Origin of the sequence: Xanthomonas sp. NCPPB 1067 (genome assembly GCF_020783795.1) — a bacterium.
GTDB lineage: Bacteria > Pseudomonadota > Gammaproteobacteria > Xanthomonadales > Xanthomonadaceae > Xanthomonas > Xanthomonas melonis.
In genome coordinates this window covers 1-112,539 of sequence record NZ_JAJGQG010000007.1, presented here as the reverse complement: position 1 = coordinate 112,539, position 112,539 = coordinate 1, and the positions used below count along the sequence as shown (strand labels likewise).

The window sequence follows — 112,539 nt, the reverse complement described above, 5'->3', positions numbered from 1 at the left end:
GTCATGTGGAACGCGTCGGAGCTGGCGCCGAAGCCGACCAGCTCGGCATAGATGCGCGCACCGCGCGCCTTGGCGTGTTCGTACTCCTCCAGCACCAGTACGCCGGCGCCGTCACCCAGCACGAAACCGTCGCGCTGCTTGTCCCATGGGCGCGAGGCCGCGGTGGGATCGTCGTTGCGGGTGGACATGGCCTTCATTGCGCAGAATCCGCCCACCGAACTCGGCGAGGAGCCACGCTCGGCGCCGCCTGCCAGCATCACGTCGGCGTCGCCGTACTGGATCATGCGCATCGCCGTGCCGATCGAGTGGTTGGAGGTGGCGCAGGCCGACACCGCCGAGAAGGTCGGACCCTTCAAGCCCTTGATCAGGCTCACCTGGCCCGGCAGCATGTTGATGATGGTGCTGGGCACATAGAACGGCGAAATCTTGCGCGCGCCGCCCTCGTTGAATTTGATGGTCTGCTCTTCGATGCCGAGCAGCCCGCCGATGCCGGAGCCGAGAATGGCGCCAACCCGTTCGGCATTGCTGTCGTCGATTTCCAGCCCCGAATCGTCCAGCGCCATGAACGAGGCGCCGACGCCGTAGTGGATGAACGAATCCATCTTCTTGACGTCCTTGGCGGACACAAAAAGCGTGGGATCGAAATTCTTGATCTCACCGGCGATCTTGGTGGTGAACTGCGAGGCATCGATCTGCGTGATCGGGCCGATGCCGGAGCGCCCGTGGATGATTCCATCCCAGCTGGTGGCCAGATCATTGCCCAGCGGGGACACCATGCCCATGCCGGTAACGACAACACGACGACTCATTGCAGATCTCCTCACCACGGAACGGACGGTGCTTGCGGTTTGCGGGTGACGCTTGAAAAACACAGGGCCGCATCAGCGGCCCCATGGAATGTCTGACGCAGCAGCGGCGTGATGCGCACTTCCGCGGTCAGGAACAACGCATCAGCTCTTGACGTGAGCCTTGACGTAGTCGATCGCCTGCTGGACCGAGGTGATCTTCTCGGCCTCTTCGTCCGGGATCTCGCACTCGAACTCTTCTTCCAGCGCCATCACCAGCTCGACGGTGTCCAGCGAGTCGGCACCCAGGTCATCGACGAACGATGCGCTGGTGGTGACTTCCTCTTCCTTGACGCCGAGTTGTTCGACGACGATTTTCTTGACGCGTTCTTCGATGGTGCTCATTGGGGATATCGCTCCAGATGGAGTAGTGGTGGTTCGAGTTTCAGGATCCCCGCACACGGATGTGCGGTGCTCCTGTGAGGGACTCACAAAACGCCATCGCCGCTGCGATGGCCGCGCTGAATAGTGTAGTGGAAGCGCCCGGGCCTTGCATTGCAACACAAGTCCCGTCCGATCAGCCACTTAGCGCCTGCCGGCACCGCACGCTCACGGCATGTACATGCCACCGTTGACGTGCAGGGTCTCGCCAGTGATGTAGCGACCGGTCGGGCCGGCCAGGAAGGCCACCGCATTGGCGATGTCTTCCGGTGCGCCCAGATGCCCGAGCGCGATCTGCTGTAGCAGCGCCGTCCGGGATTCCTCCGGCAGCGCCTTGGTCATGTCGGTATCGATGAAACCGGGCGCCACCACGTTCACGGTCACCCCGCGCGAGCCGATTTCCTTGGCCAGCGACTTGGAGAACGCGATGATGCCGGCCTTGGCTGCAGCGTAGTTGGTCTGGCCTGGATTGCCGGTGACGCCGACCACCGAGGCGATATTGACGATGCGGCCCTTGCGCGCCTTCATCATGCCGCGCATCACCGCCTTGGAGGTGCGGAACACGCTGGTCAGGTTGGTGTCGATGATGGCCTGCCAGTCGTCGTCCTTCATCCGCATCAACAGATTGTCGCGGGTGATGCCGGCGTTGTTGACCAGGATCGAGATGGCGCCGAATTCCTTGCCGATCGCATCGATCAGGGCATCGACCGCCGCGGCGTCGGTGACGTCGAGCTCGCGGCCGTGACCGCCGCCGGGAGCCAGGCGCGCGCCGATGGCCGCCGCACCGGACGCCGAGGTGGCGGTACCGATGACGGTGGCGCCCTGGGCGGCCAGGATGTCGGCGATGGCCGCACCGATACCGCGGCTTGCGCCGGTAACGAGGGCGATTTCGCCCTGCAGTGGCTTGCTCATGACAACTGTTCCTCGAAGGGGGACGTCGCGCTCATCGCCGCGAACGTCGAGGGGATCTGCATACCGGATGCGTGCGCCGAATCAGTGCGTCCAGGCCTCGAGCGCACCGGCGTAATCGGCCGGTGTTCCCAGCGCGCGCGCGTCCAGGCTTTTGTCGATGCGCTTGATCAGCCCGCTCAGCACCTTGCCGGGGCCGCATTCGGCGACGCGGGTGATGCCGCGGGCGGCCAGCGCCTGCACGCAGCCGGTCCACTGCACCGGCAGGTACAACTGTTCCACCAGCGCCTGGCGGATCGCCTCGCTGCCATCGTGCACGCGCGCGTCCACGTTCTGCACCACCGGGATCTGCGGCGCCTGCCAGCTCAGCCCGGCCATCGCTTCGCCGAGCTGATTGGCCGCATCGCGCATCAGCGGGGTATGCGAAGGCACGCTCACTGCCAGCTTGACCGCCTTGCGCACGCCGCGCTCGGCCAGCAGCGCCAGCGCGCGGTCCACCGCTGCGGCATCGCCACCGATCACGATCTGGCCCGGCGAATTGAAGTTGGCCGGCACCACCACCTGGCTGCCGGACGCCTCCACGCAGACCTCCTGTACCAGCGCATCCTCGGCACCCAGTACTGCGGCCATCGCGCCGACGCCGGCCGGCGCGGCTGCCTGCATGAACTGGCCGCGCAGGCGCACCAGGTGGGCGCCGTCGTGCAGCGACAGGGCGCCGGACGCGACCAGGGCGGTGTATTCGCCCAGGCTATGCCCGGCCAGCAGCGCCGGACGTTCGCCGCGCTGCGCGTTCCACAGCCGCCACACCGCCACGCCCGCAGCCAGCAGCGCCGGCTGGGTGTACTCGGTGCGGTTGAGCATCTCTTCCGGGCCGCCCTGCGACAGCGCCCACAAGTCGACGCCAGCGCCATCGGAGGCCTCGACGAAGGTCTCGCGGATCTGCGGATGCAGTTCGGCCAGTTCGGCCAGCATCCCCAGGGACTGCGAGCCCTGGCCGGGAAAGACGAAGGCGAGAGTGGATTCGGTCACGCGCGGCTACCAGCAAAAAGCGAGCCGGGATGATACGTGCGAAATCGCTCTGGCGTCTGTACTGTCGCGTATGCAGTCGCGCCAGCCATACCGCCTGGAGTTCCCCGGCGGCCCGCTGATGGCAAGCGCCCGCCGAGCATCCGAGCAGTCGCTACACGCGCTGCCCTACGACGTCTTCGATGCCATGCATGCGGCGAAAGGCGACGGAGAATCGCCACTGCAACGCACGCTGCGGCGTTTCCTGGATATGCAGCCCATCCAAAGCCTGGAGAGAGCCCAGCCTGGTCAGGCCAAGCACCGCAGCACGCGCCGCGCGCAAGAACCAGGCAGCCGCGGCAGCGGGCACCTGCACACAACGGTCAATGGCATAGGCTACGCCCGCGCAGCGCCGGCCACGCAAGCATGGCCGCCTGCCGGCACAGTGGAGACGTCGGGTTCGACCGAACGTTCCAGGGACGTATTCGGCATCGGGGCATACGATCTGCCGCAATCGCCCGCGCGGAGCACGGTGGCATGCGTCGCAGGGCCCTGCCGGCACGGCCGCAGGACAGCAGCCTCAGTAGCGCAGCAGCGCCGAGCCCCAGGTGAATCCACCGCCGAAGGCCTCGAGCAGCAGCAACTGGCCACGCTGCACGCGGCCGGAACGCACCGCTTCGTCCAGCGCCAGCGGCACCGATGCCGAGGAGGTATTGCCGTGGCGATCCACGGTGACGACCACCTGGTCCATCGGCAGTTCCAGCCGCTTGGCGGTGGCTTCGATGATCCGCAGGTTGGCCTGATGCGGAATCAGCCAGTCCAGATCGTGCTTGTCCAGACCATTGGCGGCCAGGGTCTCGTCGACCACCGAGTCCAGCGCCTTGACCGCGTACTTGAACACGTCGTTGCCTTTCATCAACAACGCGCCGCCGCCATTCTTGCCTTCGCCAAAGCCGACCGAAACGCCGACCGGATCCCACAGCAATTCCTTCTTGCTGCCGTCGGCATGCAGATGGGTGCTGAGGATGCCGGTGTCTTCGTCGGCCTTGAGGATCACCGCACCGGCACCATCGCCGAACAGCACGCAGGTGGTGCGATCGGTCCAGTCGACGATACGTGTCAGGGTTTCGGCGCCGACCACCAGCACCGTCCTGGCGTCGCCGCTGCGTACGAACTTGTCGGCCACGCTGAGCGCGTAGACGAAACCGGAACAGGCGGCATTGACGTCCATCGCGCCGCAACCGACATTGCCCAGCCGGGCCTGCAGCAGACAGGCCGTGGACGGGAAGATCAGGTCCGGAGTGGTGGTGCCGACCACGATCAGATCGATCTCGTCGGCGCTGACACCGGCGGCTTCCATCGCCTTGAGCGAGGCGAAGTACGCCAGATCGCTGGTGGTCTGGTCGTCGGCGACGATGTGACGTTCACGGATGCCAGTGCGCGAGAAGATCCATTCATCGCTGGTGTCGACGATCTTGGACATGTCGTCGTTGGTCAACACCTTTTCGGGCAAATAGCTACCCGTGCCCGCGATTCTGGAATAGATCCGCTTGCTCATACCGTTTCCTGTTGCAAGAGCCGCAGTAACCGGCGGCTCCGGAAGAAGCGAGGGTCACCCGGCCACGTTCAACGCGGCGGGCGCCACGGATCAGTCTTCTTGGACAGCCGACTTGGTGGTGATCACCTTCTTGCCACGGTAGTAACCGTCGGCGGTGATGTGGTGGCGCAGGTGGGTCTCACCGCTGGTCGGGTCGGTCGACAGCTGCTTGGCGGTCAGGGCATCGTGCGAACGACGCTGGCCGCGGCGGGACGGGGTGACACGGGATTTCTGCACAGCCATGGGATTGCTCCAACTTTAGTTCGATAACTTGTCTGTTGAGTCGAACAGCACGCTCTACGCCCGCGTCGACCTGTCTTACCGCCCTTCACAGCGGCGGTTACTGTTTCTTCAACGCTGCCAGCGCCGCGAACGGGCTGGCCTTGTCCTGCTCTTCCTGGGTCGGAACCCATTCGGCTTCGACGGCCTCGCTCCCCGGTGCCACCGGCACGACCGGCACCGCCAACACCAGCTCGTCCTCCACCAGATCCAGCGCCCGCAGCATGCCGTCTTCGGGCATCAGCAAGGCTTCGTAATCGGGCGGCAACGCGGCTTCCTCGTCCTCGTCGCGGATCAGGCCGAGACGCTGGCTGATCTGCACCGGGTACAGAAACCGCTGCAAGGTGCGCTGACAGGTCAGCGGCAGCTCGACATCGATACCGAGTTCGACATAAGCGACCTTGAGCAGGTCGTCCTGGTCGAATTGAAGCGAATAAACGCATTCGCCCTCGGTGTCGGCCAGGCTGCCCTGCAGGCGGGTCATCGCGGACAGCGGGATGCGGCCATCGAAGCGCCTGCGCGCCGCGACCATCCGCCAGGCATCCAACATTTCGGGTACGTTCGCGGACATAAGCCGCAGAATGTTAAAGATCCGCCGCAGCCGTGTCAAACCCGCGCGCGCCCCCCTGTCTCGCGCCGCCCGTGCTGGCAGACTTCCCAGCCCGACCGGAAGCCGCGCCATGATGCCACGCCTGATCCTCGCCTCCACCTCCGTCTACCGTCGCGAGCTGCTGGGCCGCCTGCGGCTGGACTTCGCCACCGCCCGCCCCGAAGTCGACGAGCAGCCGCAGCCAGGCGAAGCGCCCGACGCCCTGGCCAGCCGCCTGGCCACAGAGAAGGCCGCCGCGATCGCGACGCAGGCTCCCGACGCCTGGGTGATCGGCTCCGATCAGGTCGCCGACCTGGACGGCCGCGCCCTCGGCAAGCCGGGAACCCTGGACCAGGCACGCGCGCAGCTGAGCGCCATGTCCGGCCGCACGGTGCGTTTCCATACCGCTGTCAGCCTGGTCGGCCCGGACCGCCGCCTGCATGCGCTGGATATGACCGAAGTGCAGCTGCGCCCGCTGACAGCTGTGGAGATCGAACGCTACCTGGCCGCCGAGCCGGCGCTGGACTGCGCCGGAAGCTTCAAATGCGAAGGGCTGGGCATCAGCCTGTTCGACGCCATTCGCAGCAACGACCCCACCGCCCTGGTCGGCCTGCCACTGATCGCCCTGGCACGGCTGCTGCGGCAGGCGGGGTTTGCGATTCCCTGAGCGACATAGGCGTCGCGCTCCGCACGCATCCAGAGCTGCAGGCCGTCGACGGCCACGTGCCGCGCGATGATCGATCGCTACGCCGCCTGCGGCGCGCAATCTCACCGCGGGCGCGCAAGCTCGCAGAACTGATAGGGGTATTCGGCCTGTCCGACCTGCGACGACAAGGTGACGCAGCGCGCCGGATCCAGCATCAGTCCGTATGCGGCCAGCTGCCGCTGTGCGATCTCGCGCACCGCACGATCCGCAGCCGCTGTGTCCAGTGCCTTGCCGCTGGGGACAGCGAGCACACAGCGCCCTGATTGCATGGGCGCCAGTTCCGCGCGCAGGCCATGCGCGATCAACCAGCGCAGCTGCGCACACTGCGGATGGACATCCCAGCCGAACCGTTGGGCCAGGCGGTTCATACGATCGACCCGCAGTTGCTGCTTGTCGCGCGACGCGCCCAACATCGCATACAGCTGCGGCCGCTCGGCGATCAGTTCACGCACCCGTCGACGATACGCGTCGGTCTCGGAAAGATTGGTTGCGACCCCGATGTATCGCGCCTGCTGCGGCAGCAGCGGCACCCGCCAGGACTGCGGCTCATCGCCGACCAGCAGCACGGTGGAGGCAGCGGCATCGCCAAGCACCGGCTGCGTGATACCGAAGCTGTCGCGCGCCCAGGGTTCATGGCCCCAGTCCTTCCAGCCCACCACCGCAACCAAGGCGCACAGACCGATCAACCAGGCCGCCTTGCGATCTGCCTGGATTGCAAAGGCCCGCCTGCAGACGATCCACAGCACCAGGGGCGCCAGCAACTCCAGCACCACCAGGTAACGATGGATGCTGAAGATCGCCTGCCATAACGCATAAGCCAGGCCGAAAAAGACCAGCAGAACGACACCGGAGCGATCCAGGACGCCTGCCGCAACCGGACGCCGCACCACGCTGCGCCCCACAGCGAGCAGGGCCACCGTGTACAGGACAGCCCAACCCGCCTGCACCAGACCGAGATCGCCGATCCGCTGCGGTTTGAGCGTGAACAACAGCGGCCAGACCACGTGCTCGCCGAGGTTGCGCGGCAACCAACGGACATCGGCGACCGAGACCGGCGCCGCCAATGGAGACTTGAAAAAGCCATTGAACTGCGGAAACAGCGGATTTCCCAGGTGTTGCCAAACCTGCCAATACCAGGGCACAGCCACCAGCGCGAACACCAGCGATGCGCTTGCCACCACCACACCGAGCGCCAACACGCGCGAGCGCAGGCCCCCACCGTCGCAGAGCACGGCCGGCGCCAACGCCAGCGCGTACAGCGCATTGGTGAGCTTGAGCGACACGGCCAGGCCGATCAACGCACCGACGGCGATCCATGTCCATACGACGCGCCCACCCTGCCGCGCCAAAGCCTGCGCCCACACCACCAGAGCCAATGCCGCCAGTACCGGAATCGCGCTGGCGGTGTCGCCCATGGTGCCACCCAGTTCGGACAGGAACACCGCGCTGCACAGGCCGGCCACCGCGAGCAGCGGCGCCCATCGCGCGCGCAGGGGATGGTGCGACAGGACCCGCCATGCCACCGCCACTACCGGGACGAAAACCACCGCATGCAGCGCCCCCAACAGCGCACCGACCAGCGGCCCCGGCAGATGCAGCATCAGCCAGGCATGCATGACGTCCAACAACGGGCTGAAGTAGCTCTGCAACTGCGCTGGCGCCAGGTCGACGCCCAACCGATTGCCGACCCAGGCATGCCCGATGTAGAGATGATAGTTGCGCAAATCCCAATTGGCGTCCTGGCCCAGCGCGAGCGATAGCAGCGCTCCGGACAGCAGCACAGCGCACACTGCGGCGACGACCTGACGCTGGGAATGGAAACCGAAGCGGCAGTCCAGCCATTGCAACAGGCGCATGTGCCGCGTCGCAGCTACGGTCGCCGCCGCCATCAGCGCACACCCTGGTCATGCGACCGCGGGGCTACGCTGCCTACGCCCGGTTCGGCCAGATACGCCAGGTGCTTGGCTTCGACACGTCCGCGCGTGACCGTATCCAGGATCAGGCCACAGGCCAGCAACAGGAACCCGAGCAGCATCAGCGCCACGCACAGGATCGCGGTGGGAAACCGCGGCACCAGCCCGGTGGCGAAATAGGTCTCGAACAACGGAATCGCCAGCATGATCGACAACGCGGCGCTGAGCAGAAAGCCGATCGAGAAGAACAGTAGCGGCCGTTCGGCCTTGAACAGCTTGACGATGGTGGTGAGAATGCGCCATCCGTCGCGCCAGGTGTTCAACTTGCTCTGCGAGCCCTCCGGGCGCACCCCATAGGCGGTCTCGACCTCGGCTACCGGCATACGCAGCTGCAGCGCATGCACGGCCAGTTCGGTCTCGGTCTCGAACCCATGCGCGTGCGCGGCGAAGGATTTGACATAGCGTCGCGAGAACACCCGGTAGCCGGACAGCATATCGTCGAAACTGCGGCCGAACAGCAGGCCCGCGCAACGCGTCAGCATGACGTTGCCCAGCCGGTGGCCGGGGCGGTAGGCGGCCTGCTGTTGATCGCGCCGCGCACCGACCACCATGTCCAGGCGTTCGTCGATCAGCTTGCGCACCAACCCAGGCGCCGCAGCGGCATCGTAGGTGGCGTCGCCATCGACCAGCACGTAGATGTCGGCCTCCACATCGGCGAATCCACGCCTGACCACATTGCCCTTGCCTTGCAACGCGACGCGGGATACCCGCGCGCCCGCTGCACTGGCAATCGCCGCGGTGGCATCGCTGGAATTGTTGTCCAGCACGTGGATCGCCGCATCCGGCAGGGCCGCAGAAAAGTCGCCGACCACCGTGGCGATGGTGGCCGCCTCGTTGTGGCACGGCACCAGTACGGCGATGCGCAGCGCGGTCGATGACGCTGGAGATGACACTGGATAAGTCACGGGCGGGACGTCGGTCATTACGTGATCAAGGGGCGGAAACGGTGAAGGGCTGCTCCCACCAGTCCTCGACACTGCTGTCGCGGCCGTGCAGGCGCAGTCCCAGCCAGTGCGTGCCGGGCGGCACGGCATGCGTATCGAGCGTGGCGGAGAAGCCGACGTTCGGATGCTGCGGGTCGGTCGAAATCTTCCAGTACGGGCGGATGTCCAGCGCACTGCCATAATCGGCCTGCACGACGGGGCGACCATCGAGCAACAGCTCCACCTTCGCCAGCCCCACCCCATCCTTGAACGCCCAGCCGCGCACCTGCACCTGACCGGACACGCGCGCATCCGGCAGCGGAGCGTCGATCCAGGCCATCGCTGGCGCGACGCAGGGCCCAGGCGTGCGTTGCGCCGGCAGCGCGAACAGCAGGAAACGTTGATAGCCGTGATCGGTGGACACCACGGTGGGCGGCGGCAAGGGCCCGACCATGTCGCAGACGGCGTGGTAGCGCTGCAGCAGATCGCGATAGCGCTGATCGCTGGGGGACAGCACCAACAAGCGCGGCCCATCGCGCGTACCGTCGCTGAGCAGCCCCCACTGCCGCAACTGCGCGCTGCGCCCGTGCTTGTCGTTCAAGTCGGAACGCAGCACCTCGATCCGCGCATCGCGCAACTGAAAGCCGAGTTCTGCGCCTACCTTGAAGTTCCCGGCCAGCACGCGCGTACCCGGCGGCATCTGTGCCAGCCTGGCCCGCACCGCACGCGCCAGATCGTTCCAGCCGGCGAAATTGCGCGGGTAGTATTTTTCGCCAGCCGCATGCGCGCGGATGGACGGCACCGACACTGCCAAGTAGTAGCCATAGGCACCCAGCGTACCGAGCAGCGCGATCAACCACGCCGCCCGCCGCAGCGGGTGCGGCCACCGCATCAGGATCACCGGCACCGCGACCAGCAATGCGAGATAGCCAGGCAATGGCCAGTGAAAGCTGATCCGCTCGGCATCGCTGAAAAAGCCCAGGACGAAGATCGCCACGGTCGAGATGCCGCCCAGCAGACCGAAGTAACGCCATTGCGCACGCGAGCCGCCCCCGGAACGGGTGCCGGCCAACCCTACCTTGACCATTGCCCAGCCCAACAGCGGCGTCACCGCCACCGCCTGGATCAACAGGAACCACAGCCCGCTGATCTGGAATCGCCATGGATGCCTGTCCACCAACTGGAAGCGCAGCCCGGCCTCGTCGTGATCGGTGTTCCAGACCAGCAACGGCAGCCAGCTCACTGCGCCCACCGTCAACGCCATCCAGATGCGCGGGTCGCGCAGGACCGCACGTCCCTGCGGGATGCACAGCAGCGCGATGCAGCCCACACCGATCACGCCGACGAAGCGGTAATGGCTGAGCGCGCCGATGGCCAGCCCGACGGCGAGCTCCAGCGCACTGGTGGCATCGACCTCGCGCAGCAGGCGTGCGCCTGCATCCATGCACAGGACCGCCGCCAAGGCCATCGGCACATCCGGCACCGCCAGGATTCCCAGCGTCGCAGACAGCGGCATCAGCAGGGTCAGGCTGCCGGCCTGCCAGCCCAGGGTGGAGCCGAACCAGCGCGTGGCGATATGCGCGATCAGCCACGGCAGCAGCGCGGCGATGACCAGGAACGGCAGCCGCAGCGCCAGCAGGTGATGGCCACCGAACTCGACCCCAGCCCGCGCCAACCACGCGGTCATGCCCGGCAGATCCGAATATGCCGCCGCCAGATGCTGGCCTTCCTGCCAGTAGAACGCCTCGTCCACGAATAGCGGCAGCCGCGCGGCGATCAACAGCTTGACGGCGGTGGCCAGTGTCCACAGGATCACGAAGGTGCGATGTGCGCGTTGGTCTCCCTGCATTGCCCTGTGCACTCTTCTTCCACCTACGGAATTGTGATGTCGATACCGCCGCGTTCCACGGAAATGCTAACCGATGCGCTGCGTCAATCGCTGCGGCGCGCGCAAGAGCAGGTCAATTCGCTGCTGCTGGGCAAGGCACAGGAAGTCCGCCTGGCCTTCGTGGCGCTGCTATCCGGCGGCCATCTGCTGATCGAGGACCTGCCCGGTCTAGGCAAGACCACCCTCGCCCACGCGATGGCCTCCAGTCTGGGGCTGGGCTTCCAGCGCGTGCAGTTCACCTCCGACCTGTTGCCGGCCGATGTGCTGGGCGTGTCGGTCTACGACGCCGCCTCGCGCCAGTTCCAGTTCCATCCCGGCCCGGTGTTCACCAACGTGCTGCTGGCCGATGAAATCAATCGCGCGCCGCCGCGCACGCAAAGCGCGCTGCTGGAAGCGATGGCCGAGCAACAGGTCACGCTGGATGGCGTCACGCATGCCTTGCCCGAGCCGTTCTTCGTGATCGCCACGCAGAATCCGGTGGACCTGTCGGGCACGTTCCCGCTGCCCGACTCGCAGCTGGATCGCTTCCTGCTGCGGTTGAGTCTGGGCTACCCCAGCGCCGATGCCGAGCGCGCCCTACTGTCCGGCGCCGACCGCCGCGAGCTGATCGCCCAGGCCGCGCCGCAGCTCAGCGATGCCGACGTGGTCGCCCTGCGCACGCTGGTGGGCCAGATCCATACCAGTGATGCGTTGATCGCCTACGTGCAGGCGCTGCTGCTGCGCAGCCGCCAGCATGCCGGGGTGCGGGTGGGGCTGTCACCGCGCGCCGGCATCGCACTGCTGCGCGCCGCCAAGGCCTACGCCCTGCTGTTGGGGCGCGAACATGTGCTGCCGGAAGACGTGCAGGCATTGTTCGTGGCCGTGGCCGGGCATCGGCTGGTGCCGGAGGCCGAATCGTCGTCCGGGCCGGCGCTGGCCAAGGCGCTGCTGCACAGCGTGCCGGTGGACTGACACCGGTGCGTGCGTCGCTGCGCGGTCTCGGCCGCCGCCTCAGCCTGCTGGCGCGCCCGCGCGCAGCCGAGGCGTTGCCGATCGTGCTGGATCGGCGCCGCATCTATGTCCTGCCGACCCGCTTCGGCCTGTTCGTTACCGCCCTGCTGCTGGCCATGCTGCTGGGCGCGTTGAACTACAACAACAATCCGGCCTTGCTGCTGGCGCTGTTGCTGGCCACCGCCGGCATCGCCAGCAGCATCATGGCCCATCTGCAGCTGTCGGCCCTGCGCATCGAAGCGGTCGCGGCCGAACCGGTGGTGGCCGGCGAGCCGCTGCGCATGCGGGTCTCGCTTGCGCGTCGCGACACGCGCGCACGCCGCGGACTGCGGCTGGATCACCGGGACAGCAGCGGCTTCTGCTCGTTGATCGCGCAGGAGAACGGCGAGGTCGATCTGCTGGTACCCACCACCCGGCGCGGCTGGCAGGACATCGAGCGCATCCGTGTGTCCAGCATCCAGCCGCTAGGGCTGGTACGGGCGTGGTCGTGGGTGTGGCCGGAGACGCCCTTGCTGGCCTATCCCAAACCCGAGGAGCAGGGCCCGCCGCTGCCGGACGGTGCCGGCTCGCCCAACCAGACCCGCCTGCATGCGCAAGGCGAGGAACTGCACCAGTTGCGCCCATACCGCGCCGGCGATGCGCCCCGCACGATTTCCTGGAAGCACTCGGCAAGGCGCGACGCCCTGCTGGTGCGCGAGTACGAACAGCCGCTGGGTGTGGAAGTCACACTGGACTGGCGGGCGCTGCACGCACTGCCGTACGAACGCCGCATCGCACGGCTGGCGCGCTGGATCAATCTGGCCGAGCGCGACGGCCGGCGTTATCGCCTGATCGTGCCAGGCCAGCCGCCGCTGGGCCCCGCGCAAGGCCCGTCGCACCATCATCTATGCCTGCGCACGTTGGCGCTGCTGCCACATGACTGAGCCCGCCGCCCCGATCGCCCTGGCCAGCCGCGGCTGGGTGCTGGCCACCAGTTGGCTGGCGCTGGCACCGTTGTTGTTGCAGCTGCCCGGCCTGCTCGCCGCCACCATCGCCGTTGCCGCCGTGCTGGTCGGCGTGCTGAGCTGGCGCGGCACGCTGATGGCACCGGTACGCTTGCTGCTGGTGGTGGCGATGCTGGCGGCGGTGTACTGGCAGATCGGCATGCGCTTCGGTCGCGACACCGGCTGCGCCGTGCTGGCGGCCATGCTGGCGATCAAGGCCTCCGAACTGCGCACCTTGCGCGATGCGCGCAGCCTGCTGGGGTTCGCCTTGTTCGCACCGTTTGCCGCCTTTCTGCTCGATCAGGGGCCGGCGACGATGGGCTTGGCGCTGCTGGCGGTGGCGACCGCCCTGCTCAGCATGCAGCGGCTGGCCGACGAAGAGCACCGCACCAGCACGCCTGCGCTGGGCCTGCAGTTGCGCGGTATCGGCAAGCTGGTGGCCATCGGCGTGCCGCTGGCGCTGGTCACGTTCTGGTTGCTGCCGCGCCTGGGTGCGCCGTTGTGGGGCGTACCCGAACGTGCGCTGTCGCGGCCCGGCCTGTCGGACAACATGTCCCCGGGCGAGTGGATCGACCTGATGGCCGACGACAACCCTGCCCTGCGCGTGCAATTCGCCGGCCGGGCGCCACCGCCGCAGCAGCGCTACTGGCGCGGACCGGTGATGTGGGATTTCGATGGCCGCAGCTGGCAGCGTGCGCGCTGGACCGGCCGTGGCCAGCCCGCCGCGGTCGTGCCCGGGCCACAGACCTATCGCTACCGACTGGATTACGAGCCCACCGATCGGCGCCAGCTGGTCTCGCTGGACCTGCCTACCAGCAACGTCGCCAATGCCGAGCTGTCGCCCGATTACGAACTGTTCGCACAGCGGCCATTGACCGCGCTCACCCGCTGGGAGCTGCAGTCGGCACCGCCGGCACGCTTCGACACCGACCTGCCCGACCGGCTACGCGCACGTGCACTGGCGCTGCCGCCCGGCTTCAATCCACGCACCCTCGCGTTGGCACGGCAGTGGCGCGCGGAGGCCGGCAACGACGACGGCGCCGTCGTGCAGCGCGCGCTGCAATGGATCACCCGCGAGTTCGCCTACACCCTGGACACGCCGCTGCTCGGCCGCAACAGCGTGGACGAATTCCTGTTCCAGCAGAAAGCCGGCTTCTGCGAACACTTCAGTTCCTCGTTCGTGGTGCTGATGCGCGGGGCCGGCATCCCCGCACGCGTGGTCACCGGCTATACCGGCGGCGTCTACAACGGACTGGGCAATTATTGGGTGGTCAGGCGAATGGATGCGCACGCCTGGGCCGAAGTCTGGCTGGCAGGCCGGGGCTGGGTGCGCGTGGATCCCACGGCCGCAGTCGCACCGGAACGGATCTACGACACGCTGGAAGATCGCCTGCAGGCCGGCGGCGGCAACGACTTCGCCCAACTCGGGACGTGGGCGGGCCTGGGCCAGGTCAGCGACTGGCTGCGCCGCGGCTGGAACGAGCTGGTGCTGTCCTTCGACGCGGAGCGCCAGCAGCGGCTGCTGCAACCGTTCGGCATCGACCGCCTGGACACCTCACAGTTGACCCTGATCTTCGGCATCTTCGCCGGTGGCGCCCTGGCCTGGATGGGCTGGCTGCTGGCCCGCGGCGAACGCGAGCGCGACCCGCTGCTGCGCGCCTGGCATCGGGTGGGCCGCCGTTACCGCAAACTGGGCCTGGCGCGCGAGCCGCACGAACCGGCCACGGTGTGGGCGCAGCGCGTCGCCCACGAACACCCGGGCACGCCCCTGCTGGCACTCAGCCAACGTTTCGCTGCCGCGCGCTACGCTGGCGCTAGTTTGGATAGCGCCACACTTCTGAAAGACCTGCAGCAGCATCGCCCGCGAACCGGAGATTCCTCATGAGTACCCGTTTTCTGATTCCCGTTGTTGCTGTACTCGGGCTCGCAGCCTGCGCCACCGCGCCCAAGCCGCTGCAGGGCCAGTTCCCCACGGTCAGCCCGAGCGACTCCGCTGCCAGCGCGCAGCTGGGCACCTCGGTGCGCTGGGGCGGCAAGATCATCCAGACCAAGCCGGGCCAGGGCCAGACCTGCTTCGAGCTGATCTCACGCCCGCTCAGTGCCAGCGGCCGCCCGGACCGCAATGCCGTGGACGCCAGCGACGGGCGCTTCCTGGCGTGCCGTGCCGGCTTCTACGACCCGGCAGTGTTCGAGCCCGGCCGCGAGGTCACCTTCATCGGCAAGATCGAAGGCTACGAAACCACCAAGATCGGCGAGTACGACTACCGGCTGCCCAAGGTAGCGGCCGATGTGGTCTACCTGTGGCCGGAAGTGCGCGATGTCGACGTGATCCCAGCCTATCCTTACGGCCCCTGGGGCGATCCATGGGGCCCGCGTTGGGGCGGCGGCTGGGGCTGGGGCCGCGGTTGGTGGTGATCCACCGCTGAGTCCCCCTCACAGACGAACGCCGCTCCCCGGGAGCGGCGTTTTCGTTGATGCGAGGCAAGCTGACAGCCCCTCGCTCACCGAAGCACGCGCGCGCATCAGCATGCTGCGCGGCGCCCCAGCATCGCAATCCATCTGGCGATTGCGCCTGCGCCATCATGGCCTGCCCGCAGGTGCCAGACCGCCTGTTCGATCACCTCGACGGCACGGCCGGCGCTATCCGTCAGGGCGTACCAAATCGCCCCAGCGGCGCCCCGGCCAGCAGATGCAGATGGATATGGAACACCGTCTGCCCGGCGTGCTCACGACAATTCATCACGATGCGGTAGCCGTCCTGAGCCAGGCCCTGCTGGCGTGCATAGGCGGCTGCGGCGAGCGCCAGCTGGCCGATCAGCAACGCCTGGTCCGGAGGCACATCGTCCAGAGTAGGAATCGCGTGCTGCTTGGGAATGAACAGCACGTGCACCGGCGCCTGCGGCGCGATGTCTTCGAAGCCCAGCACCTGATCGTCTTCGTAGACGATGGTGGCCGGGATTTCGCGGCGGATGATCTTGCCGAAGATGGTGTCGGTCATGGTTCGGGATTCGGGATTCGGGATTCGGGATTCGCAAGAGCTTACCGCGCCTGTGATGTCTTGCTCTTGCCAATCCCCAATCCCGACTCCCAAATCCCCGCCCTCAAAGTACCTCGGCTCGGGTGCCGAAGGCATGCGACAGCGTGCCGCGGTCCACGTACTCCAGCTCGCCGCCCAGCGGCATGCCTTGCGCAAGCCTGCTCGGGCGCACCGCGTGCTGACGTGCCAGTTGCGCCAGGTAATGCGCCGTGGCCTCGCCTTCCACGGTGGCATTGGTGGCGATGATCATTTCGGTGACCTCACCGGCGGCCAGGCGCTCGCCGAGCCGATCCAGACCCAGCTCGCGCGGGCCGATGCCATCCAGCGGCGACAAGCGTCCCTGCAGGATGAAATACAGGCCGCGGTAGCCGGTGGCATGTTCGATCGCCAGGCGGTCGGCCGGCGATTCCACAACGCACAGCTGCTGTCGATCGCGGCTGCTGCTGGCGCAGATCGCACACACCTCTGCTTCGGTGAAATCGCGGCACTGCGCGCAATGTCCCACCTTCTCCACCGCATTGCCCAGCGCTGCGGCCAGACGCCGCCCGCCCTCGCGCTCGCGTTCGAGCACGTGATAGGCCATGCGCTGGGCCGACTTCTGGCCCACGCCCGGCAACACCCGGAAGGCCTCGATCAGTTGTTCGAGTAAGGAGGACATTGGATGGCCGGGATTGGGCATTGGAGATTCGGGATTCGCAAATGCAGAAGCACTCTCGCTTCTGGCCGATCCCCAATCACGACTCCCCAATCCCCTCGTTCAGAAGGGCAACTTCATGCCAGGCGGCAGCTGCATGCCGGCAGTAGCCGAACCCATGCGTTGCTTGGATTCGGCATCGATCTTGTTGGAAGCGTCGTTGAAGGCGGCAGCGATCAGGTCCTCGGCCATTTCCTGGTCGGAGAGGATGCTCGGATCGATCCGCACCTTGCGGCATTCCTTGGCACCGGTCAGCGTCACGCTGACCATACCGCCGCCGGCGCTGCCGGTGACTTCCAGCTTGGCCAGTTCTTCCTGGGCGCGCTGCAGGTTTTCCTGCATCTTCTGCGCCTGCTGCATCAGTTGGGCAATGTTTCCACGCATGGGTCGTCACTCGTCGTAAGGGCGGATGGAATCGGGAACCACCCGCGCGCCTTGCTGCTGGATCAGCTGCTGCACATTCGGGTCGTTCATGAAAGCGTCTTCTGCAGCGCTCTGGCGCTCGCCTTTCTGCCGATTGGCGCGCTCGTGCAGGGTCTCGACATCGGCACTGCCGGTTTCGATGACGATGCGCGGCACGTGGCCCAGTACCGGCATCAGCGCCTGGGCCAGGTTGGCGATGGAGCGCTCGGAGGTGAGGTATTCGAACCCCGGGGCCAGCGCCAGCCGCAGCACGCCATCGCGATGGCCGATGAAGGCGGCATTGGCTGCCAGTTGCCGCGACGGACCGTTCAGGCCGCTCCGGGTGACCAGCTCCAGCCACTGCTCCGCATCGGCGATGCGGTTGTCGTCGAGCTGGCGCGGCGACTCGGCAGCCGGCGCCGCAGCCGCGGTCGCGAACGAAGCGGGCGTCGCCGCGGCCGGCGCTGCCATCATCTCGGGCGCAGGCGCGGTACTTATTGCCGCAAGAGGCACGACGGCCGCTTCCGGCGCCACCGTGGCCGGGGGTGCAATCGCCGATGTGGGCGGCAAGGCTGGAGCGGGCGTGGCCGTTGCCGCGGTCGACGATGCGACCGGGGTGCGCACCGGCGCATCGTCCACGGCCCAGGGCGGCGTATCGTCGGCACGCGCAAAGGCCGCAGACGATGCCGGGGCGTCGCTCGCAGAGGCCGCCAGCGCAACCACCGGCACCACAGTCGCGACCGCAGGCGCTGCGGCGCTCGGCGCAAACGCCGCTTCCATCGCCTCGGACCGCTTCGGGGCCGCGGCAGCGAGCGGCGCAGCCGCCTGCATGCCCGCTGCTGACGCGGGCGTGCCGCCGGCGATGGTGGCACCACGGTCATCGTCGCCGGTGGTGCCGGCCGGCACCGCAGCGGCGGGACGGAAGGCGAGCATGCGCAGCACCGCCATTTCGAAACCGGCGCGCGGGCTGGGCGCCAGATACAGGTCACGCCGCCCGTTGAGCGCCATCTGGTACCACAGCTGCACCACTTCCGGACGCAGCTGCGCCGCGAACGGGGTCGGGTCGATGCCGTCGCCCACGAATGCCACCGACGGCACCAGTTGCTGCACCTGGACGCGGTGCAGGGCCTCGGCCAGCGCTTCCAGCACGCCACTCCAGTCCGGCGAAAATTCGGCCAGCGCGGCCACGACCTGCAACAGGCGCGCGCCATCGCCATCTGCCAGCGCCTGCAGCATCGCCCCGACCTGGGTGCGATCCACCGTGCCCAGCATGGTGCGCACCACGTCCTCGCGCAGCGCGCCACCAGCATAGGCAATCGCCTGGTCCAGCAGCGACAGACCATCGCGCAGCGAGCCGTCGGCCGCCTTGGACAGCTGCACGATCGCCGACGGGTCCGATTCGATCTGCTCGGCGGCCAGGATGCGGGTCATCTGGCCCTGGATCTGGTCTTCGTCCAGGCGCTTGAGGTTGAACTGCAGGCAGCGCGACAGCACCGTCACCGGCAGCTTCTGCGGGTCGGTGGTGGCCAGCAGGAACTTCACGTGCTCCGGCGGCTCTTCCAGCGTCTTCAGCAACGCGTTGAAGGCCGCCTTGGAGAGCATGTGCACTTCGTCGATCAGGTAGACCTTGAACTTGCCGCGCGAAGGCATGTACTGCGCGTTCTCGATCACCTCGCGCACGTCGTCCACGCCGGTATTGGACGCGGCGTCGATCTCCAGCAGATCGATATAGCGGCCGGCATCGATGTCCAGGCAGGCCGGGCAGGTTCCGCACGGGTCGGCGCTGGTGCCGGTCTCGCAATTCAGCGACTTGGCGAAGATGCGCGCGATGGTGGTCTTGCCCACGCCGCGGGTGCCGGTGAACAGAAACGCGTGGTGCACGCGTCCGCTGTCGAGCGCATTGCTGAGCGCGCGGACCACATGCTCCTGGCCCACCAGTTCGGCGAAACGCTTCGGGCGCCACTTGCGGGCAAGAACGAGATAGGACATCGGGCAACCAGCTTCGTCTGAACCGATATTGTGCCACGCCGCGTCAAGCCGATCGTCCGGCGCTCGACACCCGCGGCGTTCACGCACCTGACCCAGCCAGCCGCTTCGGGCCACGGTGGCGGCGGCGCCTGTCACCTCTGCCATCCAGGCGTGTCCTGCCGACCGAACCCTGCCCTCCGACGCACCGGCAGAACGCCCTCCAGGCGCACTGGGCAGGGGTGTCCTTGTTAACGGCGCCGCCGGCGGCTAGAATTCCGCTCCTGCCTTCGACCCGGTCGCAGTGCAGGCACGGAGAGGTGTCCGAGTGGTTGAAGGAGCACGCCTGGAAAGTGTGTAAGCGTCTAAACCGCGCTTCGGGGGTTCGAATCCCCCTCTCTCCGCCAGTTTCACGATGTGCGCGGCGACACCGCCGCCGCACGTCCGGGCCATCCCGATGGCCCACGTCTTATGGTGGCCCCGTCGGTCCCTCGCGACGCTAGATCGAAAATCCCGCCAGGGCCGGAAGGCAGCAACGGTATCGATTGATGCGGGCGCCGAGGTCAACCGGCGGGGACACCACCCTGTCGATAGACGCCGATCGAACCGGCCCAGATCCTGGACTGCGAGCAGCCAGCATTTCGCTTTGTGCTGTACGCACACGCGCAAAGCCGACCGGTCATTCGCACCCGCCATGGCGACGGCGATGCATTGCCGCGACGTCAGCGTTTTCTACGCCGCGGCGTCGTGGGCCAGCCACGCTTGCGTTGGTGACGAACTCACTGCGATTCCGGATGCAACCAGCCTGCATCGCCTCCCAGGTAATGCTCGTGCTTCCAGATCGGCACACGCGCCTTGACCTCGTCGATGATGTATCGGCAGGCGTCGAAGGCAGCGCCGCGGTGCGCCGCACTCACCCCCACCCATACCGCCATGTCACCGATGCGCAATTCCCCCACGCGGTGCACGCAGTGCGCGCGCACGATGGAAAACCGTTGCATCGCCTCGTCCAGCACACGCTGACCTTCGGCTTGCGCGAGCGTGGCATACGCTTCATATCGCAGCCCCGCAACGCGACGGCCATCGTTGTGATTGCGCACCCAGCCTTCGAAGCTGGCGAAAGCGCCGGCCTGCGGATGCTCCATCCCCTCGCGCAGGCGATCGACCGGCAAGGCGGCCTCGGAGAGCGCGAACAGGCCCGTCGTCCGATCGTTCATGCTCAACCTCCCGACACCGGTGGAATGAACACCACTTCGCTGCCATCGCGCACTGCATCCTCCCAACCGGCGAACGCGCCATCCACCGCCACGCGCAATTGCGCCGGCGTCCAGCGCAGGCCGTGCCGCGCATCGAGCTCTGCATACAGTCCCCGCAGGTCCTGCGCGCCGGTCTGCACGCGCTCATCGGTGATGCCCGTGGCTTCGCGCAGGCTGGCGAAGTACAGCACCGTCACCGTGGCCGTCATCGTGCCGCTCCGAGATCGCGCTTGCCACCACGCTTGGCCACCAGCCTGGTCGGCCCGATCGTCATCGCGTGCGACAACGCCTTGCACATGTCATACACCGTCAGAGCCGCCACGCTGGCGCCGGTAAGCGCTTCCATCTCCACGCCGGTACGGTGCACGCAGCGCACGGTGCACTGGATCTCCAGCGCCTGATCGCCGGCCCAGTCGATCTCGAAACGGCAGGCATCGATCGGCAATGGATGGCAGAACGGGATCAGTTCGTGGGTGCGCTTGACTGCCATCGTGCCCGCGATCACCGCGGTCTCCACGATGCCACCCTTGGCGCTGCGCAGGCCGCTGGCGCGCAACTGCGCCGCGACGGCTGCCGGAAAGCGCACACGGCTGGTAGCCGTGGCACTGCGTGCGGTGACTGCCTTGTCGGAAACATCCACCATGGTGGGAAGCCCGGCGGCGTCCAGGTGGGTCAGGCGTGCGGGACGGGATTTGGCAGGCATGGGCAACGACACAGTGACAGGCGCTCAGGATGCGGCATTCTCGGTGAACGCAGTGGCTTGAGGGAACAGCAGCCACCCTCCCGACCTGCCTGCATCCTCATTAGCGACGCAAGGCGGGTGCGTTCGATGCCATCGCAGCTGCAGTCGGCAGGTACCGCAGTGAAGCGACTCCGCGTCGGCCAGCAGCTGGCGGCAGCGGCACCTCCATCGTCCGTCGCGGCATCGGCGCGCACTGCGGCGATCACCCGGCGCCGCGCGCTTGCGGACACAATGCACTCCGAAAAGCACGGACCAAGACGCGCTCCGGCACCTGCGTTTCGCCACGCAGCTTCCGCTTGGAGCGGGCGCCTGCGCCCGCTCATCCACCGATCAGGAACATCTCCACCGGCTTGCCGCGGCGCGGCGTGGATGCGCGCACTTCGCTGTAGCGGTCGCCGCGCAGACTCCAGCGTTGACGCAGATGGGTGGCCAGCGCACTTTCGCCGTCAGCCAGAGCCGGTTTGAGGTCATGGCCCTGGCTGGCGAACAGGCAGGTGTACAGATGCCCATCGGCCGACACGCGCGCGCGCTGGCAATCGCCACAGAACGGCACGCTCACCGAGCTGACGAATCCCACCTCGCCCGCACCATCGGCAAACGCGTAGCGCTGTGCGACTTCGCCGATGTAGTTGGCATCGAGCGCATGCAGCGGCCAGCGCGCACTGATGCGTTCGTGCAGTTGCGCGGAGGTCACCACCGCACCTGGCGTCCAGCCATTGCAGCTACCCACATCCATGAATTCGATGAAGCGCAGCACGTGCCCACTGCCACGGAAGTGTTCCACCAACGGCAACACCTGATCTTCGTTGACGCCACGCTGCACCACGCAATTGATCTTCAGCCGCTCGAACCCGGCCCGTTCGGCCGCGGCAATGCTGCCCAATACCTGCGCGATCTCACCGCGCCCGCCGCTCATGCGCTTGAACAACGCAGGGTCCAGCGCATCCATGCTCACCGTGATCCGGCGCAGACCGGCATCACGCAGCGCCTGGGCCTGCCGCGCAAGCAGGGCACCGTTGGTGGTCAACGCGAGGTCTTCGATGCCATCGATCACCGCCAGACGCGCAATCAGGCTGGGCAGGTCTCGCCGCAGCAGCGGCTCGCCGCCAGTCAGGCGCAGCTTGGTGACGCCCACGGCCACGAAGGAGCGCACCAGCGTCTCCAGCTGATCGAAACTCAGGCGTTGTTGCGCATCCAGCCCGTAGTCGTCCGGAACGCGGTCTGCCGGCATGCAGTAGCCGCAGCGGAAGTTGCAGGCTTCGATCACCGACAGGCGCAGATCACGCAAGGGGCGGCCGTAGCGGTCCTGCATGGGTGCGCCGGCCAGCGTCGGCAGGGTCAGGGCGCCCATCAGCGCACCATGGCGGCGGTCGGCTCCGCCAGCATCAGGTACTGCCCGGGCACGGCCACCCGATGGCCACGCGCGCGCAGCACGTCGCCGTCGGTCTCGCTGGCGTAGTGGTACAGCAGCATGCGGTCCAACAGGTCCTGCGGGTACTCCCGCTCCAAATCGTCCACGCCAGTATGCGACGGGTTGCCGTGAACGCCGCAGTCATGCGCGATCAGCTCGTTGTCGCCCGCATAACGCTTCAGCATCTCGGGGATCGGCCGCGTATCGCCGGTCCAGACCAGCGCGCCCTGCAGGCGTAGCCCATAGGCGGTTTCCGGCCAATGATGACGCACCGGGAACACCTCCAGCCGCACACCGTCGTGCCAGAACGCATCGCCCACCGGCACCAGTTGGAAGGCATCCCAGAAATTGGCTCCGCCTTCGGCCAGCACGTTCGGATAGTCGGCGATCCGCCGCTGCAGCAGCGGCACCACCGGCGCCGGCACGTACAGGCGGGTGCGCCCGCGCCGGTCGGAGAAATAGCTGTCCACGAACACCCGCTCCAGCCCGCCGACATGATCCAGATGCACATGCGTGATGAAGATCGCCTGCGGCAGCCGGCCATAGTGCGCCTGATAGGCGGTCAGCCCCTCGCTACCGCAATCGATGGTCAGCCACGGTTCGCCGGCACGCTCGAGCGTAGCCATCGGAGAACCGAGCGCCACCGCCGACGCATTGCCGACTCCCTGCACCCGCAAGGCCCAGTCCATCAGTAGCCCCGGCCCCAGGCCAGTTCGTAGGCACGGTGCAGACGCTCGTAATCCTTGTCCACTTCTTCACGGCTGCGCTTGCCGCGCAGCTTCAGCAGCGAACGATGCAGTCGCTCGAGGTTGCGCTCGCGCCAGCGGGTGGCCGGGATACGCAGCACGCCGCGGTCGAAATCGATCAACCAGCCGTGCCCGCCGGCATCGAACAGGATGTTGTGCGCATTGAGATCGGCATGATCCAGGCCGGCACGGTGGAAGCGCGCAATCAGCTGACCGGTAGCCTCCCACGGCGCGCCGCGCCCGGCCACCTGCGCGTGATCGGCCAGCGAACGCACGTTTTCCAGTCGCTCCATCAACAACGCGGCGCGATAACCCAGCCCCTCGCGCAGATAACAGGCGGCCAAGGGCCGCGGGACCGGCAACTTGCGCTTGATCAGTTCGCGCATCAGCCGGAACTCGGCAAAACTGCGCGTGCGCCCGGCGCCCTTCCACAGATAGCGATCCCGGCTCACCCGCGCGGCCATGCCACCACGCAGGTACTGCCGCAACACACTGCGACCGAACGGCGCGTCCACGAACCATGCCCCGCCGCGCCCCCCCTCATCGACCGGCCGTGCCCTGTCGCCCCAGCGCTGCGGCGAGAACAATCCCGCATCGGCTTGCCGCAGCCGTTCGCGGTCGAACAGAATGGCGCCGTAGCCGCGGCCCTCGCGATACGGCGTCAGCGCTTCGGTGGCGTCGAAAGAACCCATCCATCGAGTCTAACAACACCATGGCTGTAACGCCTGCATCGCTGTGTCTGCTGCGCCTGTCGGCCCTGGGCGACGTCACCCACGTGGTGCCACTGGTGCGCACGCTGCAGGCGGGGTTTCCGCAGGCGGCGCTGCACTGGATCATCGACAAGGCCGGCCTGAAGCTGCTAGACGGCCTGCCCGGCGTGCACTTCCATGCCTACGACAAGCGCAGCGGCGTGGCCGGCATGCGTGCACTGCGGCGACAGCTGGCGCCGCTGGGACGTTTCGATGCCCTGCTGCACATGCAGGTGGCCTTGCGCGCGAATGTCCTGTCGGCGTTCGTGCCAGCGCAGCGGCGCATCGGCTACGACCGCAGCCGCTCCAAGGATCTGCACGGACTGTTCGTCAACGAACGCATCGCCGATCGCCCCGGCATCCACGTGCTCGACGCCATCGGCAGCTTCGCCGAGCCGCTGGGATTGCGCCAGAGCATGGTGCGCTGGGATCTGCCGGTACCGGATGAGGCGCACGCCTGGGCGCGGGCGCAATGGGACGACGATGGCCGCCCGGTACTGATGATCTCGCCGTGCTCCAGCCATGCGCGCCGCAACTGGTATCCCGATCGTCACGCCGCGCTGGCCGATCACGCCGCCGCGCAGGGATGGCGGATCGTGCTGTGCGGTGGCCGCAGCGATATGGAGCGCAGCACTGCCGATGCCATCGTCGCCAGCGCGCGTACCCCGGTACTGGATCTGGTCGGCAAGGACACGCTCAAGCAACTGCCCGCCCTGCTCGCCCGCGCGGATCTGGTGGTGACGCCGGATTCGGGGCCGATGCATATCGCCAATGCGATGGGCACCAAGGTACTGGGCTTGCACGCGGCCAGCAATCCGCGCCGCAGCGGCCCGTATTCGGACGTGCGTTATTGCGTGGACCGCTACGACGCTGCGGCCCGCAAATATCTGCACAAGCCGGCCGACCAGCTCGATTGGGGGACCAAGATCGAATTCGACGACGTGATGCAGCTGATCAGCGTGGAAGATGCCATTGCCGCCTTCGAGCGGTATCGCGCCGATCATCCACGCTGACCGCTGAAGGCCGCTGTTCTGCCGCACCCATCCCCCATGCGTGCGCGCTGCGGCCCTGGTGGCGCCAGGCATGACACCACACCCCCGCGCCACCGATCGCGCGCCAGCGGCAGCGCGATCGAGCTGGCGATGCCTCAGGCGCCCTTGGCGCGATAGTCCTGGTAGGACTTCTCTTCCACGTACGAAGAGCCCAGCGCCAGGTTGATCTGCTTCTTGATCCGCGCGCGCTCGTCGTTTTCGATGTACACGCTGCGCGCCAGCTGCACGAAGGTGTCGTCGAAGGTCTGCGCCTGCTCCTTGAGCCGGATATCGTCTTCGATGACCCATAGCCGCTCGTTGACGGCCTTCAGCTCGGCGCGCAGCCGCACGATGTCGTGGCCGGCGGCCGGATGCGCCATCCAACTGTTTTCCAGCGCGGACAACTCGTTGCGCACATTGGTCAGCTTGGCCGCATCGCTCATGCGCTCGGACTTGATCTGCAGGATCGCGATCTTGTCGAGCAGCTCACCAAAGGACACGGGCACCAGGATCTCGGACATGACACACCTCCAACGGGAATCGAGCGGATTGTAGTCGTCGCCGTACGCGGCGATTGCCACACATAAACAAAAGCCCCCTTGCGGGGGCTGATGCGAATCTGGCGGAGAGGGGGGGGGGGATTCACTCGGCACTTCGTGCCTTCGCCCTACGGGCGGCTTCGCCGTGCAGACAGCTGCGCTGTCTGTCGAACCCGGGGCTTCTCACCCCCCAATGACGCCGGCGAAACTCACGCGGCACTGGCACACCTATTCGCCTCAATCTGGCGGAGAGGGGGGGATTCGAACCCCCGAGGCGCTATAAACGCCTGCCTGATTTCGAGTCAGGTACATTCAACCGCTCTGCCACCTCTCCAGATGGTCCCCAGTGTCCTGGGGCCGTGCATCATACGGGCACACGGCTCTGGCGACAAGCGGCCCCGGCCGGGGTCGGGTGGCGCCATTCCCGGGCGGGCGTGAACCGGCACCACGCGCTTCGCCGGCCGCGTGTTGCCGCTGACCGGTCGGGCCGCGATGATGGTGGCGCATCCTCTCCCTGGCGACCCGGCCCCATGCTCGAATTCGGACACCTTACCCATGTCGGCCTGCGCCGTGACCTCAATGAGGACACCTACTACGGCGACAGCGAACTGGGGCTGTGGCTGGTGGCCGATGGCATGGGCGGGCACGCCTGCGGCGAGGTCGCCAGCGCACTCGCACGCGAGACCATCGTGCGCGAAGTGCGCGCCGGCACTGCGTTGGCACAGGCCATCCGTATTGCCGACGAGGAAATCATCAAGACCTCACGCCGCTGCAACGACACCCTGCCGATGGGCACCACCGTGGTGGCTGCACGCGTCCTGGGCCAACGCTTCGAAGTCGCCTGGGTCGGCGACAGCCGTGCCTACCTGTGGCGCGACGGACGGCTGGCCCAACTGAGTCAGGACCATAGCTATGTGCAGGAACTCATTGCCCAGGGCACGCTGACCAGCGAGCAGGCGCGTGCGCACCCGCATCGCAACGTGGTGACGCAGGCACTGGGCGTGACCGACCCGGCGCACCTCAATGTCGCCACCATGCAGGGCGAGCTCAAATCCGGCATGCAGCTGCTGCTGTGCAGCGACGGACTGACCGAGGAGGTGGACGATGCCACGATCGCGGCAACGCTGTCGCAGGCCGACTGCAGTGCGCAGGAGTGCGTCGAGTGCCTGGTTGCCGCGGCACTGGATGGCGGCGGCTCGGACAACATCACTGCCATCCTGGTACGCAGCTACTGACCTGGTAGGTCGCTACCGAGCGCGCGTCGCGCAGCCATCGTGCCGCAACGCCCGCAGCCCGCGGCTCCCAGCACGGCCTGCGCAACGAATACCGGCCGGGCGCACCCGACGGGATCACCCGACCCAGGCCGCTCGCCTAGCCGGCAACCGCGACCTCTTCGACCGGCGAATCCCACAGGGCACGCCCGGCCTTCTTGCGCAGCTGCGCCAGGCGCGCTTCGTGCGCCTGCGATTCCGAAGCGGTCACTGCCACGCGTGGGCGCGGCAGCAGCAAGGCGGGATCGAAGGCGATCATGCTGCCGCCATCGTCTGCATGCTGGCCGGCATCGGCACTGGCAAAGCCGATCTCCTCCTGTCCAGAGGTGAGCGCGATATACACGTCGGCCAGGATCTGGGCATCGAGCAAGGCGCCGTGCAACTGGCGATGCGAGTTGTCCACGCCCAGCCGCTTGCACAGCGCATCCAGTGAATTGCGCTGCCCTGGATACCGCTCTCGCGCCATCATCAAGGTGTCGATCACCGTAGCGCGGTCGACGACACGACCGTAGCCATCGCCCAGCAGCGCCAGTTCGTTGTCCAGGAATCCCAGGTCGAACGCGGCGTTGTGAATGATCAGTTCCGCGCCGTCGATGTAGGCGAGAAATTCCTCCACCACGTCGGCGAACACCGGCTTGTCGGCCAGAAACTCGAGGGTCAGCCCGGTCACTTCCTGCGCACCGGCTTCGAAGTCGCAATCGGGCTTCAGATAGCGATGAAAATTATTGCCACTGGGGCGGCGCTCCAGCAGCTCCACCGCACCGATTTCGACGACGCGGTTGCCCTTGCGCCATTCCAGGCCGGTGGTTTCTGTATCGAGAATGATCTGACGCATGAATCCTCTTTAGAGCGGCTAACAGAACGTAGCGAGCGGTCGTCAGGTGGGTGTGGACGGCGCGGAGGAACCGGAGTGTACGTGTGGTACATGCCGATTCCGAGCACCGGCCGCGCCCGCCTGACGGCGGCGCAGTCGTTTTGTTAGCCTCTTAGGCAGTTGCGCTACCAGCGCGTTGGGCGAGGGCCTGGTTGCGAGCAAGCACGTCCACGCGTTCGTTGTCCGGGTCGCCGTTGTGGCCCTTCACCCAGCGCCAATCGATGCTGTGACGCTGCGTGGCCGCATGCAACCGCTCCCACAACTCGCGATTCTTGACCGGATCGCCGCCAGCGGTTTTCCAGCCGCGCCGCACCCAGCCGGACATCCATTCGGTGATGCCCTGCCGGACGTATTGCGAATCGGTGTGCAGCACGATCTGGCAAGGCTCGGTCAGCGCCTCCAGCGCCATGATCGCGGCCATCAGTTCCATGCGGTTGTTGGTGGACACCGCTTCGCCGCCCGCCAGTTCTTTCTCGCGGCCGTTGTAACGCAACAGCGCCGCCCAGCCACCTGGACCGGGATTGCCGAGACAGGAGCCGTCGGTATGCACTTCAATTGATTTCATCAGCTTTCAGAATCGCAACGTTGCAAAGAGTTCAGATCGTGGCCACCGGCTGCGGCCAGCGCGAAGGCAGCGCAATCGGGGTCGGCGCGATCGGGGCGGAGGCACGCTTTTCCACTTCGAGCAGATATACCGCGCGCCATGGGGCACGCCCGGGATCGGACGCGCCGCGCCCCGCGCGCCAGATCGGCCCGAGGTAGCGCTCCGTTTCCACGCATTGCAGACCGGCGCGCTGCGCCAGCGACCGCCAGCGATCCGGCCGCAACGCCACCGGCCCACGGCGCGCCCAATGAAACCGGTAAGGGCTCAACGGATTGAGCGTGAATAACCATAGCCTGCCGCCCGGCATCAACAAACGCTCGCATTCGGCCAGGAAATCCGCCGCACCGCCGACCACCGCATGCTGCACCACGATGGCCTGCAGACTCTCGGTCGGCAATGGAAACGGCAGGCCGCAGCGGGCATCGCCGGCAAAACGCCCGGCGCTGCGGAACAGGCGCAGGCCGCGGCCCTGCATCGCCTCTCGCGCAGGCAGGTCCTGAGTAGGAGTGATCCACAACCAGGGCTGCGAGGGGCGCGATTGCATGACGGAAACGGCGACACGGCGCTCCAGCTGCAGCAAATTGCGCCCCGCACCTGTATCAAACCAGGTTGAGACACCAGCTTGACGGGAGAACGGCGCGGCGGGCATGGTCCCAATTCTATGCGACTGACCGCCCTGCCCGCATTCGACGACAACTACATCTGGGCGCTGATCGCTGCCGATGGCCGGGCCATCGTGGTCGATCCCGGGCAGGCCGAGCCGGTGATCGCGGCTGCGGCGCGCGATGGGTGGACGCCCAGTGCGGTACTGCTGACCCATCACCACGCCGACCATGTTGGCGGCGTGGTGGCGCTGACGGAACGCTGGCCGCAACTGGAGATAGTTGGTCCGGCCGACCCGCGCATCGCCGGTGACGTTCGCGCAGTGGGCCAGGGCGAGCGCGTACGCCTGCTTGGCACCGACTTCCAGGTCCTGGAGGTCCCGGGGCACACGCGCACCCACATCGCCTTCGTGAGCGACCAGCACCTGTTCAGTGGTGATACCCTGTTCAGCCTAGGCTGTGGGCGCATGTTCGAAGGTACCGCACCGCAGATGTTCGACTCGTTGCAGCGACTGGCCCGCCTGCCAGGCCAGATGCTGGTGTGCTGCGGCCACGAATACACGCTGGCCAATGCGGCTTTTGCGCTGCATGTCGATCCCACCAACGCTGCCTTGCAGCGCCGTCAACAGGAAGCCCAGGCCATGCGTCACGCAGCCCGTCCTACCCTGCCGATCTCGCTCGAGAGTGAACTGGCCACCAACCCTTTCCTGCGCACCGGCACTGCGCAGGTGCGCGCCGCAGCAGCATCGTACGCCGCCGTCACACTGACCTCTGATGTCGATGTTTTCGCCGAACTTAGGCGCTGGAAAGACGACTTTCGCGCATGAGGCGCTTGATTCTGGCAGCGCTGGCCGCCTGCGCGGTCATCGCACCGGCGGTTGCAGCAGCGTCCACGCCTGGCGATAACGCCGTCACCCCTTCCGGGCTGCGCAACGGGCGGGAGATCTTCGCCGCCTTCCTCGATGGTCGCGCCGACCCGGGCTGCGACAGCAAGCAGAGCGACGTCCGTTGGGAGCAGCACTTCTCCCGCGCCCCTGCCCGGCTTGCCGACGATGCCCAGGACGTGCTTCCACTGTTCGGCTATGTGGTCGATGAGCTGCGCGCCGCCGACATGCCGACCGAATTCGCGTTGATCCCGTTCGTCGAGAGCGGCTACCGCCCCGGCGCCCGCAATGGCAGCGGACCGGCAGGCCTGTGGCAGTTCATCGCCAGCACTGCGCGCAACCACCACGTTCCGGTCGGAGCGCAGTACGACGGCCGTCTGTCGGCGGTGGATTCCACCACTGCCGCCGTGCGCTACCTCAAGACCTTGTACGGCATGTTCGGCGGCGACTGGCGCCTGGCCCTCATGGCCTACAACGCAGGCGAGTATCGCGTGCTGCAGGCCATGCGCAGCGCCGGGATGAATGCACAGAACGCGCGCCCGTCCGAGCTGCCCGGCATGTCCAAAGTCACCTACGAATACGTCGAAAAGCTGCACGCGCTGGCCTGCGTCCTTGATCACGCCCAGCGGCAGGACAGCCTGCTGACCTCGCTGGACCGCCAGGTACCGGTGCTGACCGAACACGCACTCCCTGCCGGCACCAGCCTCAACGCCTGGGCCGGGCAACGCGACATCGAACCGAAGCTGCTCGCCCGCCTGAATCCAGCACTGGCAGGCGCACGCGCAGCCCCCAAGGCAGTGCAGGTGCTGGCGCCGGTCGCCGCGTCCGCGCAGGCCGACACCGCCGCCCCCGTTCTCGCCTCCACCGCTCCAGGGAAAGAACCAGGCAGTGACGTGGTGACGGCGACGGCCGATACGACGAGCACCAGGACGCGCGAGTCCCGTGCACGCACGCATACGGTGCGCAACGGCGAGTCCGCCTGGGCCATCGCACGCCGCTATGGCATCACGGTCGCCACCTTGCTCGCCAGCAATGGCCTGGACAAGCGTGCAGTGCTGAAGCCGGGCATGGTGCTGTCGTTCAACGACAAGCCTTGAGCCAACCGCCGCCCGGCACTGGAAGCCGGGCGGCATAGTCGGCACGGGCGTCACTGACCAGCCTGGGAATCCGGCACCTCCGCGCCCTGCATGCCCGATACGCCACGCGTCGATCGGCAGCGGAACCCTAGTCCCCCTCGTCCAAACATCGAGCCGTTCGGTGCCATTGCGGCCTGCGTGAGAGCCCGAAGTACGACGCCTCGCCAGGAAGCGTTAGCGGCGCCCGGGCCTGCCAGTTCGCGGGCGGCCAGATGCGTTGACTCCGCCTCGTGGACCAACGTCGGAATGGCTGCACCATTCCCTGCGGCGCACCGGCGGGCGGGCACAGGCGATGCCGGCAAGCGAGGCAAACCTCTGGCGCAACATGTGCGCTTGCAGGCCGCGTCTTCCACCGCCGCGCCCTGGGCGAAAAAAAAGAGCCCGGTTGCCCGGGCTCTTCTCGCATCAGTGAAACGACGAACCTTACAGCTGCGCTTCTTCGATCTGGATCTTGTACTGCTTGCGCATCGCTTTGACATAGGCCTGCGCGGCGTTGTTGCCGTCGATCTGGCTCAACTGCTCACGCAGCATCGTCTGCTGCTCGGCCGGCATCTGCTTCAGATCGCCCGGCGTGGCCTTGCTGATCACGAAGACCGCAAAGCGGCCACCGTCCAGCTCCACCTTGCCGACCGACGGCTTGCCCTCGGCCGGACGTGGCGCACTGAAAATGGCGCGGTTGGCAGCCGGGGTCGGAATCGGCGCGGTGCGCGGCAGGCCCGGAATCGGCTGCAGCTGCAGCTTCTCGCTCTCGGCCAACGCCTGCAACGTTTCGCCCTTCTGCACGCGTGCCAGCAACGCGTCGGCCGCTGCAGCCGCCGCCTTCTCGGTGCGATCGGCATGGATGGCAGCGACGACCTTGTCGCGCACCTTGTCCAGCGGCAGCGCCTGTTCGGCGACATGGTTGGTCACGCGCAGTACCACACTGTGGTTGGGCGCAATGGTGATCGGATCGCTGACCGTGCCGTCCTGTACCAGCGTCTCGGAGAAGGCCGAACGCAGCACCGCCGGATTGGCCGCGATCCCGCTGGCGTTGGCGCGCGAGAACGGACCCAGCGTCTGCACCGGCAGACCCACCTGCTTGGCGGCCGGCTCCAGTGCCGTCGGGTTCTTGTAGATCTCATCCACCAGCTTGCCGCTGACATCGGCAAACGCCTTGTCGGCATCGGCCTTGAGCTGCTCGGCAGCGAGCTGGTCGCGCACCTGCTCGAAGGACTTGCCCTGCCCGCCCTTGACCTCACGCAGCTGGATCACGTGATAGCCGAACTCGCTCTTGATCGGCCCGACCACATCGCCGGCCTTCATCGAGAACAGCGCGTCTTCGAACGGCTTGACCATCGTGCCCTTCTCGACCCAGCCCAGGTCGCCGCCGGCGTCCTTGGAACCGGGGTCCTGCGAATTGGCCTTGGCCAATGCGGCGAAGTCGGCTCCTGGTTGCTTGGCCTCGGCGGCAAGCTTGGCAGCCTTCGCCTCTGCCGCTTTCTGCCCGGCAGCGTCGTTGCCAGCCGTAATCAGAATATGCGAGGCCAAGCGCTGATCCGGCTCGACAAAGCGCGCCTTCTCTTCGTCGTAACGCTTGCGCAACGTCGCCTCGTCGGCGGCAGTGGCCGGCGGCATCGTGGCGGCATTGAGCTCCACGTACTCGATGGTCACCGTCTCCGGCTGACGGAAATCCTGCGTATGCGTGTCGTACCACTGCTTGACCTGCGCGTCGCTGACCGGAGCCGTGTCGGCAGCCGGCATCGGCAGCATCGCCAATTCCACATCGCGCGTTTCGCCCATCAGCTTGAGCAGGCGCTCGAACTCGCCCTTGGTCGCAAAGCCCGATTCGGCCACGGCCTGGGGAATCACCGACTGCTGCAGGCTGTCGCGCACCAGCGCATCGAACTGCGCCGGCGTGCGCGGCGGATTCCCCTGCGCGAGCGCGGCGCGGTACTGATCCGGGCTGAACTTGCCATCGACCTGGAACGCCGGAATGCTGCCGATGTAGTCGCGCACTGCCGCATCGCCGATGACGATCCCGGCATCTTCTGCACCCAGCCGCACGACTTGCTCGTCCACCAATTGATCGAGCACCTGCAGCTTGTTTTCGCGGGACTCGAACCGGCGTGGATCGAAATCCTCGCCCTGACGCTGACGTTCCTGCAGGCGCGCCTGCTCGAAACGCGTACGGAAGTCCTGGGTACTGATCTCGTGGTGCTGCCACAGCAGCGACACCGGCCACCACGAAGGTGCCGACTTCCACCAGCTTGGCGGTGCCTGCACCTTGGCCACGTTATTGGCGCCAATGCCGCCGAGGTAGCTGTTGTCGATGACGAACAGGAACGGAATCATCAGCAACCCCAGGATGGCGGTAGCGATCCAGCCTGACGTCTTGTCGCGAAGTTTCTGCAGCATTGGCAAATCACGGCCTGTGGGCGAGCCGCGCAGTGTAACGCGCTTGACGCCACGCACCCAGCCCGGCTCCGGTCGCCACTGGCCAGGAACATGCACAAACAGATCCGATACCCGGCGGGCACAGACATCCCAGAGCCCTCCGAAGCACCGTATGCATCGGTGAATCGACCGCAGCAGCGCAATCACCACCGGCCTCGCCACCACTCCACGCCACCGTACACCCGCGTCCCATGGCCGAAATGCCCCCAAAAAAAAGCCCCCGGCGCAAGGCCGGGGGCTTCGGTGTAACTGGCGGAGCGGACGGGACTCGAACCCGCGACCTCCGGCGTGACAGGCCAGCATTCTAACCAGCTGAACTACCGCTCCGCTTTAAACTTGGACCTCGACTCCACCGCATCCGCAGCACGAATGTCGTGGAGAAAACGAAGCCCCCAATCGCTCAGGGGCTTCGGCGTAACTGGCGGAGCGGACGGGACTCGAACCCGCGACCTCCGGCGTGACAGGCCAGCATTCTAACCAGCTGAACTACCGCTCCGCGCTTGAAACTGTTGCCTGGTGCTTAGTGGTGGGTGCTGAGGGTTTCGAACCCCCGACCCTCTCCGTGTAAGGGAGACGCTCTACCGCTGAGCTAAGCACCCTAGCGAGTCGATTAGTTTACTGCATCCTTCAGGGCTTTACCAGCCTTGAATGCAGGATTCTTCGAAGCGGCGATCTTGATGCTGTCGCCCGTCTTCGGATTGCGGCCCGTACGCTCGGCGCGCTCGCGGACCTGGAAGGTGCCGAAGCCAACGAGGGTGACGGCGTCGCCCTTCTTCAGCGCCTTGGTGATTTCGCTCACAACCGCATCGACAGCGCGGCCAGCTTCAGCCTTGGAGATGTCAGCGGCAGCGGCAACGCCATCGATCAATTCGGTTTTATTCATTCTTGAAACTCCCTTTGCGGCAGATGCCGCGGAATCGACAATCGGCGCTCTTGCCGTTAGCGAAGAACCCGACACAAGTGGTATCGCGTGACGCATCACATTTTGCCGCGCCCACGAGTCGTGCATTTATACCAGCGCCCCCAACAGCACGCAAGCCAAAACCCAATAACGACGCGGGTTTTGGCTTGTTTCGAGACCTTCCAGACAGCGCACGTTAGTGCTTGACGCGCGCCCCCGGCGTGGTACGCGACTTGCCGCGAACGGCGACCCGCGAGGCGTTCTTGCGTGCCTTTTCCTTGCTCGCCTTCTTCGGCGCCAGTGGACGCTCCAGGGCGAGATCCAACACCTCGTCGATCCACTTCACCGGCACGATCTCAAGATCGCGCGTGACGTTGGCCGGAATATCCGCCAGATCCTTGCGGTTCTCGTCCGGGATCAGCACGGTACGGATGCCGCCGCGCAGGGCAGCCAGCAACTTCTCCTTCAACCCACCGATGGCCGAAACGCGACCACGCAGGGTGATCTCGCCAGTCATCGCCACATCGGCGCGGATGGGCACCTTGGTCAGGATCGACACCAGCGACGTCACCATCGCAATGCCCGCACTCGGGCCGTCCTTCGGTGTCGCGCCATCGGGCACGTGCACGTGGACATCGTGTTTCTGCAGGAAATCCACATCGATGCCCAGTCGCTCGGCGCGCGAACGCACCACCGACAGCGCCGCCGACGCCGATTCCTTCATCACGTTGCCGAGCTGACCGGTCAGGATCAGGTTGCCCTTGCCCGGCACCAGCGTGGACTCGATCTGCAGCAGCTCGCCGCCGACCTCGGTCCAGGCCAGGCCGGTCACCAGGCCGATCTCGTTTTCCTCCTCGGCGCGGCCGAAGTCGAAGCGGCGCACACCCAGGTACTTGTCGAGATTCTTTGAGCCGACCGCCACCAATGCCTTCGGCTTGCCCTTCTTGGCGACTGCCTTCTTCGCTGCCGGCTGCGGCCCTGCAAGCGCGATTTCCTTGACCACCTTGCGGCAGATCTTGGCGATTTCGCGTTCGAGGTTGCGCACACCCGATTCGCGCGTGTAATAGCGCACGACGTCCTGGATCGCATCGGTGCCGATCTCGATCTCTTCAGGCTTCAGGCCATTGGCCTTGATCTGCTTGGGCACCAGGTAGCGCATGGCGATGTTGAGCTTCTCGTCCTCGGTGTAGCCGGGGATACGGATCACTTCCATGCGGTCCAGCAGCGGACCTGGAATATTGAGCGAGTTGGAGGTGGCGACGAACATCACCTCCGACAGGTCCAGGTCCACTTCCAGATAATGGTCGTTGAAGGAGTTGTTCTGCTCGGGATCGAGCACCTCCAGCAACGCCGACGACGGATCGCCGCGGAAGTCCATCGACATCTTGTCGATCTCGTCCAGCAGGAACAGCGGGTTCTTGCTGCCCACCTTGTTGAGGTTCTGCACCAGCCGCCCGGGCATGGAACCGACGTAGGTACGGCGGTGGCCACGGATCTCGGCCTCGTCACGAATGCCGCCCAGGCTCATGCGCACGAACTTGCGGTTGGTCGCCTTGGCGATCGACTGGCCGAGCGAGGTCTTGCCCACGCCCGGCGGCCCGACCAGGCACAGGATCGGCCCCTTCATCTGCTTCACCCGCGACTGCACCGCCAGGTACTCGAGGATGCGCTCCTTGACCTTGTCCAGACCGTAGTGATCGGCATCCAGCGTGTCTTCTGCGACCTTCAGGTCCTTGCGGACCTTGGTGCGCTTCTTCCACGGCACGCCCAACAACCAGTCCAGGTAATTGCGCACCACCGCCGCCTCGGCGGACATCGGCGACATCTGCTTGAGCTTGTTGAGTTCGGCCTTGGCCTTGGTCTCCACCGGCTTGGGCATGCCGGCCTCGGCGATCTTGCGCGCCAGTTCCTCCAGTTCGCCCGGTGCATCGTCCAGGTCGCCCAGCTCCTTCTGGATCGCCTTCATCTGCTCGTTGAGGTAGTACTCGCGCTGGCTTTTCTCCATCTGCGACTTCACCCGGCCGCGGATGCGCTTTTCCAGCTGCTGCACATCGATCTCGCCATCCACCAGGCCAACCAGCAGCTCCAGGCGCTCGCCGATTTCGGTGATCTCGAGCAGGCGTTGCTTGTCGGCAAGACGCACGCCGATATGCGCGGCAATGGTATCGGCCAGGCGGCCGGGCTCGTCGATGCCGGCCAGGGTCTGCAGCAGCTCGGGCGGCAGCTTGCGATTGGTCTTGACGTACTGCTCGAACAGCGACATCAACGAACGCGCGATCGCTTCCAGCTCGCGCGGCTCGCGCGCATCGCTGGCTTCCACCTCGATGCCCTGACCCTGCAGCGCGCCGTCCAGCTCGACCACCTTGTCGACAGTGACGCGCGACAGGCCTTCGACCAGCACCTTGATCGTGCCATCCGGGAGTTTCAGCAACTGCAGCACCTGCGCCAGCGTGCCGACGGCATACAGGTCGCCGGCCGCGGGGTCATCGGTCTCGGCCGACTTCTGCGCGACCAGCAGGATGCGCTTGTCCGCCTCCATGGCCTTTTCCAGCGCGCGCATCGATTTGTCGCGGCCAACGAACAAGGGGATCACCATGTGCGGAAAAACCACGACGTCGCGCAACGGCAACACCGGCAGATCGAGAACTTCTGGTTGGGACTTGGCCATGGGGCGCTCCGCAGGAATCGAGGTGTCTATAGGCGTAAAAAAAGCCGATGGCCCGGTTATGGGGCCATCGGCTGGACGTTGCAAGTAGCGCTTGAAACCCCTTTAGCCGTCAGCGAGGCAAGACCTGGCCGGCCGGCTGCTGGAGGCTCAGTCCCCAGACGCGGCCTTGGCCGGTGCCGGTTGCGCCTGGTAGATCAGGTACGGCTCGGACTTGTGCTCGATCACCGATTCGTCCACCACCACCTTGCTCACATTTTCCTGCGACGGCAGCTCGTACATGGTGTCCAGCAGCACCGATTCGACGATGGTGCGCAGGCCGCGTGCACCGGTCTTGCGCTTGAGCGCCTTCCTGGCGATCGCCGACAGCGCGTCGGGGCGGAACTCCAGTTCCACGCCCTCCATGTCGAACAGCTTCCGGAACTGCTTGGTGATGGCGTTCTTGGGCTCGGTCAGGATCTTGATCAGTGCCGGCTCGTCCAGCTCCTCCAGTGTGGCGACCACCGGCAGGCGGCCGACGAACTCGGGGATCAGGCCGAACTTGATCAGATCTTCCGGCTCGACCTCGGCCAGGATCTTGCCCACTTCCTGCTTGCGCTCGCTACTCTTGACCTTGGCACCGAAGCCGATCCCGCCAGCGTCGTTGGAACGCTGCTGGATCACCTTGTCCAGGCCGGCGAATGCGCCGCCACAGATGAACAGGATGTTCTTGGTATCGACCTGCAGGAATTCCTGCTGCGGATGCTTACGGCCACCCTGCGGCGGCACCGATGCCACCGTGCCCTCGATCAGCTTCAGCAGTGCCTGCTGCACGCCTTCGCCAGATACATCGCGCGTGATCGACGGGTTCTCGCTCTTGCGCGAGATCTTGTCGATTTCGTCGATGTAGACGATGCCCTGCTGCGCCTTTTCGACGTCGTAGTCGCACTTCTGCAGCAGCTTCTGGATGATGTTCTCGACATCCTCGCCGACATAGCCGGCTTCGGTCAGCGTGGTCGCATCGGCGATCGTGAACGGCACGTTGAGCAGGCGGGCCAACGTTTCGGCCAGCAGCGTCTTGCCCGAACCGGTCGGACCGACCAGCAGGATGTTCGACTTCGCCAGCTCGACATCGTCGTTCTTGCTGCGGCTCTCGATGCGCTTGTAGTGGTTGTACACGGCCACCGCCAGCGTGCGCTTGGCGCGCAATTGGCCGATCACGTACTGATCCAGCACCTCGAGGATCTCGCGCGGCTTGGGCAGGCTGGAGCGGGCCGATTGCGCCTTCTCCTCCAGTTCCTCGCGGATGATGTCGTTGCACAGCTCCACGCACTCATCGCAAATGAACACGCTGGGGCCGGCAATCAGCTTGCGGACCTCATGCTGACTCTTACCGCAGAACGAGCAGTAGAGAATCTTGTTGCTGTCGCCGGAACGACCTTGGCGGTCTTCGCTCATGCTTCTGTTACCCAGTTACCCCACCCGATGCACGGGGGTTCGATTTCGAGAATAGCACAGGGCCGGAAGGACATTCGCCCTACCCGACCCTGCCGGTTTTTCCTGCAATTTCAATGACCTGACGATCAAGACGGCTGGATCGACTCTTCCGGCCGGCGCTCCAGCACCTGATCCACCAGGCCATAGGCCTGGGCATCGACGGCACTCTTGAAGTTGTCGCGCTCGGTGTCGCGCGCGATGGTCTCCAGTGACTGGCCGGTGTGCTTGGCCAGGATCTCGTTCAGACGCGAACGCAGGGTCAGGATCTCGCGCGCATGGATGTCGATATCGGTCGCCTGCCCCTGGAAGCCACCCAGCGGCTGATGGATCATCACGCGCGAATTCGGCAGCGCGTAGCGCTTGCCGGCAGCGCCGGAGGCCAGCAGCAGCGCGCCCATCGAGGCGGCCTGGCCCACGCAGATGGTGCTGACGTCCGGCTTGATGTACTGCATGGTGTCGTAGATCGCCATGCCGGCAGTGACCACGCCACCGGGCGAATTGATGTAGATGCTGATGTCCTTTTCCGGGTTGTCGGCTTCGAGGAACAGCAACTGGGCAACGATCACGTTGGCCATATGATCGTCGATCGGACCGACCAGGAAGATCAGACGCTCCTTCAGCAGGCGCGAGTAGATGTCGTACGCACGCTCGCCACGGCTGGTCTGCTCGACCACCATGGGCACCAGGTTCAGGGCTTTGGTCACAATGCTCATCGGTCTTCCTGTTGTGGCATCGGCCCGTGCCGACACCCGTGTTCGACATCCGCGCCCCGACGACGGCAGGGGCGCGGTTCTGTTGCTACCGCCTCAGACCCGGATGGCGTCCTGGAACGACAGCGGCTGCTCGGTGTGCTGGGCGCGCTCGGCGATCCAGTCGATCACCTGCTCTTCCATCACCCGACTCTGCAGCCCACCCATCAGTTGGGGATCGTTGCGGTACATCTCAATGACCTGTTCCGGCTCTTCGTAGGTCGAGGCGATCAGACGCAGCGTTTCGCTGACGCGCTTGGATTCCAGGCGCAGCTCGTTGCGGCGCGCCACTTCGCCCACCAGCAGGCCGACCAGCACGCGCTTGGCGGCGGCGTCCATGAAACCCTGATACGCATCGTCCGGCACCTGCCCCGGATCGCGGCCACTGCGGCGCACCTGCTCGACCTGCTGGGCCAGCATGGAACGGGCCTCGTTCTCGACCAGGCGCGGCGGCATCTCGACATGCGCGTAGGCAGCGATCAGCTGCTCACCCACCTCGCGACGCAGGCGGTTCATCAACGCGCCCTTGAGCTCGCGCTCCAGGTTGGTGCGGATGTCGGCGCGGAACTGCTCGGCATCGCCACTCTTCACGCCGAAGCTCTTGATGAATTCCTTGTCCACCGCCGGCAGCACCGGCTCGGAGACCTCGGCCGCCTTGACGTGCACCTGCACGGTCTTGCCGGCCAGCTGCGGCACCCGCCACTCGGCCGGGAAATCGACGCTCAAGGTCTTTTCTTCGCCCTTGGACAGGCCTTCCAGGCCCTTTTCGATCTGGTCGAACATCACGCCCGAGCCCAGCACGCTGCTGCCGGTCTCCACGCCTTCGGCCGGCAGACGCTCATCGCCGGCCTGCGACCAGGTCTCCAGCGCCACCAGGTCGCCGACCTGCGCGCCGCGCTCGACCGGCTTCCAGGTCCGGCGCTGCAGGCGCAGGTTCTCGATCATCTGGTCGATGTCGGCGTCGGTCACCTCGGCGGTATGGCGCACCACCGACAGCTTGCTCACGTCGATATCGCCGAACTCCGGCACGACCTCGAAGGTGGCGACGAAATCGAAGTCGCTCTCGCCCTGGTCGATCCGCGGGTTGCCCGCCAGGCGCAGCGAGTGCTCGCGCACCGCCGAATCGAAGGTTTCACGCAGCAGGCCTTCCATCGCCTCGGCGCGCACCTGCTGACCGAAGCGCTGCTCGATGACCTTGGGCGGCACCTTGCCGGGGCGGAACCCCTTGATGCGGGTGGTCCGCGCCAGTTCGCGCAGGCGGCCACCGACGTGCGTCTCCAGGCGCTCCTGCGGCAGGGTGAAGGTCAGGCGGCGTTCCAGATTGCCGGTGGATTCGATCGATGCTTGCATGTTGACTCCTGCCACCGACAGCGCACGGCGTCGGCACGAGATGGAAATGCGGGTTGACGGATGGCGAGAAGACCGCCGAGCCTTGTAGTTTCGCCGATAACGGCGGCCGCTGCCAGCGGGGGCGTGCGCTAGGGCGCCCAGCGGGCCGGATCGACGCGGACTGATGGTGACGACAGCAGCCGGACCACACACGGCCGCGCTGCATTGGTGCGAAAGGGGGGACTCGAACCCCCACGCCTTGCGGCGTCAGAACCTAAATCTGGTGCGTCTACCAATTCCGCCACTTTCGCAATGCTGCGTCCACCCGGACATTGTTGCAGGGATGGGCGCAAAGAAAAAGCCGGGCGTCGCGCCAGGGAGAAAGCGCCAAGCAGCCTACGTGACCACCCACCATCGCAGTCGAGTCACCGGGCGCGCGGTCTGCGTGCAGCCTGCCAGCAGAGCAGCGCGGCACGCCTCGGACGAACGTCCCTGGCAAGCAATCAGCGGATTCCCAGACATCCGCATTGGACACGAAGAAAAACAGCCACTCAACTTGCGCTGAGTGGCTGCCTGTCTGGTGGGCCGTCAAGGATTCGAACCTTGGACCTATTGATTAAGAGTCAACTGCTCTACCAACTGAGCTAACGGCCCTGAAACTGGTCGCACATTGTATGTGCGTTTTTGCCTCGTTGCAACACCCGCGATGCGTCGGGTCAAACTTTCCTGCATCTGCCTGTCATCAGTGGGGTGGCTGAGGGGACTCGAACCCCCGACATCTGGAATCACAATCCAGTACTCTAACCAGCTGAGCTACAGCCACCACTGAAAACCTGCTTCCTACCGTACCGCCGATGGCGCGCCCGACAGGACTCGAACCTGTAACCGCCGGCTTAGAAGGCCGGTGCTCTATCCGGTTGAGCTACGGGCGCCCGGACCGAACTTCGCATTCCCACGCCGTCAGGAGCTTCGGAATGGTCGGGGTAGAGGGATTCGAACCCCCGACATCCTGCTCCCAAAGCAGGCGCGCTACCAGACTGCGCTATACCCCGGCGGGACCTTCCAATCCCGAAGGGCTGGAAAGGTCGGCTATTTTGGGAACGAACAGCGCCGCTGTCAATCACCCTGCGTAAATTCGCTCATCCGGTATCCTGAGCGCTGCAACCTCTTCCTCCGCACTCCGGCTCGGAGCGCATCCACTTTCATGGAGAACACATATGCGTAGCGGCAATCCCGCCCTTCGGGAATCCACCTTCCTCGACCTCGGCTCCGGCTCGGTCGTCACCCGGGACGGCCAGGCGATGACGCTCAATGGCACCGTCAACAAGACCGGGCTGTTGCTGCTGATGGCCGTCGTCACCGCGGCCTTCGCCTGGTCGCAGTCGATCGGTGCCGATGGCAATCCGTTGCCGGCGGCTCGGCTGTACATGATCGTCGGCGCGATCGGCGGTCTGGTGGTGGGGCTGGCGACCAGCTTCAAGCCGACCTGGGCGCCGGTCAGCGCGCCGCTGTACGCGTTGGTGGAAGGCCTGTTCCTGGGCTCCATCTCGGCGGTCTACGAGGCGCGCTTCAACGGCATCGTGTTCCAGGCCGTGTTGCTGACCTTCGGCACCCTGTTCGCACTGCTGTTCGCGTATCGCAGCGGCATGATCAAGGCCACCGAAAACTTCAAGTTGGGCGTGGTGGCGGCCACCGGCGGTATCGCACTGGTCTATCTGGCGACCATCGCGCTGGGCATGTTCGGCGTACGCATCCCCTTCATCCACGACTCGGGCCTGATCGGCATCGGCTTCAGCCTGTTCGTGGTGGTGGTGGCGGCGTTGAATCTGGTGCTGGATTTCGATTTTATCGAGAGCGGTGTCGAGCACGGCGCGCCCAAGCACATGGAGTGGTACGGCGCGTTCGGCCTGATGGTGACGCTGGTATGGCTGTACATCGAGTTTCTGCGTCTGCTGTCGAAGCTGCAGTCGCGTAACTGAGAAGCAGGGATTCGGGAATCGGGATTGGGGAATCGCAAGAGCGGCTCCCTGGATCACCCGGATTTCGAGCAAAAGAAAGGGCGCCTGGGCGCCCTTTCTTTTTGTGCGATCAACCAGCGGGCTCAGAGGCGGCTGGCGATGGCCTTGGCAAAGCCCATGGTGTTGCCGGTGCCGCCCAGGTCAGGGGTCAGCGAGTCCTTGGCTTCCAGGGTGGCCACGATGGCCTCGCGCAGGCGTTCGGCGTTCTGCGGCTGGCCGATATGGTCCAGCATTTGCGCCGCGCCCAGCAGCAGCGCGCACGGGTTGGCCTTGCCCTGCCCTGCGATGTCCGGCGCCGAGCCGTGCACGGCTTCGAAGATCGCCGCATCCACACCGATGTTGGCGCCCGGCGCCAGGCCCAGGCCGCCGACCAGACCGGCGCACAGGTCGGAAATGATGTCGCCGAACAGGTTGGTGGTCACGATGATGTCGAACTGCTCCGGACGCATCACCAGCTGCATGCAGGTGTTGTCGACGATCATTTCCTGGAACTCGATGTCCGGGTACTGCGCGGCGACATCGCGGGCGACCTTCAGGAACAGCCCGGAGGTCGACTTGATGATGTTGGCCTTGTGCACCGCGGTGACCTTCTTGCGGCCGGTGGCGCGCGCCAGGTCGAAGGCATAGCGCACGATGCGCTCGGAGCCCTTGCGGGTGATCCGGGTGCCGGAGAATGCGGTCTCGCCATCCTCGGACACGGTCTGGCCTTCGCTCAGATAGGCGCCTTCAGTGTTCTCGCGGACGGTGATCAGGTCCACGCCGTCGGCAAAGCGCGACTTGGTGTTCGGGAACGACTTGGCCGGACGCACATTGGCGTACAGGTCGAACTTGCGACGCATGGCCACGTTGATCGAACTGAAACCCTCGCCGACCGGCGTGGTCAGCGGGCTCTTCAGCGCCACCTTGTTCTTCGTGATCGAAGCCAGGGTGGCCTCGGGCAGCAGATCGCCATGCTTTTCCAGGGCGACCAGGCCAGCGTCGGCGTATTCGTAGGTCAGGCCAGCCTGCAGCGCGTCGAGCACGAACAGCGTGGCATCCATGATCTCCGGGCCGATGCCGTCGCCGCGGATGACCGTGATTGTCTGCGTCATAACGTTGGGTTTCCGAACTTGAAAGGGGGAGCGCCAGCCGGAAGCCCGGCTCAGCGGCGCAAGGAGGTTTCACCGGCAATTATGCCCGATGCCGGTGAAGGCGCCCAAACCGACCTTGGTCTAACGGCAACCATCGAACGACGGCGCGGTGGCCAGAGCGCCGCAGCCGGTGCTCGACATCGGCATGCCCTCGCCCCACAGCCCTATGGTTCCCTCCCGCCGTCCACCCCCGCCCAACCACTGCTCGCCATGTTTTGGTAGCCGCTGCAAGGGCCACAAGCGCCTGGGCGCAACACGCCGCCTCGACTCGGCGGGCAGCACGCGGCGTGCCCGCTTTTACGAATCCCAAATCCCGAATCCCGCACCTCAGCGACGCACTCAGTCGTGCGCGTGTTGTGCCGGTGCCGGCGCGCCACCTTCGAGCTGGTCGAGGAAATCCACGGCGCGGCGCAGATGCGGGATCACGATGGAGCCTCCGACCACCAGGCCGACCGAGAAGGTCTCGAAGAATTCGGCACGGGTCACGCCCGCGTCCTTGCACTGGGCCACGTGGTAGCTGATGCAATCGTCGCAGCGCAACACCATCGAGGCCACCAGGCCGAGCAGCTCCTTGGTCTTCACGTCCAGCGCCCCGGCCTGGTAGGTCTGGGTATCCAGCGCGAAGAAGCGGCGAACCACCTGATTGGGCTCGGCCAGGATGCGCTGATTCATGCGTTGGCGGAACTCGGTGAACTCGCGCAGGCGGTCGGCGCTGCCGTCGTCGGAACCGCTCATGCCTGCCCGCCCGTACTGCCCGCCAGCAGCGGCTCGAGCTTGCCGGCGCGATGCATGGCCATCATGTCGTCGTAGCCACCTACATGCACGTCGCCGACGAAGATCTGCGGCACGCTGGTGCGCCGGGCCAGCGCGACCATCTTTTCGCGCTCGGCCGGGTCCAGGTCGATCCGCACCTCGGTCCAGGTCTGGCCCTTGCTCTTGAGGAAGTTCTTGGCTGCCACGCAGTACGGGCAGATGGCGGTGGAATACAAGGTGATCTGCGGGCCGGCGGCCGCGTCCTGCCCGGCGTGTTCTTGGCTCACGGGAAACTCCGTGGTTGGTCTGAGGTCTGACACATGGTAACGGGCGACTGGAATTTCCAGGTCGTCACCGCAACACTGTGGAACGGGACGATCGACGAGCACGGTGGGTGCCGGCCGGAAGCCGGCGTTGCCGTCGGGGACGCCTTCGCCGCCGGGCGGCGCCCTTCACCGCCGATTCACGCCATTACGCCGTGCCGACCGCATGCTCGGCGCATCACCTGGGAGTTTCACTTGCGCCTGCTTCCACTCGCCACCGCCCTCACCCTGGCCATCGCCATGGGTGTGGCACCTGCGCAGGAAAACCGCCTGCCCGACATCGGCTCGTCGGCCGGCGAACTGCTGACGCCGGCGCGTCAGGCCGAGTACGGCAGGATGATGCTGGCCGAGTTGCGCAACTACGACTATGTGCTGGACGACCCGCTGATCGGCGACTGGCTGCAGAGCATGGGCACCCGCCTGGGTGCCAACAGCGATCAACCGCAACAGCCGTTCACCTTCTTCATGCTGCGCGACCGCCAGATCAATGCGTTCGCCACGCTGGGCGGCTACATCGCGGTCAATGCGGGCCTGGTCCTCACCGCCGAACGCGAAGACGAAGTCGCCGCGGTGCTGTCGCACGAAATCGCCCACGTGACCCAGCAACACGTGCTGCGCGGGGTCGAACGCGCACAACGCGACCAGATCCCGATCCTGCTGGGCATGCTGGCAGCGGTGGTGGCTGCGCAGCAGGCGGGCGGCAACTCCCGCGGCGATGCCACGATGGCCACGATCACCAGCGCGATGGGGCTGATGCAGCAGCGCCAGATCGACTTTACGCGCTCCAACGAATCCGAGGCCGATCGGCTGGGCATCCGCACGCTGGAGCGCAGCGGCTACGACGTGGATGCAATGGCGGGATTCTTCGAACGCATGTCGGTGGCGATGCGCGCCAACGAGGGCGGCTACAGCGCGCCGGACTTCCTGCAGACCCACCCGGTCACCACCACCCGCATCAGCGAGGCCAAGGCGCGCGCCGAGCAGATGAAGAAGAACACCGTGGTGCTGACCACCTCGGTGCCGGGTGGGACGCGGCAGGAGCGGGTGGATCCGGCCGATCCCTCGCTGTCGGAGCCACTGAGTCGCAACGGCAATGCATTGCTGCCGTACGCGCTGCGATTGCCGGTGGACGCGCTCGGCCGTGGCGGCGATCAGCAGGGGTTCAACTGGGCCAAGGAGCGCCTGCGCGTGCTCAGCGCAAGCACGCCGGATGCGGCGATCCGCGAATACGAGAACCTGCGCCGCAGCGCCAAGCAGGGCCTGACCGATGCGCAGCGCTATGGACTGGCACTGGCCCGCCTGCGCAACAGCGGCGGGCGCCCGAGCGAGCCGGTGGCCGAACTCACCGATCTGCTGGACACCCATCCGGACAATCTGTGGCTGGCGCTGGGCCTTAGCGAAGCGCAGGCCCGTGTCGGCCAGCGCGATGTCGCCAATGCGCGTTTCGACGCCCTGCTCAAGCGTTTGCCGAACAACCGCGCGGTGGCACTGACCTATGCGGGGGCGCTCAACGCGCAGGCGAACAAGGACGCTGGCCAGCGCGCGCGCCAGGTGCTCGAACCGTTGCTGCACCGCAGTGGCGATGATCCTTTGCTGCAGCAGACCTACGCACGCGCCTGCGAGCTGGCCGGGGACCATCTGCGCGCCAGCGAGGCCTACGCCGAGTCGGCCTATCTGAATGGCCGCCCGGAACAGGCCCTGATCCAGCTCGAAGCACTCAAGAAGAAGGAGCTGGACTATGTGACACGGGCGCGCGTGGATGCGCGCATCGCCTCGATCACACCGACCGTGCTGGAACTGCGCCGCCAGGGCATCCGCGATCCGGATCTGTCGAGGCAGTGACGGTTGGCGGGAGTCGGGAATCGGACGACGGCGTGCCGGGCGAAGCGCTGGATCCTGGCGCCACCTCCAGTTCAGTCCGCCTGCTGGAGCCGCGCGCCGTCGAGGGGTCTCGCTGGCCATGTCACATGAAAGTCACAAAACCGTAGTCTACTGGCGACCACCCAAGCCAGACGGTAAGCCCCGCGTGCAGAAACGCATTCTGATCGTCGATGACGAACCCGCGATCCGCGACATGGTGGCGTTCGCGCTGCGCAAGGGCGAGTTCGAGCCCATCCACGCCGGCGACGCCCGCGAAGCGCAGACCGCCATCGCCGACCGCGTGCCCGACCTGATCCTGCTGGACTGGATGCTGCCCGGCACCAGCGGCCTGGACCTGGCGCGGCGCTGGCGCAAGGAACAACTGACGCGCGAGATTCCGATCATCATGCTCACCGCACGCGGCGAGGAAAACGACCGCGTCGGCGGGCTGGAAGCCGGAGTCGACGATTACGTGGTCAAGCCGTTCTCGGCGCGCGAACTGCTGGCACGCATCCGCGCGGTGATGCGGCGCACCCGCGAGGACGACGAGGACGGCAGCGTGGCGGTCGGCCGCCTGCGCATCGACGGCGCCGCGCACCGGGTGTTCGCCGGCGATGCGCCGGTGCCGATCGGCCCGACCGAATACCGCCTGCTGCATTTCTTCATGACCCACCCCGAGCGCGTGTATACGCGCACCCAGCTGCTGGATCATGTCTGGGGCGGCAGCGTGTATGTGGAAGAGCGCACCATCGACGTGCATATCCGTCGCCTGCGCAAGACGCTGGAACCGTTCGGCCTGGAAAACATGGTGCAGACCGTGCGTGGCTCGGGCTATCGTTTTTCTTCGGCGACCTGAGCGTTGCCGTCCAGCCGCCCGGCCGCTGCATGGCCGGGCAGCCTGTCCACCTGACGCTGCATGATCACGCCTGCCATGCCCCAACATATCCGTTCCGCCTGGCTCAAGACGCTCGGCACCCTTGCGCTGTTGCTCGGCGCTGCCGTCGTGGTGGGCGTGCTGATCGAGCATGTATGGATGGCGCTGACGCTCACCGCGCTGGGCGTGCTGGGCTGGCATTACTGGCGGCTTCGCCAGGTGCTGCGCCGGCTCACCGCACGCCAGCGCGCCGAGCCTGCCGCGGGTGTCGGTGCCTGGAACGAACTGGACCGTTTGTTGTATCGCAGCCAGGCCGAAATGCGCGGGCGCAAGCGCCGCCTGATCGAGATGCTGCGTACCTACCGGGCCGCTGCGCAGGCGTTGCCGGATGCGGTGGTGGTGGTGGACCGCAACAATCAGCGCGTGCAGTGGTTCAACAAGGCGGCCGGCGGCCTGCTCGGCCTGCATCATCCTGGCGACATGGGCGTCTCCGTGGTGGAGCGCCTGCAGCCGTTGCCGTTGGCCCACTGGCTGGCAGCCGGGCGCAATGCCGAGCCGATGCTGGATGCGGCCTCGCCGGTGGACCCGGACCTGCGCCTGAACCTGCGGCTGATCCCGTATTCGGATGAGTATTGGCTGCTGGTGGCGCGCGATGTCAGCAAGCTGCTGCGCCTGGAGCAGGTGCGCCGCGACTTCGTGGCCAATGTCTCGCACGAGCTGCGCACGCCGTTGACGGTGGTGCATGGCTACCTGGACATGCTCGATCCCGAGGATTTCCCCGATTCGGGGCCGATGCTGGCAGAGATGCGCAAACAGTCGCAGCGCATGGCGCAACTGGTGGAAGACCTGCTGACCCTGTCGCGCCTGGAGTCGCAGGAGGAGCTCGGCGAGGAGCACGTGGCGATGACGCCGATGCTGTCCACCCTGCGCCGGGAGGCCGAGGCGCACAGCCAGGGCCGGCACACGATCGAGGTGATGGACGAGGCCGGCGTGGACTTGCTCGGCTCCAACAAGGAATTGCACAGCGCCTTCTCCAACCTGGTGACCAACGCGGTGCGCTATACGCCCGGCGGCGGCACGGTCACGATCCGCTTCCTGCGCGAAGGCGACGGTGCGGCCCTGGCGGTGCGCGACACCGGCTACGGCATTCCCGCCTCGCATCTGCCGCGCATCACCGAACGCTTCTACCGGGTCTCCAGCAGCCGCTCGCGCGAAAGCGGCGGCACCGGGCTGGGATTGTCGATCGTCAAGCACATCCTCGGTCTGCATCAGGCGCGGCTGGAGATCGAAAGCGAGGTGGGACGCGGCAGCGAATTTTCGTGCCATTTCGTGGCTGCACGCATCGTGCAGCGCGAGCCATCCCTGCCGCTGTCACGCTCGGCGTGATATGTAGGGAGCGCAGGCCGCCGACGCGGCGCGATGCACCGGCACCTCCCGTGCGGCGGTGCCTGCGCCGCCGCATGCCCGCCGCGATCACGCTCACCATTTCGTCCTGACGACCGACCCATGGGCCACGCCAAAGAACTGCACGACGCTCCACCCGGCGACGACATCGTCACCGATCCATTGCGCGACCCGTCGCTGTACATCAACCGGGAGCTGTCGCAGCTGGATTTCAATTTCCGGGTGCTGGCGCAGGCGCTGGACGAGCAGGTACCGCTGCTGGAGCGGCTGCGCTTCCTGTGCATTTCCTGCACCAACCTGGACGAGTTCTTCGAGATCCGCGCAGCCACCGTGCGGCATGCGCAGGAATTCGGCCTGCCGCCCGCGCCCGACGGCCTGAGCCCCACCGCCATCCTCAATGCCGTGCACGACCGCGCGGCCAAGCTGGTGGAACAGCAGTACCACGCCTGGAACGAGGTGCTGCGCCCGGCGATGGAAGAGGCCGGGGTGGCCGTACTCAGCCGCACCGCCTGGACCGCGCGGCAGAAACGCTGGCTGCGCGCCTACTTCCGCAACGAGATCATGCCGGTGCTCTCGCCGCTGGGGCTGGATCCGGCGCACCCGTTCCCGAAGATCCTCAACAAGACCTTGAACATCGTGGTGGTGCTGGAGGGTCAGGATGCGTTCGGACGCGCCGGCCACCTGGCCATCGTGCGCGCACCGCGCTCGCTGCCGCGCATCATCCAGCTGCCGGCCAGCCTGTCGCCGGACGGCGCGCAGAGCTTCGTGTTCCTGTCCTCGGTGCTGTCCGAGTTCGTGGACGAGCTGTTCCCCGGCATGCAGGTCAAGGGCTCGTATCAGTTCCGCGTCACCCGCAACTCGGAGCTGGTGGTGGACGAGGAAGAGGTGGAGAACCTCGCCCTCGCCTTGCGCGACGAGCTGGTCACGCGCGGCTACCGGCCGGCGGTGCGCCTGGAGATCGCGCATGACTGCCCGGCGCCGATCATGCGCACCCTGCTGCAGAACTTCGGCCTGAACGAGAACGCGGTGTATCGCATCGTGGGCCCGGTCAATCTGAGCCGTGTCACCCAGGTCTACGACATGGTGCAGCGCCCCGAACTGAAGTACCCCTCGTTCAACCCGCGCACCTTGCGCGACAGCGAGGGCATCTTCGAGATCGTCGGCAAGGGCGACGTGCTGCTGCACCACCCCTTCGATGCGTTCACCGCGGTGCTGGACGTGATCCGCCAGGCCGCAGTCGACCCGAACGTGCTGGCGATCAAGCAGACGCTGTACCGCACCGGCAAGGACTCATTGATCGTCGATGCGCTGGTGCTGGCCGCGCGCAACGGCAAGGACGTCACCGTCGTGGTGGAGCTGCGTGCACGCTTCGACGAGGAAGCCAACCTCGGCCTGGCCGACAAGTTGCAGGAAGCCGGCGTGCAGGTGGTGTACGGCGTGGTCGGCTACAAGACCCACGCCAAGATGCTGCTGATCGTGCGCCGCGAGGGACGCAAGCTCAAACGCTACGTGCACCTGGGCACCGGCAACTACCACAGCGGCACCGCGCGTCTGTATACCGACATCAGCCTGATCACCGCCGATGCGGAGATCGGCAACGACGTGCACATGCTGTTCCAGCAGTTGTCCGGGCTGGCCCCACGCATGAAGCTCGATCAACTGCTGCAATCGCCCTTCACCCTGCATGCGGGTGTACTCAAACGCATCGAACGCGAAACCCGGCTGGCCCGCAACGGTCGCCCCGGCCGCATCATCGCCAAGATGAATGCCCTCAACGAACCGCAGGTGGTGCGTGCCCTGTATGCCGCATCGCAGGCCGGCGTACAGATCGATTTGATCATCCGCGGTGCCTGCACGCTGCGCCCGGGCGTACCGGGGGTGTCCGACAATATCCGCGTGCGCTCGATCGTGGGCCGCTTTCTGGAGCACAGCCGCGTGTACTGGTTCGGCAACGACGGTGCCGCCGAGCTGTATTGCGCCAGCGCCGACTGGCTGGAGCGCAACCTGTTGCGCCGGGTGGAGACCTGCTTCCCGATCCTTGAGCCGGACCTGGCCCGGCGTGTGTATCGGGAAGTATTGCAGAACTACCTGGACGACAATGTCAGCGCCTGGGAGCTGGACGCCGAAGGCGTGTATCACAAGCGTACGCCTGCACCGGGAGAACCGGCCCATTCGGCGCAGATGACCCTGCTCGATCGGATCTGAGAACGCCACGGCCGTGGCCTCTCACGTGGCCACCGGCCCATCGGCTACCATGCGGCCATGCCAATGCCCTCCCCCACGACTCCGCCCCTGCGTGATGGCGATTTTCTTGCCGCCATCGATCTAGGCTCCAACAGTTTCCACATGGTCATCGCGCGCTATCTGATGGGACAGTTGCGCGTGGTCGATCGCCTGCGCGAAACCGTGCGCATGGCCGATGGCCTGGATGGCAAGGGCGGCCTGTCCAACGAGGCGCGGCAACGTGCACTGGAATGCCTGGCGCGTTTCGGGCAGCGCATCCGCGACGTGCCTTCGCTGCGTGTGCGTGCGCTGGCGACCAATACGGTGCGCCAGCTGCGTTCGCCGCAGACCTTCCTGATGCCGGCGGAAACCGCACTGGGACATGCGATCGAAGTGGTCAGCGGCCGCGAGGAGGCGCGCCTGATCTATCTCGGCGTCGCCCATGCCCAACCGCCCAAGAACGATCAGCGCCGGCTGGTGATCGACATCGGTGGCGGCTCCACCGAGTTCATCATCGGCCAGGGGTTCCAGACCCTGGAACGCGAGAGCCTGCAGGCCGGTTGCATCGCCAGTACCCGGCGGTTCTTCCCGGGCGGAAAACTGTCCAAGAAGAAATGGAAGGACGCGCTGACCGAGATCGGCGCCGAATTCCAGCAGTTCGCTGGCCAGTACAAGGCGCTGGGCTGGCACGAAGCGATCGGTTCGTCCGGGACCCACAAGGCCATCGGCGAGATCTGCGCCGCGATGAAGCTCACCAAGGGCGCGATCACTGCGCAGGCGTTGCCGGCATTGCGCGAAGAGTTGCTCAAGGCCAAGCGCATCGAAGACATCCAGCTGCCCGGCTTGGCCGCCGAGCGCCGGCCGATCATCGCCGGCGGAATCCTGGTGCTGGAGGCGGCTTTCCAGGCACTGGGGCTGGAGAAGCTGATGGTCAGCAAGGCCGCAATGCGCGAAGGCATCCTCTACGACATGCTTGGCCGCGGCGGCCAGAACGACCCGCGCGACAGCTCGGTGACCTCGCTGGTGCAACGCTACGGCATCGACGAGGCGCAGGCGCAGCGCGTGGAGGCCACCGCGTGCCGCCTGTTCGACCAGGTCTGCGACGCCTGGCAACTGGATGGCGACGATGCACAGGTGTTGCGCCAGGCCGCGCGTCTGCACGAGCTCGGGCTGATGATCGCCCACAGCCAATACCATGTCCACGGCAGCTACATCCTGGAGCATTCGGACATCGCCGGTTTCTCGCGGCAGGAGCAGCAGGTACTGGCGGCGCTGGTGCGCACGCATCGGCGCAACGTGCCCAAGACCGCCTTCGATGCCCTGCCCGATCGCCTGCTGCTGCCGACCCGCCGCAAGGCCGCGCTGCTGCGGCTGGCGGTACTGTTGCATCGCGCACACGAGGCAGACCCGATCCCGACCCTCGAACTCACTGCCGAGGACGCGCGGCTGTCGTTGATCCTGTCGCAGAGCTGGATCGATTCGCGCCCCCTGCTGCGCGCCGACCTGATCGGCGAAGTCGAAGGCATGGCCGGGCTGGGCATCACGTTCAAACCGTTCGTGACCTGAGGCCTGCGGCCTCAGGCGGGATTTGGGAGTGGGGATTCGGGATTCGTCGAGCATGGGGCTCTGATGTCTTTACCTGAAAGCCAGCGGTCGCGCTAAACGCTGGCAATGCACCGCTTTTGCGAATCCCCAATCCCGAATTCCCAATCCCGTCGCGCTTGTCACCGCCGCGTCTTGTCGGCGCAACATGCCTGCCATCGCCCTTCCGGACACTTGCGAAAACGGGAGAACGGGCATGCGCTACGCGATCGTCACCGAAACCTATCCCCCCGAAGTGAACGGCGTTGCGCTGACCGTGCATGGTCTGGAAACCGGGCTGCGCGCACGCGGGCACCAGGTGGACCTGGTGCGCCCACGCCAGCACACAGACGCCGATCCCCCACACACCTTGCTGGTCCGGGGCGCGGCGGTGCCGCGCTATCCCGGGCTGAAGTTCGGGCTACCGGCCACCCAGCGGCTGATCCGGCATTGGCAAGCCACGCAGCCGGATGCGCTTTATATCGCCACCGAAGGCCCGCTGGGCTGGTCGGCGATGCGCGCGGCGCGACGGCTGGGCATTCCGGTGGCCAGCGGCTTCCATACCCGCTTCGACGAATACCTGCCCGATTACGGCGCCGCCTGGCTGCAAGGCACTGCGCTGCGCTGGATGCGGCACTTCCACAACCAGGCCGACGTGACCCTGGTGCCGACGCGCGAACTGCTGCAGACACTGCGCGAGGACGGTTTCCACCGCGTGCAGCTGCTGGCACGTGCAGTCGATGGCCAGCAGTTCGACCCGGGCCACCGCGACCCGGCATTGCGCGCGCAATGGGGCATCGAAGGCGAGGGCTTCGCCGCGATCCATGTCGGGCGAATCGCCAACGAAAAGAACCTGCCGTTGGCCGTGCATGCATTCCGCAAGCTGCAGCAGGTTCGCCCGAAAGCGCGCTTCGTCTGGGTGGGCGATGGCCCGGCGCGCGAAAAGATCGCATATGAAAATCCGGACTTCATCTTCTGCGGGGTTCAGCGCGGCGACGCCCTGGCGCGCCACTTCGCCAGCGGCGATCTGTTCCTGTTTCCCAGCCGCAGCGAAACCTTCGGCAATGTGACCCTGGAAGCCATGGCCAGCGGCGTGGCGACGGTGGCTTTCGATTACGGCGCCGCGCGCGAGTACCTGCGCAACGGCCAGACCGGTGCGGCGGTGGACACCGATACGGCCTTCGTCCAGGCCGCCGTCGCGCTCACCCAGGACGATGCGCTGCGCCAGCGCCTGGGTACGGCCGCCGCGCAGGCGATGAAGAAGCTGCACCCGGACAATGTGGTGTCAGACCTCGAAGCCTTGTTGCTGGGCATCACCGCTGCACGGGGGCGCTATGTCGTCGACGCGGCTTGAGGTCTTGCGCGGCCACGAAGCGCGCTGGTGCCGGCGTGCCAACCACTGGTGCCGCCGGCACCCGGTGCGGCGCGCGTTCGCCACCGTCAGTCGCCTGGGCGACGGGGTGTTCTGGTACGCATTGATGGGATTGCTGGTGCTGTTCGACGGCATGGACGGCGTGCGCGCATCCGCGCATATGGCCGCGACCGGCGTGCTGGCATTGACGCTCTACAAGGGGCTCAAGCGCTGGACCCGACGCCCGCGCCCGTACGCGGCCGATGTGCGCATCCGTGCCTGGGTGGCGCCGCTGGACGAGTTCAGCTTCCCCTCCGGCCACACCTTGCACGCGGTGTCCTTCAGCATCGTGGCGCTGGCCTATTATCCCGGGCTGGCCCCGCTGCTGGTGCCGTTCTCCGCTGGCGTGGCGCTGTCGCGCGTCGTGCTGGGCCTGCACTACCCCAGCGATGTCCTCGCCGCCACGGCGATCGGCACCCTGTTGGCCAGCCTGTCGCTGTGGGGACTGCCGGCGGTGTTGGGATAAGCGATGGCGGTTTGCCGGAAGAAAGTGCTTCGCGAAGGCGGATGAGGGTGCGCCCCTGAGCATCCGATCGCGAACACCGACGCAGACGCAAGAACCGTTCTCACACCGAGCGTGCCGCTCCAGCGCTGGTTCGAAACCAGAATCCCCAATCCCCAATCCCCAATCCCCAATCCCGAACCACCGAGTCCCGTCCCGCGCTCCCGCCGTACAATGGGGCGATGACGACCCTGTTCATTTCCGACCTGCATCTGGATCCGGTCCGACCGGAGATCACCGAGCTGTTCATGGATTTTCTGCGCACGCAGGTTCCCGGCAGCGATGCGCTGTACATCCTAGGCGATCTGTTCGAAGCCTGGATCGGTGACGACACCCCGTCCACGGCCGCCGATGCGGTCGCCACGGCATTGCACGGCGTCGCCGACGCCGGCGTGCCGGTGTTCTTCATGCCGGGCAATCGCGATTTCCTGCTCGGCGAGCACTACGCGCAGCGCGCAGGCTTCCGTATCCTGCCCGACCCCACGGTGGTCGATCTGTACGGACACACCACCCTGCTGATGCATGGCGACCTGCTCTGCACCGACGACACCGCCTATCAGGCATTCCGCGCGCAAACGCGTGATCCGGTGTTCCAGGCGCAGTTCCTGTCCCAGCCGCTGGCTGCGCGGGTCGCGTTCGCGCAACAGGCGCGCGCCGCCAGCCAAGCCCGTTACGCCGAACTCAAGCAGGGCGACCAGGCGCAGCTGGAAACCGTCACCGACGTCTCGCCGACGGAAGTGGACACCACCTTCGTGCGTTATGGCGTGGATCGCATGATCCATGGGCACACCCACCGCCCTGCCATCCACACCGTGCACGCCGCCGATCGCATCTGTACCCGCATCGTGCTGGGCGACTGGTACACGCAAGGCTCGGTGCTGCGGGTGGATGCCGATGGCGTATCGCTGGAGCAGCTGGCGTTGTGAAGCGACCGGCGCGCCTGCACGGCGCGTCGCCGACGACACGGTTGCCGGGGCCAGCCGGCACCGGGCAGCACGCAGGCCACTCCTGCGCCCTGCGCGAAGCCGCGCGGGCTCGCCGCACCGGCTACTGCTGGCCTTGCGAGCGCTTTGCGTAATCGACGAAATCCGCGTTGACCACGTCGTACCACAGCACCTCGCCGTTAGCGTTTACGCGAAAGCGGTCGCGCACCGGGCTGGTCTGCGGATCGCCCGGGCAACCGTTGCCATGCCGTTCGCGGACCGCGAATTCAAAGCTCTGCGGCACCGGCGCATCGCCTGGTTCGGAAACGATGCTGATGCAATTGTCCGGATACGCCTGGTCGCTCTGCAGACGCGCCTCGAGTGCGTGCAGCGCACGTGCCCTGGCATCGTCGGCAGTGCCCGCCGCAGGCGCGGTGACGGCAGGCTTGGGGGGCGTGACGGCAGGCTCGGCCGGCTGCTGCCTGCAGCCGACCATGACCAATACCGCCAGACAGACCAACGCATGACGCAGCAACAGGGACATGGACGCTCCGCTGGACAGGACGGGGCCGGCATCTGCCGGCGGCAGGCCTAGTCTGCGCGATCGCTGCCGCTGCGGATAGCGTGGCCCGACACCTGCCGGTGCCGGGCCGGAACGGTTCAAGCAGACACTTAGAGCAGCAAACAGAACGTAGCGAGCGGTCGTCAGGTGGGTGTGGACGGCGCGGAGGAACCGGAGTGTAAGAGCGGTACATGCCGATTCCGAGCACCGGCCGCGCCCGCCTGGCGGGGACGCAGTCGTTTTGTTAGCCGCTCTCAGCGGAAGCCGGCGATCGTGGCCTTGGTGTTGACCAGCACGCGTTGATTATCGGCGGTGCTGGCGTTGCCCATCGGGACGCCATTGTAGCTGATGTTGGGATTGGACCAGTAATTCAAGCGCGGGCAATTACTCGAGCAGTTGTAGGCCATGATGGTGCGCCAGCTGTTGCCATAGCGATAGCCGTGGCCGTACGGATACGGCGAGGTGCTCGGGTCGCTGGCGGCATCGTGGCGTGCGCTCTGCAGATGGCCGATTTCATGCGCGAAGCTGTAATAGCCGGTGGCGCAATCCCAGTACACCGAGGCGAACGCGCTTGCCGCGGTCGAGCCGATGCCCGATGCCAGGCCGCAGTAGCTGCTGTTGTCCAGCACGATCACGCCCACATCGGCGGCGTAGGTATTGCGGCTGGTGTGGATGCTGTCCATGTAGCCATCGTTGGTCACGCGGAAGCGCTGCAGGTCGGTGCTGAAGTTGCCGGTCTCGGTGTAGTTGGCGGTTTCGTAACGTGCCAACTGCAGGGTGATGCCGACATTGCTGTTGATGTAGCTCTGATTGGCTTCGGCCACCGCCAGTTGCACCAGCGACTGCATGTTGCCGCCGTAGGCGGTCACCGCCTTGTTGGTGGCCACGACCAGGACGCGGATGGTGGCCGGGCTGCCGGATGAGGCGGCCGCGGTGGTGACGCGTCCGTCGCCGGGCATGTCGAACCTGGGCAACAGGCTGTATTCGGCCGGATGCTCCTGCGGCATGCGCCGCTCGTCGACCTGCACCAGCACATGGCGGCCATCGGCCAACGGACGCAGGCGATACAGCTTGCCGGCATGGCGAATGGTGCCGGTCACGGTGTCGCCGCTGCGCACCAGGATGGCCGAGTTCAACGGGTCCACGCCGGACAGGGTGCGCGCGCGGGTGCCGGCACGTGGGCCGAGATTGCCGTACCACACGCTGTCCCCGCCCTCCAATGCGTCCACCTTGGCCTGGGTGGCGGTCACGGTCTGACCATCGAGCTGCAGTTCCAGCAGCTTTTCGCCGGCGGTCACCGCCGCGGCATCGAGCTGCACCACTTGCGCGGTGGTGGTGGACGGTGCGCTCAGCAGGCGTTGCAGCGAGGGCTCGGTGGTGGCGGCGGCGCTGCGGCTGAGCGCCGGGCCGGTTTGATACAGCGGCTTGCCGGCAGCGGCAGCCGAACCGGCCAGACACATCGCGATCAGACCAACCGTGGTGCACATCGACTTCGACTTCATCGTCTTTCTCTCCTAAGACATGGAAGTTACGGATGTGAAACACCGGGCCCCTGTCCCCGGATCGTCATTAGGGCGCCGGTGAATACACCGATTGCAAGTAGTTACAAAGGAAAATTACATTTCTGTGATGGTTTGCGGGCGCTGATGCGATTTCGGCGGCGACAAGGCAGGAACCAGCGCACACTCCGGCCCGGGCCGCTGGAACGCCGGCACTGCGTCCACGTCTGGCCCGCCGCTCCACCACCATGCGCGGCCGGCGATCATCGAATGCTTCGTGCGATCCGGTTCGGGCGCCCCGTCACGAACGAAGGTGGCCAGCAGCCGACGACGCAGCCGTCTCCCACGGGGGCTGCGAGAGACTGCGCCAGCCTAGCCGGCCTGCTCCACCAGGCTCGCCAGTTCATCCTCGTCGAAGCCGGCGAGCAGCCTGGCCTCGATGTTGAACGGCCCGTGCAGATAGCCACCGGCGTACTCGCGCAGCAGTGTCTTGAAGCGCGCGCGCGGTTCGATGCCGGCCCGCTCGCAGTACCAGCGATACCAGCGCGAGCCGGCGGCCACGTGGGCGACCTCCTCGCGCAGGATGGTCTCCAACACCTCCGCAGTGGCGACATCGCCCAGCGAGCGCAGTTTGACGATCATCGCCGGCGTCACATCCAGCCCACGCGCCTCCAGCACCCGCGGCACCAGCGCCATGCGTGCCAGGCCGTCGTGCGCGGTCTTTTCGCACATCTCCCAGAGGCCGTTATGCGCGGCGAAGTCACCGTAGTCGCGGTCGTGCGCGTGCAGGCGCGCACGCAGCAACATGAAATGACGCGATTCGTCGTCGGCGACCGCCACCCAATCGGCGTAGAACGCGGCCGGCAGGCCGCGAAAGCGATACACCGCATCCCAGGCCAGATCGATGGCATTGAGCTCGATATGCGCGATGGCATGGATGAAGGCGGCGCGTCCTTCCGGCGTCCCCAATCCACGCCGCGGCAACTCGCGCGGATGCACCAGCACCGGCGTCGGCGGCCGGCCCGGCATGCGGATCGGCAACGGCGCCGGGGCGGCAGCATCGATGGTCAACCGTTGCTCGCGAAACGCTGCCGCATGGCGCTGGGTCAGCGCCACCTTCTGCAGCGGATCGGCGGCATCGAGGCAGGCCCGCGCCGCGGCGAACAGATCGGTCGTCATGGCGCCCGCGCCGGCATCGCTGCGCTCCATCCCGGCAGCGATCCTATCCGCCCGGCGAGCAGGATCGCCGGGGCCACGCATCTGCGCAGCTCAGGCGCGGCGACGCTTCTTGGCATCGTCCGAGCGCAACTGCTGGATGCGTTCGAAATAGCTCGGCTCGATACCGGTGATGTACTCGCCGTTGAAGCACGAGGAATCGAACTGCTTGATGTCCGGATTGCCTTCGCGCACCGCCACTTCCAGGTCTTCCAGATCCTGGTAGATCAGCCAGTCGCAGCCCAGGAATTCCTGGATCTCCTGCTCGCTGCGGCCATGTGCGATCAGCTCCTCGGCAGCCGGCATATCGATGCCGTAGATATTGGGAAAGCGCACCGGCGGCGCGGCCGAGGCCAGATACACCTTGCGCGCGCCGGCATCGCGCGCCATCTGCACGATCTGCCGACTGGTGGTACCGCGCACGATGGAATCGTCGACCAGCAACACCACGCGGTTGCGGAATTCCAGGTGGATCGGATTGAGCTTGCGACGCACCGATTTCTGCCGCTCGCCCTGCCCCGGCATGATGAAGGTGCGGCCCACGTAGCGGTTCTTGACGAAGCCCTCGCGGTACTTCACGCCGAGTACGTTGGACATTTCCAGCGCGACATCGCGCGAGGTATCGGGGATCGGAATGATGGTGTCGATGTCGTGGTCCGGGCGCAGGCGCAGGATCTTTTCGCCCAGCTTCAGGCCCATGCGCATGCGCGCCTTGTGCACCGAAATGTTATCGATCATCGAATCGGGACGCGCGAAATACACATACTCGAAAATGCACGGCGCATGATCGGTCGGCGCGGCGCACACTTCCGAGAACAGCTCGCCACGCGCGGTGATCACCAGCGCCTCGCCCGGGCGCACGTCGCGCACGCGCTGATATCCCAGGATGTCCAGCGCGGCCGATTCGGAGGACACGATGTACTCGATGCCTTCGGCATGTTCGCGCTTGCCCAGTACCAGCGGGCGAATGCCGTGCGGGTCGCGGAAGGCCACCAGGCCCAGGCCCAGCACCACGCTGACCACCGCGTAGCCGCCCTTGCAGCGGCGGTGCACGCCGGCCACCGCGCGGATCGCCGCCTCGGGGGTGAGCATGCGTTGCGCATCCAGTTCGTAGGCGAACACGTTCAACAGCACTTCGCTGTCCGAATCGGTATTGATGTTGCGGCGGTCGGCTTCGAACACCTGCTGGCGCAGCGCCTCGGTGTTGATCAGGTTGCCGTTGTGGGCCAGCGCGATCCCGTAGGGCGAGTTGACGTAGAACGGCTGCGCTTCGTCCATGCCTTCCGATCCGGCGGTCGGATAGCGGCAATGCGCGATGCCGACCCGGCCTTCCAGTACGGCCATCTTCTTTTCATCGAAGACATCGCGCACCAGGCCGTTGGCCTTCTGCACGCGCAACCGCGTGCCGTCGGCAGTGGCGATGCCTGCGGCGTCCTGCCCACGATGCTGCAGGACGGTCAGGCCGTCATAAAGCTGCCCGGCGACGTTCTGGTTGCCGACAATACCGACGATGCCACACATGGTGCGCGTTCTCCGCTTCGGCTTGCGCCGTTACTGTGAAGGTGGCCGTGCCTGGCCTTGGGACTCGACCCGAGCCGGATCGCTTTCTCCGCCGCGAACCTGCGCCGGATCGATGTTGGCCGGCATCGCCTGCGCCGGATCGCGTCCGTCGCTGGCGGGCTTGCCGGGTCTGCCGAGCGCACTCTTGATGCTGTCGCCCAGCCCGGACCCCGAAAGCGCCTTGCCCAGGCCCGTATTATCGCCTGCCGAGGGCAACTTCCCCAACTCCGTCGGCAGGTCGCCCAGTTCCATCGACGGCATTTCCATCGACGGCATCCGCCAGGCCGGCAGTTGCGCCCGCATCCATCCCGCGCCGGGCGCCAGTAGCGGCACCAGCGCCGATTGGCGCCAGGACGGCTCGCGCGGCAACGGGGTGAAGCCCATCAGCAGCACCAGCACGCAGGCCAGGAAGCCGCCACGCACCACGCCCAGACCGAACCCGAGCATCCGGTCGGTTCCTCCGAGCCTGACCGCATCCACGCCGGCACGGACCACCATGCCGATCACCGCGACGCTGACCAGCACGCCGACGAACACCATCGCGTAGCCGCCGAACGATTCAGTCGCAGACGGGTGCTTGCCATCGGCCAGCCAGCGCGCGGCCGCGCCGCCGAACTGGAAGGTGGCCCAGCCGGCCAGCAGCCACGACAAGGTGCCCACCACGATCGCGACAAAGCCGCGCAGCAGCCCCAGCAACGCCGAGACCAGGATGATGACGCCCAACACCATGTCGATCATCGGCGAAGTCTCCGCGCGGCGTAGGCGCCGCTTGTGCCACGTGACCAGTTCATCGTTGCCGTCCCCTCCATGGGTTCAAGGCCATCGGAATGCGGGATGGGGCCGGTGTCCGCCGGGCCCCGATCCCCTCGTTGCACCGGCAACCCGCATGCTGCACGGGCGCCATGCCGCTGCCGCGGCTGTTTCAGCCGGCTGGCGACGGCCTGTGGCATCGCTCCCATCTCAAGGATGCGGACGCACCATGCCGGAAATGCCGACCCTGGCCGCCACCTGCGCGCGCAGCTGCTCGGCGTCGCCCCGGTTGGCGACCGGGCCGACGCGCACACGATTGAGCGCGCCCTTGTCGGTACGGACCTGCTCGACAAGCGCACTGAAGCCGGCTGCGCGCACGCGGTCGCGCAGCGCATTGGCATCTTCGGCGCGGCCGAAAGCGCCCAGCTGTACTGCGAATCCGACCCCGCTGGCGGCCGGCGCGGCCGGCGCCGTGGGTACAGGAACCGATGGCTTGGCCGGTTCGGGCCTGGCAGGTTCCGGCGTTGTCGGAGTGGCCTTTGCGACCTCGGGCTTGGCTGGTGCTGGCTTGGGCGCCTCGGCCGGTTTGGGTGCGGCGGCGACCGGCTTGGCCGGCTCCGGCGGCAGGCTTTCGGTCTTGGTGGCCGCAGGCGTGGCAGCGGTAGCAGCGCTGCTGCTCGGCGTGGGTGTGGGTGTGGTCGACGGGGTCGGCGTTGCCACCGGCGGCGGAGCGGTGGCGCTTGCATCCAGGGTCACTACCTGGGCGTTGACGTCGCTGCGCACCTTCACCGCCTGCAGACGGGCCGATTCAGCCTGGGCCTGATCGGCATACGGGCCGACGCGCACGCGCCAGGCCGGGCGGCCGCTGATCTGGGTCTTTTCGCTGAAACCGGGCAACTGCGCCTGCTTGAGCCGGGCGATGACCGCATCGGCATCGGCGCTGGTGGCATAGGCGCCGAAGTTGACCGCGTAGTTGCCGGCCGCCACGTCCGGCGCAGATGGCGTGCTGGACGGCGTGGCCAGATCGGCAGCATCGGGGTTGTCCTGCACCGCCGCCGGGGCGCTGGGGGCGCCGGCCATGCCCAGTGCGCCACCGGCCGGAGCATCGCCCGGGGTCACCAACGGCAGCTCACGGGTTTCGAATTCGCCCTGGCCGGGCGCGGCAGGCGCCTCGAGCGGGACATCGGCCACGCCGCTGGACGGCGCAGGGCCCTTCACCAGCATCGGCAGGAAGATCACGGCAAGCGCCACCAGAACGATGGCGCCAATCAATCGCTGTTTCAGAGCAGTGTCCACAGAAGAGAGCTAAAGGCGGCGTGGCGGGGTGCCGCGGCGATTATAAGGCCGGCGCCCGCCTGCCGACCCTAACCGGCTGAACGAAGTGCGCTCAGCGCCTCGGCGACGGTGTGGAACGAGCCGAACACCAGCACCCGATCGCCGGCCTTGGCTGCGGCCAGCACCGCCTGCAACGCGCCCGCCACATCGGCGTGACACGGCGCGTGGGCGGCGGCAGTGCCGTGCAGTTGCCGCTGCAACGCCTGCGCCGACTGCCCGCGCGTGCCGTCCAGTCCCGTCAGCAGCCAGTGGTCGACCTGCGCTGCCAAGGCCCCCACCACGCCCGGTGCGTCCTTGTCGGCCAGCGCGGCGTAGAGGGCGTAGGTGCTGCCGGCGATCGGCTGCGCGGCCAGTGCCTGGCCCAGCGCGCGCGCGGCCTGCGGGTTGTGCGCCACATCCAGCAGCACCTGCACGCCCGCAACATCGATGCGCTGCAGACGCCCCGCCACGCTTGCCGCGGCGATGCCCTGGGCCCACGCCGCCGCCGGCACCGCCACCGGCAGTGCCTGCAAGGCGGCAATGGCGGCCGCAGCGTTGGCCAGCTGTACCGGCGCCTGCAACGCCGGCATCGGCAGCTCCAGGCTCACCGCCACATCGCGCCAGCGCCAGCGCTGCGCGTCGACGGGCTCGTGAAAATAATCGCTGCCGGCGCGGATCGCATTGGCGCCCAGCAGATAGGCGCGCCGCAGCACGCTGGACGGCGGGTCGATCTCGCCCAGCACCACCGGCTTCCAGCCGCGAATGATGCCGGCCTTCTCCGCCCCGATCGCCTCGCGGTCCTCGCCCAGCCAGTCGGTGTGATCGATATCCACGGTGGTGATCACCGCCACATCCGAATCGACGATATTGACCGCATCCAGCCGCCCGCCCAGGCCGACTTCCAGCACCGCCAACTCCAGCCCGGATCGCTGAAACAGCCACAACGCCGCCAGCGTGCCGAACTCGAAATAGGTCAGCGCGGTGTCGCCGCGCGCCGCCTCGACCGCTGCGAATGCAGCCACCAGCTGCGCATCGCCGGCCTCCTCACCATCGATGCGCACACGCTCGTTGTAGCGCAGCAGATGCGGCGAGGTATAGGCCCCCACCTTCCAGCCGGCGGCGCGCCCGATCGCTTCGATGAAGGCCACCGTCGAGCCCTTGCCATTGGTCCCGCCCGCGACGATGACGTGCTTGGCCGGCGCTTCCAGCTGCAGGCGCGCGGCGACCTCGCGCACGCGCTCCAGTCCCATGGCAATGCTGCTGGGGTGCTGCTGCTCGATGTAGGCGAGCCAGTCGGAGAGCGTGGTGGGCGTGGTCACTGATTTACCTGACGTCATGCGTTGCGGAACACATTATCCCCAATACAACGCAAGGTTGGTCAGGGAAGCCAAGTTTGGCACCGATGGAAGAGACGCGTCACCGGCCAGAAGCAGACTCAAACCGCAGAAAAGACGAAGATTGCGCGCAGCTTGATCCTACCCAGGCGTTGCATTGGCCCACATCAACAAGAAGAAAAAACAGTGCGGCTGCACCACATGCGACAACGAAGGTCAGATCGACCAGGGCATTGGTCGGCGGAAGAAACCTGAAATGGTGGACGATTAGAAAAAACGAGATGTCAGAAAGAGGCAAGCCAGCTGCAGCCTTTCTGTGTGCCACGACAAGTCCATGATGATCCGTCTCCGTCCCGGCCGGCTTGCACTAATGTTGCGGGAACCTATAGCGCCCGGTGCTTGGCCTCACCAAAGAACGGTGTGTGGTGCGCACAGTCGTTGAGGCGGACCACCTCCAGGTGATCGACGTCGCTGCCTTCGAGCAGGTTGAGCGTGGTCGGGGCCTGGCGGAAGCTCCACAGCCTGGACAGTGGCAAGCCCAGGATCTTGCACAGGATCACGCGGTTGACCGCGTCGTGCGCGACCACCAGCAAGGTGTCGTCGGCACCCAGGCCGTCGGCGGCACGCGCCAGGCCGCGCCAGCTGCGATCGAGCACCTGCCGCAGCGATTCGCCGCCGGGCATCAGTACGGTGTCCGGCTCATCGCGCCAGGCGCGCAGGCGTGCTGGATCCTTGTCGTGAATCTCGCTGGCCAGCAGGCCTTCCCACTCGCCGTGGGCGATTTCCTGCAGGTCGGCATCGGTTTGCAGCAGCGAGGCGCGCGCAGCGCCCAGTGCGGCCTTGGCAGTGGCCTGCGCACGCGCCAGGGGCGAGGCGACCGCACGCGCGATCTGCAGCGACTGCAAGCGCTCGCCCAGCGCGCGTGCCTGGCCTTCGCCAACCGGCGACAGCGGAATATCGATCTGGCCCTGATAACGGCCTTCGGCGTTCCACGGCGTCTCGCCGTGACGAGCAAGCAGGATGCGCATGCGCTGAGAGTTCCTTGGGGGAGGGGCCGGCTCGCGGCGGCGAAACCGGACCGCATCATAACCGCTCTCCGCCCCCGCCCCCCGCCGGCTCAGCGCACGCCCAGCTCCTTCAGCAACTGCGGCGCAGGCGCCACCTCGGTCATGATCCAGCGCAGGTAGCGGCTGTCCACGGCGATCATGCGGGTCATGGCCGGGTCGAAGATCCAGTCGCTGCTCACCGATTCCCAGTTGCCGTCGAATGCAAGGCCGACCAGCCTGCCGCGTGCGTCCATCACCGGCGAACCGGAATTGCCGCCGGTGATATCCAGGTCCGACAGGAAATTGACCGGTACCGAGCCCAGGCCTTGGGGCCGGCACCGACTTTGCTGGCGGGTTTCGTCGCGTTGCACCCGCCCTCGATCTGCCAACCGCTGCGCCACGTCATGTAACAGTACCTACGGATTGCAACGCCTCACGCGCGCCCGAGTGCCGGGTCGCTGCGACTGGGCCGGCCGGTCTCCAGATGCCCGGCCAGCCGGCGGCGGAACGCCCCGCCCGGCTGCTCGATCGCCAGGTCGTACCAGTGATCGCTGTCCGCCAGCGGCACGCGGATGCTGAGCCGCTGGGCGGCGGCAAGTTGCAACGGCCGCGGCCTCTTGTCGGCATAGTCCAGCGCACGCAGCTGCAGCGTACATGCCTGCTGCCCGGCATTGCCGATTTCCAGCACCAGCGTATCGCCGTCCTGTCGTGCCTGCACCCACGGTGCAGCGCCCTGCGTGCGCTCCGATGCCAGGTCTCCGGAAAATTCGCGCAGGAAGCCGTTCGGCCCGTGCACGCGCAATGCGTACGTACCGTCATGCACTGCGCCAGATGGCACATCGTCGAGCCGGGTGCCCGGCAGCACGGTGTAGTACCAAGGCCCGCCACTGGCAGCAGCGGTATAGACATTGAACGCAGCGGCCGCGGTGCCGCTGTTGACGAACTGCAGTTGCAGCGCGCCGCCGTCGTGCACGCGCGCATGCACCTGCAAGGCATACGGCAGCGCGCGCGCCGGCCGCTGCCCGGGCTCCTGCCGCGGCATGCTGGCCGTCGCCGGAGGCTGTGGTTGCGGCTTGCCGCGCAGCGCGGCGGTACGCGTGCGGTAGTCGGCGACGGACGGCAGCGCACTCAGCGCCGAATCGTCCGGTGCGCGGAAATCGAACACACTGGTCAGATCGCCGCTGACCGCACGCCGCCATGGACTGATGTTGGGCTCGGCCACGCCGAAGCGACGCTCCAGCAGCCGCAGCACCGAGGTGTGGTCGAAGACCTGCGAGTTGACCCAACCGCCGCGCGTCCACGGCGAAATCACCAGCATCGGCACACGGATACCCAGACCCACCGGCACGCCTTCATAGGCTTCGCCGCGCACGTCAACGTTGCTGCGCCCCATGCGCGCATCCAGCGCCGGCAACGGCGCCGGCACATGATCGAAGAACCCGTCGTTCTCGTCGTAATTGATGATCAATGCGGTCCTGGCCCAGACCTGCGGATTGGAGGTCAACGCATCGATCAGCCGCGATACCAGCGATTCGCCATATGCCGGCGGTGCTTCCGGATGCTCGCAGTAGGCAGTGGGTGGTATCACCCACGCCACTTGCGGCAGACGATCGGCCTGTACATCGGAGGCGATCGCGGCGATCAGATGATCGGCCTGGGTGATGGCCGCGTTGTCCGCCGTGGATCCGGGCACATAGGCACGTGCGCGCCGATAGCGCTCGTCGGCGGGATCGAGCCCGCGGTAGTGCGCAAAATATGCCAGCGAGTTGCAACCGAAGTTGTCGTATTCCTGGTACACGCGCCAGTCGATGCCTGCAGCCTGCAGCCGCTGCGCATAGGTCGTCCAGCCCATCGCCGCGTAGTCGGGCTTGTCGCGCCCCATGTCGGCGGTCCAGTTGCCGTCGTCGGCGTTGCTGACCGCCTGCGCACGCGCGTCGCCCACGCTCAGGCCGCTGGTGCCGGTGAACAGATACATGCGATTGGGATTGGTGGGCCCGTGCATCGAACAGAAATAGCCGTCGCAGATGGTGAAGGCGTCGGCGAGCGCGTGGTAGTACGGGATATCGGCGCGCTGGAAGTGTCCCATCGTCAGCTCGCCCTTGTACGGCACCCAGGCATCGTACTCGGCCCAGCGTACCGGATCCTGCCCGTGTGCGGCTTTCCAGGAGTGATCCAGGCTCTTGATCAGCGGCGCGCAGCTATGTTGCGCATCGAAGGCGAACGGCAGCAGGCGCCGCCCATGCGCGACCGGCTGGCTCCACACCGGGTGCCCGTCGCGCAGTTGCAGGGCACGCGTGTCTCCGAAGCCACGCACACCGCGCAGCGCACCGAAGTAGTGATCGAACGAGCGGTTCTCCTGCATCAGGATCACCACGTGTTCGATGTCGCGCAAGCTGCCGGTGCGTGTATCTGCCGGCAGCGCCAGCGCGTGGCCAATCGACGTCGGCAATGCACCGGCGGCAGTGAGCGCGGCAACGCGCTTGAGGAACTCGCGTCGTGAAGCAGCAGACGTCATACGAAAGCCTTGCCAAGGTCGATGTGCAGCGATGAACGCCTCGCGGCGCACCCACGTATAGCCGCTGCACGCGACAGTTTTGCGACAGCCGCCGTCATCAATGCTTCATGAGTCATTGACACCCTGCGTCGCGAAACGCCGGCATTGCGCCGTGCTTTTGCCCTCTGCCGCGCCGAACAGGATCCCCCATGACTTTCGCTCGCCGTTTCGATCTCACCGCATTGGCGCTCGCCCTGGCAGCGCTGCTCCCCAGCCTGGCGCAGGCCGCCGAAGCTGCCGCTGCACCCGCGCTGCCAGCCGATACGGCAGGCAAGGCCACCGACCTGGACGCGATCAATGTGGTGTCCCAAGGCAGCACGCGCCAGGTACAGCGCATCAGCCGGCAGGACATCGAACAACTGACTCCGGGCAGCAGCGCGTTCAAGGCCGTGGAAAAACTGCCGGGCGTGCAATTCCAGTCGGCCGATCCGTTCGGCACTTACGAGTGGTCCACGCAGGTGACCCTGCATGGCTTCGATCAAAGCCGCCTGGGCTATACGCTCGACGGCATTCCGCTCGGCAACATGAGTTACGGCGTCACCAATGGCCTGCACATCTCGCGCGCCATCATTTCCGAAAATCTCGGCTCGGTGGAAATCGCCCAAGGCGCCGGCGCGCTGGGGACCGCGTCCAACACCAATCTCGGCGGCACCCTGCAGTTCTACTCCGCCGATCCGCAGACCACACCGGGCGGGCGACTGGTGCAGACGGTGGGCAGCGATGCGACGCGCCGCACCTTCGTGCGCGCCGATACCGGCGATCGCGACGGATTGTCGGCGTACCTGGCTTACGCCAATGCCAGCACCGACAAATGGAAGGGCTACGGAGACCAGGCATCGGAGCAGGCCAATCTCAAGACCGTGTACCAATGGGGCGACGGCAACCGACTGAGCCTGTTTGTGGACACCTCGCGGCGCAAGGAATACGACTACATGGATCTGTCGTTGACCAGCCAGCGCACGCTCGGCTGGGATTACGATTACCTGCAGCCGGACTGGGCCACCGCCGTGCAGATGGCACGCGCCTACCAAGCCACTGGCGCCACCAGTGGCGTGGCCAACGGCTATCCAACCTCGCTGGCCGGCCTGCCCGGCGACTACAGCTGGCTCGATGCCAGTTATTACGCCGGTGGCGGCTTGCGCCGCGACAATCTGGCGGGCCTGTCCGGCACCTTCGTGTTCGGCGGCGCCACCCTGGATGCAGGCGGCTACTACCACGGCAATCGTGGCGAGGGGCAATGGGTGACACCGTACGTCGCCACCTCTGCGCAGGTTCCGCTGTCGATGCGCACCACCGACTACGGGCTGGACCGCTTTGGCGGCACCACCGCCCTCAAGTGGTCATGGGGCAACCACGACCTGGAGGCGGGTCTGTGGGCAGAGAATGCGCGTACATCGCAGGGCCGCAACTACTTCGCGCTGGGCAACCAGGGCTATACCTCGCTTTACAACGTCTACGACGCGCAGACCCCGTTCCGCCGCGACTTCCTGCAGCGCTACACCACACAGACCCGCATGGTCTATCTGCAGGACACCGTGCGCCTGCTCGACGACCGGCTGACGTTCAATTACGGCGCAAAGGTGCTCAGCACCACCACGCGCGCGCAGTCGCTGGTGCCGACCACCGCGCTGGCGCAAGGCCGCATCCGTGCCGAAGACAGCTTTCTGCCGCAGCTCGGCATCAGCTACAAGCTCGACGACCGTCAGGACATCTACGCGTCCTACAGCAAGAACATCGCCGCCTTCGGTTTCACGCCGTTCGCGACCTCGCAGGCCGCGTTCGACCGCAGCCGTGCCACGCTGGAGCCGGAACAATCGCAGACCGTGCAGGCAGGCTATCGCGTGCAGGAGGCGCGTTTCGAGCTTTCGGCAGACGCTTACTTCACCAAATTCTCCAATCGCCTGCTGACCACTTCTCCGTGCACCGCAGTGCAGACCTGCGCGGCGATCCTGAGCAATGTCGGCACGGTGCACAGCGCCGGCGCGGACCTGGCGCTGATGTGGCGCCCGGTCGAAGGCTTGCGCTGGTTGAACTCGCTGTCGTGGAATCGCTCGAGCTATCAGGACGATTACCTCAACAACGGCGTGGTCGCCACCTCGGGCAAGGACGTGGTCGGCATCCCCGCGCTGATGTTCTCCTCAAGTGCCAGCTACCAACTCGGCAACTTGCGTGTGGACCTGGATGGCAAGTACGTCGACAAGCGCTACCTCACCTTCCTCAACGATTCGCAGGTGCCGTCGTACTGGCTGTTCAATGCCGGCGCACGCTACGACTTCGGTCGCCTCGGCGGCGTAGCGGACGTGGCCCTGGCGCTCAACGCGACCAACCTCACCGACAAACGGTACTTCGCCAGCACCGGCACCAATGGCTATGTCGCCTCCGATCCCAATGGCTACAACCAGACCATGGTGGTCGGCGCACCACGCCAGTACTTCATCAGCCTGGACGTGGCGTTTTGAGAGTCTGCAGACGCTCCCCTCATCCGGCGCTGCGCGCCACCTTCTCCCGCGCGCGGGAGAAGGATGAAGCCCGCGGCGCCTCCCATGTCACGCCGCGCTCCCTTCCCCCGCATGCGGGGGAAGGTGCCCGAAGGGCGGATGGGGGTACTGCGCAACCTCGTCGACCGCCCGACGCACGCTCCCTTCCCTCGCATGCGGGGAAAGGTGCCCGAAGGGCGGATGGGGGCGCTGCACAACCTCGCCGACCCACCCGACCCAAGCTCCCTTCCCCCGCGTGCGGGGGAAGGTGCCCGAAGGGCGGATGGGGGCGCGCGTAACCTCGCCAACCCACCCGACCCACGCTCGATCTCCCGCCCGGCTCCCGCCTCCCGGCAGACGCAGACCGACGTCGGCTCCATCCTGCACTGCCGCATGGCGGATGCGGCATCGGGCATATAATTGCCGACTTTATTTTACTAGCAGGCCTCGCCACATGGCGCAGACGATGAAGGCGCTGGTCAAGCGCGACGCGGGAAAGGGTATCTGGATGGAACAGGTGCCGGTCCCCACCCCTGGCCCCAACGAGGTGCTGATCAAGCTGGAAAAGACTGCCATCTGCGGCACGGATCTGCACATCTACCTGTGGGACGAGTGGAGCCAGCGCACCATCAAGCCCGGCCTGACCATCGGCCATGAATTCGTCGGCCGTGTGGCCGAGCTCGGCTCGGCGGTGACCGGCTATCAGGTCGGCCAGCGCGTTTCGGCCGAAGGCCATATCGTCTGCGGGCACTGCCGCAACTGCCGCGGCGGCCGCCCGCACCTGTGCCCCAACACGGTGGGCATTGGCGTCAACGTCAACGGCGCCTTCGCCGAATACATGGTGATGCCGGCATCGAACCTGTGGCCGATCCCCGACCAGATCCCCTCCGAACTGGCGGCGTTCTTCGACCCCTACGGCAACGCCGCGCATTGCGCGCTGGAGTTCGACGTCATCGGCGAAGACGTGCTGATCACCGGTGCCGGTCCGATCGGCATCATTGCCGCCGGCATCTGCAAGCATATCGGCGCGCGCAACGTGGTGGTCACCGACGTCAACGACTTTCGCCTCAAGCTGGCTGCCGACATGGGTGCCACCCGCGTGGTCAATGTGTCCAACACCTCGTTGAAGGACGTGATGAAGGACCTGCACATGGAGGGCTTCGATGTCGGCCTGGAAATGAGCGGCAATCCGCGTGCGTTCAACGACATGCTGGACTGCATGTACCACGGCGGCAAGATCGCCATGCTCGGCATCATGCCGCGCGGCGCCGGCTGCGATTGGGACAAGATCATCTTCAAGGGACTCACCGTGCAGGGCATCTACGGCCGCAAGATGTATGAGACCTGGTACAAGATGACCCAGCTGGTGCTCTCTGGCTTTCCGCTACAGAAGGTGTTGACCCATCAGTTGCCGATCGACGATTTCCAGAAGGGTTTCGACCTGATGGAAGAAGGCAAGGCCGGCAAGGTGGTGCTGAGCTGGAACTGATCGGCCACCGCAGCTGACACGCGAAGGCGCCCAAGGGCGCCTTCTGCTTCTGCGCTTGTCCACGTTGAGCGCTCCGGCCTCGATGGTCTCCGGCTGCACGCGCCGATTCCGACCTGCCTCCATCGAGGCCGACGCCCGCAGTGGACGTCGGTGAAATCATCTCACGGCCAGGCAACCGTCGCGGTCGCCACCAGATGGTTCTGCGAGTTCTGCACACCGAAACCGAATTCGGCCGCCTCGCTGGTGTCGTAATAGCCCACGCTCAGCCCCAGCGGCCCGAAAGTCCTGCCGATGTTCACGCCGAAGTCGTTGTAGTCATGATCCACCTTGCGCAAGGCCGAGGTGTAGATGCTGTGCCCTGCATGCGCGCCAAGGGTGAAGTTGTACGGCAATGCCCAGTTGGCATCCAGCGCGTAGTAATACCCATCGGTCCGCGAGCCATACAGGTCGTTGGTATAGGCAAGCGTCAGGCTATAGGTCTTGAGGAACGTGGTCTTGGTGATCAGCTCGGCGTAGTCGGAGTCGCGCGCGCCCAGGTATTGATAGCGGTTCACCATCACGTCGACGTTCCAACGGCTGCCGAGGTCGGTGTTGTAGCCGACAAAGCCGTCCACTTCCCAGTTCGGATCGCTGGTCGTGTAATTCACATTGGATCCCCAGGTGCCGATGTACAGGCCATGCGGCAGCTTGTAGGTCACCCCGGCCTGGAATGCGGGGCCCTCGTTGGTCTGGGAGATACCGCGGAACAGGTAATCGCTGGTCACCGCAAACGTACCGCTGAGCGGCGATGCTGGCGCCTCTTCTTCCTGAGCCAGCGCCAGCGGCGCAGTGCCGGACAACAACAACGACAGACAGCAGGCGAGCGGGAACGGCTTCATGGGCATCTCCTGGAGCGAGGGCGGTCGGACGGAGTGAAGCGAGGTCAGCACTCCCTTCTTAGTGCAACTTTCATTGCACTGCAACATTCAAGTCGCGTTCGCTTGAACCAGCGCACATCACTTGCCAGCCTGGCTGCCGGACGACTCTCCAGCGTCATCGACCCGGCCCCCGGAATCTTGACAGGCGGCCCTGCTCGGGAAGCACGATAACGGGCGTGCGACACCGTCTGCGGCTCCCGGCCCAGCTCGATGGAATTACTGTGCAGATCCGATTTCGTTGTCCGCGTGATCGGTCCGATCACCGCCCACTCCGACCACTGCGACCTCGACGCGCCGGCCCGCCCCGGGAGTGGCTCAGGCCGGAAACACGCCGTAATGCCGCGCCGCCAGGCGCAGCTGCTGACCAGGCTGGAAGCTGCCCGCCGAGGCGGGCAGCTCGACTTCCACCTCATCGCCTGCCGGTTGCAGCGTCGCGCGCAGCCGCAGTCGCGGCCCGCTGCGCTGCGACCAGGCCACCGTGGCAGGCCAGCCCGCTTCGTCGGGCACCAGATCCTCCGGGCGTACGTAGACCTCGACCGGCCCGGCGGCCAGCGTCGCGTTGGCTGCCGGCAATGCATGACCGGCGACCTGGATCCGCCCTTGCGCCAGCACGCCGGGAATGCGGTTCACCGCGCCCACGAAGGAATACACGAACGGCGAGGCCGGCGTGTCGTAGATCGCCGCGGGCGTGTCGAGTTGTTCGATACGCCCGCGGTTGAGGATGGCGACACGATCGGCCAGCTCCAGCGCCTCTTCCTGGTCGTGGGTCACGAACACCGTGGTCAGACCGGTACGTTCGTGCAGCTCGCGTAGCCAGCGGCGCAGGTCGCGGCGCACCTGTGCGTCCAGTGCACCGAACGGCTCGTCCAGCAACAGCACGCGCGGCTCGATCGCCAGCGCGCGCGCCAGCGCCACGCGCTGCCGCTGCCCGCCCGACAACTGGGTCGGATAGCGCCGCTCCAGCCCCTGCAACTGCACCAGCGCCAGCAATTCCTCCACGCGTGCGCGGATACGCGCCGGCGCCCAGCGTTCGCTCCCGCGTCGCACCCGCAGCCCGAAGGCGACGTTGTCGAACACGTCCATGTGCTTGAACAACGCATAGTGCTGGAACACGAAGCCGACCCGGCGCGACTGCACGCTCATGCGGGTGGCGTCTTCGTCGCCGAACAGCACCCGCCCGCCATCGGCATGCTCCAGTCCGGCCATGATCCGCAGCAAGGTGGTCTTGCCCGAACCGGACGGCCCCAGCAGCGCCAGCAGCTCGCCCTGGCGCACCTCCAGATTGATGTCGTCCAGCGCGGTGAAACTCTCGAACTGTTTGCGCAGGCGTTGGATGCGGATGCCCATGGTCACCTCAGTGGCGGTGGTTGGCGGCCAGCGCATCGCCGTGCCGCCATTCCAGGTACGTCTTCAGCGCCAGCGTGAGCAGCGCGGTCAATGCCAGCAGCGAAGCGCAGGCGAACGCAGCGCTGTAGGCGTATTCGTTGTAGAGGATCTCCACATGCAGTGGCAGCGTATTGGTGCGCCCGCGGATATGCCCGGACACCACCGAGACCGCACCGAACTCGCCCATCGCACGCGCCGCGCACAGCAGCACGCCATACAACAGGCCCCAGCGGATATTGGGCAGCGTCACCCGCCAGAACATCTGCCAGCCATTGGCGCCCAGGCTCAGTGCGGCCAGTTCCTCGTCGCTGCCCTGCTGCTCCATCAGCGGCATCAGCTCGCGCGCGATGAACGGAAAGGTGACGAAGGTGGTCGCCAGCACGATGCCCGGCAGTGCGAACACGATCCGCGGCAACTGGATCAAGGTCTCGCCCAGCAGTGGCAAGTGCACCCGCCAGCCATCCTCGATCAGCGGCCAGGCCCAGCCATTGCGGCCGAAGATCAGCACGAAGATCAGGCCCGCCACCACCGGCGATACCGAGAACGGCAGATCGATCAGGCTGACCAGCAGGCGCTTGCCGCGGAACTGGTGCTTGCTGACTGCCCACGCAGCGGCCACGCCGAACACCAGATTCAACGGCAGCACGATCGCCGTCACCAGCAGCGTCAGCTTGATGGCCGACAGTGCATCCGGATCGGTGACCGCGTGCAGGAAGGTCTCCCAGCCGCCGCGCAGCGCCTCGGCGAACACCAGGACCAGCGGCAACAGCAGGAAGGCCAACAAAAAGGCCAGCGCGCCCAGGATCAACAGCCACTGCACCCAGCGCGGCTCGTTGGTGGCCGAATCGGTGATGCGGCGCGCCTGTTCGGTCATCGCGCGGGTCTGCAGCATGGAGGGCAGCGAGGAAACGGCATCGGTCATGCCGGCCTCCGTTGATAGCGCAACAGACGTGCCTGCAACGTGTTGACCACCAGCAAGATCACCAGCGACAGCAACAGCATCGCCGCGGCGATCGCGGTCGCCCCGGCATAGTCGAACTCTTCCAGCCGGATGGTGATCAGCAGCGGCGCGATCTCGGTGGCGTTGGGCAGGTTGCCGGCGATGAAGATCACCGACCCGTACTCCCCCACCCCGCGTGCGAACGCCAGCGCAAACCCGGTCAGCACCGCCGGCCACAGCCCCGGCAACACGACCCGCCGCACCGTCTGCCAGCGCGAGGCGCCCAGCGTGGCCGCGGCGGCCTCCATTTCGCGATCGCTCTCGGCCAGCACCGGCTGCACCACCCGCACCACGAACGGCAAACCCACGAACACCAGCGCGATCACGATGCCGAGCTGGGTGTAGGCGACCTTGATGCCGGCCGCCTCCAGCCACCGCCCGATCCAGCCGTTGCCGCCGTACAGGGCCGTCAGCGCGATGCCGGCCACCGCGGTAGGCAAGGCGAACGGCAGGTCGATCACCGCATCGAACAGGCGTTTGCCCGGGAAGCTGTAGCGCACGAACACCCAGGCCACCCATGTGCCCATCACCGCATTGAAGGCGCCGGCCGCCAGCGCGGTGCCGAAGCTGACCCGTAGTGCCGAGAGCACACGCGGCTCGCTCCACACGCGCCACAACCCGTCCCAGCCCAGCCCGCTGGTCTTGATGAAGATGCCCAGCAATGGAATCAGCACGATCAATCCGAGCCAGGCCAGGGTGATGCCCAGGCTCAGGCCCAGTCCCGGCATCACGCGACGGCGCGATGCCGGCACCGGGCGGGGCGCAACCGGAATCTGCATGCCTACTTCTTGGCCTGGATCTGGTCGAACAGGCCGCCGTCGGCGAAATGTTCCTGCTGCGCCTTGTCCCAGGATCCGAACGCCTGCTGGATGGTCACCAGTTTGACGTCAGGGAAACGGGCCAGATCCGCCGGGTCGGCGAACTCGCGATGGCGCGGGCGGTAGAAGTGCTTGGCCGCCAGCTTCTGCCCTTCCGGCGCATACAGATAACGCAGATAGGCCTCGGCCACTTCGCGCGTGCCGTGCCTGTCCACGTTCTTGTCCACCAGCGCCACCGACGGCTCGGCCAGGATCGACAGCTTGGGCACCACGATCTCGAACTTGTCCTTGCCCAGTTCCTCGCGCGCCAGCAACGCTTCGTTTTCCCATGCCAGCAGCACATCGCCGATGCCGCGCTGCACGAAGGTGGTGGTGGCGGCGCGCGCGCCGGTGTCGAGTACCGGCACGTTGCGGAACAGGGCCTGCATGTAGCGCAGCACGCGCTCGCGGTCGCCCTTGAAGATATGGTCCGCGTACGCCCAGGCGGCCAGATAGTTCCAGCGCGCGCCGCCGGAGGTCTTGGGGTTGGGGGTGACCACCGCCACGCCCGAGCGCAGCAGGTCCGGCCAGTCCTTGATGTTCTTGGGATTGCCCTTGCGCACCAGGAAGACGATGGTGGAGGTATAGGGTGCACTGTTGTCCGGCAACCGCTGCTCCCAGGCGACATCGATCAACTTGGCCTTCTGCGCGATCGCATCCACGTCGTACGCCAGGGCCAGCGTCACCACGTCCGCCTCGATGCCGTCGATCACCGCCCGCGCCTGCTTGCCCGACCCTCCATGCGAGGTTTCCACCCGCACCGTGTCCTGGGGGTGCTGGCGCTTCCATTGCGCGGCAAACGCGGCGTTGTAGTCGCGATAGAACTCGCGGGTGGGGTCGTAGCTGACATTGAGCAGATCGATGTCGCGCGCGCCCGCCGGGCCGGCCAGGGCCAGCAGGACGCATGCAAGCAGGGCGAAACGGGAACGGGGGTGGGTCACAACGATCTCCTGGCCGGGGGCACGGCTGAACAGCAAGCATGCCATGCTGCGCAGCGACACGCGGACGGTGAAATGACATCCGCACCGCTGCTTATGCCGATATTGCATGACGTAGTGGTATGCCATGGTGATCGTTAAGATTGCGCTTCTTCCCTGCCACTGCGATCGCCATGACCCGTCCGCCTGCCGCGCTCACCGCCCACTACGCCGCCGAACTGGATGCCATCCGGTCCCAGGGCCTGTTCAAGTCCGAGCGCATCATCACCGGCCCGCAGTCGGCACGGATCACGCTGGCCGATGGCCGCAGCGTGCTGAACTTCTGCGCCAACAACTATCTGGGCCTGGCCGATCATCCGGACATCATCCAGGCCGCCAAGGATGCGCTGGACAGCCACGGCTTCGGCATGGCCTCGGTGCGCTTCATCTGCGGCACCCAGGATCTGCACAAGCAGCTCGAACGCAGCATCGCCGAGTTCTTCGGCACCGAGGACACCATCCTCTATGCCGCCTGTTTCGACGCCAACGGCGGCCTGTTCGAACCGCTGCTCGGCGAGCACGACGCCATCATCTCCGACGCACTCAACCACGCCTCCATCATCGATGGCGTGCGCCTGTGCAAGGCCAAGCGCTTCCGCTACGCCAATTGCGACATGGCCGACCTGGAAGCGCAGCTGCAGGCCGCCGACGCTGCCGGTTGCAAGACCAAGCTGATCACCAGCGACGGCGTGTTCTCGATGGACGGCTTCATCGCCCCGCTGGACGAGATCACCGCCCTGGCCCGCAAGTACAACGCGCTGGTGCACATCGACGAATGCCATGCCACCGGCTTCCTGGGCGCCACCGGCCGCGGCTCGGCCGAGGTCAAGGGCGTACTCGACCGGATCGACATCTTCACCGGCACCCTGGGCAAGGCCATGGGCGGCGCGCTGGGCGGCTTCACCACCGGCAGGCGCGAAGTGATCGAACTGTTGCGCCAACGCTCGCGTCCCTACCTGTTCTCCAACTCGTTGCCGCCGCACGTGGTGGCTGCCGGCATCAAGGCGTTCGAGATGCTGGACGCGGCCGGTGAGCTGCGCACGCAGTTGGCGGACAACACCCGCTATTTCCGCGACCGCATGACGGCGGCCGGCTTCGACCTCAAGCCGGGGGTGCATCCGATCAGCCCGGTGATGCTCTACGACGCACCGCTGGCACAGCGCTTTGCCGAGCGCCTGCTCGAAGAAGGCATCTATGCGATCGGCTTCTTCTTCCCGGTGGTGCCCAAGGGCCAGGCGCGCATCCGCACCCAGATCAGTGCCGCGCATACCCGCGAGCACCTGGATCAGGCGATTGCGGCCTTCATCAAGATCGGGCGCGAACTCAAGGTCATCGACGCCTGAGCATGCGCACGGTGCTGCGCCAACGGCTGCTGCTGGCGGCGCACAGCGATGCCCAGGCGCGATGGCTGGACGGCGCCTGGGACACGCGCTGCCTGCACTGCCGCCGGCATCTGCAGCTGCGCGCCGATGGCGAACCGCTGGGGCACACCACGCTCGAACACGTGGTGCCGCAGGCCTGGTTCGGTCGTCGCGCGGCCGCCGCACTGTGCGCACTGGTCGGCGGCGACCCCAACGATGCACGCAACCTGGCGCTGGCCTGCGCCGGCTGCAACCACGCCAAGGGCCGGCGCCATGACGCCAATGGCGCCGGCGACGCGCGCGCGCTGGAAGTGGTGAGCGCCTTGCTCAGCGCACGTCTGGCGCGCTGGCGGGATCCTGCGTCAGCTCCCGGACTTCCGCCGCGCTGAGCAGCCGCCAGGCGCCCTTGCCCAGCTCGCCCAGCGCCAGCGCCCCGATCGCCACGCGCACCAGCCGCAGCACACCGATGTCCACGGCCGCCAGCAAGCGGCGGATCTGCCGGTTGCGGCCCTCATCCAGCACGATTTCCAGCCAGGCATTGCGCTCGCCTTCGCGCAGCACGCTCACCTGCCGGGCGCGCAGGAAAGCGCCATCGCCCTCCGGATCCGGGTCGATCAACCCCGCCCGCAGCTGCGCCAGTTGCTCGGCCGTCGGGCGGCAATCGATCTGCACGTGATAGGTCTTGTCCGGCCCGCTGGCGGGGTCGGTCACCGCCGCCGCCCACTGCGGATCGTTGGTGAACAGCAACAGTCCTTCGCTCGCCTTGTCCAGGCGCCCGACCGGGGCAAGCCATGGCAGGTTCGCGCCATCGAAGCAGCGATAGACGGTGTCCCGTCCCTGTTCGTCGCGCACCGTGGTGACCACGCCGCGCGGCTTGTTGAGCACCAGGTAGACGCGCGCCGGCCCGGCCAACGGTTGACCATCCACCGCGATGGCCGCCTGTTGATCGGTTCGGATCGGGAATTCGGGATCGCGGACCACCCGGCCGTCGACGCCGACGCGGCCGGCGACGATCCAGCGCGCCGCCTCGGCGCGCGAGCACACGCCCAGCTTGGACAAGATCCGCGCCAAACCGTGACGCGAAGGCGCCGCCGCGGGTCCTGCAGCCGCGCCCCGGTGCACAGCGCCTGCCGGCGACGCCGGACCACGCTGGCGATGCCGGGACCGCGCCGGCGGGGGCCGCCGGGTCATGCCGTCCCGACCGCGTGGATTACTTGTTCTCGACCGGCTTGGCGTCGGCCGCAGGCACGGCGGGCACCACCGCAGCCGGAGTCGCACCGGCCGCTGGCCGTGCCTTGACCACACGCACGCCGCGCGCCTTCATCCAGGCATCGAATTCTTCGGCCGTCATGCGCTTGCCGTTCTGGCTCATGTCGAAGCGCCACGGCGTGTTGTCGAACGCGGTGGCGGCCTTGTAGGCGGCCGGATCGTTCGGGTTGGCGGTGCCGCCCGGCGGAATCACCTTGGCCACGTCCTGGCAGCCTTCCACGCGCAGGCGCAGCAGCACGCGGTCCACCGATTGGTCGGTGCTGTACGGCTGGGCCAGCACGCCGGCTGGCATGCCCAGTTGCACGCTACGGGTATAGAACTCAGATGCGGCTGGCGCGATCACGGTGGCGGGCAATGGCAGCGGCTGGGACACCGCGCCGCCGGCGCAGTTCGGGGCGGCGTAGGCGGCGGGAATCAGAGCGAGACAGAGCAGTCCTGCCGTAACGGTACGCAGCATCGTGGATTCTTCCAGATAAGAGAGTGTGTCGACGCGGCGAGTGTAGGCAGCGATGAACGCTGTTTCAACCGGAACCGTGCCGTGAGGGCAACACAGACAGACTGGCTGCCTGCGTGCAGGGGAATTCGGGAGATGTCGCAGATGGCACATAGACAAAACCCGGCGCGAGGCCGGGTTTTGTTTGAAGCAGACTGGCGGTCCGATTAGTTCTGGACGTTCAGCTCGGTACGACGGTTCTTCGCACGGCCTTCCGGGTTGTCCGAACCATCCGGGTTGGTGTTCGGAGCGATCGGGCGGCTCTCGCCGTAGCCGATCGGGCCGACCAGACGCGAAGCGTCCACGCCGTTCTTGGTCAGGTAGTCGTACACGGTGGTCGCACGACGCTCGGACAGCTTCTGGTTGTACGCGTCGGTGCCCTTCGAGTCGGTGTGACCGGCAACCTCGACCTTCAGGTCGGGGTAGCGCTTCAGGATCTCGGTCGCTTCGCTCAGGATCGACACGGCATCCGGACGCAGGGTCGACTTGTTGAAGTCGAAGTTCACGCCCTTCAGGTCGATCGACACCGGAACCGGGCAGCCGTCCGGACCAATGGTCTGGCCGGGCTGCGAAGCCGGGCACTTGTCGTCGCAGTTGTTGACGCCGTCGCCGTCGTCATCCAGGTCTGCGCAGCTCGGAGCGACCGGAGCCGGAGCCGGCGGCGGAGCGGTGACCGGAGCCGGTCCCAGCGGAATCACGACGCCGACCGACGCCAGCACGTCGCCGAACCAGTCTTCCTGCGGAGCAGCAACGCTCTGGTCGTCGAAATCGGCGCGGTAAGCGACTTCGGCACGCACGGCAACGCGCTTGTCGAAGGTGGTCTGCAGACCGACACCAGCCTTGGCGGCGAAGTTGCCGTCCTTACGCTGGCCCGGCGAAACCGGGTTCGGGGTCGCGTCGAATTCTTCTTCCGAACGCTGGTAGCCCAGACCGAACAGCAGGTAGGGGTTCCAGCCGCGGCCTTCCTGGATGAAGTGACGACGCAGATCGAACGAGATGCCGTACTGGCTCCAGTTCTGGTCCTGGTTGGCGTCGAAGTTCGGGTTCTGGTAGTTCAGCTCGCCGTCCAGCGACCAGTTCGGGCTGACGAACTTGCCCAGGCCCAGGGTGACGAACGGAGCATCATTGGTCAGACGGTCGTTGTCCTGGAAGTTGAAGCCAGCGCCACCGGTCAGGTACCAACGGTCATCGAACTCCTGCGCGGACGCAGCCTGGGCGACTGCCAGACCGCCGAGCAACGCGGCAGTGAGAATTTTCTTGTTCATTTATACAGCTCCTTCTTTGGGAGATAAAACCGATAGAGGCGTTGTTCTTGGTAAAGATGCTCGTCACATCCAGAGCCATCGGGGCGCAGATTAAGCCGGCTTCAGTGAAGATCGCGTTAACGGTCATATAACATGTGAAAGCAATCTCCAGCCCGCGCAACCCCAATCAATACTACGTATACAGCTTAATGAAGGAAAGCATCGGCAGCCCATTTTGCCCTCACGCAGCGCATGAACGGCAGCCGAATTAAACAGGTTGAATGCGCTGACCGAACACCCGAAATACCTCCCGACGTCGCACTTGCAAAACCACAATGGTGAACGCTGCCCCCCATTGAGCTGAATTGTGGGGCCGGTGGTTGCGGGCGACTCGCTGCACAACGCACCCTGAACTGCCCACCAGGAGTGCCACGATGCCCACCAGGAGTGCCACGATGAAAGCTGTCGTTCTTACCCATCATCTTCCGATCGACGACCCCGCATCGTTGCTGGACATGGAACTCGCCGCGCCGACCGCGCCCTCGGGTTATGACGTATTGGTACGCGTGGAGGCGGTCTCGGTGAACCCGGTCGATACCAAGGTGCGCGCGCCCAAGCCGCAGCCGCTGCAGGCCCCCAAGATCCTGGGCTACGACGCCGCGGGCGTGATCGAGGCGGTCGGCCCGGATGTCACCGCCTTCGCAATCGGCGACGAGGTGTACTACGCAGGCGACATCGGGCGCCCAGGCAGCAACGCGCAGTACCAGCTGGTGGATGCGCGCATCGCCGGTTGCAAGCCGACCTCGCTGAGCTTCGCCCAGGCGGCCGCCCTGCCGCTGACCACCCTGACCGCCTGGGAGCTGCTGTTTCAGCGGATGCCGTTCGCCTTCGATGGCGCGCGCAATCGCGGCAGGCAGCTGTTGATCATCGGCGGCGCCGGCGGTGTGGGATCGATCGCGATCCAGCTGGCCCGGCATGCCGGCTTCACCGTGATCGCGACCGCGTCGCGGCCGGAGAGCGTCGAATGGGTACGGCAGATGGGGGCCCATCACGTCATCGACCACCACCAGCCGTTGCAGCCGCAATTGCAGGCGCTGGGCCTGCATGCGGTACATGCGGCGCTCAATCTGGCCGATACCGACCGCTACTGGCAGCAATTGGGCGAGGTGCTGGCGCCGCAGGGGCATGTGGGCCTGATCGTGGAACCGCGCGGCCCGCTGCAGATCGGCGACCCGTACAAGTCCAAATGCATCGGCATCCATTGGGAACTGATGTTCGCACGCGCCCGCTACGGCACCGACGATATCGTCGAACAGCACCGCATTCTCAACCGCGCCGCCAGCCTGATCGATGCCGGCGAACTGCGGACCACCCACACCGAAACGCTGTCGCCGATCAACGCGCAAACCCTGCGCGAGGCGCATCGCCGGCTGGAAAGCGGCAGCACCATCGGCAAACTGGTGCTGGCCGGCTGGTAACACGGCGGGCCGATCCACCCCGGCCCGCCCCTGAGGCGGGCGCCGGGCATCGCGCATCCGCGGTCGGGGCCGCCGTATGCGCCTGCGCTCGCCCCTTCGCGCACCAAGACTTGCCGCCAGGCCCGTTTGACGGCATCGTGCGCATTCCGTACGCCAGCGTATCCACATCATGTCGCCCGCCACCGGCCCATCCGCCCCTGCGTTTCCGCACCTGTTCACCCCGCTCGACCTCGGCTTCACGCAACTGCGCAATCGCGTCCTGATGGGTTCGATGCACACCGGGCTGGAGGATCGTGCGCGCGATTTTCCCAAGCTGGCGGCCTACTTCGCCGAGCGCGCTGCCGGTGGGGTGGGCCTGATCGTCACCGGCGGCTTTGCGCCGAACGTAGTGGGTTGGCTCAAGCCGTTCGGCGGCAAGCTGTCATGGCCGTGGGAAGTCCGCCCGCATCGCCAGGTGACGCAGGCGGTGCATGCGCACGGCGCAAAGATCTGCCTGCAGCTGCTGCACGCCGGACGCTATGCGTATCACCCGTTGTCGGTGGCGCCTTCCAGGCTGCAGGCACCGATCAATCCCTTCACTCCGCGTGCCCTGTCGGCGGCGGCGGTGGAACGCCAGATCGGCGCCTATGCACGCTCGGCGCAGCTGGCGCGCGAGGCCGGATACGATGGCGTGGAGGTGATGGGATCGGAAGGCTATCTGATCAACGAATTCACTGCCGCACGCACCAACCAACGCAACGACGCCTGGGGCGGCGACGCGAACAAGCGCATGCGCTTCGCAGTGGAGATCGTGCGCCGCATCCGCGAAGCCTGCGGACCGGACTTCATCATCGTCTACCGGCTGTCGCTGGTGGACCTGGTCGAAGGCGGCAATCAGTGGCAGGAAATCCTGGCCCAGGCACAGGCGATCGAAGCAGCCGGTGCCACCATCATCAATTCCGGCATCGGCTGGCACGAAGCCCGCATTCCGACCATCGCGACCTCGGTACCGCGCGCGGCCTTCGCCGGCGTCACCGCCAAACTGCGACCGCACCTGCGCATCCCGGTGGTGGCCAGCAACCGCATCAACATGCCGGAAGTGGCCGAACGCATCCTGGCCGATGGCGCAGCGGACATGGTGTCGCTGGCGCGACCACTGCTGGCCGATCCGCAGTGGACCAACAAGGCCCGTACCGGCCAGTCGCACACCATCAATACCTGCATCGCCTGCAACCAGGCCTGCCTGGACCACGTGTTCGAGAACAAGCTGGCCACCTGCCTGGTCAATCCGCGCGCCGCGCACGAAACCGAACTGGTCTATACACCCACGGCCGCACCGAAGCGCATCGCCGTGGTCGGTGCAGGCCCGGCCGGCCTGGCCTGTGCGACGGTCGCCGCCGAGCGCGGCCACCAGGTCACCCTGTTCGATGCCGCAGACGAGATCGGCGGCCAGTTCAACGTGGCCAAGCGCATTCCGGGCAAGGAAGAGTTCCACGAAACCCTGCGCTACTTCGGCCATCGCATCGACGCCACCGGCGTGCAGTTGCGCCTGGGGACCCAGGTGCAGGCGCCGGATCTGAAGGACTTCGACGAGGTGGTGCTGGCCACCGGCATCGAGCCGCGCAAGGTCGATTTCCCCGGCGCCGATCACCCGATGGTGGTGAGCTACCTGGACGTCGTGCTCGGGCGACAGGTGCCCGCCGAAAAGGTGGCGATCATCGGCGCGGGCGGCATCGGTTTCGACGTTGGCGAATTCCTGGTGCACGCGGGTGCGCCGGTATCGCTGGATCCGGCGCGCTGGATGGCCGAATGGGGAGTGGACCCGACCTTCGAAAATCGCGGCGCGCTGGCCAAGCCGCAACCCGAACGCCCTGCCCGCCAGGTCTGGCTGCTGCAGCGCAGCCCGGGGCGACCGGGTGCACGCCTGGGCAAGACCACCGGCTGGATCCATCGGGCCACGCTCAAGGCCAAGGGCGTCAAGATGCTCGGCGGCGTGGAGTACCTGGGCGTGGACGATGCCGGCCTGCATATCCGCGTGGAAGGTACCGAACAGGTGCTCGATGTCGGCACGGTGGTGGTCTGCGCCGGACAGGAACCGCGCCGCGAGCTGCTTGCCGCGTTGCAGGCCGCCGGACAGCAGCCGCATCTGATCGGCGGCGCAGACGTGGCCGCGGAACTGGATGCCAAGCGCGCCATCAACCAGGCCAGCCGGCTGGCGGCGACGTTGTAACCGGAACGTGCGGCGCGCCAGCCGCATTGCCGGTGGGCATCGTGCCGCGGCGGTGTGTCCGGCGGCCGTACGCGCCGGCATGCTCATCGCGGCGCGGCACGGGCCACAGCCATCGGTCATTCGTGCTTGATGACGCAGCCCTGCTGCAGGTAAAGGCTGAGCGTCGGTTGGCGACCGCCCGCGCCACGCCCGGGGGAGCGCGGCCGCCCAATCCCACCTCCTGCGCCGACGTCCCTGCACCGCTGTCGCGCCTGCAATGCGACGCACCGGGCGTGCGGGAACACGCAGCGCGCACTGCCGGCATGCCGGTCCGCTGGGCGGATGGGGCCGTCAACCCCGCCCATTCAGCCGGGATTGTGTGACCGGCACCTACCTTGCGCCAACTTTTTGACCCGCCCGATTCGGCGGGCAGCTTCGGCAGCGATGTCTCTTCGCCGAAGACCGGGCGGCCCGTGACAGGTCGCCTCCCCATGACGCCAAGCCCTGCGCACGGGTGTGTCCACTTCGGATGCCCCTGCGGATCGGCCCATACGGAGCAAGGAGTTCTATGAAGCTGGCCTGGATACTTTGGCTGTCGCAGTTGTTGCCGCAGCCCGCTGCAGATTCGTTGTGCTTGAGTACCACCGTCTACCTGGAAGCGCGTGACCAGACGCTGCGCGGCCAGCAGGCCGTTGCCGAAGTGGCGCTGCGCCGCCGGGACAGCGGCCTGTGGGGCGACTCGATGTGCCAGGTGGTCACCGCACGCAAGCAGTTCGCGCCGACCATCGTCTCCCCCGGCACGCAGCTGAAGAACGACGATGCCTGGAACAAGGCATTGGGCGTGGCCCTGGCCGCAGAGCGCAACTGGGCGCTGCCGGTGGGCCAGCGCAAGGAGATCGTGCCCGGTGCCAGCCACTTCGCTGCCAGCGCGATCGCCAGCCCCAGCTGGCGCAATGCCTACCAGGTGGCCACCATCGGCGACCACACGTTCTATCGCGTGCAGACCCTGCGTCCGCGCACCGCGTCGTAAGCGCGCTCGCCTGCGGCAGCTCGCCGCGCCGCCCCGGCTGGCAGCCGCGGGCAACGCCGCCAGCCGGGTAGCCGATGGCTCGCCGGATCAGCTCCCGCGCTGCATATGGGCAGCCGGCATGCACCGCCACCAGGTCGCTGCGCCCCAGGATCCCGGGCACGCGCACTGCCTGCTGGCTGTCCGCGCCATTCGACCGCCCCACTCCGGCATCGGTCATGGAACATACCGATTCCGAACACCATGGAACATACCGATTCCGAACACCGACCGCGCCCGCCTGGCGGCGAGTACGGTGGTCTTGTCAGCTGCGCTAATCTTGCGCCCCCGTTCCTGACAGGATTGACCATGAAGCTCTACACCAAGCCGGGCGCGTGCTCGCTCGCAGACCACATCGTCCTGCGCTGGTCCGGACTGCCGTTCGAGCTGGTCGTGATCGACGCGGCCACGATGAAATCGCCCGAGTATCTGCGCCTGAATCCGGCCGGCGCGGTCCCGTTGCTCCTGGTCGACGACTGGGCGCTGACCCAGAACGCGGCCATCCTCAACTACATCGCCGATATCGCGCCGCTGACCGGCCTGGGTGGCGACGGCAGCGCACGCAGCCGCGCCGAGATCAATCGCTGGATCGCCTTTTCCAATGCCGACGTCCATCCCGCCTTCAAGCCCATCTTCGGCAGTACCGCCTACCTGCAGGATCAGGCGCTGATCGCGCTCAGCCACGACGATGCGCGCAGCAAGTTGCGCACGCTCTACACGCGCGCCGATGCGCATCTGCAGGACCGCCAATGGCTGGCCGGCGACAGCCACACCGGTGCCGATGCCTATCTGTTCGTCACCCTGCGCTGGGCCCACAAAGCCGGCGTCGACTTGCGGGGACTGACCGCACTGGAGGCTTTCTTCCAGCGCATGCAGGCCGATACGGACGTGCAGGCTGCGCTGACTGCCGAAGGTCTGGCGTAAGCGACCGTCGAGGCGCGCAGGCAAGGTCGCCGTCGCGCCGCTGCACTGCCTCCGACGCCGCGTGCAGTGCACTCCCGCGTGCCCGGTCCTGGACAAGCGCATCCGCGCGCACCTCGCATGACACCGCATCGCACCACCACCAGTGCGCGGACACAAAAAAACGCCGGGCAGTGCCCGGCGTTTCCATTCACTACCAGCGTGTTGCTCAGCCCAGCAGGTGCGACACACCGCCGCGCTCTTCTTCCAGTTCGGCCAGGGTCTTGTCGATGTACTTCTGGCTGAAATCGTCGATCGGCAGATCCTTGACGATGGTGTACTGGCCGTTCTCGGTGGTGACCGGGAAGCCGAAGATCACGCCTTCGGGAATGCCATAGGAGCCATCCGACGGCACGCCCATGGTCACCCACTTGCCGCTGCTGCCCAGCACCCAGTCACGCACGTGATCGATGGCGGCGTTGGCAGCCGAGGCGGCCGAGGACAGCCCGCGCGCTTCGATGATCGCCGCGCCACGCTTGCCCACGGTCGGGATGAAGGTGTTGGCGTTCCATTCCTGATCGTTGATCGCATCGCCGATCGAGGCGCCATCGGCCGTGGCGAAGCGGTAGTCCGGGTACATGGTCGGGCTGTGGTTGCCCCACACCACCAGCTTCTCGATGCCGCCGACCGGCTTGCCGAGCTTGAGCGAGAGCTGGCTCAGCGCGCGGTTGTGGTCCAGACGCAGCATGGCGGTGAAGTTCTTCGGGTTCAGATCCGGCGCCGACTTCATCGCGATGTAGGCATTGGTGTTGGCCGGGTTACCGACCACCAGCACCTTGACGTCGCGCTTGGCCACCTTGTTCAACGCCGCGCCCTGTGCGGTGAAGATCTTGGCGTTCTCCAGCAGCAGGTCCTTGCGCTCCATGCCCGGGCCGCGCGGACGCGCGCCGACCAGCAGCGCCACGTCGATGTCCTTGAACGCCACTTCGGCGTCGTCGGTGCCGACCATGCCGGCCAGCAGCGGGAATGCGCAGTCTTCCAGCTCCATCATCACGCCCTTGAGCGCGGCCTGGGCCTTCTCGTTGGACAGTTCCAGCAATTGCAGGATCACCGGCTGATCCTTGCCCAGCATTTCGCCCGAGGCGATGCGGAACAGCAGGGCATAGCCGATCTGGCCGGCAGCGCCGGTCACGGCAACACGAACAGGTGCTTTCATGGGGTGTTTCCTCTGCTAAAAAGCGTTGGTGGGGGTGGCACGCTGGCTGGGCGCAGGGCCTTGGCGGCGCGCTTGGACAAGCGAACGGCCGCACGTGGCGGCCGTTCGATGGGTGCGATCAGGCGGCGAGGATCTTGTTCCACTCCGCAACGCGGTCGGCCTTGGCGGCCAGCGCGGCGTCGGCATCGCCTTCGATGGTGAGCGTATTGATGGTGTCGCCCTGGGCAACGCTGTCCACCACGTCCAGGCCCTGGGTGACCTTGCCGAACACGGTGTGCTTGCCGTCCAGCCACGGGGTGGCGGTGTGGGTGATGAAGAACTGGCTGCCGTTGGTGTTGGGGCCGGCATTGGCCATGGACAGCACGCCGCGCTCGTGGCCGACGCCGTTATTGGTCTCGTCTTCGAAACGGTAGCCCGGGCCGCCGCGCCCCGAACCCTCCGGGCAACCGCCCTGGATCATGAAGTCGGCGATGACGCGGTGGAAGTTCAGGCCGTTGTAGAAACCGCGCTTGGCCAGGTTGACGAAGTTGGCGACCGTCAGCGGGGCCTTCTCCGGATACAGCTCGACAACGATCTTGCCGCGGGAGGTGTCGAAGGTGGCGATCAGGGACATGGAAATCCTTGCAGGTTCTGGAGTGATCAACAGCCGCCTAGGATACACCGGGGCGGGTGACCGGCCGCGCGGTTACGACCATGGTTCAACTCGCCTGCCCGCACCGCCACGATCGCCCGTCACGCTGCCTGAATGGGCGATCTGAACCGCCCTCGGGCAATCCGCAACGGCGGCGCAACGAAACCGCTATAATGTCGGGCTTACCTCACCTCAAGACTGGCGCCAGACAGGGGCCCTTTCCGCATGTCCATCGAAAAACTCCGCAATATCGCCATCGTCGCGCACGTCGACCATGGCAAGACCACTCTCGTCGACTGCCTGCTGAAGCAGTCCGGCACCCTGTCCGAACGCACCGTCCTGGCTGAGCGCGTGATGGACAGCAACGACCAGGAAAAGGAACGTGGCATCACGATCCTGGCCAAGAACACCGCCATCACCTGGCAGGGCAACCGCATCAACATCGTCGACACCCCCGGACACGCCGACTTCGGTGGCGAAGTCGAGCGCGTGCTGTCGATGGTGGACTCGGTGCTGATCCTGGTCGACGCGATGGACGGCCCGATGCCGCAGACCCGCTTCGTGACGCAGAAGGCGTTCGCGATGGGCTTCAAGCCGATCGTGGTGGTCAACAAGATCGACCGTCCCGGCGCACGTCCGGACTGGGTGATCGACCAGGTGTTCGACCTGTTCGACAAGCTCGGCGCCACCGACGAGCAGTTGGACTTCCCGATCGTCTACACCTCGGCATTGAACGGCTACGCCAGCCTGGATTCGAGCGTGCGCGACGGCGACATGACCCCGCTGTACGAAGCGATCATGCAGCACGTGTCGGCGCCGGACGTTGATCCGGACGGCCCGTTCCAGATGCGCATCAGCCAGCTGGACTACAACAACTTCGTCGGCGTGATCGGCATCGGCCGCATCCAGCGCGGCACCTTGAAGAAGAACATGCCGGTCAGCGTGATCGACCGTGAAGGCAAGAAGCGCCAGGGCAAGGTGCTGCAGGTGCTGGGCTTCCTGGGCCTGGAGCGCATCGAGCAGGACAGCGCCGAGGCCGGCGACATCGTCGCCATCTCCGGCATCCAGGAACTGACCATTTCCGACACCGTGTGCGCGCTCGACCACCCCGAAGCGCTGCCCGCGCTGACCGTGGACGAGCCGACCATCTCGATGACCTTCCAGGTCAACAACTCGCCGTTCGCCGGCAACAAGGATCTGTCCGGCGGCAAGTTCCTGACTAGCCGCCAGCTGCGCGACCGTCTGGACCGCGAGAAGGTGCACAACGTGGCGCTGAAGGTCGAGGAAGGCTCGGACGCCGACAAGTTCCTGGTCTCCGGCCGTGGCGAGCTGCACCTGTCGGTGCTGATCGAGAACATGCGTCGTGAAGGCTACGAGCTGGCCGTCTCGCGTCCGGAAGTGATCATCAAGGAAATCGACGGCAAGCTGATGGAGCCGATCGAGCAGCTGGTGGTGGACATCGAAGAACAGCACCAGGGCGGCGTGATGGAAAAGCTGGGCACCCGCAAGGGCCAGCTGAAGAACATGGAACCGGACGGCAAGGGCCGCGTGCGTCTGGATTACATGATCCCGGCGCGTGGCCTGATCGGCTTCCAGAACGAATTCCGTACCCTGACCCAGGGTTCGGGCCTGCTGTTCCATGTGTTCGACCATTACGGCCCCAAGGAACAGGGCGCCATCGCCAAGCGCCAGAACGGCGTGATGATCGCCAACGCACCGGGTGCGACCCCGGCGTATGCATTGGGGCCGCTGGAAGAGCGTGGCCGTCTGTTCGCCGCCGAAGGCGACAACGTGTACGAAGGCCAGCTGGTCGGCATCCATTCCAAGGACAACGACCTGACCGTCAACGCGATCAAGACCAAGCCGCTGACCAACATGCGCGCTTCGGGCAAGGACGATGCGATCAAGCTGACCCCGGCGATCAAGTACACGCTGGAGCAGGCGCTGGACTTCATCGAGGACGACGAGCTGGTCGAAGTCACCCCGAAGGAAATCCGTCTGCGCAAGAAGCACCTGACCGAGAACGAGCGCAAGCGCGCCGGCCGCGCCGGCTGAGTCGCTCCTCGCAATCGTGACTCGTCCATCCTATAGCCCGGATCCGCGTGCGCATCCGGGCCTTCATGCGATCGCCTTGCTGGAGGCGGTCAAGGGGACGCTTGCGCTGTTGGCGGCGACGGGCCTGGAGATTCTGGGCCCGCTCCCGCTGCAGCATGCGGTCAGTACGCTGATCCGCCGTTTCAATCTGGACCCCGAGCACGGCGCGCTGCCGTCGCTGCTCAAGACCATCAACCCCGATGCCGTGCATCTGGCTGCCGCGGCGATGCTGGCCTACGGCCTGCTGCACGTGGTGGAAGCCTGGGGGCTGTGGCGTGCCAAGGCCTGGGCGTCATTGCTGGGCTGCCTGTCGGCGGCCATCTACCTGCCGTTCGATATCTACGCCATCGTCCGCCATCCCGGCTGGACCGCCTGGGCCGTGCTGGCGATCAACCTGATCGTGGTCGGCGTGCTGGCACGCGATCTGGTCCGGCGTCGCCGCTGACCCGCACTGCGCGTTCCTTGCGGACGCCGCATCCGTTGTCACCCCGATCCTGCTTCGTTAGCCTGCGAAGACTTCCCCGGGAACCCGCACCGATGCGATCTTCCACTCTGTCCTTCGCGCTGCTGCTGGCGCTGTGTGGCGGTGCGCATGCCCGCGATTCGACGCAACCGGCAGCTGCGGTGGTTGCCGGCGACAAGCCGCTCGAACTGGCCGAGGCCGACGTCGCTGGCCTGCAGGCGCGCATGCGCGAGGGCACGACCACCAGCCTGGAACTGACACGCGCCTACCTGCAGCGCATTGCCGGCATCGATCGCGCCGGCCCCACGCTCAACGCGGTGATCGAGCGCAACCCGCAGGCCGAAGCCGATGCGCGCGTTCTCGACGCCGAACGCAGCGCCGGTCGCGTGCGCGGCCCGTTGCACGGCATCCCGGTACTGCTCAAGGACAACATCGACGCCGTGCCCATGGTCAATAGCGCCGGCTCGCTGGCGCTGGCCACGTTCCGCCCCGACCGCGATGCATTCCTGGTACAGCGCCTGCGCGCCGCTGGCGCGGTGATCCTGGGCAAGACCAACCTCAGCGAATGGGCCAATTTCCGCTCCACCCAGTCCAGCTCGGGCTGGAGCGCCCGCGGCGGACTGACCCGCAACCCTTACGCGCTCGACCGCAACCCGTGCGGCTCCAGCGCCGGCACCGGCGCGGCAATCGCCGCCAGCCTGGCCACGGTCGGCATCGGCACCGAGACCGACGGCAGCATCACCTGCCCCGCCTCGGTCAATGGCCTGGTCGGGCTCAAGCCGACCGTGGGCCTGGTCAGCCGCGACGGCATCATCCCGATCTCGGCCAGCCAGGACACCGCCGGGCCGATGACCCGCAGCGTGGCCGATGCGGCCGCACTGCTGCGGGCCATCGCCGCGCCCGATCCGCAGGACTCGGCCACGCGCAATGCGCCCTCGTCCACTCCCGACTATCTCGCCCACCTCAAACCCGATGGCCTGCGCGGCGCGCGCCTGGGCCTGCTGCGCAATCCACTGCGCGAGGATCCCGCGATCGCCGCCGCATTGGATCGCGCCGTGCAGACCTTGCGCGCGGCAGGTGCCACGGTGGTTGAGACCGCCCTGGCCACGGATGGCAAGTGGGATGCTGCTGAGCAGACGGTCTTACTGGTCGAATTCAAGGCCGGTCTGAACGCCTATCTGCAGAGCCACGGTGCACCCGTGGCGAGCCTGGAGCAGTTGATCGCATTCAACCGCCAACACGCGCAACACGAGATGCCGCACTTCGGGCAGGAGCTGTTCGAACAGGCGCAGGCGGCGCCGGGGCTCGACGATGCGGGCTATCTGAGCGCACGCGCCAGTGCCCGACGACTGGCCGGCCCGGAAGGCATCGATGCGGCCTTGAAGGCCGATCGTCTGGATGCCTTGATCGTGCCCACCACCGGCCCAGCCTGGATCACCACGCTGGGCAAGGGCGACACCTTTCCCGGCGCCGGTTATGGCGCCGCTGCGGTGGCCGGCTATCCAAGCCTGAGCGTGCCGATGGGCCAGACCCGGGGCCTGCCGCTGGGCCTGCTGTTCATCGGCACCGCCTGGAGCGAGCCGCGCCTGATCGAGCTGGCGTATGCGTACGAACAACGCAGCCACGCGCGTTTCACGCCCGGCTATGCGCCGAGTGCGCCAGCCGCATCAGGTCCCGCCACTTCGGAAGCCGCAACGGTCGTGTCGACGCCGACATCGCCATCGCTCCCACGTGATTGACCGGGCCTTGCGTGGCCGCCGCGAGCAGCCCGGTCGGCGTCGGCCGCTACACGCAGCGAGTTCGCGCGCGCCATCAAGGCCCGACCTGTCGCGAATCAGGCGCAGACGTTACGCAGGCGTTGCACGTATCAGCTCGAGGCGCAGATCCTGGACGCCGGCATTAGCGGACGCACGCCGCACCAGGAGCGGCTTACAGAACATAGCGGGCAGTCGTCGGAGAGGATGAACTGCGTGCCAGGAAACGGGGTGTCCGAGTGGCACTGCCGCACCGAGCACCGGCCGCCCACCTGACGGTGAACGCAGCCACTGTGTTGGCCGCTCTAAGTCGTCGCCGCAGGTTCGCCATCTTCGGCGCCCGGCGAGCGCACGCTGTCCGGCGCGATCGGCTCTGCTGCGCGCAAGGCCGGCTTCTCCTGCGCCGCAATCTCGGCGCGAATCCTGGGCAGTGCATACGGATGCTCGCGGGTTAAAAAGTCGATCATCCGCTCGCGCACCAGACAGCGCAGATCGAAAGCGTCGCCGGAATTGCGTGCGCTCACCAGCAGGCGTACCTGGATGGTGTTGTCGCTGGTATCGGTGATCTGGGTGACGCATACCCGCCCGTCCCAAAGCGGCTCGCTCTGGCAGATGCGCTCCAGCTCCGCGCGCACCGCCGCGATCGGCGTGCGGTAGTCCAGCCACAGGAACGCGGTACCGAGCAGGTCCGCACTGGCGCGTGTCCAATTCTGGAACGGGTTCTCGATGAACCAGGTCAGCGGCACCACCATGCGCCGTTCGTCCCAGATCCGCACCACGACATACGAGCTGCCGATCTCCTCGATACGTCCCCACTCGCCTTCCACGATCACCACGTCATCCAACCGGATCGGCTGGGTCAGCGCGATCTGCAGGCCGGCGATCAGATTGCCGAACACCGGCTTGGCGGCGATACCGGCCACCAACCCGATGATGCCGGCCGAGGCCAGCAGGGTCTTGCCGATCTGGCGTACCTGTTCGAAGCCAAGCAGCACCACCGAGACGCCAAGCAGGATCACCGCGCCCATCGCCACACGGCTGAGCACCCGCGTCTGGGTCTGGATGCGGCGCGCGGTGAGATTGTCGGACACTTCGATGGGATTGCTGCGCAGAATCGCCGCTTCGCCCGCAGCCACCGCGCGCACCAGCAACCAGGTGACGCAACCGACGATGCCGACGTGCAACAGATGCTGCACCGCTACCAGTGCCTTGCCCGACAGCGGCGTCGCCTCGGTGGCCACGCCCAGGAACAGCTGCGGCAAAATGAATGCTGCCGGCAGGGTGACCACGCGAATGATGCGTGCGCGGCGGTAATCGCGGCCCTGCATGCGGCGGAACAGCCACAGCATCAGCGACCAGGTGACGACGCCCGCAAGCAGCGCGGCGCCTAGCGGGATTGCGTATTCGCGGATGACGTTCCAATCGGCAGTCAAACCGTTCCTCCTGTGGGGGAAAGAGGGATGGCTGCCAGAGCATGCCGCAGGCGGCATGAGCGTCACGTCATGCGCACGGTTCGCTCAGGCCCCCAGCGGCTGCGCGTTCACCTGTTGCTGCTTGCGCACGATGGCCATCGCAATCTCCAGCGACTGCTCGTAATTCAGGCGCGGATCCACGCTGGAACGGTAGGCACGCTCCAGGTCGCGTTCGGTCAATTCGCGCGCGCCGCCGGTGCACTCGGTGACGTCTTCGCCAGTGAGCTCCAGATGCACTCCGCCCAGCCGCGTGCCGGCAGCTGCATGCAGATCGAACGAGGTCTCCACCTCACTGCGAATATTGTCGAAACGTCGGGTCTTGTAGCCATTGCCGGTACTTTCGGTATTGCCGTGCATCGCATCGCAGACCCACAGCACCCGGCGCCCATCACGCTTGACCGCATCCAGCAGCGGCGGCAACTTTTCGGCGATCTGCGCCGCCCCCATGCGATGGATGAAACTCAGGCGTCCGGGCTCGTCTTCGGGATTGAGCACGTCGATCAGCCGCAATAGCTGGTCCGGCTGCACCGATGGTCCGACTTTGATGGCGATCGGATTGCGTACGCCGCGTAGATACTCCACGTGGGCACCATCCAGCGCCGCAGTGCGCATACCGATCCACGGATAATGCGTACTGAGGTTGAACCAGCCCCATTGGCGCGGCACTTGCCGGGTCAGACCTTCTTCGTAGGGCAGCAACAGTGCCTCGTGCGAGGTGTAGAAATCGATCCGGTTGAGGTTGTACACCTCGGCGCCGGACAGCGTTTCCATGAAGCGCACCGCATCCCCGATCGATGCCACCATCTTCTGGTAGTCCGCCGCCAGCGGCGAATAGCCCACCCAATCCAGGTTCCAGTATTCGGGGTGATGCAGGTCGGCGAAGCCGCCATCGATCAGCGCCCGCACGAAGTTCATCGTCATCGCCGAACGCGAGTGCGCGGTGATCATGCGGCGCGGATCGGGCACGCGTGCGGCTTCGGTGAAGGCCGGCGCGTTGATCACATCGCCGCGATAACTCGGCAAGCTGATCCCATCGCGGGTCTCGGTATCGGCCGAACGCGGCTTGGCATACTGCCCTGCAAAGCGTCCCACCCGCACCACCGGCAGGCGCAGGCCGTGCACCAGGACCAGGCTCATCTGCAACAACACCTTCAGGCGATTGGAGATGGTGCCCGATTCGCAATCGCTGAAGTTCTCAGCACAATCGCCGCCCTGCAGCAAGAAGCGCTTGCCCTCCTGCGCCTCGGCCAGCTGGCGCTTCAGCGCAAAGATCTCCCACGAGGTCACCAACGGCGGCAACTGCCTCAGCTCGTCCACTGCGGCCCGCAACGCGTCCGGATCCGGGTACACCGGCAACTGCAGCGCGGGCCTGTCGCGCCAGCTACCAGGCGTCCAAGACGGCGCTGTGGAATCGGAAACGGGAGAAGGCATGGAAGAGTTCATCGAAAAGCTCCTGGACAGCCTGCGATGGTGGCAGAGCCGGCCCGTCAGGCAAAGCCTCCCTCGATGCGATGCAGCCCGGAAGCAGGCTGCAACCGCGGGCACCGCGCAGCCCTCACCCGGCGCGCAGGGCGCGCCGACCTCTCGCGCAAACGGGAGAGGTGGTCTGCTCGGTGACGATGGGAAAGCCGATGGAATCGCTGCCGACGGCAGAGATCGACCGGCAACGGCGACCCTTCTCCCGTCTGCGGGAGAAGGTGCCCGCAGGGCGGATGAGGGCCATACCGCCATCCCGGAGATCGCGCGCATGACGGGCTCCGGCCTTTCCAGCGCGGACTCACGCCGCGGTCAGCCGCCTACAGCCGCGCGGCAGCCTCGAACGAAACACCCGGAACTGGCGACAACCTCAACACCGCCTAGTGGTGCACAGACGTCCGCCGCGGCTTGAAGCCGGCATACAACGCCCACAACGCCAGCGCGACGAACCACACCAGACTCCACATCGGCATGCTCAGCCCCAGGAACCGCCAGTCGATGTTGCCGCAATCGCCAGTTCCGGTCAGCACGGTCCGAAACACCTCGAAAGGCCCCATGGTCTCGCTCAGGAAGCTCAACGGCGGGCCACAGGAGGACATCATGTCCTTGGGCCGGATCTGTACCCAGACATGCCGGGCGGCGATCCCCATGCCCACGCCCGAGGCGATGAAAGCCAGCACGCCGTAGATCTTGCGGCCGGTCGCAGCCCGCGGCCCGTGCAGTGCACCCAGCAGCAACAACAGCGCCAGCGCAGCGAAGGCGATCCGCTGAAAGATGCACAGTGGGCACGGCTCGAGACCCAGATGCAGCTGCACATAGATCGCATAGGCCAGCAATCCCGCGCAGGCGGCGAAGCCCAACAAGAACTGCGCTCGAAAACCCCACCGGATCGGATTCATCGTCATTGCTTGCCTGGGATGAGACCGCAATTATCGGCGATCGTCGGCGCGCTGACCACGCCTGCCGAACCCGCCTTAGGGCGCGTCGCGTCGCCAGACACGGCGTATCGCCCCACCGACCCGACGATCCGGCCGCGCCGCAGAACACCAGCTTGCACCCCAGCGATACCGCTCGACGGCCATGCATGCGCCCGGCGCTGATTGCGTGGCAGCGCGCTGGATCGGCGCCGCCACGCGGTCCACGACTGCATGACACGGCGGCCGCAGACGCCGCCGGACGCTCCATCGCACCTCGGCCCGCTTCCTTTGCAAGCCCGTCGGCCTGCGTTGCGTCCCGGCGCTGCTTGCGCTCCCTGCGCCGATGCTGCCTGCAATCTGGTCTCGCAGGGTCGCACGGTACACGCCCCACGCATGGACAGCCATAAGGCCATCAGCCTTCGAACCAGGGCGGAAACTCGCGCCTCGCCACCGCACGCTGGATCGTCCCCCCCTGTCGCAGAAACGAAAAACCCGGCGTGAGCCGGGTTCTCGAGAATCTTGCGAGGGACGAACCGATTATTCGGCCACTTCCTCGGCCACGACCGGACGGTCGACCAGCTCGACGTACGCCATCGGTGCATTGTCGCCAGCGCGGAAGCCGGCCTTCAGGATGCGCAGGTAGCCGCCAGGACGGGTCGCGTAACGCGGGCCCAGTTCGACGAACAGCTTGCCCACCGCTTCCTTGTCGCGCAGGCGGGCGAACGCCAGACGACGATTGGCAACGCCATCGACCTTGCCGATGGTGATCAGCGGCTCGGCGACGCGACGCAGTTCCTTGGCCTTCGGCAAGGTGGTCTTGATCAGCTCGTGCTTGAACAGCGAGGCGGCCATATTGCGGAACATGGCTTCGCGATGCGCGCTGGTGCGGTTGAACTTACGACCGGATTTCTGGTGACGCATGAGTGTGATTTCCTAAGGAATGTTGAGACTACTTGAGAGACGTTGTCGCCATCCTGGCGCTGTTGAATGGACTGCGGTTGGTCCGAACCGGCCGTCCTTAGACCGGATGTCATCGCGGGCTCGAGCCCGTCGATGCAGAAGACAGACATGGGCGCCCGAAGACGCCCATGCCTTGATACATCAACCAAGCATGCCGTGCTGGGCGACACCGGCCGGCGGCCAGTTCTCCAGCTTCATGCCCAGTGCAAGGCCGCGCTGTGCCAGCACTTCCTTGATTTCGGTGAGCGACTTCTTGCCCAGGTTCGGGGTCTTGAGCAGCTCCACTTCGGTCTTCTGGATCAGATCGCCAATGTAGTAGATGCTCTCGGCCTTGAGGCAGTTGGCCGAACGCACGGTCAACTCGAGGTCGTCGATCGGACGCAGCAGCACCGGATCCACGCCGCTGGCAGCCGGCTTGGCCGCACCGCGATCACGGTGGGTGAAATCGCCGAACACCGACAGCTGATCGCTGAGGATGTCGGCGGCGGTGCGCACGGCTTCCTCGGCATCGATCGTGCCGTTGGTTTCGATATCGATGACCAGCTTGTCCAGATCGGTACGCTGTTCGACGCGCGCCGCTTCCACGGCGTAGGCAACGCGACGCACCGGCGAGAACGACGCATCCAGCATCAGACGACCAATGGTACGGGTCTCTTCATCCGGACGACGACGCGCGGCAGCCGGCTGATAGCCGAAGCCACGCTCGATCTTCAGGCGCATGTTCAGCGCGGTGTCCTTGGTCAGGTGGCAGATCACGTGGTCGCCGTTGATGATCTCAACGTTGTGATCGGTCCTGATGTCGGCCGCAGTGACCGTCCCCGGTCCCTGCTTGGACAACGACAGCGTCGCGCTGTCGCCACTATGCATGCGAATGGCCACGTCCTTCAGGTTCAGCAGGACGTCCAGCACGTCTTCCTGCAAACCTTCGACCGTGGTGTACTCGTGCAGCACGCCGTCGATTTCGACCTCGGTGATCGCAAAACCGGGGATCGACGACAACAACACACGACGCAGGGCATTGCCCAGCGTGTGCCCGTAACCGCGCTCCAAGGGTTCGATCACGACCTTGGCACGGTTGTCGGTAAGACGTTCGATCTGCGGACCACGGGGGCGCAGAACCTGGTTGGCGGTAACCGTCATGTTGCGGGGTCTCCTGCGAGCCTCCAGCAGTGCCGGAGGCTCTCCAATGTGAATTACTTCGAATACAACTCGACGATCAGCGCTTCGTTGATATCCGAAGGCAGGTCGGCGCGATCCGGAACGGCCTTGAACACGCCGCTGAACTTCTTCGAATCGACTTCGACCCACGACGGTGTCATGTCGTGCTGCTCAGCCACGGTCAGGGCTTCCTGCACGCGGAGCTGCTTCTGAGCCTTTTCCGACAGCGTGATCGCATCGCCAGCCTTGATCTGGTACGAAGCCAGATTCACCGACTTGCCGTTGACCAGCACGCCGCGGTGCGACACCAGCTGGCGCGCGGCCGGACGGGTGACGGCAAAGCCCATGCGGTAGCACACGTTGTCCAGGCGGGTTTCCAGCAACTGCAGCAGGTTCTCGCCGGTGTTGCCCTTCTTGGTCGAGGCTTTCTTGTAATAGTTGCGGAACTGGCGTTCCAGCAGACCGTAGATACGCTTGACCTTCTGCTTCTCGCGCAGCTGGGTGGCGTAGTCGGAGAGCTTGCCCTTGCGAGCCGCGCCGTGTTGGCCGGGCTTCTGCTCAAGCTTGCACTTGGAGTCCAGCGCACGCGCCGGGCTCTTGAGGGAAAGGTCGGCGCCTTCGCGGCGGGCGAGCTTACAGGTAGGACCGATATAACGAGCCATTTCTTATCGCTCCCTTTAGACGCGACGCTTCTTCGGCGGACGGCACCCGTTGTGCGGGATTGGCGTCACGTCGATGATGTTGGTGATCTTGTAGCCCACGTTGTTCAACGAACGCACGGCCGACTCACGACCCGGACCCGGGCCCTTGATACGCACTTCCAGCGACTTCACGCCGTAATCGAGCGCAGCGCGGCCAGCCTTTTCGGCGGCAACCTGGGCAGCGAACGGGGTGGACTTGCGCGAGCCACGGAAACCGGCGCCGCCGGAGGTAGCCCACGACAGCGCATTGCCCTGGCGGTCGGTGATGGTGACGATGGTGTTGTTGAACGAAGCATGGACGTGAGCGACGCCGTCGGTGATGACGCGCTTGATCTTCTTCTTCGTCTTCTTTTCTGCTGGCTTGGCCATGATCTATCCCTTACTTCCTGATCGCCTTGCGCGGACCCTTGCGGGTGCGGGCGTTGGTACGGGTGCGCTGACCACGCAGCGGGAGACCACGGCGATGACGCAGACCGCGATAGCAGCCCAGGTCCATCAGTCGCTTGATCGCGATACCGATTTCGCGGCGCAGGTCGCCTTCGACGACATACTTGCCGACTTCGGCGCGCAGGCGCTCGATTTCGGGTTCGGACAGATCACGAATCTTCGTGGTCGAGGTGACGCCTGCGGCTTCGCAGAGCTTCTTCGAACGGGTACGGCCGATGCCGTAAATGCTTTGCAACCCGACCCAGACATGCTTCTGGGCTGGCAGGTTGACGCCTGCAATACGCGCCATGACGCGATTCTCCAACTGAGTGATGGCCCGACGGCGCCCAAGCGCCATCCGGCAGGATGGATCAAAAGTGAACTCGGAATTGTAGCAAGGCCTCGGATTGCTTTGAAGCCCGTGGAACCAGAGGTGCCATGGACCCGGCGTGGGGAGTGTGCCCTCGCTCCGGCGCCGGACGGTGTTGATCCGAAAAACTTCTCCGAATCGCCCGTGCTACTCCCGCACAGGACCACCCCGTCACACCCGCGCGCGAGACGTCGCGCGAGCCGCCCTTCTGATCGGAAGATCGTGGCCCGGGAACCAGGCCGTCTTCACGCAATGAAGATCTAGTGTAGCACTTATCCGCGCGCAAGACCGCCGCGCGAGCCGCCCTTCAGGTTGGCCTTCTTCAGCAGGCTCTCATACTGGTGCGACATCAGATGCGCCTGGATCTGCGCGATGAAGTCCATCACCACCACCACCGCGATCAGCAGCGAGGTGCCGCCGAAGTGGAACGAGGTGCCGAGCTGGGTACGCATGATTTCCGGCAGCAGGCAGACGATCACCAGATACAACGAACCAGCCGCGGTCAGGCGGGTCAGCACGCCATCCACGTAATCGGCCGTCGCCTTGCCCGGACGGATACCCGGGATCAGCGCACCCGACTTCTTGAGGTTGTCGGCGGTTTCCTGCGAGTTGAATACCAGCGCCGTGTAGAAGAACGCAAAGCCGATGATCAGTGCAGCGAACACCAACATATGCACCGGCTCGCCCGGCCCAAGCGCATTGGCGATCTTCTGCAGCCACGAGCCCACGCCACCCGAGGCCGCCTGGCCCGACCACATCGACAGCGTCGCCGGGAACGCCAGGATGCTCGATGCGAAGATCGGCGGAATCACGCCAGCCATGTTGAGCTTGAGCGGAAGGAACGAGGTCTGGTTCATGTACGCATTGCGACCGCCCTGGCGGCGCGCGTAGTTGACCGTGATCCGCCGCTGCCCACGCTCGACGAACACCACGAACAGCGTAAACGCCAGGATGGTGATGACGATCAGCAACAGCGAAATGAAGCTCAGATTGCCTTCGCGGAACGCCTCGACGGTCTGGATCGCCGCCGCAGGAAGGCCTGCAACGATGCCCGCAAAGATGATCAGCGACACGCCGTTACCGATACCGCGCTCGGTGACCTGCTCACCCACCCACATCAGGAAAATGGTGCCGGCCGTCAGGGCGATCACTGCGGTCAGCACGAAGCCCATGCCCGGTGCATACACCACCGGGGCCCCGCCCGGAGCGGTCTGGTTCTGCAGTGCGAGCGCGATACTGCCGCCCTGCACCACCGCCAGCAACACCGCACCGATGCGCGAATACTGGGTGATCTTGCGTCGGCCTGATTCGCCTTCCTTCTGCATCGCCTTGAGGGCGGGAAAGATATGCGTGGCCAACTGGATCACGATCGATGCCGAGATGTACGGCATCACGTTCAACGCAAAAATACTGAAACGGTGCAGGGCGCCGCCCGAGAACATGTTGAACATGTCCACGATGCCGCCGCCCTGCGCCTGCATCAACGAAAGCATGGCATCGGGATTGACGCCCGGCACCGGCACATAGCAGCCGATGCGATAGACGATCAATGCCCCGAGGACGAACAGTAGCCGCTGGCGAAGTTCCGTGAACTTGCCGAGCCCGCCACCGAGGTTACCAATGCCAGCCTGCGCCATCTGCCGATTACTCCTCTACGCTGCCGCCGGCAGCTTCGATTGCCGCCTTGGCGCCTGCGGTGGCCGCAACGCCCTTCAGCACGAACTTCTTGCTCAGCTCGCCCTTCAGCACGATCTTCGCCTTCTTGGCGCGGCTCGGGACCAGATTGGCCGCACGCAGCGCTGCGAAGTCGACATCACCGGCTTCCAGCTTGTCCAGCTGGTAGGACAGCACTTCGGCGGTATCGCGCGCCATCTTGGAGCGGAAACCGATCTTGGGCAGACGGCGCTGCATCGGGGTCTGGCCGCCTTCGAAGCCGGCCTTGATCTTGCCGCCACCCTTACGGGCGAACGAACCCTTGTGACCGCGACCAGCGGTCTTGCCGAGGCCGGAACCGATACCACGACCGACGCGGGTGCGCTCGGTACGGGCGCCATCGGCGGGCTTGAGGTCATTAAGACGCAGAGTCATTGGATTACTCCTCAACCTTGACGAGGTAGTGAACCGTATTGATCAGGCCACGCACCTGCGGGCTGTCCTTCAGTTCACGCACATCGTTGAGCTTATTCAGGCCCAACGCACGCACCGATAGGCGGTGACGTGCCTGGGTTCCACGCAGGCCACCCACCAGGCGCACCTTGACGGTCTTGTTGGTGTCCTTAGCCATGGTTTAGCTCCTCCACTTTCTTGCCGCGCTTGGCCGCAACACGCGCCGGCGACTGCACTTCCGACAGACCCTTCAGGGTTGCACGGACCAGGTTGATCGGGTTACGCGAACCGACGGCCTTGGCCAGCACGTTCTTGACGCCAACCGCTTCCAGCACTGCGCGCATGGCGCCGCCCGCGATGACGCCGGTACCTTCCGAAGCCGGCTGCATGTAGACGCGTGCCGCGCCATGGCCCGACTTGACGGCATGCCACAAGGTGCCGTTGTTCAGATCGACGGTCGCCAGGTTCTTGCGCGCCTGCTCCATCGACTTCTGGATGGCCACCGGCACTTCGCGCGCCTTGCCATAGCCGAAACCGACCTTACCCAGACCATCGCCGACCACGGTCAGCGCGGTGAAGGTGAACTGGCGACCGCCCTTGACCGTCTTGCTGACGCGGTTGACCGCGACCAGCTTCTCGATCATGCCATCGTCGACTTTCTCTTCGCGGTTACGGTCGCGATCACGACCCCGCGGTGCACGTTCTTCTGCCATCTTGATTCCTTGATTGATTGGGTATGTACGGCTCGAGGCCGCTTATGGTTGTGAGGTCCAACGGTGTTCCCGATGCCGTTGCAGAAGAACGGGTCGGTCCGGCCTTGACCCGGCCGGCGGAACGCAAGGGCGGCTTGCAGCCACCCTTGCAGCAGTACTCAGAACTGCAGGCCGCCTTCGCGAGCTGCGTCTGCCAGGGCCTTGATGCGGCCATGGTAGCGGTAGCCCGAGCGGTCGAATGCGACCTTCTCGATGCCCGCCGCCTTGGCGCGCTCGGCGATCAGCTTGCCGACCTTGGTGGCCGCATCGCTGTTCTTGCCGTTCTTCAGGCCTTCCTTGACGTCGGCCTGCAGCGTGTTCGCCGCAGCGATGACCTTGGAGCCATCAGCGGTGAAGACCTGCGCATACAGGTGCTGCCCGGTGCGCAGCACCGACAGACGCGCGACGCCCAGTTCGCGGATGTGTGCACGGGTCGACTTGGCGCGACGCAGGCGGGCGGTGTTCTTGTTGATGCTCATGATATTTATCCTACGAAAGCTGAAGGGAAAGCGCGCTCCTGTCAAAAGTCCGCACATGGATGTGCGGGCTCTTGCGAGGGACTCGCCATTAAGCCTTCTTGGCTTCCTTGCGAATGATGACTTCACCGGCGTACTTCACACCCTTGCCTTTGTAGGGCTCCGGCGGACGGAAACCGCGGATCTTGGCAGCAACTTCGCCGACGCGCTGCTTGTCGGCGCCCTGCACCACGATTTCGGTCTGGCTGGGGGTCGCCAGGGTGATGCCTTCCGGCGCCACGAACACCAGCGGATGCGAGAAACCGAGCGCCAGGCTCAGATCCTTGCCCTGCATGGCGGCACGGTAGCCCACGCCGACCAGCTCGAGCTTGCGCTCGAAGCCTTCGGACACGCCCTTGACCATATTGGCCAGGATGGCGCGCACGGTGCCGGTGATGGCGATCTGCGACGGATCATTGGCCGACAGGGTGGCGACGCCGCCGTCGACGGCGATTTCCACGCCAGCCGGCTTCGGCAGGGTCAACGTGCCCTTCGGGCCCTTGACGCTGACCAGCTCGGGCTGGACGCTGAGTTCAACACCCTTCGGAAGGGACACGGGCTTCTTGGCTACACGGGACATGTTCGACTCCTTCCCTTAGGCCACGAAGCACAGGACTTCACCACCAACACCGGCTTCGCGAGCCTGTGCGTCGGTCATGATGCCCTTCGACGTGGAGATGATGGCGATACCCAGGCCACCCAGGACCTTGGGCAGCTCGGTCTTGCCGCGGTACTGACGCAGACCCGAGCGCGAGAAACGCTTCAGGGTCTCGATGACCGGACGGCCTTCGAAATACTTCAGCACGATTTCCAGCTCCGACTTGTTGTTTTCGGTGGCCGTAACGCGCAGGTCGGTGATGTAACCCTCGTCCTTCAGGACTTGGGCGATCGCAACCTTGATCTTGGACGACGGCAGTTTCACCGTCTGCTTACCAACCGCTGCCGCATTCTTGATGCGAACCAGCAGGTCGGCGATGGGATCAGTCATGCTCATATGAGTACCTTTGAGTGCACCGATATCCGCTTTCGCGAAAATCTTGTGTTTTCCTGGGGACGGGCCAGGACCCTTCACGCACCGCCAAGCCCGCAGCGGGCAAGACAGAAGCGGGAGTATACGACAAAAGAGCCCGACTTGCGTCGGACTCCCCTGTTGAACAGAACAAACCTGTCCAGACCGGCCGCGAACGGCCGGATTGCTGTTACCAGCTTGCCTTGCGCAGGCCCGGAACGTCGCCGTTCATGGTGGCCTTGCGCAGCATGTTGCGACCCAGACCGAACTTGCGGTAGACACCGCGCGGACGACCGGACAGCTCGCAACGGTTGCGGTGGCGGCTCGGCGAAGAGTCGCGCGGCAGCTTCTGCAACTTGGTCGAAGCCTCAATCTTCTCGTCGTAGGACGCATCCTGACTGGAGAGGATCTTCTTCAGCGCATCACGCTTGCCGGCAAATTTCTTCGCCAGCTTTGCACGCTTGATGTCGCGGTGGATCATGGAGGTCTTAGCCATGTCTCTAACCCTTAGTTACGGAACGGGAACTTGAACGCTGCCAGCAGCGCCTTCGCTTCCGCATCCGTCTTGGCGGTGGTGGTGATGGCGATATCCATGCCGCGGATCGCATCGACGGCGTCGAAGTCGATTTCCGGGAAGATGATCTGCTCCTTCACGCCCATGTTGAAGTTGCCACGACCGTCGAAGGAGCGACCCGACACACCACGGAAGTCGCGCACGCGCGGCAGCGAGATGTTGATCAGACGATCCAGGAACTCGTACATCTTGGCGCGACGCAAGGTGGTCTTGCAGCCGATCGGCCAACCGTCACGAATCTTGAACGATGCGACCGAGACACGCGACTTGGTGACCACCGGCTTCTGGCCGGAGACCTTGGCCATGTCGGCGACCGCATTTTCCAGAATCTTCTTGTTGGTTGCCGCCTCGCCCACGCCCATGTTGAGCGTGATCTTGACCAGCTTGGGGACTTCCATCGGATTGGTGTAGCCGAATTCCTTCATCAGGGCCGGCACCACGTTTTCCTTGTAAAACTTTTCGAGACGAGTGTTCATGATCTCATTCCTCAGGCGTCGAGCGCCTCACCGCTGGAGCGGAACACACGCAGTTTGCGTCCATCCTCCAGCACCTTGAAGCCAACGCGCTCGCCCTTGCCCGTTGCCGGGTTGACGATATTCACGTTGGAGATATGGATCGACGCTTCACGCTCGACCACGCCGCCGGCGACACCCGCCTGCGGGTTCGGCTTGGTGTGGCGCTTGATGACGTTGGCGTTGGCGACGATCACGCGATCGCCGTCCACACGCACCACTTCACCCTGCTTACCCTTGTCCTTGCCGGTGTTGATGACGACCTGGTCGCCCTTCTTGATACGGTTAGCCATGTGTATGTTCTCCGCTCACAGCACTTCGGGAGCGAGCGAGACGATCTTCATGAACTTCTCGGAACGCAGCTCGCGCGTCACCGGCCCGAAGATGCGGGTCCCGATCGGCTCCTGCTTGTTGTTCAACAGCACAGCGGCATTGCCATCGAAGCGGATCAGCGAACCGTCGGGACGGCGCACACCCTTGCGGGTACGCACCACGACGGCGTCGTAGACTTCGCCCTTCTTGACCTTGCCACGCGGAATGGCGTCCTTGACGGTCACCTTGATGATGTCGCCAATGTGTGCGTAACGGCGCTTGGAGCCGCCCAGCACCTTGATGCACATCACTTCCTTGGCACCCGAATTGTCGGCGACATCGAGGTAGCTCTGCATCTGGATCATGATTCAGATCTCCCTTATTCGGCCGAACGGGTGACGATTTCGACCACCCGCCAGTTCTTGGTCTTGGACATCGGAGCAATTTCGGTCACACGCACGACATCGCCTTCGTTGCAGGCATTGTCGGCGTCGTGCGCGTGCAGCTTGGTCGAACGCTTGATGTACTTACCGTACAGAGCATGCTTGACCTGGCGCTCCACCAACACGGTGACCGTCTTGTCCATCTTGTTGCTGACGACACGGCCTTCGACCGTGCGCAGCGTCTGCTTTTGATTGTTGTCGCTCATCGCGGCCGTCCTTACTTGGTGCTGCCGAGCAGGTGCTTGACGCGAGCGATCTCGCGGCGCACCCGGCGGGTTTCGTGGGTCTTCGGCAGCTGGCCGGTGACCTGCTGCATGCGGAGCGAGAACTGCTCCTTACGCAGATCGATCAGGTGGGCCTTCAGTTCGTCAGCCGACTTTTCGCGGAGTTGTTTGATATCCATCAGCGCACCGTCCGGGTCACGAAAGTGGTGGTCACCGAGAGCTTGGCGGCGGCAAGGCGGAATGCCTCACGTGCAGTCTCTTCGGGGATACCCTCGATTTCATAGATCATGCGGCCCGGCTGAATCTGCGCGACCCAGTACTCCACGTTACCCTTACCGGAGCCCATGCGGACTTCGATCGGCTTCTTGGTGATCGGCTTGTCGGGGAACACACGGATCCACATCTTGCCGCCCTTCTTGACATGGCGACTGATCGTGCGGCGTGCTGCTTCGATCTGACGCGCGGTCAGCTGACCGTGCGCAGTGGCCTTCAGGCCGTACTCGCCGAAGCTGACGGCGTTTCCGCTCCATGCCAGGCCGTCGTTACGGCCCTTGTGCATCTTGCGATATTTGGTTCGCTTGGGTTGCAACATTGCCGTTACCTCGCTTCACGAGCCGGGCGCGACGGGCGGTCACCGCGATCGCCGCGATCGTTACGATCGTTGCGCGGGCTGTCGTCCTGCTTTTCCTGGCCAACCTGGGAGAAGTCGAAAACCTCGCCCTTATAGATCCAGACCTTGATGCCGATGATGCCGTACGTCGTGGACGCTTCGGCAAAACCGTAATCAATGTCGGCACGGAGCGTGTGCAGCGGCACGCGGCCTTCGCGGTACCACTCCGAACGGGCGATTTCCGCACCGTTGAGGCGACCACCGACGTTGACCTTGATGCCCAGCGCGCCCACGCGCATCGCGTTACCCACCGAGCGCTTCATCGCGCGGCGGAACATGATGCGACGCTCGAGCTGCTGCGCGATCGACTCGGCAACCAGCTGCGCGTCCAGCTCGGGCTTGCGCACTTCGGTGACGTTGATGTGCGCCGGAACGCCCATCAGCTCGCTCACTTCCTTGCGCAGCTTTTCGATGTCCTCGCCACGCTTGCCGATCACCACGCCCGGGCGGGCGGTATGAATGGTCACGCGGGCGGTTTTGGCAGGGCGCTCGATCAAGATCTTGCTGATACCTGCCTGCGCGAGCTTCTTGCGCAGCATTTCACGCACTTTCAGGTCGGCTGCCAGGTAACCGGCGAACTCGGCCTTGTTTGCGTACCACTTGGAATTCCAGTCCTTGGCGATGCCCAGGCGAATTCCAGTCGGATGAACTTTATGACCCATGGTCTTTTCCTTTCCGCTTACTTGGCGGCGCCCACAACCACAGTGATGTGGCTGGTGCGCTTGAGGATGCGGGTACCGCGGCCTTTCGCCCGCGCCATGAAACGCTTCAGGGAGGGACCCTCATCAACCATGATGGTCTTGACCTTCAGCTCGTCGACATCCGCGCCCTGATTGTTCTCGGCATTGGCGATCGCCGACTCCACCACCTTCTTGATCAGGTGAGCAGCCTTCTTGTCCGAGAACTTCAGCAGATTGACCGCACGTTCGGCGGACAAACCACGCACCTGGTCGGCGACCAGGCGGGCCTTCTGCGGGGAGATGCGCGCGGTGCGCAGGATTGCTTTCGCTTCCATCGTCATCTCTCCTTACCTACCCGACTTCTTGTCGCCACCGTGACCCTTGAAGGTCCGGGTGACGGCGAATTCGCCGAGCTTGTGGCCGACCATATTCTCGTTGACGAGCACCGGAATGTGGTTCTTGCCGTTATGCACGGCGATGGTGATGCCTACCATTTGCGGCAGGATCATCGAACGGCGCGACCAGGTCTTGATCGGCTTCTTGCTACCCGCAGCAGACTCCACCTTCTTTGCAAGGTGGTGATCGACGAACGGGCCCTTCTTGAGTGAACGTGCCATGGTCGATTAGCCCCTACGATCGCGGACGATGAACTGCTGGGTGCGCTTGTTCTTGCGCGTCTTGTAACCCTTGGTCGGCACACCCCACGGGGTGACCGGATGCGGATTACCCTGACCGGCTTTGGCTTCACCACCACCGTGCGGGTGGTCGACCGGGTTCATGGCCGCACCGCGAACGGTCGGGCGAACACCGCGCCAACGCTTGGCGCCGGCCTTGCCCAGCTTCTCGAGGTTGTGCTCGTCGTTGCCGACTTCGCCGATGGTGGCGCGGCATTCGACCGGCACCTTGCGCATTTCGCCCGAGCGCAGACGCAGCGTGGCGTAGATGCCTTCGCGAGCGACCAGCTGGACGGCTGCACCGGCAGCACGTGCGATCTGAGCGCCCTTACCCGGCTTCAGCTCGATACCGTGGACCGTCGTACCGACCGGGATATTGCGCAGCGGCAGCGTGTTGCCGGTCTTGATCGGCGCGTTGGCACCGGCAATGACCTGATCGCCAGCCTTCAGACCCTTCGGAGCGATGATGTAGCGGCGCTCGCCGTCGACATAGCACAGCAGGGCGATATGAGCGGTACGGTTAGGATCGTATTCGATCCGCTCCACACGCGCCGGAATGCCTTCCTTGTTGCGCTTGAAGTCGATGATGCGGTAGTGCTGCTTGTGACCGCCACCGACGTGACGCACGGTGATGCGGCCATGGTGGTTACGACCACCGGACTTGCTCTGCGAGTCGAGCAGCGCCGCGTGCGGTGCGCCCTTGTGCAGATCGGGAGTAACCACGCGCACGGCGGAACGACGGCCGGCGGAGGTGGGTTTGAACTTCATCAATGGCATGGGATGGACCTCAGGCCTTGGCCGTTACGTCGATGGACTGACCATCGACCAGGCGGACGTACGCCTTGCGCCAATTGCCACGGCTGCCAGCACGGTTACGGAAGGACTTGCTCTTGCCCTTGACGTTGACCACGTTGACGGCCTCGACCTTGACGTCGAACAACTGCTCGACCGCGGCCTTTACATCGGCCTTGGTGGCTTCGTTCGAGACTTCGAAGACATACTGGTTGGAGATTTCCTGCAGGCGCGCGGTCTTTTCGGAGACTCGCGGAGCACGCAGCACGCTGAAGATTTTTTCGTTGCTGCTCATGCCAGCCACTCCTCGACCTTCTTGACCGCATCGGCGGTGATCACGACCGTATCGGCCCCGACCAGGGCGACCGGATCCAGACCCTGCACGTCACGCACCTGCACATACGGCAGATTGCGGGCGGACAGATACAGGTGCTCGGACGCTTCTTCGGTGACGATCAGCGGGCGCTTGCCCACGTCCAGTCCCTTCAGCTTCTCGATCAGGCCCTTGGTCTTGGTCGCTTCGAGGTCGAACGCGTCGACGATCATCAGACGGCCCTGACGGTTCAGCTCGGAGAAGATCGCGCAGATGGCCGCGCGGTACATCTTGCGGTTGACCTTCTGCTCGAAGCTGCGCGGCTTGGCCGCAAAGGTCACGCCACCGCCGACGAAGATCGGAGCCGTCAGCGCGCCATGACGCGCACCGCCGCCCTTCTGCTTCTTCGACTTCTTGGTCGTGCCGTTGACTTCCGAACGCGTCTTCTGCGCCTTGGTACCGGCGCGCCCGGCGTTGCGATAGGCGACGACGACCTGATGAACCAGATCTTCGCTGAATTCGCGACCGAACACGGCGTCGGAGACCGAGACCTTGTTGTTGCTACCCGTGATAACGAGTTCCATCGTCATCTCTCCTTATGCCTTGCTCGCCGGACGGACGATCACGTCGCCACCAGCTGCGCCAGGCACGGCGCCGCGGATAGCAATCAGACCACGCTCGACGTCGACCTTGACCACTTCCAGGTTCTGCGTGCTCTGCTGCACGGCGCCCATGTGGCCCGACATCTTCTTGCCCGGGAAAACGCGACCCGGCGTCTGGCGCTGACCCAGCGAACCCGGCGCGCGATGCGACAGCGAGTTACCGTGGGTTGCGTCGCCCATACGGAAGTTGTAGCGCTTGATGGTGCCCTGGAAACCCTTACCCTTGGTGACGCCCTGGACGTCGACCTTCTGGCCGACCTCGAAGATGTCCGCCTTGATTTCGCCGCCGACGGCGAAATCGCCGAGCTGGGCGTCTTCGACGCGGAATTCCCACAGGCCGCGACCCGCTTCCACCTTCGCCTTGGCGAAGTGGCCAGCAGCCGGCTTGTTGACCAGCGCGGCACGACGGGCGCCAACGGTAATCTGCACGGCGCTGTAGCCGTCGGTTTCGACGGTCTTGATCTGCGCGATGCGGTTCGGAGTTGCTTCGATCAGCGTAACCGGCACCGAGCGACCGTCTTCCGTGAAGACGCGACTCATGCCAGCCTTGCGGCCCACGAAGCCCAACGAATATTTCTTCGTCATGGTCGTAGTCCTCAGGTCAACTTGATCTGTACATCGACGCCAGCCGCGAGTTCGAGCTTCATCAGCGCGTCCACGGTCTTGTCGTTGGGGTCGACGATATCGAGCACGCGCTTGTGCGTGCGGGTTTCGTATTGGTCACGCGCATCCTTGTCGGCATGCGGGGATACGAGGATGGTGTAACGTTCGATCTTGGTCGGCAGCGGGATCGGGCCACGCACTTGCGCGCCGGTCCGCTTGGCCGTCTCGACGATCTCGCTGGCCGAACGGTCGATCAAACGATGATCGAACGCCTTCAACCGAATCCGGATCTTTTGTTCCGACATGACGGAAGCTTCCTTCGTTAAAAGAGCGACGGGCAAGGCCTCTGGGATACCTGCCCCGATATTCCTGCGTAGATGAAGTCGCCGCGCATCCTGCCGGCGAGGGCATTCCTCCGCCCAAAAACTGAGGCAGCCCGGTAAACCGGCCTGCCCAGACGGAAAAGTATAGTGCGCAACAAGAGCACGGTCAACAACCTGTGAGTTGTTGAATGCTCCATGCAACGCGACCTTCCCGGTCTGGCGAACACGAGCGGCCTCCTGCCGTTCTTTTCGCTGTAGCTCGGCGCCCTACCCAGGGACACCGAGCCGCTCATTTTAACGGAGCGCATACAGCCCATGCAAGCCCCTATCGCCGACGCGATGACGCACCACGCCGACTTCCGGCTCAGGCATTCGCCACAAAAAAGGGCCAGCTTGCGCCGGCCCTTCTTCGCTGCGCGGGCGACCAAGGCCGCCGCAATGCAGGCTTCTTACTTGACGATCTTGGCAACCACGCCGGCGCCGACGGTACGACCGCCTTCACGGATGGCGAAACGCAGGCCTTCGTCCATCGCGACCGGGTTGATCAGGGTCACGCCCATCTTCACGTTGTCGCCCGGCATCACCATTTCCACGCCTTCCGGCAGCTGGCAGGCGCCAGTGATGTCGGTGGTGCGGAAGTAGAACTGCGGACGGTAGCCCTTGAAGAACGGGGTGTGACGGCCGCCTTCGTCCTTGGACAGCACGTAGACTTCGGCTTCGAACTCGGTGTGCGGCTTGATCGAACCCGGCTTGCACAGCACCTGGCCGCGCTCCACGTCGTCACGCTTGGTGCCGCGCAGCAGCAGACCGGCGTTGTCGCCTGCCTGGCCCTGGTCCAGCAGTTTACGGAACATTTCCACGCCGGTGACGGTGGTCTTCTGGGTATCGCGGATGCCGACGATTTCGATTTCGTCGCCGACCTTGATGATGCCGCGCTCGATACGACCGGTCACCACGGTGCCGCGGCCGGAGATCGAGAACACGTCTTCGACCGGCATCAGGAAGGGACGGTCGACGTCGCGGGTCGGCTCCGGAATGAACGAATCCAGTGCCTCGACCAGCTTCAGGATCGCCGGCACGCCGATGTCGCTTTGATCACCGTCCAGCGCCAGACGGGCCGAACCGTGAATGATCGGCGTGTCGTCGCCCGGGAAGTCGTACTTGCTGAGCAGCTCGCGCACTTCCATTTCGACCAGCTCGAGCAGCTCGGCGTCGTCGACCATGTCGGCCTTGTT

At 65.8% G+C, this 112,539-nt stretch carries 112 protein-coding genes, 10 tRNA genes, 3 other RNA genes and 2 pseudogenes (1 of these 127 only partly in view); 32 read left to right on the top strand and 95 right to left on the bottom strand.

Annotated elements, in window-relative coordinates; all coding sequences use genetic code 11:
* From fabF to LL962_RS08065, 7 genes are all read right to left on the bottom strand, one after another.
* On the bottom strand, positions 1–809 hold the 5' portion of the coding sequence (fabF, locus tag LL962_RS08095) for a beta-ketoacyl-ACP synthase II (RefSeq protein ID WP_228316520.1). 427 nt of this gene lie to the left of the window's left edge; 809 of the gene's 1,236 nt are visible here — the first part of the coding sequence; its start codon is at positions 807–809; the stop codon falls past the left edge of the window.
* A 141-nt stretch (positions 810–950) separates the two neighbouring features.
* Positions 951–1,190, bottom strand: a complete 240-nt coding sequence (gene acpP / locus LL962_RS08090) for an acyl carrier protein (RefSeq protein WP_002814322.1) — start codon at positions 1,188–1,190, stop codon at positions 951–953.
* Between the two features lie 204 nt (positions 1,191–1,394).
* The gene (fabG, locus tag LL962_RS08085; RefSeq protein ID WP_228316519.1) at positions 1,395–2,138 is read right to left on the bottom strand and encodes a 3-oxoacyl-ACP reductase FabG; all 744 of its coding nucleotides are present in this window, start codon (positions 2,136–2,138) and stop codon (positions 1,395–1,397) included.
* Positions 2,139–2,219: 81 nt separating this feature from the next.
* Positions 2,220–3,164 (bottom strand): ACP S-malonyltransferase, encoded by a 945-nt coding sequence (gene fabD / locus LL962_RS08080; RefSeq protein WP_228316518.1) that lies wholly within the window; start codon positions 3,162–3,164, stop codon positions 2,220–2,222.
* A gap of 556 nt (positions 3,165–3,720) precedes the next feature.
* Positions 3,721–4,698 (bottom strand): beta-ketoacyl-ACP synthase III, encoded by a 978-nt coding sequence (locus LL962_RS08075; RefSeq protein WP_104584500.1) that lies wholly within the window; start codon positions 4,696–4,698, stop codon positions 3,721–3,723.
* 90 nt (positions 4,699–4,788) lie between these two features.
* Positions 4,789–4,980, bottom strand: coding sequence for a 50S ribosomal protein L32 (rpmF, locus tag LL962_RS08070; protein ID WP_104584502.1), 192 nt, complete (start codon positions 4,978–4,980; stop codon positions 4,789–4,791).
* A 97-nt stretch (positions 4,981–5,077) separates the two neighbouring features.
* The gene (locus LL962_RS08065; protein WP_104584504.1) at positions 5,078–5,587 is read right to left on the bottom strand and encodes a YceD family protein; all 510 of its coding nucleotides are present in this window, start codon (positions 5,585–5,587) and stop codon (positions 5,078–5,080) included.
* Positions 5,588–5,696: 109 nt separating this feature from the next.
* On the opposite strand from LL962_RS08065, the gene LL962_RS08060 reads away from it, so the two are divergent.
* The gene (locus LL962_RS08060; protein ID WP_228316517.1) at positions 5,697–6,272 is read left to right on the top strand and encodes a Maf family protein; all 576 of its coding nucleotides are present in this window, start codon (positions 5,697–5,699) and stop codon (positions 6,270–6,272) included.
* 101 nt (positions 6,273–6,373) lie between these two features.
* Here LL962_RS08060 and LL962_RS08055 read toward each other — a convergent pair whose 3' ends face one another.
* The 3 genes from LL962_RS08055 to LL962_RS08045 are packed head-to-tail and all read right to left on the bottom strand — an operon-like array spanning position 6,374 to position 11,056.
* On the bottom strand, positions 6,374–8,167 hold the full coding sequence (locus LL962_RS08055; protein ID WP_228316516.1) for a hypothetical protein: 1,794 nt from the start codon (positions 8,165–8,167) through the stop codon (positions 6,374–6,376).
* A 32-nt stretch (positions 8,168–8,199) separates the two neighbouring features.
* The gene (locus LL962_RS08050; protein WP_228316515.1) at positions 8,200–9,207 is read right to left on the bottom strand and encodes a glycosyltransferase family 2 protein; all 1,008 of its coding nucleotides are present in this window, start codon (positions 9,205–9,207) and stop codon (positions 8,200–8,202) included.
* A 7-nt stretch (positions 9,208–9,214) separates the two neighbouring features.
* On the bottom strand, positions 9,215–11,056 hold the full coding sequence (locus LL962_RS08045) for a glycosyltransferase family 39 protein (RefSeq protein WP_228316514.1): 1,842 nt from the start codon (positions 11,054–11,056) through the stop codon (positions 9,215–9,217).
* A 36-nt stretch (positions 11,057–11,092) separates the two neighbouring features.
* Between LL962_RS08045 and LL962_RS08040 the strand changes: the two genes are divergently transcribed.
* From LL962_RS08040 to LL962_RS08025, 4 genes are read left to right on the top strand one after another with little or no spacing between them, the layout of a single operon-like run.
* The gene (locus tag LL962_RS08040; RefSeq protein ID WP_228316513.1) at positions 11,093–12,046 is read left to right on the top strand and encodes an AAA family ATPase; all 954 of its coding nucleotides are present in this window, start codon (positions 11,093–11,095) and stop codon (positions 12,044–12,046) included.
* A gap of 5 nt (positions 12,047–12,051) precedes the next feature.
* Positions 12,052–13,008, top strand: coding sequence for a DUF58 domain-containing protein (locus LL962_RS08035; RefSeq protein WP_228316512.1), 957 nt, complete (start codon positions 12,052–12,054; stop codon positions 13,006–13,008).
* A complete protein-coding gene (locus tag LL962_RS08030; RefSeq protein WP_228316511.1) occupies positions 13,001–14,953 on the top strand; it encodes a transglutaminase TgpA family protein in 1,953 nt (650 codons plus the stop codon). Before LL962_RS08035 ends, LL962_RS08030 begins: the two co-directional genes overlap by 8 nt.
* Complete coding sequence (locus tag LL962_RS08025) at positions 14,950–15,483, top strand: Slp family lipoprotein (RefSeq protein WP_228316510.1); 534 nt, start codon at positions 14,950–14,952, stop codon at positions 15,481–15,483. Before LL962_RS08030 ends, LL962_RS08025 begins: the two co-directional genes overlap by 4 nt.
* Before the next feature lie 232 nt (positions 15,484–15,715).
* On the opposite strand, the gene LL962_RS08020 is transcribed toward LL962_RS08025, so the two are convergent.
* From LL962_RS08020 to dnaX, 4 genes are all read right to left on the bottom strand, one after another.
* A complete protein-coding gene (locus LL962_RS08020) occupies positions 15,716–16,066 on the bottom strand; it encodes a histidine triad nucleotide-binding protein (RefSeq protein WP_228316509.1) in 351 nt (116 codons plus the stop codon).
* A 103-nt stretch (positions 16,067–16,169) separates the two neighbouring features.
* On the bottom strand, positions 16,170–16,763 hold the full coding sequence (recR, locus tag LL962_RS08015) for a recombination mediator RecR (protein WP_228316508.1): 594 nt from the start codon (positions 16,761–16,763) through the stop codon (positions 16,170–16,172).
* Between the two features lie 99 nt (positions 16,764–16,862).
* Positions 16,863–17,183 (bottom strand): YbaB/EbfC family nucleoid-associated protein, encoded by a 321-nt coding sequence (locus tag LL962_RS08010; protein ID WP_022974646.1) that lies wholly within the window; start codon positions 17,181–17,183, stop codon positions 16,863–16,865.
* 6 nt (positions 17,184–17,189) lie between these two features.
* A complete protein-coding gene (dnaX, locus tag LL962_RS08005; RefSeq protein ID WP_228316507.1) occupies positions 17,190–19,190 on the bottom strand; it encodes a DNA polymerase III subunit gamma/tau in 2,001 nt (666 codons plus the stop codon).
* A 290-nt stretch (positions 19,191–19,480) separates the two neighbouring features.
* Between dnaX and LL962_RS08000 the strand changes: the two genes are divergently transcribed.
* Positions 19,481–19,573, top strand: a tRNA-Ser gene (locus LL962_RS08000).
* 73 nt (positions 19,574–19,646) lie between these two features.
* An RNA gene (gene ffs, locus LL962_RS07995) (signal recognition particle sRNA small type) lies at positions 19,647–19,743 on the top strand.
* A gap of 202 nt (positions 19,744–19,945) precedes the next feature.
* Here the strand turns inward: ffs and LL962_RS07990 are convergent.
* From LL962_RS07990 to LL962_RS07965, 6 genes are all read right to left on the bottom strand, one after another.
* Positions 19,946–20,383, bottom strand: coding sequence for a molybdenum cofactor biosynthesis protein MoaE (locus LL962_RS07990; protein WP_441004861.1), 438 nt, complete (start codon positions 20,381–20,383; stop codon positions 19,946–19,948).
* Positions 20,384–20,385: 2 nt separating this feature from the next.
* Complete coding sequence (locus tag LL962_RS07985) at positions 20,386–20,631, bottom strand: MoaD/ThiS family protein (RefSeq protein ID WP_228316505.1); 246 nt, start codon at positions 20,629–20,631, stop codon at positions 20,386–20,388.
* Entirely contained in the window at positions 20,628–21,125 is a 498-nt protein-coding gene (gene moaC, locus LL962_RS07980; RefSeq protein WP_104584528.1) for a cyclic pyranopterin monophosphate synthase MoaC, read from the bottom strand. The genes LL962_RS07985 and moaC overlap by 4 nt, the downstream gene beginning before the upstream one ends.
* Before the next feature lie 358 nt (positions 21,126–21,483).
* Positions 21,484–22,515, bottom strand: coding sequence for a GTP 3',8-cyclase MoaA (gene moaA / locus LL962_RS07975; protein ID WP_228316504.1), 1,032 nt, complete (start codon positions 22,513–22,515; stop codon positions 21,484–21,486).
* The gene (locus LL962_RS07970; protein WP_228316503.1) at positions 22,515–23,264 is read right to left on the bottom strand and encodes an MBL fold metallo-hydrolase; all 750 of its coding nucleotides are present in this window, start codon (positions 23,262–23,264) and stop codon (positions 22,515–22,517) included. The genes moaA and LL962_RS07970 overlap by 1 nt, the downstream gene beginning before the upstream one ends.
* On the bottom strand, positions 23,264–24,013 hold the full coding sequence (locus LL962_RS07965; RefSeq protein ID WP_228316502.1) for a 3-deoxy-D-manno-octulosonic acid kinase: 750 nt from the start codon (positions 24,011–24,013) through the stop codon (positions 23,264–23,266). The genes LL962_RS07970 and LL962_RS07965 overlap by 1 nt, the downstream gene beginning before the upstream one ends.
* A gap of 20 nt (positions 24,014–24,033) precedes the next feature.
* On the opposite strand from LL962_RS07965, the gene LL962_RS07960 reads away from it, so the two are divergent.
* On the top strand, positions 24,034–25,083 hold the full coding sequence (locus LL962_RS07960; protein WP_228316501.1) for a glycosyltransferase family 9 protein: 1,050 nt from the start codon (positions 24,034–24,036) through the stop codon (positions 25,081–25,083).
* Positions 25,084–25,217: 134 nt separating this feature from the next.
* On the opposite strand, the gene LL962_RS07955 is transcribed toward LL962_RS07960, so the two are convergent.
* Positions 25,218–25,622 (bottom strand): DUF6165 family protein, encoded by a 405-nt coding sequence (locus tag LL962_RS07955; protein ID WP_104584535.1) that lies wholly within the window; start codon positions 25,620–25,622, stop codon positions 25,218–25,220.
* A 261-nt stretch (positions 25,623–25,883) separates the two neighbouring features.
* Positions 25,884–25,974, bottom strand: a tRNA-Ser gene (locus tag LL962_RS07950).
* A 196-nt stretch (positions 25,975–26,170) separates the two neighbouring features.
* Between LL962_RS07950 and LL962_RS07945 the strand changes: the two genes are divergently transcribed.
* Entirely contained in the window at positions 26,171–26,875 is a 705-nt protein-coding gene (locus LL962_RS07945; RefSeq protein ID WP_104584537.1) for a PP2C family protein-serine/threonine phosphatase, read from the top strand.
* Between the two features lie 136 nt (positions 26,876–27,011).
* Here the strand turns inward: LL962_RS07945 and dnaQ are convergent, their stop codons facing one another.
* From dnaQ to LL962_RS07925, 4 genes are all read right to left on the bottom strand, one after another.
* The gene (gene dnaQ, locus LL962_RS07940; protein WP_104584538.1) at positions 27,012–27,746 is read right to left on the bottom strand and encodes a DNA polymerase III subunit epsilon; all 735 of its coding nucleotides are present in this window, start codon (positions 27,744–27,746) and stop codon (positions 27,012–27,014) included.
* Positions 27,747–27,762: 16 nt separating this feature from the next.
* A non-coding RNA gene (locus LL962_RS07935) (sX9 sRNA) lies at positions 27,763–27,838 on the bottom strand.
* 59 nt (positions 27,839–27,897) lie between these two features.
* Positions 27,898–28,350, bottom strand: coding sequence for a ribonuclease HI (gene rnhA, locus LL962_RS07930; RefSeq protein WP_104584540.1), 453 nt, complete (start codon positions 28,348–28,350; stop codon positions 27,898–27,900).
* A 31-nt stretch (positions 28,351–28,381) separates the two neighbouring features.
* Complete coding sequence (locus tag LL962_RS07925; RefSeq protein WP_228316500.1) at positions 28,382–29,038, bottom strand: hypothetical protein; 657 nt, start codon at positions 29,036–29,038, stop codon at positions 28,382–28,384.
* Positions 29,039–29,050: 12 nt separating this feature from the next.
* Here LL962_RS07925 and gloB point away from each other — a divergent pair, with 12 nt between their 5' ends.
* Both gloB and LL962_RS07915 read left to right on the top strand, forming a co-directional pair.
* The gene (gloB, locus tag LL962_RS07920) at positions 29,051–29,818 is read left to right on the top strand and encodes a hydroxyacylglutathione hydrolase (RefSeq protein WP_228316499.1); all 768 of its coding nucleotides are present in this window, start codon (positions 29,051–29,053) and stop codon (positions 29,816–29,818) included.
* Positions 29,815–30,972: a lytic transglycosylase domain-containing protein gene (locus LL962_RS07915; protein WP_228316498.1), complete on the top strand. Its 1,158-nt coding sequence runs from the start codon at positions 29,815–29,817 to the stop codon at positions 30,970–30,972. The genes gloB and LL962_RS07915 overlap by 4 nt, the downstream gene beginning before the upstream one ends.
* 462 nt (positions 30,973–31,434) lie before the next feature.
* Here LL962_RS07915 and LL962_RS07910 read toward each other — a convergent pair whose 3' ends face one another.
* From LL962_RS07910 to LL962_RS07845, 14 genes are all read right to left on the bottom strand, one after another.
* Positions 31,435–33,405 carry a peptidyl-prolyl cis-trans isomerase gene (locus tag LL962_RS07910; protein WP_228316497.1) on the bottom strand — a complete coding sequence of 657 codons (1,971 nt, stop codon included), beginning with the start codon at positions 33,403–33,405 and terminating at the stop codon, positions 31,435–31,437.
* Positions 33,406–33,694: 289 nt separating this feature from the next.
* A tRNA-Asp gene (locus LL962_RS07905) sits at positions 33,695–33,771 on the bottom strand.
* Between the two features lie 92 nt (positions 33,772–33,863).
* Positions 33,864–33,940, bottom strand: a tRNA-Asp gene (locus tag LL962_RS07900).
* 28 nt (positions 33,941–33,968) lie between these two features.
* Positions 33,969–34,043, bottom strand: a tRNA-Val gene (locus LL962_RS07895).
* A gap of 11 nt (positions 34,044–34,054) precedes the next feature.
* Positions 34,055–34,327 carry an HU family DNA-binding protein gene (locus tag LL962_RS07890; protein WP_002806049.1) on the bottom strand — a complete coding sequence of 91 codons (273 nt, stop codon included), beginning with the start codon at positions 34,325–34,327 and terminating at the stop codon, positions 34,055–34,057.
* 214 nt (positions 34,328–34,541) lie between these two features.
* Positions 34,542–37,013, bottom strand: a complete 2,472-nt coding sequence (gene lon, locus LL962_RS07885; RefSeq protein WP_104584548.1) for an endopeptidase La — start codon at positions 37,011–37,013, stop codon at positions 34,542–34,544.
* A gap of 147 nt (positions 37,014–37,160) precedes the next feature.
* Positions 37,161–38,447: an ATP-dependent Clp protease ATP-binding subunit ClpX gene (gene clpX / locus LL962_RS07880; protein ID WP_104584550.1), complete on the bottom strand. Its 1,287-nt coding sequence runs from the start codon at positions 38,445–38,447 to the stop codon at positions 37,161–37,163.
* Between the two features lie 125 nt (positions 38,448–38,572).
* Positions 38,573–39,199 carry an ATP-dependent Clp endopeptidase proteolytic subunit ClpP gene (gene clpP, locus LL962_RS07875; protein WP_002806026.1) on the bottom strand — a complete coding sequence of 209 codons (627 nt, stop codon included), beginning with the start codon at positions 39,197–39,199 and terminating at the stop codon, positions 38,573–38,575.
* A gap of 93 nt (positions 39,200–39,292) precedes the next feature.
* Positions 39,293–40,585: a trigger factor gene (gene tig, locus LL962_RS07870; protein WP_228316496.1), complete on the bottom strand. Its 1,293-nt coding sequence runs from the start codon at positions 40,583–40,585 to the stop codon at positions 39,293–39,295.
* A gap of 205 nt (positions 40,586–40,790) precedes the next feature.
* Positions 40,791–40,875: transfer RNA gene (locus tag LL962_RS07865), tRNA-Leu, on the bottom strand.
* A gap of 267 nt (positions 40,876–41,142) precedes the next feature.
* Positions 41,143–41,218, bottom strand: a tRNA-Lys gene (locus tag LL962_RS07860).
* Between the two features lie 92 nt (positions 41,219–41,310).
* Positions 41,311–41,387, bottom strand: a tRNA-His gene (locus tag LL962_RS07855).
* A gap of 32 nt (positions 41,388–41,419) precedes the next feature.
* A tRNA-Arg gene (locus tag LL962_RS07850) sits at positions 41,420–41,496 on the bottom strand.
* Positions 41,497–41,539: 43 nt separating this feature from the next.
* Positions 41,540–41,616, bottom strand: a tRNA-Pro gene (locus LL962_RS07845).
* Between the two features lie 165 nt (positions 41,617–41,781).
* Between LL962_RS07845 and LL962_RS07840 the strand changes: the two genes are divergently transcribed.
* Positions 41,782–42,543, top strand: a complete 762-nt coding sequence (locus LL962_RS07840) for a Bax inhibitor-1/YccA family protein (protein WP_228316495.1) — start codon at positions 41,782–41,784, stop codon at positions 42,541–42,543.
* Positions 42,544–42,665: 122 nt separating this feature from the next.
* On the opposite strand, the gene LL962_RS07835 is transcribed toward LL962_RS07840, so the two are convergent.
* The 3 genes from LL962_RS07835 to grxC form a co-directional block, all read right to left on the bottom strand.
* Positions 42,666–43,673 carry an isocitrate dehydrogenase gene (locus tag LL962_RS07835; RefSeq protein WP_104584554.1) on the bottom strand — a complete coding sequence of 336 codons (1,008 nt, stop codon included), beginning with the start codon at positions 43,671–43,673 and terminating at the stop codon, positions 42,666–42,668.
* A gap of 378 nt (positions 43,674–44,051) precedes the next feature.
* A complete protein-coding gene (locus tag LL962_RS07830; RefSeq protein WP_104584555.1) occupies positions 44,052–44,447 on the bottom strand; it encodes a carboxymuconolactone decarboxylase family protein in 396 nt (131 codons plus the stop codon).
* The gene (gene grxC, locus LL962_RS07825) at positions 44,444–44,752 is read right to left on the bottom strand and encodes a glutaredoxin 3 (protein ID WP_228316494.1); all 309 of its coding nucleotides are present in this window, start codon (positions 44,750–44,752) and stop codon (positions 44,444–44,446) included. Before grxC ends, LL962_RS07830 begins: the two co-directional genes overlap by 4 nt.
* 231 nt (positions 44,753–44,983) lie before the next feature.
* On the opposite strand from grxC, the gene LL962_RS07820 reads away from it, so the two are divergent.
* From LL962_RS07820 to lpxH, 8 genes are all read left to right on the top strand, one after another.
* Positions 44,984–46,630, top strand: a complete 1,647-nt coding sequence (locus tag LL962_RS07820) for a M48 family metalloprotease (RefSeq protein WP_228316493.1) — start codon at positions 44,984–44,986, stop codon at positions 46,628–46,630.
* 184 nt (positions 46,631–46,814) lie between these two features.
* A complete protein-coding gene (phoB, locus tag LL962_RS07815; protein ID WP_002806631.1) occupies positions 46,815–47,504 on the top strand; it encodes a phosphate regulon transcriptional regulator PhoB in 690 nt (229 codons plus the stop codon).
* Positions 47,505–47,579: 75 nt separating this feature from the next.
* Positions 47,580–48,908, top strand: coding sequence for a phosphate regulon sensor histidine kinase PhoR (gene phoR, locus LL962_RS07810; protein WP_228316492.1), 1,329 nt, complete (start codon positions 47,580–47,582; stop codon positions 48,906–48,908).
* Between the two features lie 120 nt (positions 48,909–49,028).
* Positions 49,029–51,131 carry a polyphosphate kinase 1 gene (gene ppk1, locus LL962_RS07805; protein WP_228316491.1) on the top strand — a complete coding sequence of 701 codons (2,103 nt, stop codon included), beginning with the start codon at positions 49,029–49,031 and terminating at the stop codon, positions 51,129–51,131.
* 63 nt (positions 51,132–51,194) lie between these two features.
* A complete protein-coding gene (ppx, locus tag LL962_RS07800; protein WP_228316556.1) occupies positions 51,195–52,715 on the top strand; it encodes an exopolyphosphatase in 1,521 nt (506 codons plus the stop codon).
* A 232-nt stretch (positions 52,716–52,947) separates the two neighbouring features.
* Positions 52,948–54,084 (top strand): glycosyltransferase family 4 protein, encoded by a 1,137-nt coding sequence (locus tag LL962_RS07795; protein WP_228316490.1) that lies wholly within the window; start codon positions 52,948–52,950, stop codon positions 54,082–54,084.
* On the top strand, positions 54,065–54,607 hold the full coding sequence (locus LL962_RS07790; RefSeq protein ID WP_104584567.1) for a phosphatase PAP2 family protein: 543 nt from the start codon (positions 54,065–54,067) through the stop codon (positions 54,605–54,607). The genes LL962_RS07795 and LL962_RS07790 overlap by 20 nt, the downstream gene beginning before the upstream one ends.
* A gap of 218 nt (positions 54,608–54,825) precedes the next feature.
* Complete coding sequence (gene lpxH, locus LL962_RS07785; RefSeq protein ID WP_228316489.1) at positions 54,826–55,569, top strand: UDP-2,3-diacylglucosamine diphosphatase; 744 nt, start codon at positions 54,826–54,828, stop codon at positions 55,567–55,569.
* A gap of 121 nt (positions 55,570–55,690) precedes the next feature.
* On the opposite strand, the gene LL962_RS07780 is transcribed toward lpxH, so the two are convergent.
* The 11 genes and pseudogenes from LL962_RS07780 to LL962_RS07730 all read right to left on the bottom strand — a co-directional run bounded on the left by LL962_RS07780 (position 55,691) and on the right by LL962_RS07730 (position 67,361).
* Positions 55,691–56,110, bottom strand: coding sequence for a hypothetical protein (locus tag LL962_RS07780; protein WP_228316488.1), 420 nt, complete (start codon positions 56,108–56,110; stop codon positions 55,691–55,693).
* Positions 56,111–56,245: 135 nt separating this feature from the next.
* Positions 56,246–56,321, bottom strand: a non-coding RNA gene (locus LL962_RS07775) — sX9 sRNA.
* Positions 56,322–56,382: 61 nt separating this feature from the next.
* Positions 56,383–57,630, bottom strand: coding sequence for a zinc-dependent metalloprotease (locus LL962_RS07770; RefSeq protein ID WP_228316487.1), 1,248 nt, complete (start codon positions 57,628–57,630; stop codon positions 56,383–56,385).
* A gap of 369 nt (positions 57,631–57,999) precedes the next feature.
* Positions 58,000–58,836, bottom strand: a complete 837-nt coding sequence (locus tag LL962_RS07765; RefSeq protein WP_228316486.1) for a ferritin-like domain-containing protein — start codon at positions 58,834–58,836, stop codon at positions 58,000–58,002.
* Between the two features lie 60 nt (positions 58,837–58,896).
* Entirely contained in the window at positions 58,897–60,363 is a 1,467-nt protein-coding gene (gene purF / locus LL962_RS07760; RefSeq protein WP_104584582.1) for an amidophosphoribosyltransferase, read from the bottom strand.
* A gap of 30 nt (positions 60,364–60,393) precedes the next feature.
* The gene (locus LL962_RS07755; protein ID WP_104584585.1) at positions 60,394–61,140 is read right to left on the bottom strand and encodes a CvpA family protein; all 747 of its coding nucleotides are present in this window, start codon (positions 61,138–61,140) and stop codon (positions 60,394–60,396) included.
* A 222-nt stretch (positions 61,141–61,362) separates the two neighbouring features.
* Complete coding sequence (locus LL962_RS07750) at positions 61,363–62,448, bottom strand: SPOR domain-containing protein (RefSeq protein ID WP_228316485.1); 1,086 nt, start codon at positions 62,446–62,448, stop codon at positions 61,363–61,365.
* A gap of 68 nt (positions 62,449–62,516) precedes the next feature.
* Positions 62,517–63,785, bottom strand: a complete 1,269-nt coding sequence (gene folC / locus LL962_RS07745; RefSeq protein WP_441004860.1) for a bifunctional tetrahydrofolate synthase/dihydrofolate synthase — start codon at positions 63,783–63,785, stop codon at positions 62,517–62,519.
* A gap of 398 nt (positions 63,786–64,183) precedes the next feature.
* On the bottom strand, positions 64,184–64,828 hold the full coding sequence (locus LL962_RS07740) for a histidine phosphatase family protein (protein WP_104584593.1): 645 nt from the start codon (positions 64,826–64,828) through the stop codon (positions 64,184–64,186).
* An 89-nt stretch (positions 64,829–64,917) separates the two neighbouring features.
* Positions 64,918–65,172 (bottom strand): annotated as a pseudogene (locus LL962_RS07735) (S46 family peptidase); the annotation flags it as partial.
* Positions 65,173–65,279: 107 nt separating this feature from the next.
* Complete coding sequence (locus tag LL962_RS07730; RefSeq protein ID WP_228316483.1) at positions 65,280–67,361, bottom strand: phosphocholine-specific phospholipase C; 2,082 nt, start codon at positions 67,359–67,361, stop codon at positions 65,280–65,282.
* A 188-nt stretch (positions 67,362–67,549) separates the two neighbouring features.
* On the opposite strand from LL962_RS07730, the gene LL962_RS07725 reads away from it, so the two are divergent.
* Positions 67,550–69,859 (top strand): TonB-dependent receptor, encoded by a 2,310-nt coding sequence (locus LL962_RS07725; protein ID WP_228316482.1) that lies wholly within the window; start codon positions 67,550–67,552, stop codon positions 69,857–69,859.
* A 472-nt stretch (positions 69,860–70,331) separates the two neighbouring features.
* Positions 70,332–71,366, top strand: coding sequence for an L-threonine 3-dehydrogenase (gene tdh / locus LL962_RS07720; protein WP_167394470.1), 1,035 nt, complete (start codon positions 70,332–70,334; stop codon positions 71,364–71,366).
* Between the two features lie 161 nt (positions 71,367–71,527).
* Here the strand turns inward: tdh and LL962_RS07715 are convergent, their stop codons facing one another.
* The 5 genes from LL962_RS07715 to LL962_RS07695 form a co-directional block, all read right to left on the bottom strand.
* Positions 71,528–72,244: a TorF family putative porin gene (locus LL962_RS07715; protein ID WP_104584600.1), complete on the bottom strand. Its 717-nt coding sequence runs from the start codon at positions 72,242–72,244 to the stop codon at positions 71,528–71,530.
* Positions 72,245–72,598: 354 nt separating this feature from the next.
* Positions 72,599–73,630 carry a sulfate/molybdate ABC transporter ATP-binding protein gene (locus tag LL962_RS07710; RefSeq protein ID WP_104585545.1) on the bottom strand — a complete coding sequence of 344 codons (1,032 nt, stop codon included), beginning with the start codon at positions 73,628–73,630 and terminating at the stop codon, positions 72,599–72,601.
* A 7-nt stretch (positions 73,631–73,637) separates the two neighbouring features.
* A complete protein-coding gene (gene cysW / locus LL962_RS07705; protein WP_228316481.1) occupies positions 73,638–74,591 on the bottom strand; it encodes a sulfate ABC transporter permease subunit CysW in 954 nt (317 codons plus the stop codon).
* On the bottom strand, positions 74,588–75,448 hold the full coding sequence (gene cysT / locus LL962_RS07700; protein ID WP_104584604.1) for a sulfate ABC transporter permease subunit CysT: 861 nt from the start codon (positions 75,446–75,448) through the stop codon (positions 74,588–74,590). Before cysT ends, cysW begins: the two co-directional genes overlap by 4 nt.
* A 2-nt stretch (positions 75,449–75,450) precedes the next feature.
* Entirely contained in the window at positions 75,451–76,467 is a 1,017-nt protein-coding gene (locus LL962_RS07695) for a sulfate ABC transporter substrate-binding protein (RefSeq protein ID WP_228316480.1), read from the bottom strand.
* Between the two features lie 170 nt (positions 76,468–76,637).
* Here LL962_RS07695 and kbl point away from each other — a divergent pair, with 170 nt between their 5' ends.
* Complete coding sequence (kbl, locus tag LL962_RS07690) at positions 76,638–77,846, top strand: glycine C-acetyltransferase (protein WP_104584606.1); 1,209 nt, start codon at positions 76,638–76,640, stop codon at positions 77,844–77,846.
* 2 nt (positions 77,847–77,848) lie between these two features.
* A complete protein-coding gene (locus LL962_RS07685) occupies positions 77,849–78,253 on the top strand; it encodes an HNH endonuclease (protein ID WP_228316479.1) in 405 nt (134 codons plus the stop codon).
* Here the strand turns inward: LL962_RS07685 and LL962_RS07680 are convergent.
* From LL962_RS07680 to LL962_RS07670, 3 genes are all read right to left on the bottom strand, one after another.
* Positions 78,192–79,055 (bottom strand): pseudouridine synthase, encoded by an 864-nt coding sequence (locus LL962_RS07680; protein ID WP_228316478.1) that lies wholly within the window; start codon positions 79,053–79,055, stop codon positions 78,192–78,194. The genes LL962_RS07685 and LL962_RS07680 overlap by 62 nt on opposite strands.
* A gap of 19 nt (positions 79,056–79,074) precedes the next feature.
* Positions 79,075–79,590 (bottom strand): hypothetical protein, encoded by a 516-nt coding sequence (locus tag LL962_RS07675; RefSeq protein ID WP_228316477.1) that lies wholly within the window; start codon positions 79,588–79,590, stop codon positions 79,075–79,077.
* A 203-nt stretch (positions 79,591–79,793) separates the two neighbouring features.
* Positions 79,794–80,891 (bottom strand): OmpA family protein, encoded by a 1,098-nt coding sequence (locus LL962_RS07670; RefSeq protein ID WP_104584614.1) that lies wholly within the window; start codon positions 80,889–80,891, stop codon positions 79,794–79,796.
* Between the two features lie 434 nt (positions 80,892–81,325).
* Here LL962_RS07670 and LL962_RS07665 point away from each other — a divergent pair, with 434 nt between their 5' ends.
* The 4 genes from LL962_RS07665 to LL962_RS07650 all read left to right on the top strand — a co-directional run bounded on the left by LL962_RS07665 (position 81,326) and on the right by LL962_RS07650 (position 86,526).
* The gene (locus tag LL962_RS07665) at positions 81,326–82,348 is read left to right on the top strand and encodes a zinc-binding alcohol dehydrogenase family protein (protein ID WP_228316476.1); all 1,023 of its coding nucleotides are present in this window, start codon (positions 81,326–81,328) and stop codon (positions 82,346–82,348) included.
* Positions 82,349–82,517: 169 nt separating this feature from the next.
* Positions 82,518–84,557 (top strand): NADPH-dependent 2,4-dienoyl-CoA reductase, encoded by a 2,040-nt coding sequence (locus LL962_RS07660; protein ID WP_228316475.1) that lies wholly within the window; start codon positions 82,518–82,520, stop codon positions 84,555–84,557.
* A gap of 547 nt (positions 84,558–85,104) precedes the next feature.
* The gene (locus tag LL962_RS07655; RefSeq protein ID WP_104584620.1) at positions 85,105–85,566 is read left to right on the top strand and encodes a cell wall hydrolase; all 462 of its coding nucleotides are present in this window, start codon (positions 85,105–85,107) and stop codon (positions 85,564–85,566) included.
* A 345-nt stretch (positions 85,567–85,911) separates the two neighbouring features.
* Complete coding sequence (locus tag LL962_RS07650; protein WP_104584621.1) at positions 85,912–86,526, top strand: glutathione S-transferase N-terminal domain-containing protein; 615 nt, start codon at positions 85,912–85,914, stop codon at positions 86,524–86,526.
* A 205-nt stretch (positions 86,527–86,731) separates the two neighbouring features.
* Here the strand turns inward: LL962_RS07650 and LL962_RS07645 are convergent, their stop codons facing one another.
* Both LL962_RS07645 and LL962_RS07640 read right to left on the bottom strand, forming a co-directional pair.
* Complete coding sequence (locus tag LL962_RS07645; RefSeq protein ID WP_228316474.1) at positions 86,732–87,718, bottom strand: malate dehydrogenase; 987 nt, start codon at positions 87,716–87,718, stop codon at positions 86,732–86,734.
* A gap of 118 nt (positions 87,719–87,836) precedes the next feature.
* Positions 87,837–88,331, bottom strand: coding sequence for a peptidylprolyl isomerase (locus LL962_RS07640; RefSeq protein WP_104584625.1), 495 nt, complete (start codon positions 88,329–88,331; stop codon positions 87,837–87,839).
* Positions 88,332–88,574: 243 nt separating this feature from the next.
* Between LL962_RS07640 and typA the strand changes: the two genes are divergently transcribed.
* The 3 genes from typA (at position 88,575) to LL962_RS07625 (ending at position 92,645) form a co-directional block, all read left to right on the top strand.
* On the top strand, positions 88,575–90,404 hold the full coding sequence (gene typA, locus LL962_RS07635; RefSeq protein ID WP_104584627.1) for a translational GTPase TypA: 1,830 nt from the start codon (positions 88,575–88,577) through the stop codon (positions 90,402–90,404).
* Between the two features lie 13 nt (positions 90,405–90,417).
* Positions 90,418–90,888, top strand: coding sequence for a DUF2127 domain-containing protein (locus LL962_RS07630; RefSeq protein ID WP_228316555.1), 471 nt, complete (start codon positions 90,418–90,420; stop codon positions 90,886–90,888).
* A gap of 107 nt (positions 90,889–90,995) precedes the next feature.
* On the top strand, positions 90,996–92,645 hold the full coding sequence (locus LL962_RS07625; protein WP_228316554.1) for an amidase: 1,650 nt from the start codon (positions 90,996–90,998) through the stop codon (positions 92,643–92,645).
* A gap of 320 nt (positions 92,646–92,965) precedes the next feature.
* Here LL962_RS07625 and LL962_RS07620 read toward each other — a convergent pair whose 3' ends face one another.
* A complete protein-coding gene (locus LL962_RS07620) occupies positions 92,966–94,093 on the bottom strand; it encodes a mechanosensitive ion channel family protein (protein WP_104584633.1) in 1,128 nt (375 codons plus the stop codon).
* Positions 94,094–94,177: 84 nt separating this feature from the next.
* Positions 94,178–95,575 carry a class II 3-deoxy-7-phosphoheptulonate synthase gene (locus LL962_RS07615; RefSeq protein WP_228316473.1) on the bottom strand — a complete coding sequence of 466 codons (1,398 nt, stop codon included), beginning with the start codon at positions 95,573–95,575 and terminating at the stop codon, positions 94,178–94,180.
* 79 nt (positions 95,576–95,654) lie between these two features.
* Between LL962_RS07615 and LL962_RS07610 the strand changes: the two are divergent.
* A pseudogene (locus LL962_RS07610) lies at positions 95,655–95,927 on the top strand (2-oxo acid dehydrogenase subunit E2); the annotation flags it as partial.
* A 61-nt stretch (positions 95,928–95,988) separates the two neighbouring features.
* Here the strand turns inward: LL962_RS07610 and LL962_RS07605 are convergent.
* The 29 genes from LL962_RS07605 to LL962_RS07465 form a co-directional block, all read right to left on the bottom strand.
* Positions 95,989–96,507: a disulfide bond formation protein B gene (locus LL962_RS07605; protein WP_228316472.1), complete on the bottom strand. Its 519-nt coding sequence runs from the start codon at positions 96,505–96,507 to the stop codon at positions 95,989–95,991.
* A gap of 555 nt (positions 96,508–97,062) precedes the next feature.
* Positions 97,063–97,446, bottom strand: coding sequence for a 50S ribosomal protein L17 (gene rplQ / locus LL962_RS07600; RefSeq protein WP_003486665.1), 384 nt, complete (start codon positions 97,444–97,446; stop codon positions 97,063–97,065).
* Positions 97,447–97,626: 180 nt separating this feature from the next.
* A complete protein-coding gene (locus LL962_RS07595) occupies positions 97,627–98,625 on the bottom strand; it encodes a DNA-directed RNA polymerase subunit alpha (RefSeq protein ID WP_002811635.1) in 999 nt (332 codons plus the stop codon).
* 53 nt (positions 98,626–98,678) lie between these two features.
* Complete coding sequence (gene rpsD / locus LL962_RS07590) at positions 98,679–99,305, bottom strand: 30S ribosomal protein S4 (RefSeq protein WP_002811641.1); 627 nt, start codon at positions 99,303–99,305, stop codon at positions 98,679–98,681.
* Positions 99,306–99,320: 15 nt separating this feature from the next.
* Entirely contained in the window at positions 99,321–99,713 is a 393-nt protein-coding gene (rpsK, locus tag LL962_RS07585) for a 30S ribosomal protein S11 (RefSeq protein WP_003486671.1), read from the bottom strand.
* Positions 99,714–99,723: 10 nt separating this feature from the next.
* Positions 99,724–100,080, bottom strand: coding sequence for a 30S ribosomal protein S13 (rpsM, locus tag LL962_RS07580; protein ID WP_104539893.1), 357 nt, complete (start codon positions 100,078–100,080; stop codon positions 99,724–99,726).
* A 332-nt stretch (positions 100,081–100,412) separates the two neighbouring features.
* A complete protein-coding gene (gene secY, locus LL962_RS07575; RefSeq protein ID WP_104584639.1) occupies positions 100,413–101,777 on the bottom strand; it encodes a preprotein translocase subunit SecY in 1,365 nt (454 codons plus the stop codon).
* A gap of 7 nt (positions 101,778–101,784) precedes the next feature.
* Entirely contained in the window at positions 101,785–102,228 is a 444-nt protein-coding gene (rplO, locus tag LL962_RS07570; RefSeq protein ID WP_039412803.1) for a 50S ribosomal protein L15, read from the bottom strand.
* Positions 102,229–102,232: 4 nt separating this feature from the next.
* The gene (rpmD, locus tag LL962_RS07565; protein WP_104584641.1) at positions 102,233–102,424 is read right to left on the bottom strand and encodes a 50S ribosomal protein L30; all 192 of its coding nucleotides are present in this window, start codon (positions 102,422–102,424) and stop codon (positions 102,233–102,235) included.
* Positions 102,417–102,959, bottom strand: a complete 543-nt coding sequence (rpsE, locus tag LL962_RS07560) for a 30S ribosomal protein S5 (protein WP_003486682.1) — start codon at positions 102,957–102,959, stop codon at positions 102,417–102,419. Before rpsE ends, rpmD begins: the two co-directional genes overlap by 8 nt.
* A 158-nt stretch (positions 102,960–103,117) precedes the next feature.
* The gene (rplR, locus tag LL962_RS07555; RefSeq protein ID WP_104584643.1) at positions 103,118–103,477 is read right to left on the bottom strand and encodes a 50S ribosomal protein L18; all 360 of its coding nucleotides are present in this window, start codon (positions 103,475–103,477) and stop codon (positions 103,118–103,120) included.
* Between the two features lie 88 nt (positions 103,478–103,565).
* The gene (gene rplF / locus LL962_RS07550; RefSeq protein ID WP_104584644.1) at positions 103,566–104,093 is read right to left on the bottom strand and encodes a 50S ribosomal protein L6; all 528 of its coding nucleotides are present in this window, start codon (positions 104,091–104,093) and stop codon (positions 103,566–103,568) included.
* 15 nt (positions 104,094–104,108) lie between these two features.
* Positions 104,109–104,507, bottom strand: a complete 399-nt coding sequence (gene rpsH, locus LL962_RS07545) for a 30S ribosomal protein S8 (protein WP_010371096.1) — start codon at positions 104,505–104,507, stop codon at positions 104,109–104,111.
* Between the two features lie 205 nt (positions 104,508–104,712).
* Positions 104,713–105,018, bottom strand: a complete 306-nt coding sequence (gene rpsN, locus LL962_RS07540; protein WP_104584645.1) for a 30S ribosomal protein S14 — start codon at positions 105,016–105,018, stop codon at positions 104,713–104,715.
* Positions 105,019–105,029: 11 nt separating this feature from the next.
* Complete coding sequence (gene rplE, locus LL962_RS07535) at positions 105,030–105,572, bottom strand: 50S ribosomal protein L5 (RefSeq protein WP_104584647.1); 543 nt, start codon at positions 105,570–105,572, stop codon at positions 105,030–105,032.
* A gap of 11 nt (positions 105,573–105,583) precedes the next feature.
* A complete protein-coding gene (rplX, locus tag LL962_RS07530; protein WP_104560422.1) occupies positions 105,584–105,901 on the bottom strand; it encodes a 50S ribosomal protein L24 in 318 nt (105 codons plus the stop codon).
* Between the two features lie 15 nt (positions 105,902–105,916).
* The gene (rplN, locus tag LL962_RS07525; protein WP_003486699.1) at positions 105,917–106,285 is read right to left on the bottom strand and encodes a 50S ribosomal protein L14; all 369 of its coding nucleotides are present in this window, start codon (positions 106,283–106,285) and stop codon (positions 105,917–105,919) included.
* 14 nt (positions 106,286–106,299) lie between these two features.
* Positions 106,300–106,569, bottom strand: a complete 270-nt coding sequence (gene rpsQ / locus LL962_RS07520) for a 30S ribosomal protein S17 (RefSeq protein WP_104584649.1) — start codon at positions 106,567–106,569, stop codon at positions 106,300–106,302.
* Positions 106,570–106,580: 11 nt separating this feature from the next.
* On the bottom strand, positions 106,581–106,766 hold the full coding sequence (gene rpmC / locus LL962_RS07515) for a 50S ribosomal protein L29 (RefSeq protein ID WP_104584650.1): 186 nt from the start codon (positions 106,764–106,766) through the stop codon (positions 106,581–106,583).
* A complete protein-coding gene (gene rplP / locus LL962_RS07510) occupies positions 106,766–107,179 on the bottom strand; it encodes a 50S ribosomal protein L16 (RefSeq protein WP_003486706.1) in 414 nt (137 codons plus the stop codon). The genes rpmC and rplP overlap by 1 nt, the downstream gene beginning before the upstream one ends.
* Positions 107,180–107,184: 5 nt before the next feature.
* A complete protein-coding gene (gene rpsC / locus LL962_RS07505) occupies positions 107,185–107,919 on the bottom strand; it encodes a 30S ribosomal protein S3 (protein ID WP_104584652.1) in 735 nt (244 codons plus the stop codon).
* A 17-nt stretch (positions 107,920–107,936) separates the two neighbouring features.
* On the bottom strand, positions 107,937–108,272 hold the full coding sequence (rplV, locus tag LL962_RS07500) for a 50S ribosomal protein L22 (RefSeq protein ID WP_003486710.1): 336 nt from the start codon (positions 108,270–108,272) through the stop codon (positions 107,937–107,939).
* 12 nt (positions 108,273–108,284) lie between these two features.
* Positions 108,285–108,554, bottom strand: a complete 270-nt coding sequence (gene rpsS / locus LL962_RS07495) for a 30S ribosomal protein S19 (RefSeq protein WP_104584654.1) — start codon at positions 108,552–108,554, stop codon at positions 108,285–108,287.
* 6 nt (positions 108,555–108,560) lie between these two features.
* The gene (gene rplB / locus LL962_RS07490; RefSeq protein ID WP_104584655.1) at positions 108,561–109,388 is read right to left on the bottom strand and encodes a 50S ribosomal protein L2; all 828 of its coding nucleotides are present in this window, start codon (positions 109,386–109,388) and stop codon (positions 108,561–108,563) included.
* A gap of 10 nt (positions 109,389–109,398) precedes the next feature.
* Positions 109,399–109,698 (bottom strand): 50S ribosomal protein L23, encoded by a 300-nt coding sequence (rplW, locus tag LL962_RS07485; RefSeq protein ID WP_104584657.1) that lies wholly within the window; start codon positions 109,696–109,698, stop codon positions 109,399–109,401.
* A complete protein-coding gene (rplD, locus tag LL962_RS07480) occupies positions 109,695–110,300 on the bottom strand; it encodes a 50S ribosomal protein L4 (protein WP_104584658.1) in 606 nt (201 codons plus the stop codon). The genes rplW and rplD overlap by 4 nt, the downstream gene beginning before the upstream one ends.
* 12 nt (positions 110,301–110,312) lie before the next feature.
* Positions 110,313–110,963, bottom strand: a complete 651-nt coding sequence (gene rplC / locus LL962_RS07475) for a 50S ribosomal protein L3 (RefSeq protein WP_005993363.1) — start codon at positions 110,961–110,963, stop codon at positions 110,313–110,315.
* Between the two features lie 11 nt (positions 110,964–110,974).
* Complete coding sequence (gene rpsJ / locus LL962_RS07470; RefSeq protein WP_003486723.1) at positions 110,975–111,286, bottom strand: 30S ribosomal protein S10; 312 nt, start codon at positions 111,284–111,286, stop codon at positions 110,975–110,977.
* 467 nt (positions 111,287–111,753) lie between these two features.
* On the bottom strand, positions 111,754–112,539 hold a 786-nt coding region (locus LL962_RS07465; RefSeq protein ID WP_228316471.1), incomplete at its 5' end, for an elongation factor Tu.

Coding starts and splice junctions, on each gene's coding strand:
- rplX (WP_104560422.1), bottom strand. CDS start 105,901: ATGGCTAACCGTATCAAGAAGGGCGACCAGGTCGTCATCAACACCGGC.
- LL962_RS07660 (WP_228316475.1), top strand. CDS start 82,518: ATGTCGCCCGCCACCGGCCCATCCGCCCCTGCGTTTCCGCACCTGTTC.
- rpsH (WP_010371096.1), bottom strand. CDS start 104,507: ATGAGCATGACTGATCCCATCGCCGACCTGCTGGTTCGCATCAAGAAT.
- fabG (WP_228316519.1), bottom strand. CDS start 2,138: ATGAGCAAGCCACTGCAGGGCGAAATCGCCCTCGTTACCGGCGCAAGC.
- LL962_RS07755 (WP_104584585.1), bottom strand. CDS start 61,140: ATGATCGACATGGTGTTGGGCGTCATCATCCTGGTCTCGGCGTTGCTG.
- rplD (WP_104584658.1), bottom strand. CDS start 110,300: ATGGAACTCGTTATCACGGGTAGCAACAACAAGGTCTCGGTCTCCGAC.
- LL962_RS07910 (WP_228316497.1), bottom strand. CDS start 33,405: ATGCTGCAGAAACTTCGCGACAAGACGTCAGGCTGGATCGCTACCGCC.
- lon (WP_104584548.1), bottom strand. CDS start 37,013: ATGGCCAAGTCCCAACCAGAAGTTCTCGATCTGCCGGTGTTGCCGTTG.
- LL962_RS07740 (WP_104584593.1), bottom strand. CDS start 64,828: ATGCGCATCCTGCTTGCTCGTCACGGCGAGACGCCGTGGAACGCCGAA.
- LL962_RS07685 (WP_228316479.1), top strand. CDS start 77,849: ATGCGCACGGTGCTGCGCCAACGGCTGCTGCTGGCGGCGCACAGCGAT.
- rplW (WP_104584657.1), bottom strand. CDS start 109,698: ATGAGCAGCAACGAAAAAATCTTCAGCGTGCTGCGTGCTCCGCGAGTC.
- typA (WP_104584627.1), top strand. CDS start 88,575: ATGTCCATCGAAAAACTCCGCAATATCGCCATCGTCGCGCACGTCGAC.
- rplP (WP_003486706.1), bottom strand. CDS start 107,179: ATGTTGCAACCCAAGCGAACCAAATATCGCAAGATGCACAAGGGCCGT.
- LL962_RS07840 (WP_228316495.1), top strand. CDS start 41,782: ATGCGTAGCGGCAATCCCGCCCTTCGGGAATCCACCTTCCTCGACCTC.
- LL962_RS08050 (WP_228316515.1), bottom strand. CDS start 9,207: ATGACCGACGTCCCGCCCGTGACTTATCCAGTGTCATCTCCAGCGTCA.
- LL962_RS07710 (WP_104585545.1), bottom strand. CDS start 73,630: ATGGGCATCCGCATCCAACGCCTGCGCAAACAGTTCGAGAGTTTCACC.
- acpP (WP_002814322.1), bottom strand. CDS start 1,190: ATGAGCACCATCGAAGAACGCGTCAAGAAAATCGTCGTCGAACAACTC.
- LL962_RS08060 (WP_228316517.1), top strand. CDS start 5,697: ATGATGCCACGCCTGATCCTCGCCTCCACCTCCGTCTACCGTCGCGAG.
- LL962_RS07795 (WP_228316490.1), top strand. CDS start 52,948: ATGCGCTACGCGATCGTCACCGAAACCTATCCCCCCGAAGTGAACGGC.
- LL962_RS08075 (WP_104584500.1), bottom strand. CDS start 4,698: ATGAGCAAGCGGATCTATTCCAGAATCGCGGGCACGGGTAGCTATTTG.
- LL962_RS07960 (WP_228316501.1), top strand. CDS start 24,034: ATGGCTGTAACGCCTGCATCGCTGTGTCTGCTGCGCCTGTCGGCCCTG.
- rpsC (WP_104584652.1), bottom strand. CDS start 107,919: ATGGGTCATAAAGTTCATCCGACTGGAATTCGCCTGGGCATCGCCAAG.
- cysT (WP_104584604.1), bottom strand. CDS start 75,448: ATGCAGATTCCGGTTGCGCCCCGCCCGGTGCCGGCATCGCGCCGTCGC.
- LL962_RS07985 (WP_228316505.1), bottom strand. CDS start 20,631: ATGACGGCCACGGTGACGGTGCTGTACTTCGCCAGCCTGCGCGAAGCC.
- rpsK (WP_003486671.1), bottom strand. CDS start 99,713: ATGGCCAAGCCAGCAGAAAAGAAGACGAAGAAGAAGATCAAGCGCGTC.
- LL962_RS07925 (WP_228316500.1), bottom strand. CDS start 29,038: ATGCCCGCCGCGCCGTTCTCCCGTCAAGCTGGTGTCTCAACCTGGTTT.
- moaC (WP_104584528.1), bottom strand. CDS start 21,125: ATGCCTGCCAAATCCCGTCCCGCACGCCTGACCCACCTGGACGCCGCC.
- LL962_RS08020 (WP_228316509.1), bottom strand. CDS start 16,066: ATGACCGACACCATCTTCGGCAAGATCATCCGCCGCGAAATCCCGGCC.
- rpmF (WP_104584502.1), bottom strand. CDS start 4,980: ATGGCTGTGCAGAAATCCCGTGTCACCCCGTCCCGCCGCGGCCAGCGT.
- rplE (WP_104584647.1), bottom strand. CDS start 105,572: ATGAACACTCGTCTCGAAAAGTTTTACAAGGAAAACGTGGTGCCGGCC.
- moaA (WP_228316504.1), bottom strand. CDS start 22,515: ATGGGCGCCCTGACCCTGCCGACGCTGGCCGGCGCACCCATGCAGGAC.
- LL962_RS08065 (WP_104584504.1), bottom strand. CDS start 5,587: ATGTCCGCGAACGTACCCGAAATGTTGGATGCCTGGCGGATGGTCGCG.
- LL962_RS07680 (WP_228316478.1), bottom strand. CDS start 79,055: ATGACCCGGCGGCCCCCGCCGGCGCGGTCCCGGCATCGCCAGCGTGGT.
- rnhA (WP_104584540.1), bottom strand. CDS start 28,350: ATGAAATCAATTGAAGTGCATACCGACGGCTCCTGTCTCGGCAATCCC.
- LL962_RS07765 (WP_228316486.1), bottom strand. CDS start 58,836: ATGGAGCGCAGCGATGCCGGCGCGGGCGCCATGACGACCGATCTGTTC.
- LL962_RS07890 (WP_002806049.1), bottom strand. CDS start 34,327: ATGAATAAAACCGAATTGATCGATGGCGTTGCCGCTGCCGCTGACATC.
- dnaX (WP_228316507.1), bottom strand. CDS start 19,190: ATGTCCTATCTCGTTCTTGCCCGCAAGTGGCGCCCGAAGCGTTTCGCC.
- LL962_RS07945 (WP_104584537.1), top strand. CDS start 26,171: ATGCTCGAATTCGGACACCTTACCCATGTCGGCCTGCGCCGTGACCTC.
- LL962_RS07830 (WP_104584555.1), bottom strand. CDS start 44,447: ATGAGCGGTTCCGACGACGGCAGCGCCGACCGCCTGCGCGAGTTCACC.
- ppx (WP_228316556.1), top strand. CDS start 51,195: ATGCCCTCCCCCACGACTCCGCCCCTGCGTGATGGCGATTTTCTTGCC.
- LL962_RS08030 (WP_228316511.1), top strand. CDS start 13,001: ATGACTGAGCCCGCCGCCCCGATCGCCCTGGCCAGCCGCGGCTGGGTG.
- tig (WP_228316496.1), bottom strand. CDS start 40,585: ATGCAAGCATCGATCGAATCCACCGGCAATCTGGAACGCCGCCTGACC.
- LL962_RS07605 (WP_228316472.1), bottom strand. CDS start 96,507: ATGAATCCGATCCGGTGGGGTTTTCGAGCGCAGTTCTTGTTGGGCTTC.
- LL962_RS07725 (WP_228316482.1), top strand. CDS start 67,550: ATGACTTTCGCTCGCCGTTTCGATCTCACCGCATTGGCGCTCGCCCTG.
- rplF (WP_104584644.1), bottom strand. CDS start 104,093: ATGTCCCGTGTAGCCAAGAAGCCCGTGTCCCTTCCGAAGGGTGTTGAA.
- LL962_RS07665 (WP_228316476.1), top strand. CDS start 81,326: ATGAAAGCTGTCGTTCTTACCCATCATCTTCCGATCGACGACCCCGCA.
- rpsD (WP_002811641.1), bottom strand. CDS start 99,305: ATGGCTCGTTATATCGGTCCTACCTGTAAGCTCGCCCGCCGCGAAGGC.
- secY (WP_104584639.1), bottom strand. CDS start 101,777: ATGGCGCAGGCTGGCATTGGTAACCTCGGTGGCGGGCTCGGCAAGTTC.
- LL962_RS08055 (WP_228316516.1), bottom strand. CDS start 8,167: ATGCGCCTGTTGCAATGGCTGGACTGCCGCTTCGGTTTCCATTCCCAG.
- ppk1 (WP_228316491.1), top strand. CDS start 49,029: ATGGGCCACGCCAAAGAACTGCACGACGCTCCACCCGGCGACGACATC.
- rpmC (WP_104584650.1), bottom strand. CDS start 106,766: ATGGATATCAAACAACTCCGCGAAAAGTCGGCTGACGAACTGAAGGCC.
- clpX (WP_104584550.1), bottom strand. CDS start 38,447: ATGAGCGAAGACCGCCAAGGTCGTTCCGGCGACAGCAACAAGATTCTC.
- LL962_RS08010 (WP_022974646.1), bottom strand. CDS start 17,183: ATGCGTGGAAACATTGCCCAACTGATGCAGCAGGCGCAGAAGATGCAG.
- rpsN (WP_104584645.1), bottom strand. CDS start 105,018: ATGGCTAAGACCTCCATGATCCACCGCGACATCAAGCGTGCAAAGCTG.
- clpP (WP_002806026.1), bottom strand. CDS start 39,199: ATGAGCATTGTGACCAAAGCCCTGAACCTGGTGCCCATGGTGGTCGAG.
- LL962_RS07675 (WP_228316477.1), bottom strand. CDS start 79,590: ATGCTGCGTACCGTTACGGCAGGACTGCTCTGTCTCGCTCTGATTCCC.
- LL962_RS07990 (WP_441004861.1), bottom strand. CDS start 20,383: ATGAACGATCGGACGACGGGCCTGTTCGCGCTCTCCGAGGCCGCCTTG.
- rpmD (WP_104584641.1), bottom strand. CDS start 102,424: ATGGCTAAGGACACCAACAAGACCGTCAAGGTGCGCCTGGTGGGTGGC.
- rplV (WP_003486710.1), bottom strand. CDS start 108,272: ATGGAAGCGAAAGCAATCCTGCGCACCGCGCGCATCTCCCCGCAGAAG.
- LL962_RS07835 (WP_104584554.1), bottom strand. CDS start 43,673: ATGACGCAGACAATCACGGTCATCCGCGGCGACGGCATCGGCCCGGAG.
- LL962_RS07715 (WP_104584600.1), bottom strand. CDS start 72,244: ATGAAGCCGTTCCCGCTCGCCTGCTGTCTGTCGTTGTTGTTGTCCGGC.
- LL962_RS07730 (WP_228316483.1), bottom strand. CDS start 67,361: ATGACGTCTGCTGCTTCACGACGCGAGTTCCTCAAGCGCGTTGCCGCG.
- LL962_RS07650 (WP_104584621.1), top strand. CDS start 85,912: ATGAAGCTCTACACCAAGCCGGGCGCGTGCTCGCTCGCAGACCACATC.
- rpsE (WP_003486682.1), bottom strand. CDS start 102,959: ATGGCAGAAGAACGTGCACCGCGGGGTCGTGATCGCGACCGTAACCGC.
- LL962_RS07655 (WP_104584620.1), top strand. CDS start 85,105: ATGAAGCTGGCCTGGATACTTTGGCTGTCGCAGTTGTTGCCGCAGCCC.
- phoR (WP_228316492.1), top strand. CDS start 47,580: ATGCCCCAACATATCCGTTCCGCCTGGCTCAAGACGCTCGGCACCCTT.
- LL962_RS07770 (WP_228316487.1), bottom strand. CDS start 57,630: ATGAAGTCGAAGTCGATGTGCACCACGGTTGGTCTGATCGCGATGTGT.
- purF (WP_104584582.1), bottom strand. CDS start 60,363: ATGTGTGGCATCGTCGGTATTGTCGGCAACCAGAACGTCGCCGGGCAG.
- LL962_RS07670 (WP_104584614.1), bottom strand. CDS start 80,891: ATGAACAAGAAAATTCTCACTGCCGCGTTGCTCGGCGGTCTGGCAGTC.
- LL962_RS07970 (WP_228316503.1), bottom strand. CDS start 23,264: ATGGACTGGGCCTTGCGGGTGCAGGGAGTCGGCAATGCGTCGGCGGTG.
- rpsQ (WP_104584649.1), bottom strand. CDS start 106,569: ATGAGCGACAACAATCAAAAGCAGACGCTGCGCACGGTCGAAGGCCGT.
- LL962_RS08040 (WP_228316513.1), top strand. CDS start 11,093: ATGTCGATACCGCCGCGTTCCACGGAAATGCTAACCGATGCGCTGCGT.
- lpxH (WP_228316489.1), top strand. CDS start 54,826: ATGACGACCCTGTTCATTTCCGACCTGCATCTGGATCCGGTCCGACCG.
- gloB (WP_228316499.1), top strand. CDS start 29,051: ATGCGACTGACCGCCCTGCCCGCATTCGACGACAACTACATCTGGGCG.
- rplQ (WP_003486665.1), bottom strand. CDS start 97,446: ATGCGTCACCAGAAATCCGGTCGTAAGTTCAACCGCACCAGCGCGCAT.
- tdh (WP_167394470.1), top strand. CDS start 70,332: ATGGCGCAGACGATGAAGGCGCTGGTCAAGCGCGACGCGGGAAAGGGT.
- LL962_RS07615 (WP_228316473.1), bottom strand. CDS start 95,575: ATGAACTCTTCCATGCCTTCTCCCGTTTCCGATTCCACAGCGCCGTCT.
- rplN (WP_003486699.1), bottom strand. CDS start 106,285: ATGATCCAGATGCAGAGCTACCTCGATGTCGCCGACAATTCGGGTGCC.
- rplO (WP_039412803.1), bottom strand. CDS start 102,228: ATGACTCTGCGTCTTAATGACCTCAAGCCCGCCGATGGCGCCCGTACC.
- LL962_RS07595 (WP_002811635.1), bottom strand. CDS start 98,625: ATGACGGTTACCGCCAACCAGGTTCTGCGCCCCCGTGGTCCGCAGATC.
- kbl (WP_104584606.1), top strand. CDS start 76,638: ATGACCCGTCCGCCTGCCGCGCTCACCGCCCACTACGCCGCCGAACTG.
- rplC (WP_005993363.1), bottom strand. CDS start 110,963: ATGACGAAGAAATATTCGTTGGGCTTCGTGGGCCGCAAGGCTGGCATG.
- rpsJ (WP_003486723.1), bottom strand. CDS start 111,286: ATGTCGGAACAAAAGATCCGGATTCGGTTGAAGGCGTTCGATCATCGT.
- LL962_RS07790 (WP_104584567.1), top strand. CDS start 54,065: ATGTCGTCGACGCGGCTTGAGGTCTTGCGCGGCCACGAAGCGCGCTGG.
- rplR (WP_104584643.1), bottom strand. CDS start 103,477: ATGAGCATCAACAAGAACACCGCCCGCCTGCGTCGCGCCAAGTCGACC.
- LL962_RS07780 (WP_228316488.1), bottom strand. CDS start 56,110: ATGTCCCTGTTGCTGCGTCATGCGTTGGTCTGTCTGGCGGTATTGGTC.
- LL962_RS07955 (WP_104584535.1), bottom strand. CDS start 25,622: ATGTCCGAGATCCTGGTGCCCGTGTCCTTTGGTGAGCTGCTCGACAAG.
- cysW (WP_228316481.1), bottom strand. CDS start 74,591: ATGACCGATGCCGTTTCCTCGCTGCCCTCCATGCTGCAGACCCGCGCG.
- LL962_RS07915 (WP_228316498.1), top strand. CDS start 29,815: ATGAGGCGCTTGATTCTGGCAGCGCTGGCCGCCTGCGCGGTCATCGCA.
- LL962_RS08025 (WP_228316510.1), top strand. CDS start 14,950: ATGAGTACCCGTTTTCTGATTCCCGTTGTTGCTGTACTCGGGCTCGCA.
- rpsM (WP_104539893.1), bottom strand. CDS start 100,080: ATGGCGCGTATTGCAGGCGTCAACCTGCCAGCCCAGAAGCATGTCTGG.
- LL962_RS08045 (WP_228316514.1), bottom strand. CDS start 11,056: ATGCAGGGAGACCAACGCGCACATCGCACCTTCGTGATCCTGTGGACA.
- LL962_RS07965 (WP_228316502.1), bottom strand. CDS start 24,013: ATGGGTTCTTTCGACGCCACCGAAGCGCTGACGCCGTATCGCGAGGGC.
- rpsS (WP_104584654.1), bottom strand. CDS start 108,554: ATGGCACGTTCACTCAAGAAGGGCCCGTTCGTCGATCACCACCTTGCA.
- recR (WP_228316508.1), bottom strand. CDS start 16,763: ATGTCCTCCTTACTCGAACAACTGATCGAGGCCTTCCGGGTGTTGCCG.
- LL962_RS07640 (WP_104584625.1), bottom strand. CDS start 88,331: ATGTCCCTGATCGCCACCTTCGACACCTCCCGCGGCAAGATCGTTGTC.
- rplB (WP_104584655.1), bottom strand. CDS start 109,388: ATGCCATTGATGAAGTTCAAACCCACCTCCGCCGGCCGTCGTTCCGCC.
- LL962_RS07645 (WP_228316474.1), bottom strand. CDS start 87,718: ATGAAAGCACCTGTTCGTGTTGCCGTGACCGGCGCTGCCGGCCAGATC.
- dnaQ (WP_104584538.1), bottom strand. CDS start 27,746: ATGCGTCAGATCATTCTCGATACAGAAACCACCGGCCTGGAATGGCGC.